104 protein-coding genes and 1 tRNA gene (1 of these 105 cut by a window edge) are annotated in these 113,614 nt (G+C 68.2%); 57 read left to right on the top strand and 48 right to left on the bottom strand.

The annotated features are described in order from the left end of the window. The 4 genes from EX20_RS15665 to EX20_RS15650 form a co-directional block, all read right to left on the bottom strand. A protein-coding gene (locus EX20_RS15665) for a phosphatidylserine decarboxylase (RefSeq protein ID WP_034194065.1) crosses the window boundary here: on the bottom strand, positions 1-471 show its 5' portion. Its footprint begins 174 nt before the window's first position; 471 of the gene's 645 nt are visible here — the first part of the coding sequence; it begins with the start codon at positions 469-471; its stop codon lies beyond the left edge, outside the window. Positions 472-598: 127 nt separating this feature from the next. Beyond that, positions 599-1,615, bottom strand: a complete 1,017-nt coding sequence (gene ilvC / locus EX20_RS15660) for a ketol-acid reductoisomerase (RefSeq protein WP_006478252.1) — start codon at positions 1,613-1,615, stop codon at positions 599-601. A gap of 105 nt (positions 1,616-1,720) precedes the next feature. Beyond that, the gene (ilvN, locus tag EX20_RS15655; protein ID WP_006750445.1) at positions 1,721-2,212 is read right to left on the bottom strand and encodes an acetolactate synthase small subunit; all 492 of its coding nucleotides are present in this window, start codon (positions 2,210-2,212) and stop codon (positions 1,721-1,723) included. 111 nt (positions 2,213-2,323) lie between these two features. Beyond that, positions 2,324-4,087, bottom strand: a complete 1,764-nt coding sequence (locus EX20_RS15650) for an acetolactate synthase 3 catalytic subunit (RefSeq protein ID WP_014723366.1) — start codon at positions 4,085-4,087, stop codon at positions 2,324-2,326. Between the two features lie 352 nt (positions 4,088-4,439). Between EX20_RS15650 and EX20_RS15645 the strand changes: the two genes are divergently transcribed. The 11 genes from EX20_RS15645 (at position 4,440) to EX20_RS15595 (ending at position 14,065) form a co-directional block, all read left to right on the top strand. Beyond that, entirely contained in the window at positions 4,440-5,003 is a 564-nt protein-coding gene (locus tag EX20_RS15645) for an RNA polymerase sigma factor (RefSeq protein WP_034194064.1), read from the top strand. Continuing rightward, a complete protein-coding gene (locus EX20_RS15640) occupies positions 5,000-5,425 on the top strand; it encodes a DUF3619 family protein (RefSeq protein ID WP_011885549.1) in 426 nt (141 codons plus the stop codon). The genes EX20_RS15645 and EX20_RS15640 overlap by 4 nt, the downstream gene beginning before the upstream one ends. Positions 5,426-5,452: 27 nt before the next feature. Further along, on the top strand, positions 5,453-6,199 hold the full coding sequence (locus EX20_RS15635) for a DUF3106 domain-containing protein (protein ID WP_011885550.1): 747 nt from the start codon (positions 5,453-5,455) through the stop codon (positions 6,197-6,199). 78 nt (positions 6,200-6,277) lie between these two features. Next, the gene (locus EX20_RS15630) at positions 6,278-6,718 is read left to right on the top strand and encodes an RDD family protein (protein WP_230939067.1); all 441 of its coding nucleotides are present in this window, start codon (positions 6,278-6,280) and stop codon (positions 6,716-6,718) included. A gap of 294 nt (positions 6,719-7,012) precedes the next feature. Then, positions 7,013-7,951 carry a UDP-2,3-diacylglucosamine diphosphatase gene (locus tag EX20_RS15625; protein ID WP_011885552.1) on the top strand — a complete coding sequence of 313 codons (939 nt, stop codon included), beginning with the start codon at positions 7,013-7,015 and terminating at the stop codon, positions 7,949-7,951. Positions 7,952-7,980: 29 nt separating this feature from the next. Then, positions 7,981-9,015 carry a glycosyltransferase family 4 protein gene (locus EX20_RS15620; RefSeq protein ID WP_011885553.1) on the top strand — a complete coding sequence of 345 codons (1,035 nt, stop codon included), beginning with the start codon at positions 7,981-7,983 and terminating at the stop codon, positions 9,013-9,015. After that, entirely contained in the window at positions 9,012-9,548 is a 537-nt protein-coding gene (locus EX20_RS15615; RefSeq protein ID WP_011885554.1) for a diacylglycerol kinase, read from the top strand. Before EX20_RS15620 ends, EX20_RS15615 begins: the two co-directional genes overlap by 4 nt. A 190-nt stretch (positions 9,549-9,738) precedes the next feature. Next, the gene (locus EX20_RS15610) at positions 9,739-10,500 is read left to right on the top strand and encodes a TetR/AcrR family transcriptional regulator (protein ID WP_034194063.1); all 762 of its coding nucleotides are present in this window, start codon (positions 9,739-9,741) and stop codon (positions 10,498-10,500) included. Continuing rightward, a complete protein-coding gene (locus tag EX20_RS15605; RefSeq protein WP_034194062.1) occupies positions 10,497-11,078 on the top strand; it encodes an LOG family protein in 582 nt (193 codons plus the stop codon). Before EX20_RS15610 ends, EX20_RS15605 begins: the two co-directional genes overlap by 4 nt. 57 nt (positions 11,079-11,135) lie before the next feature. Beyond that, positions 11,136-11,897 (top strand): SDR family oxidoreductase, encoded by a 762-nt coding sequence (locus EX20_RS15600; protein ID WP_034194084.1) that lies wholly within the window; start codon positions 11,136-11,138, stop codon positions 11,895-11,897. A gap of 227 nt (positions 11,898-12,124) precedes the next feature. Beyond that, on the top strand, positions 12,125-14,065 hold the full coding sequence (locus EX20_RS15595; RefSeq protein ID WP_034194061.1) for an ArnT family glycosyltransferase: 1,941 nt from the start codon (positions 12,125-12,127) through the stop codon (positions 14,063-14,065). A 67-nt stretch (positions 14,066-14,132) separates the two neighbouring features. On the opposite strand, the gene EX20_RS15590 is transcribed toward EX20_RS15595, so the two are convergent. From EX20_RS15590 to EX20_RS15510, 16 genes are all read right to left on the bottom strand, one after another. Beyond that, positions 14,133-14,768: a DUF924 family protein gene (locus EX20_RS15590; RefSeq protein ID WP_034194060.1), complete on the bottom strand. Its 636-nt coding sequence runs from the start codon at positions 14,766-14,768 to the stop codon at positions 14,133-14,135. Next, positions 14,765-15,496 carry an alanyl-tRNA editing protein gene (locus EX20_RS15585; protein ID WP_034194059.1) on the bottom strand — a complete coding sequence of 244 codons (732 nt, stop codon included), beginning with the start codon at positions 15,494-15,496 and terminating at the stop codon, positions 14,765-14,767. The genes EX20_RS15590 and EX20_RS15585 overlap by 4 nt, the downstream gene beginning before the upstream one ends. 102 nt (positions 15,497-15,598) lie before the next feature. Then, positions 15,599-16,009 (bottom strand): group II truncated hemoglobin, encoded by a 411-nt coding sequence (locus EX20_RS15580; RefSeq protein ID WP_011885561.1) that lies wholly within the window; start codon positions 16,007-16,009, stop codon positions 15,599-15,601. A gap of 42 nt (positions 16,010-16,051) precedes the next feature. Then, positions 16,052-18,556, bottom strand: a complete 2,505-nt coding sequence (locus EX20_RS15575; RefSeq protein WP_034194083.1) for an ABC transporter permease — start codon at positions 18,554-18,556, stop codon at positions 16,052-16,054. A gap of 107 nt (positions 18,557-18,663) precedes the next feature. After that, entirely contained in the window at positions 18,664-19,281 is a 618-nt protein-coding gene (locus EX20_RS15570) for a DUF4126 domain-containing protein (RefSeq protein ID WP_011885563.1), read from the bottom strand. A 225-nt stretch (positions 19,282-19,506) separates the two neighbouring features. Then, entirely contained in the window at positions 19,507-19,827 is a 321-nt protein-coding gene (sugE, locus tag EX20_RS15565) for a quaternary ammonium compound efflux SMR transporter SugE (protein ID WP_034194058.1), read from the bottom strand. A 198-nt stretch (positions 19,828-20,025) separates the two neighbouring features. Next, entirely contained in the window at positions 20,026-20,304 is a 279-nt protein-coding gene (locus EX20_RS15560; RefSeq protein WP_011885565.1) for a putative hemolysin, read from the bottom strand. Between the two features lie 99 nt (positions 20,305-20,403). After that, entirely contained in the window at positions 20,404-21,102 is a 699-nt protein-coding gene (gene kdpE / locus EX20_RS15555; protein WP_034194057.1) for a two-component system response regulator KdpE, read from the bottom strand. Beyond that, positions 21,095-24,106, bottom strand: coding sequence for a DUF4118 domain-containing protein (locus EX20_RS15550; RefSeq protein WP_034194056.1), 3,012 nt, complete (start codon positions 24,104-24,106; stop codon positions 21,095-21,097). Before EX20_RS15550 ends, kdpE begins: the two co-directional genes overlap by 8 nt. A 223-nt stretch (positions 24,107-24,329) precedes the next feature. Beyond that, positions 24,330-24,911 (bottom strand): potassium-transporting ATPase subunit KdpC, encoded by a 582-nt coding sequence (gene kdpC / locus EX20_RS15545; protein WP_014723380.1) that lies wholly within the window; start codon positions 24,909-24,911, stop codon positions 24,330-24,332. A 25-nt stretch (positions 24,912-24,936) separates the two neighbouring features. After that, entirely contained in the window at positions 24,937-27,021 is a 2,085-nt protein-coding gene (gene kdpB / locus EX20_RS15540; protein ID WP_034194055.1) for a potassium-transporting ATPase subunit KdpB, read from the bottom strand. 52 nt (positions 27,022-27,073) lie between these two features. Further along, positions 27,074-28,879: a potassium-transporting ATPase subunit KdpA gene (gene kdpA / locus EX20_RS15535; RefSeq protein ID WP_034194054.1), complete on the bottom strand. Its 1,806-nt coding sequence runs from the start codon at positions 28,877-28,879 to the stop codon at positions 27,074-27,076. Then, complete coding sequence (gene kdpF / locus EX20_RS15530) at positions 28,876-28,968, bottom strand: K(+)-transporting ATPase subunit F (protein ID WP_006752209.1); 93 nt, start codon at positions 28,966-28,968, stop codon at positions 28,876-28,878. The genes kdpA and kdpF overlap by 4 nt, the downstream gene beginning before the upstream one ends. A 356-nt stretch (positions 28,969-29,324) precedes the next feature. Further along, positions 29,325-30,299 carry a quinone oxidoreductase family protein gene (locus EX20_RS15520; protein ID WP_034194052.1) on the bottom strand — a complete coding sequence of 325 codons (975 nt, stop codon included), beginning with the start codon at positions 30,297-30,299 and terminating at the stop codon, positions 29,325-29,327. A gap of 222 nt (positions 30,300-30,521) precedes the next feature. Beyond that, a complete protein-coding gene (locus EX20_RS15515) occupies positions 30,522-30,914 on the bottom strand; it encodes a methylglyoxal synthase (RefSeq protein WP_014723386.1) in 393 nt (130 codons plus the stop codon). Between the two features lie 53 nt (positions 30,915-30,967). Next, on the bottom strand, positions 30,968-31,747 hold the full coding sequence (locus EX20_RS15510; RefSeq protein ID WP_034194082.1) for an SDR family oxidoreductase: 780 nt from the start codon (positions 31,745-31,747) through the stop codon (positions 30,968-30,970). Between the two features lie 228 nt (positions 31,748-31,975). On the opposite strand from EX20_RS15510, the gene upp reads away from it, so the two are divergent. From upp to rng, 9 genes are all read left to right on the top strand, one after another. Continuing rightward, positions 31,976-32,626, top strand: a complete 651-nt coding sequence (upp, locus tag EX20_RS15505) for a uracil phosphoribosyltransferase (protein ID WP_011885574.1) — start codon at positions 31,976-31,978, stop codon at positions 32,624-32,626. A 203-nt stretch (positions 32,627-32,829) separates the two neighbouring features. Then, a complete protein-coding gene (locus EX20_RS15500; RefSeq protein ID WP_011885575.1) occupies positions 32,830-33,558 on the top strand; it encodes a YebC/PmpR family DNA-binding transcriptional regulator in 729 nt (242 codons plus the stop codon). Positions 33,559-33,663: 105 nt separating this feature from the next. Then, positions 33,664-34,941, top strand: coding sequence for a phosphoribosylamine--glycine ligase (gene purD, locus EX20_RS15495; protein ID WP_011885576.1), 1,278 nt, complete (start codon positions 33,664-33,666; stop codon positions 34,939-34,941). 118 nt (positions 34,942-35,059) lie between these two features. Then, a complete protein-coding gene (gene hemF / locus EX20_RS15490) occupies positions 35,060-35,980 on the top strand; it encodes an oxygen-dependent coproporphyrinogen oxidase (protein WP_014723389.1) in 921 nt (306 codons plus the stop codon). 30 nt (positions 35,981-36,010) lie between these two features. Then, positions 36,011-36,730 (top strand): nicotinate-nucleotide adenylyltransferase, encoded by a 720-nt coding sequence (locus EX20_RS15485; RefSeq protein WP_072465508.1) that lies wholly within the window; start codon positions 36,011-36,013, stop codon positions 36,728-36,730. 4 nt (positions 36,731-36,734) lie between these two features. Continuing rightward, positions 36,735-37,181 carry a ribosome silencing factor gene (gene rsfS / locus EX20_RS15480; RefSeq protein WP_011885579.1) on the top strand — a complete coding sequence of 149 codons (447 nt, stop codon included), beginning with the start codon at positions 36,735-36,737 and terminating at the stop codon, positions 37,179-37,181. 19 nt (positions 37,182-37,200) lie between these two features. Then, positions 37,201-37,671, top strand: coding sequence for a 23S rRNA (pseudouridine(1915)-N(3))-methyltransferase RlmH (gene rlmH, locus EX20_RS15475; protein WP_011885580.1), 471 nt, complete (start codon positions 37,201-37,203; stop codon positions 37,669-37,671). Positions 37,672-37,722: 51 nt separating this feature from the next. Next, positions 37,723-38,355 (top strand): Maf family protein, encoded by a 633-nt coding sequence (locus EX20_RS15470; RefSeq protein ID WP_034194051.1) that lies wholly within the window; start codon positions 37,723-37,725, stop codon positions 38,353-38,355. Between the two features lie 8 nt (positions 38,356-38,363). Next, positions 38,364-39,833, top strand: coding sequence for a ribonuclease G (rng, locus tag EX20_RS15465; RefSeq protein ID WP_011885582.1), 1,470 nt, complete (start codon positions 38,364-38,366; stop codon positions 39,831-39,833). A 45-nt stretch (positions 39,834-39,878) separates the two neighbouring features. On the opposite strand, the gene EX20_RS15460 is transcribed toward rng, so the two are convergent. Next, complete coding sequence (locus EX20_RS15460) at positions 39,879-40,493, bottom strand: pentapeptide repeat-containing protein (protein ID WP_034194050.1); 615 nt, start codon at positions 40,491-40,493, stop codon at positions 39,879-39,881. A gap of 202 nt (positions 40,494-40,695) precedes the next feature. Between EX20_RS15460 and EX20_RS29900 the strand changes: the two genes are divergently transcribed. From EX20_RS29900 to EX20_RS15430, 7 genes are all read left to right on the top strand, one after another. Next, a complete protein-coding gene (locus EX20_RS29900; RefSeq protein WP_051974443.1) occupies positions 40,696-41,220 on the top strand; it encodes a PAAR domain-containing protein in 525 nt (174 codons plus the stop codon). Position 41,221: 1 nt separating this feature from the next. Next, entirely contained in the window at positions 41,222-41,893 is a 672-nt protein-coding gene (locus EX20_RS15450; RefSeq protein ID WP_034194049.1) for a M35 family metalloendopeptidase, read from the top strand. Further along, positions 41,886-42,296 (top strand): hypothetical protein, encoded by a 411-nt coding sequence (locus EX20_RS30780; protein ID WP_011885586.1) that lies wholly within the window; start codon positions 41,886-41,888, stop codon positions 42,294-42,296. The genes EX20_RS15450 and EX20_RS30780 overlap by 8 nt, the downstream gene beginning before the upstream one ends. A gap of 266 nt (positions 42,297-42,562) precedes the next feature. After that, positions 42,563-42,898, top strand: a complete 336-nt coding sequence (locus tag EX20_RS15445; protein ID WP_011885587.1) for a YggL 50S ribosome-binding family protein — start codon at positions 42,563-42,565, stop codon at positions 42,896-42,898. A gap of 267 nt (positions 42,899-43,165) precedes the next feature. Further along, positions 43,166-44,128, top strand: a complete 963-nt coding sequence (locus EX20_RS15440; protein WP_034194048.1) for a PRC-barrel domain-containing protein — start codon at positions 43,166-43,168, stop codon at positions 44,126-44,128. Further along, a complete protein-coding gene (locus EX20_RS15435; RefSeq protein ID WP_034194047.1) occupies positions 44,125-45,393 on the top strand; it encodes an MFS transporter in 1,269 nt (422 codons plus the stop codon). Before EX20_RS15440 ends, EX20_RS15435 begins: the two co-directional genes overlap by 4 nt. A 37-nt stretch (positions 45,394-45,430) precedes the next feature. Beyond that, complete coding sequence (locus tag EX20_RS15430; protein ID WP_011885590.1) at positions 45,431-45,994, top strand: FUSC family protein; 564 nt, start codon at positions 45,431-45,433, stop codon at positions 45,992-45,994. Between the two features lie 74 nt (positions 45,995-46,068). Here the strand turns inward: EX20_RS15430 and EX20_RS15425 are convergent, their stop codons facing one another. Together EX20_RS15425 and msbA are read right to left on the bottom strand one after the other, a co-directional pair. Then, a complete protein-coding gene (locus EX20_RS15425; RefSeq protein ID WP_034194046.1) occupies positions 46,069-46,461 on the bottom strand; it encodes an RcnB family protein in 393 nt (130 codons plus the stop codon). A 101-nt stretch (positions 46,462-46,562) separates the two neighbouring features. Continuing rightward, positions 46,563-48,314, bottom strand: coding sequence for a lipid A export permease/ATP-binding protein MsbA (gene msbA / locus EX20_RS15420; protein WP_034194045.1), 1,752 nt, complete (start codon positions 48,312-48,314; stop codon positions 46,563-46,565). Between the two features lie 207 nt (positions 48,315-48,521). Here msbA and EX20_RS15415 point away from each other — a divergent pair, with 207 nt between their 5' ends. From EX20_RS15415 to EX20_RS15405, 3 genes are all read left to right on the top strand, one after another. After that, the gene (locus EX20_RS15415; RefSeq protein ID WP_034194044.1) at positions 48,522-49,274 is read left to right on the top strand and encodes a glycosyltransferase family 2 protein; all 753 of its coding nucleotides are present in this window, start codon (positions 48,522-48,524) and stop codon (positions 49,272-49,274) included. Positions 49,275-49,410: 136 nt separating this feature from the next. Continuing rightward, on the top strand, positions 49,411-50,253 hold the full coding sequence (locus EX20_RS15410; protein ID WP_034194043.1) for a glycosyltransferase family 2 protein: 843 nt from the start codon (positions 49,411-49,413) through the stop codon (positions 50,251-50,253). 131 nt (positions 50,254-50,384) lie between these two features. Next, on the top strand, positions 50,385-51,668 hold the full coding sequence (locus tag EX20_RS15405; RefSeq protein WP_011885595.1) for an O-antigen ligase family protein: 1,284 nt from the start codon (positions 50,385-50,387) through the stop codon (positions 51,666-51,668). Positions 51,669-51,811: 143 nt separating this feature from the next. Here EX20_RS15405 and EX20_RS15400 read toward each other — a convergent pair whose 3' ends face one another. From EX20_RS15400 to dnaE, 3 genes are all read right to left on the bottom strand, one after another. Then, complete coding sequence (locus tag EX20_RS15400; RefSeq protein WP_034194042.1) at positions 51,812-52,990, bottom strand: glycosyltransferase family 9 protein; 1,179 nt, start codon at positions 52,988-52,990, stop codon at positions 51,812-51,814. 275 nt (positions 52,991-53,265) lie between these two features. Continuing rightward, positions 53,266-54,354: a glycosyltransferase family 9 protein gene (locus EX20_RS15395; protein WP_034194041.1), complete on the bottom strand. Its 1,089-nt coding sequence runs from the start codon at positions 54,352-54,354 to the stop codon at positions 53,266-53,268. A 229-nt stretch (positions 54,355-54,583) separates the two neighbouring features. Further along, on the bottom strand, positions 54,584-58,117 hold the full coding sequence (gene dnaE, locus EX20_RS15390; protein ID WP_034194040.1) for a DNA polymerase III subunit alpha: 3,534 nt from the start codon (positions 58,115-58,117) through the stop codon (positions 54,584-54,586). 224 nt (positions 58,118-58,341) lie between these two features. Between dnaE and EX20_RS15385 the strand changes: the two genes are divergently transcribed. Next, entirely contained in the window at positions 58,342-59,196 is an 855-nt protein-coding gene (locus tag EX20_RS15385; RefSeq protein ID WP_034194039.1) for a sulfurtransferase, read from the top strand. A gap of 22 nt (positions 59,197-59,218) precedes the next feature. Continuing rightward, complete coding sequence (gene gluQRS, locus EX20_RS15380) at positions 59,219-60,112, top strand: tRNA glutamyl-Q(34) synthetase GluQRS (RefSeq protein ID WP_011885600.1); 894 nt, start codon at positions 59,219-59,221, stop codon at positions 60,110-60,112. 316 nt (positions 60,113-60,428) lie between these two features. On the opposite strand, the gene EX20_RS15375 is transcribed toward gluQRS, so the two are convergent. The 4 genes from EX20_RS15375 to purT form a co-directional block, all read right to left on the bottom strand. After that, positions 60,429-61,976, bottom strand: a complete 1,548-nt coding sequence (locus EX20_RS15375) for a DEAD/DEAH box helicase (RefSeq protein WP_034194038.1) — start codon at positions 61,974-61,976, stop codon at positions 60,429-60,431. A 573-nt stretch (positions 61,977-62,549) separates the two neighbouring features. Beyond that, the gene (locus tag EX20_RS15370) at positions 62,550-62,942 is read right to left on the bottom strand and encodes an MliC family protein (RefSeq protein WP_014723404.1); all 393 of its coding nucleotides are present in this window, start codon (positions 62,940-62,942) and stop codon (positions 62,550-62,552) included. Between the two features lie 86 nt (positions 62,943-63,028). Next, complete coding sequence (locus tag EX20_RS15365; protein ID WP_011885603.1) at positions 63,029-63,223, bottom strand: DUF6726 family protein; 195 nt, start codon at positions 63,221-63,223, stop codon at positions 63,029-63,031. Between the two features lie 17 nt (positions 63,224-63,240). Beyond that, positions 63,241-64,455, bottom strand: coding sequence for a formate-dependent phosphoribosylglycinamide formyltransferase (gene purT, locus EX20_RS15360; RefSeq protein WP_011885604.1), 1,215 nt, complete (start codon positions 64,453-64,455; stop codon positions 63,241-63,243). A gap of 201 nt (positions 64,456-64,656) precedes the next feature. On the opposite strand from purT, the gene EX20_RS15355 reads away from it, so the two are divergent. Next, complete coding sequence (locus EX20_RS15355; RefSeq protein WP_034194037.1) at positions 64,657-65,199, top strand: META domain-containing protein; 543 nt, start codon at positions 64,657-64,659, stop codon at positions 65,197-65,199. A gap of 664 nt (positions 65,200-65,863) precedes the next feature. Continuing rightward, positions 65,864-70,177 carry a DNA translocase FtsK gene (locus EX20_RS32900; RefSeq protein ID WP_414629612.1) on the top strand — a complete coding sequence of 1,438 codons (4,314 nt, stop codon included), beginning with the start codon at positions 65,864-65,866 and terminating at the stop codon, positions 70,175-70,177. Positions 70,178-70,308: 131 nt separating this feature from the next. Here the strand turns inward: EX20_RS32900 and EX20_RS15345 are convergent, their stop codons facing one another. Continuing rightward, positions 70,309-71,556 (bottom strand): lactonase family protein, encoded by a 1,248-nt coding sequence (locus EX20_RS15345; protein WP_081054286.1) that lies wholly within the window; start codon positions 71,554-71,556, stop codon positions 70,309-70,311. 165 nt (positions 71,557-71,721) lie between these two features. Here EX20_RS15345 and EX20_RS15340 point away from each other — a divergent pair, with 165 nt between their 5' ends. Together EX20_RS15340 and EX20_RS15335 are read left to right on the top strand one after the other, a co-directional pair. Next, positions 71,722-73,551 carry a glycoside hydrolase family 15 protein gene (locus EX20_RS15340; RefSeq protein WP_011885608.1) on the top strand — a complete coding sequence of 610 codons (1,830 nt, stop codon included), beginning with the start codon at positions 71,722-71,724 and terminating at the stop codon, positions 73,549-73,551. Positions 73,552-73,783: 232 nt separating this feature from the next. After that, positions 73,784-75,313: a polyhydroxyalkanoate depolymerase gene (locus EX20_RS15335; RefSeq protein WP_034194034.1), complete on the top strand. Its 1,530-nt coding sequence runs from the start codon at positions 73,784-73,786 to the stop codon at positions 75,311-75,313. A 102-nt stretch (positions 75,314-75,415) separates the two neighbouring features. On the opposite strand, the gene EX20_RS15330 is transcribed toward EX20_RS15335, so the two are convergent. Next, entirely contained in the window at positions 75,416-76,048 is a 633-nt protein-coding gene (locus EX20_RS15330) for a TetR/AcrR family transcriptional regulator (RefSeq protein ID WP_011885610.1), read from the bottom strand. A gap of 157 nt (positions 76,049-76,205) precedes the next feature. On the opposite strand from EX20_RS15330, the gene rsxB reads away from it, so the two are divergent. Then, on the top strand, positions 76,206-77,174 hold the full coding sequence (rsxB, locus tag EX20_RS15325) for an electron transport complex subunit RsxB (protein WP_034194033.1): 969 nt from the start codon (positions 76,206-76,208) through the stop codon (positions 77,172-77,174). Next, the gene (gene nth / locus EX20_RS15320) at positions 77,171-77,815 is read left to right on the top strand and encodes an endonuclease III (protein ID WP_014723413.1); all 645 of its coding nucleotides are present in this window, start codon (positions 77,171-77,173) and stop codon (positions 77,813-77,815) included. Before rsxB ends, nth begins: the two co-directional genes overlap by 4 nt. A gap of 218 nt (positions 77,816-78,033) precedes the next feature. Here the strand turns inward: nth and EX20_RS15315 are convergent, their stop codons facing one another. Beyond that, a complete protein-coding gene (locus EX20_RS15315; protein WP_034194032.1) occupies positions 78,034-78,963 on the bottom strand; it encodes a DMT family transporter in 930 nt (309 codons plus the stop codon). Between the two features lie 135 nt (positions 78,964-79,098). Between EX20_RS15315 and EX20_RS15310 the strand changes: the two genes are divergently transcribed. Further along, positions 79,099-79,647 carry a DUF1841 family protein gene (locus EX20_RS15310; protein WP_374702171.1) on the top strand — a complete coding sequence of 183 codons (549 nt, stop codon included), beginning with the start codon at positions 79,099-79,101 and terminating at the stop codon, positions 79,645-79,647. Between the two features lie 97 nt (positions 79,648-79,744). Here EX20_RS15310 and EX20_RS15305 read toward each other — a convergent pair whose 3' ends face one another. Together EX20_RS15305 and EX20_RS15300 are read right to left on the bottom strand one after the other, a co-directional pair. Beyond that, positions 79,745-80,104, bottom strand: a complete 360-nt coding sequence (locus tag EX20_RS15305; RefSeq protein ID WP_011885615.1) for a c-type cytochrome — start codon at positions 80,102-80,104, stop codon at positions 79,745-79,747. Between the two features lie 40 nt (positions 80,105-80,144). Continuing rightward, positions 80,145-80,504: a c-type cytochrome gene (locus tag EX20_RS15300; RefSeq protein ID WP_011885616.1), complete on the bottom strand. Its 360-nt coding sequence runs from the start codon at positions 80,502-80,504 to the stop codon at positions 80,145-80,147. Positions 80,505-80,749: 245 nt separating this feature from the next. Between EX20_RS15300 and EX20_RS15295 the strand changes: the two genes are divergently transcribed. From EX20_RS15295 to EX20_RS15275, 5 genes are all read left to right on the top strand, one after another. Further along, positions 80,750-81,592, top strand: a complete 843-nt coding sequence (locus EX20_RS15295; RefSeq protein WP_034194030.1) for an AAA family ATPase — start codon at positions 80,750-80,752, stop codon at positions 81,590-81,592. A 21-nt stretch (positions 81,593-81,613) separates the two neighbouring features. After that, entirely contained in the window at positions 81,614-82,789 is a 1,176-nt protein-coding gene (locus EX20_RS15290; protein WP_011885618.1) for a vWA domain-containing protein, read from the top strand. A 56-nt stretch (positions 82,790-82,845) separates the two neighbouring features. Then, positions 82,846-84,057, top strand: a complete 1,212-nt coding sequence (locus EX20_RS15285; RefSeq protein WP_034194029.1) for a benzoate/H(+) symporter BenE family transporter — start codon at positions 82,846-82,848, stop codon at positions 84,055-84,057. 172 nt (positions 84,058-84,229) lie between these two features. Next, on the top strand, positions 84,230-85,183 hold the full coding sequence (gene tal / locus EX20_RS15280) for a transaldolase (protein ID WP_011885620.1): 954 nt from the start codon (positions 84,230-84,232) through the stop codon (positions 85,181-85,183). Between the two features lie 244 nt (positions 85,184-85,427). Next, positions 85,428-85,883, top strand: a complete 456-nt coding sequence (locus EX20_RS15275) for a VOC family protein (protein WP_011885621.1) — start codon at positions 85,428-85,430, stop codon at positions 85,881-85,883. A gap of 61 nt (positions 85,884-85,944) precedes the next feature. On the opposite strand, the gene mctP is transcribed toward EX20_RS15275, so the two are convergent. From mctP to EX20_RS15260, 3 genes are all read right to left on the bottom strand, one after another. Further along, complete coding sequence (gene mctP / locus EX20_RS15270; RefSeq protein ID WP_034194028.1) at positions 85,945-87,495, bottom strand: monocarboxylate uptake permease MctP; 1,551 nt, start codon at positions 87,493-87,495, stop codon at positions 85,945-85,947. Next, on the bottom strand, positions 87,492-87,734 hold the full coding sequence (locus EX20_RS15265) for a DUF3311 domain-containing protein (RefSeq protein ID WP_011885623.1): 243 nt from the start codon (positions 87,732-87,734) through the stop codon (positions 87,492-87,494). The genes mctP and EX20_RS15265 overlap by 4 nt, the downstream gene beginning before the upstream one ends. 198 nt (positions 87,735-87,932) lie before the next feature. Next, positions 87,933-88,850, bottom strand: a complete 918-nt coding sequence (locus tag EX20_RS15260; protein WP_034194027.1) for a class I SAM-dependent methyltransferase — start codon at positions 88,848-88,850, stop codon at positions 87,933-87,935. A gap of 169 nt (positions 88,851-89,019) precedes the next feature. Here EX20_RS15260 and EX20_RS15255 point away from each other — a divergent pair, with 169 nt between their 5' ends. Together EX20_RS15255 and EX20_RS15250 are read left to right on the top strand one after the other, a co-directional pair. Further along, complete coding sequence (locus EX20_RS15255) at positions 89,020-89,298, top strand: YlcI/YnfO family protein (RefSeq protein WP_034194026.1); 279 nt, start codon at positions 89,020-89,022, stop codon at positions 89,296-89,298. Beyond that, a complete protein-coding gene (locus EX20_RS15250; RefSeq protein WP_034194025.1) occupies positions 89,295-89,603 on the top strand; it encodes a type II toxin-antitoxin system RelE/ParE family toxin in 309 nt (102 codons plus the stop codon). Before EX20_RS15255 ends, EX20_RS15250 begins: the two co-directional genes overlap by 4 nt. Before the next feature lie 24 nt (positions 89,604-89,627). Here EX20_RS15250 and EX20_RS15245 read toward each other — a convergent pair whose 3' ends face one another. The 4 genes from EX20_RS15245 to EX20_RS15230 all read right to left on the bottom strand — a co-directional run bounded on the left by EX20_RS15245 (position 89,628) and on the right by EX20_RS15230 (position 94,223). Continuing rightward, positions 89,628-90,104: a DNA-deoxyinosine glycosylase gene (locus tag EX20_RS15245; protein ID WP_034194024.1), complete on the bottom strand. Its 477-nt coding sequence runs from the start codon at positions 90,102-90,104 to the stop codon at positions 89,628-89,630. After that, positions 90,104-90,700, bottom strand: a complete 597-nt coding sequence (locus tag EX20_RS15240; protein ID WP_034194080.1) for a chorismate--pyruvate lyase family protein — start codon at positions 90,698-90,700, stop codon at positions 90,104-90,106. Before EX20_RS15240 ends, EX20_RS15245 begins: the two co-directional genes overlap by 1 nt. Positions 90,701-90,708: 8 nt before the next feature. After that, positions 90,709-92,607, bottom strand: coding sequence for a molecular chaperone HtpG (gene htpG / locus EX20_RS15235; protein WP_034194023.1), 1,899 nt, complete (start codon positions 92,605-92,607; stop codon positions 90,709-90,711). A 155-nt stretch (positions 92,608-92,762) separates the two neighbouring features. After that, a complete protein-coding gene (locus EX20_RS15230) occupies positions 92,763-94,223 on the bottom strand; it encodes an aminotransferase-like domain-containing protein (protein WP_034194022.1) in 1,461 nt (486 codons plus the stop codon). A gap of 193 nt (positions 94,224-94,416) precedes the next feature. Between EX20_RS15230 and EX20_RS15225 the strand changes: the two genes are divergently transcribed. From EX20_RS15225 to EX20_RS15195, 7 genes are all read left to right on the top strand, one after another. Further along, positions 94,417-95,112 (top strand): VOC family protein, encoded by a 696-nt coding sequence (locus EX20_RS15225; RefSeq protein WP_034194021.1) that lies wholly within the window; start codon positions 94,417-94,419, stop codon positions 95,110-95,112. A 75-nt stretch (positions 95,113-95,187) separates the two neighbouring features. Further along, positions 95,188-96,096 carry a DMT family transporter gene (locus tag EX20_RS15220; protein ID WP_011885632.1) on the top strand — a complete coding sequence of 303 codons (909 nt, stop codon included), beginning with the start codon at positions 95,188-95,190 and terminating at the stop codon, positions 96,094-96,096. A gap of 152 nt (positions 96,097-96,248) precedes the next feature. Next, complete coding sequence (locus EX20_RS15215) at positions 96,249-97,430, top strand: aminotransferase-like domain-containing protein (protein WP_011885633.1); 1,182 nt, start codon at positions 96,249-96,251, stop codon at positions 97,428-97,430. Positions 97,431-97,471: 41 nt separating this feature from the next. Continuing rightward, positions 97,472-97,930, top strand: coding sequence for a RidA family protein (locus EX20_RS15210; RefSeq protein ID WP_011885634.1), 459 nt, complete (start codon positions 97,472-97,474; stop codon positions 97,928-97,930). A 13-nt stretch (positions 97,931-97,943) separates the two neighbouring features. Next, entirely contained in the window at positions 97,944-98,825 is an 882-nt protein-coding gene (locus EX20_RS15205; RefSeq protein WP_014723426.1) for a PhzF family phenazine biosynthesis protein, read from the top strand. 220 nt (positions 98,826-99,045) lie between these two features. Then, positions 99,046-101,385, top strand: a complete 2,340-nt coding sequence (locus EX20_RS15200) for a bifunctional diguanylate cyclase/phosphodiesterase (RefSeq protein WP_034194020.1) — start codon at positions 99,046-99,048, stop codon at positions 101,383-101,385. A 194-nt stretch (positions 101,386-101,579) separates the two neighbouring features. Then, positions 101,580-102,788 (top strand): chromate transporter, encoded by a 1,209-nt coding sequence (locus EX20_RS15195; protein ID WP_034194019.1) that lies wholly within the window; start codon positions 101,580-101,582, stop codon positions 102,786-102,788. 47 nt (positions 102,789-102,835) lie between these two features. Here the strand turns inward: EX20_RS15195 and EX20_RS15190 are convergent, their stop codons facing one another. Beyond that, the gene (locus EX20_RS15190) at positions 102,836-103,282 is read right to left on the bottom strand and encodes a multidrug/biocide efflux PACE transporter (RefSeq protein WP_011885638.1); all 447 of its coding nucleotides are present in this window, start codon (positions 103,280-103,282) and stop codon (positions 102,836-102,838) included. Between the two features lie 113 nt (positions 103,283-103,395). Between EX20_RS15190 and EX20_RS15185 the strand changes: the two genes are divergently transcribed. After that, the gene (locus EX20_RS15185) at positions 103,396-104,280 is read left to right on the top strand and encodes a LysR family transcriptional regulator (RefSeq protein ID WP_011885639.1); all 885 of its coding nucleotides are present in this window, start codon (positions 103,396-103,398) and stop codon (positions 104,278-104,280) included. Between the two features lie 75 nt (positions 104,281-104,355). Here EX20_RS15185 and EX20_RS15180 read toward each other — a convergent pair whose 3' ends face one another. The 5 genes from EX20_RS15180 to EX20_RS15160 all read right to left on the bottom strand — a co-directional run bounded on the left by EX20_RS15180 (position 104,356) and on the right by EX20_RS15160 (position 112,284). Beyond that, positions 104,356-104,814, bottom strand: coding sequence for a CopD family protein (locus EX20_RS15180; RefSeq protein ID WP_011885640.1), 459 nt, complete (start codon positions 104,812-104,814; stop codon positions 104,356-104,358). Between the two features lie 259 nt (positions 104,815-105,073). Beyond that, the gene (parC, locus tag EX20_RS15175; protein WP_011885641.1) at positions 105,074-107,395 is read right to left on the bottom strand and encodes a DNA topoisomerase IV subunit A; all 2,322 of its coding nucleotides are present in this window, start codon (positions 107,393-107,395) and stop codon (positions 105,074-105,076) included. A 68-nt stretch (positions 107,396-107,463) separates the two neighbouring features. Beyond that, positions 107,464-109,446 (bottom strand): DNA topoisomerase IV subunit B, encoded by a 1,983-nt coding sequence (locus tag EX20_RS15170; RefSeq protein ID WP_011885642.1) that lies wholly within the window; start codon positions 109,444-109,446, stop codon positions 107,464-107,466. A 238-nt stretch (positions 109,447-109,684) separates the two neighbouring features. Continuing rightward, positions 109,685-111,670: an ATP-binding cassette domain-containing protein gene (locus tag EX20_RS15165; protein WP_011885643.1), complete on the bottom strand. Its 1,986-nt coding sequence runs from the start codon at positions 111,668-111,670 to the stop codon at positions 109,685-109,687. Between the two features lie 209 nt (positions 111,671-111,879). Then, positions 111,880-112,284 carry a DUF4399 domain-containing protein gene (locus EX20_RS15160; protein ID WP_011885644.1) on the bottom strand — a complete coding sequence of 135 codons (405 nt, stop codon included), beginning with the start codon at positions 112,282-112,284 and terminating at the stop codon, positions 111,880-111,882. Between the two features lie 195 nt (positions 112,285-112,479). Here EX20_RS15160 and EX20_RS15155 point away from each other — a divergent pair, with 195 nt between their 5' ends. The 3 genes from EX20_RS15155 to EX20_RS15145 all read left to right on the top strand — a co-directional run. Further along, positions 112,480-112,662, top strand: coding sequence for a rubredoxin (locus EX20_RS15155; RefSeq protein ID WP_011885645.1), 183 nt, complete (start codon positions 112,480-112,482; stop codon positions 112,660-112,662). Between the two features lie 149 nt (positions 112,663-112,811). Next, positions 112,812-112,886: transfer RNA gene (locus EX20_RS15150), tRNA-Arg, on the top strand. 452 nt (positions 112,887-113,338) lie between these two features. Continuing rightward, positions 113,339-113,614, top strand: a 276-nt coding sequence (locus EX20_RS15145) for a transposase (protein ID WP_034194079.1), incomplete at its 3' end; no start/stop codon positions are given.

The raw sequence follows: 113,614 nt of genomic DNA, 5'->3' as shown, positions 1-113,614 counted from the left end.
GCGCGCGATCAGGCCGGCGATCTGCACGGCGGTGACGGTCTTGCCGCTCGCCGTCTGGATCACGACCGCGTTGCGCTCGTTCTCGGTCGACGCCTTGTCGATCGCCGCGTTCAGGAACGCGCCCGGGAAGTACTCGACCTTCGAGATCGCGCCATCGACCGGCGAGCGCTGCGAATGGACGTTGAAGACATTCATGAACACGCTGATCTTCAGCGCTTCGCGGTTCGCATACGGATCGTGCGAGGTCTCGACCGCGACGATACGGCCGTCCGCCGGGCACAGCACCGCGTTCGGCTGCGCCGGAATCGGGCGCTGCGGATCACGGAAGAACTGGACCACGAAGACGAGCAGCAGCCAGAACGGCCATGCGAAGCCGAAGCCCCCGATGGCGTGGATCAACAACGCGATGACGGCTGCAATCGCGATGAACGGCCAGCCTTCGCGCGCGATGATCGGATGAGGATAGTTCATGGGTTCGTTCGGTGTTCGGTGAATTGCAAAGCCCGTAGGATAGCAAAAGCCGCCCGGGGCACCGTTGCCTTCGGGCGGCTTTTTGCTACCGACCCTCCACTCGGAGGGCCGGAACAGCACGCGGAGCTTAGTTCTTCGTCTGGTCGACGAGCTTGTTCTTCGCGATCCACGGCATCATCGCGCGCAGCTTCGCACCAACCTGCTCGATCTGGTGCTCGGCCGTCAGGCGGCGGCGCGATTGCAGCGTCGGTGCGCCGGCCTTGTTTTCGAGGATGAAGCTCTTCGCGTACTCGCCCGTCTGGATGTCGGTCAGGCACTGCTTCATCGCCTTCTTCGTCTCTTCGGTGACGACGCGCGGGCCCGTCACGTACTCGCCGTACTCGGCGTTGTTCGAGATCGAGTAGTTCATGTTCGCGATGCCGCCTTCGTAGATCAGGTCGACGATCAGCTTCAGCTCGTGCAGGCATTCGAAGTACGCCATTTCCGGCGCGTAGCCGGCTTCCACCAGCGTCTCGAAACCAGCCTTGATCAGCTCGACGGTACCGCCGCACAGCACGGCCTGCTCGCCGAACAGGTCGGTTTCGGTTTCTTCGCGGAAGTTCGTTTCGATGATGCCGGCACGGCCGCCGCCGTTCGCCGCCGCATACGACAGCGCGATGTCGCGTGCTGCGCCCGACTTGTTCTGCGCGACCGCGATCAGGTGCGGCACGCCGCCGCCTTGCGAGTACGTGCCGCGCACGGTGTGGCCCGGTGCCTTCGGCGCGATCATGATCACGTCGAGGTCGGCGCGCGGGATCACCTGGCCGTAGTGGACGTTGAAGCCGTGTGCGAATGCCAGCGCCGCGCCTTGCTTGATGTTCGCGTGGACTTCCTTCGCGTACACGTCGGCGATCTGCTCGTCGGGCAGCAGCATCATCACGACGTCAGCGCCCTTCACCGCTTCGGCGACTTCCTTGACCGACAGGCCGGCGTTCTCGGCCTTGCTCCACGACGCGCCGCCCTTGCGCAGGCCGACCGTCACGTTTACGCCGCTGTCCTTCAGGTTCAGCGCGTGCGCATGGCCTTGCGAGCCGTAGCCGATGATCGTGACTTGCTTGCCCTTGATGAGGGAGAGGTCGGCGTCTTTGTCGTAGAAAACGTTCATGATGGTTCCTTCGCTAATTCAAAAATTCAACAATTCGTTCGGATTGGATACTGCGAGCCGGGACATGACGGCGCACCCGGCGTGCTGGTTGCCACCTGGTCGGCATCACACCTTCAGGATGCGCTCGCCGCGTCCGATGCCGGAGCTGCCGGTGCGCACGGTCTCGAGGATCGCGCTCGCGTCCAGCCCCTGGATGAATGCGTCGAGCTTGTCGCTCGCGCCCGTCAATTCGATCGTGTAGGTCTTTTCGGTCACGTCGATGATGCGGCCGCGGAAAATATCCGACATCCGCTTCATTTCTTCGCGCTCCTTGCCCACTGCACGTACCTTGATCAGCATCAGCTCGCGTTCGATGTGGGCACCGTCGGTCAGGTCCACCACTTTCACCACCTCGATCAGGCGGTTCAGATGCTTCGTGATCTGTTCGATCACGTCGTCCGAGCCAATGGAAACGATGGTCAGCCGCGACAGCGATTGGTCTTCGGTCGGCGCCACCGTCAAGGTTTCGATGTTGTAGCCGCGTGCGGAAAACAGACCGACCACGCGCGACAGTGCGCCCGGTTCGTTTTCCAGCAGGACGGAAATGATGTGTCTCATGTTCGCTTCTTCCAGAATGTGTCCGTGTCGATTCACTCGCGCCGCGCGCCGCCCGGTGCCGCGCCGCCCTTCGTGAAGGCGGCCGCTCCGGACCAAGCGCGCGTCGCGCCGTTACAGGTCTTCCGAGCCGAGCAGCATCTCGGTGATGCCCTTGCCGGCCTGTACCATCGGCCAGACGTTTTCGGTCGGATCGGTCTGGAAGTCGAGAAACACGGTGCGGTCCTTCAGGCGCAGCGCCTCCTTCAGCGCCGGCTCCACATCCGAAGTCTTTTCGATCCGCATGCCGACATGGCCGTACGCCTCGGCGAGCTTCACGAAGTCGGGCAGCGCATCCATGTACGAATGCGAATAGCGCTTGCTGTATTCGATCTGCTGCCACTGGCGGACCATGCCGAGATAGCGGTTGTTCAGCGAAATGATCTTCACGGGCGTGTCGTACTGCAGGCAGGTCGACAGTTCCTGGATGCACATCTGGATCGAGCCTTCGCCCGTGATGCACAGCACGTCGTCGTCCGGGTGCGCCATCTTGACGCCCATCGCTGCCGGCAGGCCGAAGCCCATCGTGCCGAGGCCGCCGGAGTTGATCCAGCGACGCGGCTTGTTGAAACGGTAGAACTGCGCGGCCCACATCTGGTGCTGGCCGACGTCCGAGCACACGAACGCGTTGCCGTCCGTCAGCTCCCACGCCTTCTCGACCACGTACTGCGGCTTGATGATCTCGCTTTCGCGGTCGAACTTCAGGCAGTTCTTGCCGCGCCAGCCTTCGATGTCCTTCCACCACTGCGCGAGCGCTTCGGTGTCGGGGCCATGCTCGGCCGTCTGCAGCTGCTCGATCAGTTCCTTCAGCACTTCCTTCACGTCGCCGACGATCGGAATGTCGACCTTCACGCGCTTGGAAATGGACGACGGATCGATGTCGATGTGGATGATCTTGCGCGGACGCGACGCGAAGTGCGCCGGGTCGCCGATCACGCGGTCGTCGAAGCGCGCACCGATCGCGATCAGCACGTCGCAGTGCTGCATCGCCATGTTCGCTTCGTACGTGCCGTGCATGCCGAGCATGCCGAGGAATTTCTTGTCCGACGCGCGATAGCCGCCGAGGCCCATCAGCGTGTTCGTGACCGGGTAGCCGAGCAGATCGGCGAACTGGTTCAGCTCGCGCGACGCATCGGCGAGGATGATGCCGCCGCCCGTGTAGATATACGGACGCTTCGCGGACAGCAGCAGCGACACGGCCTTGCGGATCTGGCCCGAATGCCCCTTCGTGACCGGGTTGTACGAGCGCAGCGACACGCTCTTGACCGGCTCGTACGGGCACGGCGTCTTGGAGATGTCTTTCGGGATGTCGATCAGCACGGGGCCCGGACGGCCTGTGCGGGCGATGTAGAACGCCTTCTTGACCGTCTCGGCGAGGTCGCGCACGTCCTTCACGAGGAAGTTGTGCTTCACGCACGGACGCGTGATGCCGACCGTATCGCACTCCTGGAACGCGTCCTGACCGATCGCGGCAGTCGGCACCTGGCCGCTGATCACGACCATCGGGATCGAATCCATGTAGGCCGTCGCGATGCCGGTCACCGCATTGGTGACGCCGGGGCCGGACGTGACGAGACAGACGCCGACGTTGCCGGTGGAACGCGCATACGCATCGGCTGCGTGCACGGCCGCCTGTTCGTGGCGCACCAGCACGTGCTGAATCTTGTCCTGCTTGTAGAGCTCGTCGTAGATGTAGAGTACCGAGCCGCCGGGATAACCCCAGATGAATTCGACCTTTTCGTCGGCCAGTGCCTTCATGAGCACGGTGGCGCCGATGGAGTCGCTATCGGGAGGGGAAAGGGGTTCCGACGTGGAGAATTCCGCGCTGGGCATGTTCATTTTGACCTTTCGAATTTTCGGCAAAAAATTGATCGGGTGCTCTCTGCCGGGCTTGTGGCTCGGGTTCAAGCGGCGCGTCTAGTTTGAAGGGCGGGCTTCATGGGCCAGCCTCAAATGAGACCATCACTTCATGTTGCGAATCGCTGACGATATCCGGTCGCGAAAGGGTCGTCAAGCAAAATATCCCGCGCCGCATCAATCGCCGCGGCCGCCGGCCCGTGCCCGGTGCTCGCGCGCAACGTGCCGCGCCGCAACCGGTGCCAAGCCGCGCGAAAATTTGTTAGCATCCGCGGGTTTTACGAAATTTTTCGACCTTTCACACGCCGCAGTCCGCAGCGCATACCTTTACGGAATGGCATCAGACAAGGAACTCGCCGACTTTCTGGCGGGCGTCGAAAGGCGCGCGTTCAAGCAGGCTGCGTACGCCGTGCGCGACGACGATGCGTCGCTCGACATCGTGCAGGACGCGATGATCAAGCTGGCGGAGAAATACGGCGACCGGCCGGCGGCCGAGCTGCCGCTGCTGTTCCAGCGGATCCTGCAGAACGCGATCCACGACTGGTTCCGCCGTCAGAAAGTCCGCAATACGTGGGTCACGCTGTTCTCGTCGCTCAACAGCGGCGACGACGAAGACTTCGATCCGCTGGAAACGCTCGAATCCGCGGATGACAATGCACGAGTCGAAAGCACCGAGCACCGCCTCGAGCGCGAGCAGGTCCTGGCCCTCATCGACGAGGAAATCCAGAAACTCCCGACGCGTCAACGGGAAGCGTTCCTGATGCGTTATTGGGAAGATATGGATGTCGCCGAGACTGCCGCCGCAATGGGGTGCTCCGAAGGCAGCGTCAAGACGCACTGCTCGCGAGCCACCCACACGCTGGCGCACGCGCTCAAGGCCAAAGGAATCACGCTATGAGCTCCGCCCCCGTAAATCGAGAACACGAATTCGCGCTGAAGGTTCGCCGCGCGCTGGACGAACGTGCCGCGGCGCTGCCTGCCGCGACCACCGATCGCCTGGCCGCCGCGCGCCGCGCCGCGCTCGCGCGCAAGAAGCCGGAAGCGGCCAGCGCGCCGGTGTTCGTGCCGGCCTTCGCCGGTGCGGCCGGTGCCTACGGCACGCCGCCCGCGAGCCGCCCGCGCGCGTCGTTCGCGCGCCGGCTGCTGCGCGCGTGGCCGCTCGCGCTGTTGCTCGCGGGACTCGTCGGCATTGCTTACTGGGAAGACATGCAGCGCACCGCCGAACTCGCCGACATCGACGCGGCGATGCTCAGCGACGACCTGCCGCTCAACGCGTATCTCGATCACGGGTTCAACGCGTATCTTTCGCGCGCACGCTAACAGACAATAAACGAGGGGATCGCACGGGTGAGTCAGAAACGCGGCCTGGCCGTATTTTTCGGATGCGTGATCGCGATCGCCGTTTCGTACGTCGCCACCTACTCCCGATTCAACCCGCCGCCCGCGGCGGTCTCGCCCGCGGCCACCAGTGCGCCCGCGCCGACCTCCTCCGCCGTCGGGCTGACCGCCGATCTCGCGCCACTTCCGCTTCCGCTGCCGGCCGCCAACGGCCCGCTGTCGTGGGCGCGCCTGAGCGCGGCCCAGCGCGCGGCGCTCGCGCCGTTTGCCGATCAGTGGGACGGCTTCAGCGACGCTCGCAAGCGAAAATGGCTGAGGATCGCGTCACGTTTCGCGAAGTTGACACCCGAAGCGCAGAAACAACTGCAGGAGCGAATGGCCGAATGGGCGCACATGACGCCCGAGCAGCGACGCGTCGCGCGCGAGAACTATCAGAGCGCGAAGGAACTGTCCGCGCAGGCGCGCGAACGCGCGTGGAAGGCCTATCAGCAATTGCCCGAGGAACAGAAGGAGCGGCTCGCCGCGACCGAACGCCGGCGCCGGCCGAGCGTCGTCAGCGCGCCGCCGACCGGCGCGGACCGCGACGTGCGCCGCCTCGTGCATGCGCGCGAGCATCCGGCCAGCAACCCGGCCGCCGCGGTACCCGCTTCGGCCGGCGCGGGCGTGCCGCCCGCCGCCTCGGCCACCTCCGGCGCACCGCCGGCCGCCACGCCGGTGTCGCCCGTCGACGCCCCGTCACTGTTCAAGGGTTCCTGAACTGCCGTGGCGAGCGCTCCCGCAGCCACCCAAGACTCGAGCGACGCCGTGCCGTCCGTGCGCCGGCGCCTCGCCGCGATGCTGTATGAAGCCGTCCTGCTGTTCGGCGTGGTGTTCTTCGCCACGCTCGCCTTCAGCGTCGTGCTGCAACAGCGCAACGGCCTCGTCCATCACGACCTGCTCGCCGCATGGATCGCGCTCGTGGTCGGCGCGTACTTCCTGTGGTTCTGGACCCACGGCGGTCAGACGTTGCCGATGAAAACCTGGCGGCTTCGGCTCGAATCGTCGAACGGCCGGCCGCTGACCGCCGGTCACGCGCTCGTGCGCTATGCGCTCGCCTGGCTGTGGTTCCTGCCGCCGCTCGCGCTGCATCCTTTGCTCGGGCTGTCGGTGCCCGTCACGCTCGCGCTCGCGGCCGCGTGGATCGCGGCCTGGGCCGGCGCCGCCCGTCTGCACGCGGGGCGGCAATTTCCGCACGATCGACTCGCGCGCACGCGCGTCGTCGCGGTTTCGCGTTGATGCGCTGAGCTGCTCGGGCCGCTTCCTCGGCCTGCTTTGCTTCCCCGCTGCTCCGTCGCCGCTAGCGGCCGGCTTCACATTCCCCTGACGAAACCGCACGCGGTCTCCGCAAACGCCCGGCCGTCCCGCCACCCGCGAGCCAGCACCCCAAACCCGGGCGCCCAATCACGCAACACCACCCCACCCCCGACTAAACAAGCAATCACGACAGTAATAAGAACGTCTCGTGACTGTCATGGCATGGTCACGCCCGCGTGGCGCAATGCCGGTAATGTCAACCGGCGCGAGTCATGCATGGGCCAGAAAACGTCCGCGACCTCACTGTTCCGTCAACCGATCGGCGCCCGCGCCGCCACCGCCTTCCTGTCCGGCGCCGCCGCGGCCGGCGCGCTGTCGCCGCATGAGCCGCCCGCTGCGCACGCGACGCAGCACGACGATTCCGAATCGTCGATGCATCGCTACCGCACGATCTGGCTGTCGGACATCCACCTCGGCTCGAGCGGCTGCCAGGCGCCGTACCTGCTCGACTTCCTGCGCCACAACGATTCGGAATACCTGTACCTGGTCGGCGACATCATCGACGGCTGGCAGCTGAAGAAGGGCTGGTACTGGCCGCAGGCGCACAACGACGTCGTGCAGAAGATCCTGCGCAAGGCGCGCAAGGGCACGCAGGTCGTCTACATCCCCGGCAATCACGACGAAGGCGCGCGGCAGTTCTGCGATCTCGCGTTCGGCGACATCCAGGTGCGCGGCGAAGCGTTCCACACGACGCTCGCAGGCAAACGTTTGTGGATCGTGCACGGCGACCTGTTCGACGGCGTGATCCAGCACGCGAAGTGGCTCGCGTACCTCGGCGACACGCTGTACACGCTGATCCTCGTGCTGAACCGGTGGTTCAACCGGATCCGCAGCCGGCTCGGCTTCCAATACTGGTCGCTGTCGCAGTACCTGAAGCACCAGGTGAAGAACGCCGTCAATTTCATCTCGAAGTTCGAGAACGTGATGACCGACGAAGCACGCCGCCGCGGCTGCGACGGCGTCGTGTGCGGACACATCCACAAAGCCGAAATCCGCGACATCGACGGCGTCCTGTACTGCAACGACGGCGACTGGGTCGAAAGCCTGTCCGCGCTCGTCGAGACGACGGAAGGTGAACTGAAGGTCGTCTACTGGACGGCGATGCGCGCCGCACCGTCCGCAGCCCCGTCGCGCAAGGCCAAGGCGGCCGCCTGACACAACCCAACTTACAGGACACAGCCGCGATGAAGATCATGCTCGTCACCGACGCGTGGGAACCGCAGGTCAACGGCGTCGTACGCACGCTCAAGAGCACGTCGCGCGAGCTCGCCGCGCTCGGCCATCGGGTCGAGATGCTGACGCCGCTCGAATTCCGTACGGTGCCCTGCCCGACCTACCCGGAGATCCGTCTGTCGATCCTGCCGTACCGCAAGCTGCGCGCGCGGATCGACGCGTTCGCGCCCGATGCGCTGCACATCGCGACCGAAGGCCCGCTCGGTCTCGCCGCGCGTCGCTACGCGCGCGCGCGCAAGCTGCCGTTCACGACCGCGTATCACACGCGCTTTCCCGAATACGTGCAGGCACGCTTCGGCATCCCGCTGGCGGCGACCTACCGCTTCCTGCATTGGTTCCACGCGCCGTCGCGCGCGGTGATGGCGCCGACACCGGTCGTGAAGCAGGATCTCGAGAAGTTCGGCTTCACGAACGTCGTGCTGTGGACCCGCGGCGTCGACCTCGACATCTTCCGGCCGATGGACTCGAAGGTGCTCAACACGGCGCGGCCGATCTTCCTGTACGTCGGGCGCGTCGCGATCGAGAAGAACGTCGAGGCGTTCCTGCGTCTCGATCTGCCGGGCTCGAAGTGGGTCGCGGGCGAAGGCCCGGCGCTCGCGGAGCTGAAATCGCGCTACCCGGAAGCGAACTATCTCGGCGTCCTGTCGCAAGCCGAGCTCGCGAAGGTGTATGCTGCGGCCGACGTGTTCGTGTTCCCGAGTCGCACCGACACGTTCGGCCTCGTGCTGCTCGAGGCGCTCGCGTGCGGCACGCCGGTTGCCGCGTACCCCGTCACCGGCCCGATCGACGTGCTCGGCGGCGGCAATGCGGGCGCGATGCACGAGGACCTGCAGGAAGCCTGCCTCGAGGCGCTGAAGATCGAACGCGACACCGCGCGCGCGTGGGCCGAGCGCTTCTCGTGGCGCGCGGCGTCCGAGCAGTTCGCGTCGCATCTGCAGCCGCTGCCGAAGACTGCGTACTCGCCCGCCGAAGGTGCTGCCATTTGAAACGAGACCTGAACGACCACACCTCACCGACTGCCGCAACGGCACCCACGCATCGCCCGTTCGACGAAGAAGAGCCGCACGCCGACACCGACGCGCACGCGTCCGAGCCGCTCGGCCCCGACGACGGCCTCGCGCCGCTGCCGCCGAACCCGTACAAGCGCCATCGCGGCATCACGCGCGCGTGGTACGCGCTGCGTCATTCGCTGAACGGCCTGCGCGTCGCGATCCGCGAGGAGAGCGCGTTCCGGCAGGAGCTCACGCTCGCCGCGGTGATGCTGCCGGCCGGCGCGTTCGCACCGGTTCCGGCCGCATCGCGCGCGCTATTGATTGCGTCGGTGCTGCTGGTGCTGATCGTCGAACTGCTGAATTCGAGCGTCGAGGCCGCGATCGACCGCATCTCGCTCGAGCGCCACGAGCTGTCCAAACGCGCCAAGGACTTCGGCAGTGCGGCCGTGACGATCGCGCTGTTCGCCTGCGTGACGACCTGGGGCTTCGTGCTGGGGCCGGTGGTGGCGGGCTGGCTGGGCTTCTAGCCGAACACGCCGGCGCGCCGGTGCGGCGGCGCACCATGCGTCGCGCGCATTGCGATGACGAAATGCGCGCGACGCGGGGAAACAGCGGTTTATAATCGTCCGCCAGACTTAGAACAGCAACCCGCGCCGGACGAATCTCGCAGCATCGATTGCAGCGCCCGCCTGTCCGGCATACAAAGGGCCGGACGACATGGAAGCGAAACCTCCCCGCCGCACCCGCGAACGGATTCTCGAGTTGTCGTTGAAACTCTTCAACGAGATCGGCGAGCCGAACGTCACGACCACGACGATCGCCGAGGAAATGGAAATCAGTCCAGGCAACCTGTACTACCATTTCCGCAACAAGGACGACATCATCAACAGCATCTTCGCGCAGTTCGAGCAGCAGATCGAACGGCGGCTGCGCTTTCCCGAAGATCACCGTCCCACCATCGACGAGACCTGGTCGTACCTGCAGTACATGGCCGATTTCATGTGGACCTACCGGTTCCTGTATCGCGACCTCAACGACCTGCTCGCGCGCAATCGCACGCTCGAAACCCACTTCAAGCAGATCATCAGCCACAAGGTGCGCTTCGCGCACGACATGTGCGAGCTGCTCGTGTCCGACGCCGAGATGGTCGCGACGCCTGCCGAAATCGAAGTCATCGCCACCAACATGGCCGTGATCTCGACGTACTGGCTGTCGTATCAGTACGTGATGCATCCGCGCAAGTACAACGACCAGGATGCGATCCGCGAGGAGCTGCACCAGGTCAGCATGCACGTGATCTCGATCATGGCCCCGTACCTGCGCGGCCGCTCGCGTCAGCTGTTCGACGATCTGGTGTCCGGCAAGCTGCCCAAGCGCGAGTTCACCGACTACCTGCCGCCGCGCGACGGGTCGCCGCGCGCCGCCGGCAGCACCGCCAACGCCGCCACGAAGCCGGCCGCGAAGGACGTGAAGCAATGAAGGCAGTCTGCGTGTATTGCGGCTCGTCGTCCGGCGTGCGGCCCGTCTATGCGGACGCCGCGCGCGCGTTCGGCCGTGCGCTCGTCGCGGCGGACCTCACGCTCGTCTACGGCGGCGGGCGCGTCGGCCTGATGGGCACGATCGCCGACGAAGTGATGGCGGCCGGCGGCCGTGCGGTCGGCGTGATTCCCGAACTGCTGGTCGACAAGGAAGTCGGCCATACGGGGCTGTCCGAGCTGCACGTCGTCCCGGACATGCACCACCGGAAGAAGATGATGGCCGACCTCGCCGACGCATTCGTCGCGATGCCCGGCGGCGCCGGCACGCTCGAGGAGCTGTTCGAGGTCTACACCTGGGCGCAACTCGGCTATCACCGCAAGCCGGTCGCGCTGTACAACATCGATTCGTTCTACGACCCGCTGATCGCGATGCTGCGCCATACGGTCGACGAAGGCTTCATGCGGCCGACCTATTTCGACACGCTGTGCATCGGCGCCGAACCGGTCGCGCTGATCGAGCAGCTACGCCGCTACCAGCCGCCCGCGCGCGACAAGTGGGCGCCCGACGCCGCCAAATAACGCGCCGACAACGCTCCAACGCTCGGCCGCCCGAGCACTCACCCGAGTCCGCAGATGATGCCCTCGCCGTCCGACCGCAAGACCGTTCTCATCACCGGCGCGAGCCGCGGCATCGGCCGCGCGAGCGCCGTGCTCGCGGCGGCGCGCGGCTGGGACGTCGGCATCAACTACACGCGCGACGCGGCGGCCGCCGAACTGACCGCACGAGCCGTGCGCGACGCCGGCGGCCGCGCGTGCGTGGTCGCGGGCGACGTGTCGAACGAAGCGGACGTCATCGCGATGTTCGACGCCGTCGCGACCGCGTTCGGCCGCCTCGACGCGCTGGTCAACAACGCAGGCATCGTCGCGCCGTCGATGCCGCTCGCCGACATGTCGGTCGACCGCTTGCGGCGCATGTTCGATACCAACGTGCTCGGCGCGTATCTGTGCGCGCGCGAAGCCGCGCGCCGACTGTCCACCGACCGCGGCGGGCGCGGCGGCGCGATCGTCAACGTGTCGTCGATCGCGTCGCGGCTCGGCTCGCCGAACGAGTACGTCGACTATGCCGGCTCGAAAGGGGCGGTCGATGCGCTGACGATCGGCCTCGCGAAGGAACTGGGCCCGCATGGTGTGCGGGTCAACGCGGTGCGCCCCGGCCTGATCGAGACCGAGATCCATGCGAGCGGCGGCCAGCCCGACCGCGCGGCCCGGCTCGGCGCGCAGACGCCGCTCGGCCGCGCGGGCGAAGCGCACGAGATCGCCGAAGCGATCGTGTGGCTCATCAGCGACGCGGCGTCGTACACGACCGGCGCGCTACTGGACGTCGGCGGCGGCCGCTGATCCGGCCCCAGGGCGGCCGCCCCGGCCGCCGCCCGACTCGCCCGGTGGTCACAACACCACAAATCTCCACAATATCGTGGCGCTCCCAGTAAACATTCGTAACAGTTCCGTGGTCTACTAGCGCCCAGCGACGCAACCGGCCATCCGGCTGCCAGGTCGCGTCGATGCAAACCAAAACGGCCCGGCCAATGTCGCCGGCCCGGCTTCACCAGACCGAGATCTTTTCCATGCCAGGAACCGCAGCGCCCGGCCGGCGACGCACGCCCGTGCCCGCCTCGGCACACTACACCCGATCGGCCGCCGATCCCGACCTCGATACGACGCTTCATACCGCCGGCTCGCCCTCCGGGGCGGCAGCCGCGGCCGCGGCTGCGGCCGTGACGGTGGCCGTGACGGTGGCCGTGAGCGTCGCCGACGCGCCCCGCGACCGCGCGCTGCGGCTGGCCTGGCGCGCGTGGCTGCTGGTCGCGGCACTGGCGGCTGCGTACCTGCTGCCCGGCATAGTGGGCCACGATCCGTGGAAGCAGGACGAAACCTATACGTTCGGCATCATCCAGCACATGCTGGAGACCGGCGACTTCGTCGTGCCGACCAACGCCGGCCAGCCCTTCATGGAGAAGCCGCCGCTCTACGCGGCGGTCGCGACCAGCCTCGCATGGTTGCTGCAGCGCGTGATGCCGCTGCACGATGCGGCGCGCCTCGCGAGCGCGCTGTTCGCCGCGCTGGCGTTCGGCTTCATCGCGCGCGCGGCGCGCAGCGCGAGCCGCGCCGAGCGCTGGCTCGACCTGCGCGTGCTCGGCCCCGTGGTGCTCAGCGCGGGCACGCTCGTCGTCGTCAAGCACGTGCACGACATGATGACCGACGTCGCGCTGTTCGCCGGCACCGCGATGGGCTTTTGCGGACTGCTCGAACTGGTGATGCAGCACGTCGCGCGCGGGCGCCAATTGCAGCACGGGCTGCCGGTGCGGCCGTCCGGCCCCTGGGCTGCGCCGCTGTTCGGCGCCGGCGTCGGTATCGCACTGATGTCGAAGGGACTGTTCGTGCCGCTGGTGTTCGCGGCGACGCTCGTGGCCGCGATGGCGCTCTACCCCGCGTGCCGCACGCGCGCGTTCGCGCGCTCGCTCGGGCTCGCGGCGCTCGTGTTCGCCCCATTCGCGCTGATCTGGCCGATCGCGCTGTTCCTGCGCTCCGAGACGCTCTTCATGACGTGGTTCTGGGACAACAACGTCGGCCGCTTCTTCGGCTTCTCCGTGCCCGAACTCGGCGCGGAGAACGACAAGCCGTTCTTCATCCTGCGTGCGTTCGTGCTGCTCGGCTTCCCGGTCGCGCCGCTCGCGATCGCCGCCCTCGCCCGCGGCGCGTGGCGCGAATGGCGCACGCCGCGCATTGCGCTGCCCGTGCTGTTCGCCGGCATCGGGCTGGCCGTGCTGCAGGTGTCCGCCACATCCCGCCAGCTCTACATCCTGCCGTTCTTCGCGCCGCTCGCGCTGGTCGCCGCGCAGGCGATCGAGCGTCTGCCGCGCGCGCTGCATCTCGCCTGGGATTACCTGAGCCGCGCGCTGTTCGGCACGGTCGTCATGCTCGCGTGGGCGATCTGGGCGGTGATGGCCGATCCGAACGCGTCGCGCGCCGGCGTCGCGGTGCTCGGCCGCTGGCTGCCGCTCGACTGGACGATGCCGCTCGTGCCCGGATTCGTGATCGGCGCGCTCGCGCTGACGGTGGGCTGGCTGTGGCTGCTGCCGAAGCTGCGCACGACCGGCCCGTGGCGCGGCGCGCTGTCGTGGGGCGCGGGCGCGCTGGTCGCATGGGGGCTCGTGTACACGCTGCTGCTGCCGTGGCTGGACGTCGCGAAAAGCTACCGGTCGGTGTTCGAAGACCTGAACGCGCATCTCGCGCTCGAATGGAACGACGGCGACTGCATGGCGAGCCTGCACGGGCTCGGCGAATCGGAAGCGCCGATGCTGTACTACTTCTCCGGGATCCGCCACACGCCGATCGACGACGCGACGACGACGCGCTGCACGTGGATGATCGTCCAGGGCGTGCGGGCCGTCGATCCGGCGCCGGGCAGCGAATGGAAGCTGTTCTGGACCGGGGCGCGCCCGGGCGACAACGAAGAACTGCTGCGCGTCTACGTGCGCACGCCCGACCAGCACGCGCTGCAGTGAGCGCCGCACGCGGCGCGGCCGCCTGACGCGGCCGGCTCCGCGAACGGCGTGAATCCGGCTTCGCGCGTCAAAACGACGCACCGGGCTCGCGCAGGAACGCGATTTCTTCGTCGCTCGAGACACGGCCGAGGATCGCGTTGCGGTGCGGGAAGCGGCCGAAGCGCCGGATCACCGCCGCATGGCGCAACGCGTGAACGTGATAGCCGCGGCAGCCAGCCTCGTCGCGAATGCCCGCGCAGAGCCGCACGGCCTCGCGCTGGCTTTGCTCCGATTCGTCGTGCTCGAACGGCAGATAAACGAACGCGCGATGATGGCCGCTCGGCAGTTGCGCGTCCCAGCCGGCCGCGACGACGCGCCGCGCGAGCGCCAGCGCCTGAGGATCGGCGGCGAATGCGCGCGGCGTGCCGCGAAGGATGTTGCGCGAGAACTGGTCGAGCACGACGATCAGCGCCAGCGCGCCGAGCGGCGTACCGGCCCAGTGATCGCAGGCGCCGTCGCACGCGGCATCGTGCAGCGCGCCGTAGCGCGTGCGCAGCAGATCGTCGAATGCCGCGCCGCCGTTGAACCAGATCTTGCGCGCGCGGCCGAACGTCGCAGAACCCGGCGCGCCGAACCAGAAATCCAGTATCTCGCGCGCTTGCGGATCGAGCCTCGCGGCGGGATCGGCGCGATCCGTGCGATCGGTGGGGCCGTCGAAGGTCATGCGAACGCCAGCACCACGCGCCGTGTCCGCGCACTCTTCTTCTCGAGCTTCGCGACCCGCAGCGCGCCAACTTCCGCCGTGTTGCGCACGTGCGTGCCGCCGCACGGCTGCAGATCGACGCCTTCGATGCGCAGCAAGCGCACGCGGCCGAGCCCCATCGGCGGCTTCACGCTCATTGTGCGGACGAGATCGGGGCGCTCGGCCATTTCGGCGTCGGTGATCCATTCAGTCGTGACCGCATGCGCGCCGTGCACCAGCGCCGCGAGCCGCTGTTCGACGTCGGCGCGCTCGATCGCGTCCGACGTCGCGAAATCGAGCCGCACGTAGTCGGCCGTCACGCTGCAGCCGTCGACCGGATACGGCAGCACTGCGCACATCAGGTGCGCGGCCGTGTGCAGCCGCATGTGCCGGTAGCGGCGCGCCCAGTCGATGTCGGCGACCACGCGCGCGCCGGGCCGCAGCGCCGCGATGCGCGCTTGCTGGCCGGGCGCCGGCACGTGCACGGCGTCGTCGGGCGTGGCGCCGTCGAAGCGCGCCTTGTGCGTGTCGGCGATCGCGATCGTGCCGCCGTCGGGCAGCGTGAGCGTCCCGGCGTCGCCGGCCTGGCCGCCGCCGAGCGGATAGAACACGGTGCGGTCGAGCCGGATGCCGTCGTCGCCGACGGCCGCGACGACGGCCTCGCATCGTGTCAGGTAGGCGTCTTCACGGAACAGCGCGTGGGTCGTCATCGAGCAGCCTCGCAGCAATGGGGAGACGGTCAGTGTCGCGCCGCATCCGGCGCGCGCCCAGATCCACCTCGTGCGCGTGCGCCGCTGCGGCGTACCGGTCGATCAACCGGGCCGGTTGCGCATCCAGTCGGCCGTTTCGTAGAACGAGTGCATCAGGCGCACGCGCAGCGGCTCGGGCAAGCCGATGTCCTCCATCGCCCACGCCATGCAGCGCAGCCACTGGTCGCGGCCGTCCGATGCGATCGGGTACGGCAGATGGCGCGCGCGCAGGCGCGGGTGGCCGAACCGGCTGATGTAGTGGTCGGGACCGCCGAGCCAGCCGCACAGGAACCAGAACAGCTTGTCGCGCGAACCGTCGAGCGAGGTCGGATGCAGCGCGCGAAGCTCGGCGAATTCCGGCTCGAGGTCCATCAGATCGTAGAAGCGGTCCACCATTTCGCGCACGCGGGCTTCGCCGCCCACGAGTTCGAACGCCGTCGGCTGCGACGGCGCTTCGTCATTCACATCGGTCATACGAATAGTCGGAAACGGGATGATCGGGGCCGCCGGCGACGCTCACGCGTCGCGCAGCGACTGCAGCGCAGGGCGCCGCAACACATTATGCAGGCTCAGCCAGCCCGCTGCAGCGGCGCACGCGATGCCGGCGGCGATGCCGGCCGGCACGAGCCACGGATCGACCGCGAGCCGAAAGTCGAACACGCGCGCGGCGAGCACCCAGCCGACCGCGATCGCGCCCGCCGACGCGAGCGCGCCCGCCAGTGCGCCCACGACCACGAATTCCGCGCGCTGCACCGCGCGAACCTGCGCGCGCGACGCACCGAGCGCGCGCAGCAGCGCGGCCTCGTGCACGCGCTCGTCGCGCGAGCCGGCGAGCGCCGTGTACAACACCAGCACGCCGGCCGCGAGCGTGAACGCAAACAGGAACTGCACCGCGCCGACCACCTGCAGCATCATCCGCTCCAGCTGCGCGAGGATCGGCGCGACGTCGATCGCCGTCAGGTTCGGATAGCGCGCGATCAGCGGATCGAGCAACGACGCCTGCGCGGCCGGCAGATGGAAGCTCGTCAGATAGACGGCCGGGAAATCCTTCAGCACCGGCGGCGGCATCAGCACGAAGAAGTTGACGCGGAACGAACCCCAGTCGAGTTTGCGCACGCTGGTGATCGGCGCATCGACCGTCAGCCCGGTCACGTCGAAGCGCAGCGTGTCGCCCGGCTTCACGTTCAGCGTCTTCGCGAGGCCGGCCTCGATCGAGATCTGCGGCGCGGCCGACGTGCCGAACCAGTCGCCGGCGACGATCCGGTTGTCGGCCGGCAGCTCGGTCGTATACGACAGGTTGAATTCGCGATCGACCAGCCGGCGCGCGTCGTCGGACTGGTAGGCGTCGGGGTTCACCGGCTTGCCGTTGATCGCGACGAGCCGGCCGCGCACCATCGGCGCCGGCACCGCGTCGCGCACGCCGTGCGCGGCGAGCCACGCGGCGACGTCGGCGCGCTGGTCCGGCTGGATGTCGATCAGGAACTGGTTCGGCGCATCGGGCGGCGTCGATTGCCGCCAGCCGGCCACGAGGTCGTTGCGCGTGATCGCGATCAGCAGCAGGCACATCAGGCCCAGCGCGAGCGCGGTGATCTGCAGCGCGCTGGCCGTGCCGCGCCGATGCAGCGACGCGAGCGCATAACGCCAGCCGACGCCCGCCGCCACGCGCGCGTTGCGCACCGCGCGCGCGGCCGCGTACAGCACGAGCCGCGCGATCAGCGCGAAGCCGACCAGCGCGCCGACGAAGCCGCCCGCGACGATCAGCCCGAGCTTCAGGTTGCCGGCCGCGACGATCAGCAGCCCCGCGAACAATACGACGCCGACCGCATACGCGGCCCACGCGATGCGCGACGCGTCGCCCCAGTCGCGCCGCAGCACCCGCACCGGCGGCACGCGCGTGAGCGGCGCGAGCGGCGGCAGCGCGAAGCCGAGCAGCAGCACGAGCGCCGCGCCGATGCCGGTCAGCGCGGGCTGCAGCGTCGGCGGCGGGAGCGCCACCTCGATCAGGCCGCCGAGCGCGCCGAGCAGCGCCCAGTGGCCGCCGTAGCCGAGCACCGCGCCCGCCACGCCCGACACGATGCCGAGCCCCGCGAATTCGAGCGCGAACAGCGCGCCGAGCGTACGCCTGCTCACGCCGAGGCAGCGCATCGTCGCGCAGCCGTCGAGATGACGCCGCATGTAGCGCTGCGCGGCCATCGCGATCGCGACCGCGGCCAGCAGCGCGGTGAGCAGCGCGACCAGCGTCAGGAAATGGCGGGCGCGATCGAGCGTCTGCCGCACCTGCGGCTGCCCTTCCTGCAGCGATTCGAGCCCGACGCCGCGCAGCTTGCCGCCGTCGACGCGTCCGTGCGCATCCGCTTCGAACCGCGCGACGGCACGCGCGTCACCGGCGACCAGCAACCGATACATCACACGGCTGCCGTAGCCCGTGAGGCCCGTCGCCGCGAGTTCGTCCGCGCGCATCATCAGCCGCGGCGAGAAATTGACGAACGAGAAGCCACGATCGAGCTCGCGCGAAATCGACGCGGCGACCGTGAACGTGCGCAGCCCGACGCGCACGGTGTCGCCGGCCTTCAGATGCAGCGCGTCGAGCAGCGCAGGATCGGCCCACACGGTGCCGGGCGCGGGGATGTCGGTCGTCTGGCGCGCGGCGGACGCGCCGGCCGGCACGATCTCGACCGCGCCGCGCAGCGGGTAGCCTGCCGACACCGCCTTCACGGCCGCGAGGCGCGCGGGCGCCGCGTCGCCCGGCCGGGGCGCGGCGGCCGCCGCGATCATGCTCGGGAAGATGGCCGTCGTCGCGGTGCGCAGCCCGAGCGCGTGCGCGTCGCGCGCGAACGACGGATCGACCGGATGATCGGCGCGCACCACGAAATCGGCGCCGAGCATCTGTCGCGCGTCGCGCTCGAGCCCCTGGCGCAGCCGGTCGGCGAGAAAACCGACGCTCGTCAGCGCGGCGACCGCGAGCACCAGCGCCAGCACGAGCAACGTGAGTTCGCCCGCGCGCCAGTCGCGCGCGGTCATCCGCGCGGCCTGGCGCACCAGGTCACGCCAGCCGAAGCGGCCGGCATGCGCGGGCCGCCCGGCCGGCGACGGGTCAGCGTGCTGACGTTCGAGCGAGGCGCGCGGCTTCAATCGCGCTTGCCTCCAATCGAATTGAGCCGCGACACCATGTGGTAGGCCATGCCGCGGAACCCGCCCGACACGCCGCGCCACAGACGCGGCAGCGCCCACGCGGACGCCGCGATGAACGCCGCCAGCAGCACCAGGAACGCGAGCGGCACGAAGAATGCGAGCGCGAGGCCGCCGAACACGAGCCCGTCCTCGGTGGACGACGCGACCCAGTTCGATATCGGCTCCGGAGACAGGTTGATCAGCGCGCGCGTGCCGGCCTTGGCGACGTGCGCGGCGCCGGCGAGCGAGCCGCCGGCCAGCCCGGCGATCGCGAGCACGGTCGGATCGGCATGGCCGAGCGCGCCGGCGGCGAGCACCGCGCCGGCCGGAATGCGGATGAAGGTATGGACGGCGTCCCACAGCGAATCGAACGCGGGGATCTTGTCGGCAAGGAATTCGGTGACCGCGAGCACGCCGGCCGCGCCGATCACCCACGGCGACGTCAGCACCGCGAGCGTGTCGGGCAGATGGAGCCAGCCGGCCCGCGCGAGCACACCGGCAATCAGGACCGTCAGATAAAGGCGCAGCCCGCTCGCCCACGCGAGCCCCGCGCCGAGCGAAATGGCTTCGATCATGGGCCTCTCCTTGCACGTTGCGTGCGCTTTGCCGATTGATCGGATCGAGTCGGTGTGACGGCCGCGCGGCGCGTGGCGACCGGCGCCGCCGGCCGCGAACGGCGCACCGGCATTCAGGCCCGAATGCGTTCCATTATAGACAGGCTATCGGCAGCGCCGCGCGATTCCACAGGGTGGCGCAGGCGCATGGGGACGTGCCTGCCGGCGTCACGGGCATCAGGGGCGTCAAGCGCCCGACGACAGCTTAAGGCCCACCAGCCCGAGCACGATCAGCACCGCGCTCGCCACGCGCGCCACCGTCAGCGCCTCGCCCAGCATCACGATGCCGAACGCGAACGCCCCGACCGCGCCGATGCCCGTCCACACCGCATACGCGGTGCCGAGCGGCAGCTGGCGCATCGCGATCGCGAGCAGCGCGAAGCTCGCCAGCGCCGTCACGATCGTAAACACCGACGGTCCGAGCTTCGTGAAGCCCTCGGACGATTTCATGCCGGCCGCCCACGCCACTTCGAGCAAACCGGCAATCAACAGCAATGCCCACGCCATCTCGACGTACTCCGGATCGGATGGGGTCGTCCCCGTTGCAGCGAATGGCCCGAGGCCGTCCCCGGGCGGCGCCGAGTATAGCAACGGCGGCGCGGACTGCCCGAGCGGCGGGAACCGGTCGGGACCGAGCTGGGCCAGGTGTAGCCGATGAACGCCGGCGGCCACACCACAGCCCAGTTCGCCGCAGCGGCCGAGCGCTCAGTTCGAGACGCGCGCCGCGCCGGCGTCGCCGACGCAGCGGTCGTCGCGGTACAGCGCCCATTCGTCGCACACGCGCCCGTCCTTGAACACGCACATCCCGACCTGCCCGCGCGGTAGCGTGCGCACCACGTGCCGGCCGCCGAGCTTCTCGCAATTGACGGTCGCGGGGTTCGCGAGCACCGGCTGCGCCGCCGCCTGCCCGGGCGGCAGCGGCTGTGCGAACGCGCCGGGCCCGACGAGCGCCAGCGCACAGATGACGACCAGACGGACGGACATGGCACCCTCCTCGGTTTCGTTCATGCAGCGCTCAGCATAACGGGGAATCGGGCCGTGTGTGCGGCACCGCTCGCTGCGTCACCCATCACGCACCGCGCATCACGTGACGCCGACGAGCCGGTAGCCGACCCCCGTCTCGGTCACGATGTGCTCGGGCTGGGCGGGATCGCGTTCGAGCTTCTGGCGCAGGTGCGCCATGTAGATGCGCAGATAGTGATGGCTTTCGACGTGCGACGGCCCCCACACGTCGCGCAGCAGCTGGCGGTGCGTGAGCACGCGCCCCGCATGCCGCACCAGCGTCGCGAGCAGCCGGTATTCGAGCGGCGTCAGATGCACGATCTCGCCGTCGCGCCACACCTGGCGCAGCGCGAGATCGACGCTCACGCCGCCGAAGGCGACCTTCGGCGATTCGCTCGCGCCGCCCTGGTTGCGCCGGCGCAGTTGCGCACGGATGCGCGCGCGCAGCTCCGATACGCCGAACGGCTTGGTCAGGTAGTCGTCGGCGCCGGCGTCGAGCGCGGCGACCTTTTCGTCTTCCTGCGTGCGCGCGGACAGGACGATCACCGGCACCTCCGACCAGCCGCGCAGCTCGCGGATCACGTCGAGGCCGTCGGTGTCGGGCAGCCCGAGGTCGACGATCACGAGATCGGGCTTGCGCGTCGCCGCGTCGATCAGCCCCTGCTTGCCCGTCTCCGCGTCGAATACGGCGATGCCGTCCTCTTCGAGCGCGGCGCGCACGAAGCGGCGGATCTGTTTCTCGTCCTCGATCAGGACGACGGTCAGGCTCGGTTCAGTCATGGTCAGGCAAGGGCTCGGAGGGGAACGATGCGCCGGGCGCGTCGATGTCGTCGTCGATGTCGTCATCGGGTGGGGCCGGCACCGCCGGCGGCGTGTCGACCGGCAGCGTGAACCAGAAGCGCGCGCCCGTCACGCGTCCGTCGGGCGCGGTGCGGTTGAGCGCGCCGATTTTACCGCCGTGCGCTTCGACGATCGCGCGGCAGATCGCGAGGCCGAGCCCGATGCCCGGCGTCGCCGATTCCTTCTCGCCGCGCGTGAACTTGTCGAAGATGCGCGTCTCCATCCCGTGCGGCAGACCGGGGCCGTGATCGTCGACGTACACGCGCACGAACGGCTGGCCGTCGTCGCTCACGCGCTCGGCGCCGATCTCGATCGGCGCGTCGGCCGGCGTGTATTTCGCGGCGTTCTCGAACAGGTTCGTGAACAGCCGCTCCATCAGCACCGCATCCATCTGCAGCAGCGGCAGGTCGGCCGGCAGCGACACGCGCGCGGGATGCCGCGCGAGCACGCGCTTGCACGCGGCGAGCGCCGCGCCGACGGTTTCCTCGAGCAGCGACCACTGACGCTTGATCTGCAGGCTGCCAGCCTGCAGCCGCGCCATGTCGAGCAGGTTCGTGACGATGCCCGTCATCCGCAGCGCCTCGTCGTGGATCGCGTCGACGAGCTCGCGTTCGCGCTGCGCCAAGCGCTGGGCAGCGGCGGCGTCGAGGGGTGAGGGTGGCGCTGGTGTCGTCGGTGTCGTCGGTGTCGTCGGTGTCGTCGGTGTCGTCGGTGTCGTCGGTGCCGCTGGTGCCGCTGGTGCCGCTGATGACACCGGCGAAGCGGATGACTCCGGCGAAGCAGGCGATGCAAGCGACGCAGATGCCCCCTCCGCCGCCGCGCGCCCGTTCGCGAGCATCGACGAGAAACCGACGATGGTGGTGAGCGGCGTGCGCAGGTCGTGCGAAATCGCCGACAACAGCGAGTTCCTCAGCCGCTCGGACTCCATGTTGACGAGCGCATCGCGCGCGATCTCGACGTAATGCACGCGTTCGAGCGCGAGCGCGATCTGCGCGGCGAACGCATCGAGCATCCGCTGCTGCTCGGGCACCTCCAGCTCGTGCGGCTCGCGCGACACGACCGCCAGCACGCCGCGCGTGCGCATCGGCGCCTTCAGCGGCAAATACAGCGCGGCCGTCGCGGGCAGCGTGTCGGTGCCGCGGCCGGCCGGCTTCTGCTGGTCGTACACCCATTGCCCGACGTCGCTGTCGAGCTCGGCGCCCGTCAGCGTGACGGCGGCGTCCGGGTCCTCGATCTTCTGGCGCACCTGGTCGGCGCTGTCGGGCAGCAGGAACGCGACGCGCGCGCGAAACACCTCGCTCACGTGGCGGCTGCCGATCTCGACGATCTGCTCGGTCGTCAGCGCGGCGCCCAGCTCGCGCGCCATCGCATAGATCGCGCCGGTGCGACGCTCGCGGCGCTGCGCGATGCTCGCCTGACGCGTGAGCGTCGACGTCAGATGGCTGATCACGAGCGACGTGAGCAGCATGCCGAAGAAAGTCAGCAGGTATTGCGTGTCGCTCACCGAGAACGACATGCGCGGCGGCACGAAGAAGAAGTCGAACGCCGCGACCGACAGGAACGACTGCAGCACGCCCGGCCCGCGCCCGAGCCGCACGGCCGAGAACACGACGCCGAGCAGGTACAGCATCACGAGGTTGGTCAGGTCGAGCCGCCCCGACACGACGCTCGCCAGGCCGGTGATCGCCGCGCAGATCGCGGCCGCGTACAGGTAGTGGCGCGGCGGCGAGCGCCGCGTGCCGAACTGCGCGAACGCGTCGCGCCAGTCGCGCGCGCGCGCGTCGAGCGGCGCCGCGCGCACCTCGTCGCTCGCCGACGCGCGTATCAGCATCAGATCGACGTCGCCCGCGCGCTCGGCGAGCTGCTCGCCGAACGGCCGCGCGAAGCGCCGCACGACGCCGACCTTCGGCGAACCGCCCGCGACGATCTTCGACACGTTGCGCACCTTCGCATAGCCGATCAGCGCGGCGACCGCGTCGTCGCCCGCGAGCGTGGCCGTCTCCGCGCCGAGCTCGGCCGCGAGCTTCAGCGCATCGAGCGTGCGCTGCCGGCGCGCGTCGGGCAGCCGCTGCAGCCGCGGCGTCTCGACGTACACGGCGATCCAGTCGGCCTTCAGGCTCGCGGCGAGCCGCGCGGCGGCGCGCACCAGCGTCGGCGCCTCCGGCCCCGGCCCGATGCACACGAGCAGCCGCTCGCGCGCCTGCCAGATGCGCTGGATCGAGCGATCGGCACGGTACTCGCGCATCTGCGCGTCGACGCGGTCGGCCGTGCGCCGCAGCGCGAGCTCGCGCAGCGCGATCAGGTTGCCCTTGCGGAAGAAGTTGCGCACCGCACGCTCGGCCTGCTGCGCGAGATACACCTTGCCGTCGCGCATCCGCTCGAGCAGTTCCTCTGCGGGCAGGTCCACCAGCGTGACCTCGTCGGCCGCGTCGAACACACGGTCGGGCACCGTCTCCCACACGCGAATGCCGGTGATCGCGCCCACCACGTCGTTCAAGCTCTCGAGATGCTGGACGTTGACGGTCGTGTAGACGTCGATGCCCGCATCGAGCAGCTCGTGGACATCCTGCCAGCGTTTCAGATGGCGTGCGCCCTGCACGTTCGAATGCGCGAGCTCGTCGACGAGAATCAGCTGCGGCGCACGCGCGAGCGCCCCGTCGAGATCGAATTCGGCGAGCGTGCGGCCGCGATACTCGATATGGGCGAGCGGCAGCACGTCGAGCCCATCGAGCAGCGCGGCGGTTTCGCTGCGGCCGTGCGTCTCGACGATGCCGACGACGACGTCGACGCCGTCCTGCTTGCGCTGACGCGCGGCCTGCAGCATCGCGTAGGTCTTGCCGACGCCGGCAGACGCGCCGAAGAAGACCTTGAGCTGGCCGCGCCGCTGCTTTGCCGCATCTCGCTGCAGCTTGTCGAGGAGTTGGTCGGGATCGGGACGGTTCATCCGGGAGGAAGGCGAAGCGCCGGACTGCGCGCGAGTACCGGCATTGTTGTTCCAAATCGCCGCAAAAGGCAAAGACGGCGCACGCGCCGTCGTTCAGGGCGAGACCGGCTTGCGGCTTGGCGGCTCACGGCGCGCGCGGCTTGCGGCCTGTGGCGGGCGGCTTGCGATTGACGTAGCTTCCGACTCACCTCGCCGCAAGCCACGCCCAGCGCGCCCGCCCGGCTCAATGCCCGCCCTGCGCCGCGTCGAGCGCGAGGTTCAGCTTCAGCACGTTCACGCGCGGCTCGCCGAGCACGCCGAACTGGCGGCCCGTCGTGTTCGCGGCGACGAGCTGCGCGACCGCGTCGGCCGTCAGCTTGCGCGCCTTGGCGACGCGCTCGATCTGGTACGCGGCCGCGGCCGGCGTGATGTCCGGGTCCAGACCGCTCGCGGACGCCGTCACGAGGTCGACCGGGACCGGCTTCGACAAATCGGTGCCCGCGTCGCGCAGCGCGGCGATGCGCGCCTTCACCTGCTCGGCGAGCGACGGATTGAGCGGCCCGAGGTTCGAGCCGCCGGAGCCGGCCGCGTTGTACGGCATCGGCGCGGTGGCCGACAAGCGGCCCCAGAAGTAGCGCGGCGCATCGAACGGCTGGCCGATCAGCGCGGAGCCGACGGCCCGGCCGTCGCGCTCGATCAGGCTGCCGTCGGCCTGCGCCGGAAACACGGCCTGACCGAACGCGGTCATCACGGCCGGATAGGCCATGCCCGTCACGACGGTCAGCACGGCAAAGATCACGACCAGCGGGCGAATCAACGTTTTCATGAGGGTTCCTTCGAATCCGGTGCGCTCAGGCCCAGCCGAGCGCGGCGAGCGTCATGTCGATCAGCTTGATGAACGGGAACGGCAGCAGCACGCCGCCCAGCCCGTACACCAGCAGGTTGCGGCGCAGCAGCGTCGCGGCGCCGAGCGGCCGGTAGGCGACGCCCTTCAGCGCGAGCGGGATCAGCGCGACGATGATCAGCGCATTGAAGATCACCGCCGACAGGATCGCCGACGCCGGCGACGTCAAATGCATGATGTCGAGCACGCGCAGCTGCGGGTAGGTGGTGACGAACGCGGCCGGGATGATCGCGAAGTACTTCGCGATGTCGTTCGCGATCGAGAAGGTCGTCAGCGAGCCGCGCGTCATCAGCATCTGCTTGCCGATCTCGACGATCTCGATCAGCTTGGTCGGGTTCGAGTCGAGGTCGACCATGTTGCCGGCCTCCTTCGCCGCCTGCGTGCCGGTGTTCATCGCGACCGCCACGTCGGCCTGCGCGAGCGCCGGCGCGTCGTTGGTGCCGTCGCCGGTCATCGCGACGAGGCGCCCGGCCGCCTGGTGTTCGCGGATCGTCGCGAGCTTGGTTTCCGGCGTGGCTTCCGCGAGGAAATCGTCGACGCCCGCCTCCGCCGCGATCGCCGCGGCCGTCAGCCGGTTGTCGCCGGTCACCATCACCGTCTTGATGCCCATCTTGCGCAGCTCCGCGAAGCGCTCCTTGATGCCGCCCTTCACGATGTCCTTCAGCTCGATCACGCCGAGCACGCGCGCGGCGCCGTCGTGCAGCTCCGCGACCACGAGCGGCGTGCTGCCGCGGCGCGCGACCTCGTCGACCGCGCGGCGCACGTCGTCCGGAAAGCGGCTGCCGTGCAGCTCGACGTAGCGGCGAATCGCATCGGCGGCGCCCTTGCGGATTTCGCGGCCGGGCAGATCGACGCCGCTCATCCGCGTCTGCGCGGAGAAGCCGAGGAACGTCGCCTGCAGCTGCGCGAGATCGCGCTGGCGGATGTTGAAGCGCTCCTTCGCGAGCACCACGATGCTGCGGCCTTCCGGCGTTTCGTCGGCGAGCGACGACAGCTGCGCGGCGTCGGCCAGCGCTTCCTCGGTCACGCCCGGCGCCGGCACGAACGCCGACGCCTGACGGTTGCCGAGCGTGATCGTGCCGGTCTTGTCGAGCAGCAGCACGTCGACGTCGCCGGCCGCTTCCACCGCGCGGCCCGACGTCGCGATCACGTTCGCCTGCATCATCCGGCTCATGCCCGCGACGCCGATCGCGGACAGCAGCCCGCCGATCGTGGTCGGAATCAGGCACACCAGCAGCGCGACGAGCACCGTGATCGTCACCACGTGGCCGGACTTCATCGCCTCGACCGAGAACATCGAGAACGGCAGCAGCGTCGCGGTCGCGAGCAGCATCACGATCGTCAATGCGACCAGCAGGATCGTCAGCGCGACCTCGTTCGGCGTCTTCTTGCGCTTCGCGCCCTCGACCATCGCGATCATCCGGTCGAGGAACGCCTCGCCGGGGTTCGCGGTGACCTTCACGACGATCCAGTCGGACAGCACGCGCGTGCCGCCCGTCACCGACGAGAAATCTCCGCCGGACTCGCGGATCACCGGCGCGGACTCGCCGGTGATCGCCGATTCGTCGACCGACGCGACGCCGTCCACCACGTCGCCGTCGGCCGGAATCACGTCGCCGGTCTCGACCAGCACGACGTCGCCCTTGCGCAGGTCCGACGCCGTCGTGATGCGGATCGGCGACTTCGGATGCGGCTCGTTGAGCTTCTTGGCCATCACGTCCTTCTTCGCGCTGCGCAGCGACGCGGCCTGCGCCTTCGAGCGCCCCTCCGCGAGCGCTTCGGCGAAGTTCGCGAACAGCACCGTGAACCACAGCCACAGCGCGATCGCGAGGATGAAGCCCGCGGGCGCCTCGGCCTGGCCGGCGAGCGCCGCGATCCACAGGATGGTCGTCAGGATGCTGCCGACGTACACGCAGAACATCACCGGATTGCGCAGCTGCGTGCGCGGCGTGAGCTTCTTGAACGAATCCACGATCGCCGGGCGCAGCAGCGCCGGATCGAACATGGACCGTGTTGCGGAATGTTGAGTCATGGCGATCTCTTCAATCTCTTCAGTCTTGTCAACGTGTCGCAATGCGCGCGCGTCACGCGCCCAGCCACATCATCAGGTGCTCGACGCCCGGCCCGAGCGCGAGCGCCGGCACGTAGGTCAGCGCGCCCACCAGCAGCACGGTGCCGAGCAGCAGCACGACGAACAGCGGCCCGTGCGTGGGCAGCGTGCCGCTCGTCGCGGCGATGCGCTTCTTCGCGGCGAGCGAGCCGGCGATCGCCAGCACCGGCACGATCGTGCCGAAGCGGCCGAACCACATCGCGATCGCGGTCGTCCAGTTGTAGAACGGCGTGCCGACCGTCAGGCCCGCGAACGCGCTGCCGTTGTTGTTCGCCGCCGAGCTGAACGCGTACAGGATCTCCGAGAAGCCGTGCGGGCCGGGGTTCGCGATGCCGGCCCGGCCGGCGTCGGCGAGCACCGCAATCGACGTGCCGACCAGCACGAGCAGCGGCGTGAGCAGCACGACGATCGACACCATCTTCATCTCGTACGACTCGATCTTCTTGCCGACGTATTCGGGCGTGCGGCCGATCATCAGGCCCGCGACGAACACCGCGAGCAGCGCGAACACGAGCATCCCGTAAAGGCCGGAGCCGACGCCGCCGTAGATCACCTCGCCGAGCTGCATCAGCAGCATCGGCACGAGGCCGCCGAGCGGCGTCAGCGAATCGTGCATCGTGTCGACCGCCCCGCACGACGCGGCGGTGGTCGCGACCGTGAAGATGCCCGTCTGCGCGATGCCGAAGCGCGTCTCCTTGCCTTCCATGTTGCCGCCCGGCTGCAGCGCGCTCGCCTGCTGGTCGACGTGCAGCGCCGCGAGCGTCGGATTGCCGGCCTGCTCGGCGCTCACCTCGACGCCGAGCGCGATCGCGAACGCGACCGTCATCGCCGCGAGCACCGCGACACCCTGCCGGCGATCGCCGATCATGTGGCCGAACACCAGCGCCAGCGCGGCCGGGATGATCAGGATCGAGAAGATCTGCACGAAGTTCGCGAACGGCGTCGGGTTCTCGTACGGATGCGCGGAGTTCGCGTTGAAGAAGCCGCCGCCGTTGGTGCCGAGCATCTTGATCGCTTCCTGCGACGCGACCGGTCCCATCGCGAGCGTCTGCTTGACCAGCGGAGTCGGCACCGTGACCGGATTGCCGTGGTCGTCCTTCACCGCGTTGCCCTGCGCGTCGAGCTTCGGCGCCGCATAGGTGCTCGCCTGCAGCACCGGCACGTCCTGGTACGCCTTCATGTTCTGGATCACGCCCTGGCTCATCAGCAGCGCGGCGACCAGCGCGGCCATCGGCACGAGCACGTACAGCGTCACGCGCGTGAGGTCGACCCAGAAGTTGCCGATCGTCTGCGCCGTATGGCGCGCGAAGCCGCGGATCAGCGCGATCACGACGACGATCCCGGTCGCGGCCGACAGGAAGTTCTGCACGGTCATGCCGAGCATCTGCGTCAGATAGCTGACGGTCTGCTCGGGCGTGTAGTCCTGCCAGTTGGTGTTGGTGACGAAGCTGACCGCGGTGTTGAACGCGCCGTCGGCCGTCATCGCGCCGAACTGCTGCGGATTGCCGGGCAACACGCCCTGCAGCCGCAGCAGCCCGTACAGGAACAGCGCGCCGAGCGCGTTGAACGCGATCGTCGCGAGCGCGTACTGCTTCCAGTTCATCTCGGTGCCCGCATCGACGCCGGCGATGCGGTACAGCGCGCGCTCGAGCGGCCCGAACACGCGCACCACGCGCGAGCTGCCGTCCATCACGCCCGTCAGGTAACGCGCGACCGGCACCGCGGCCGCGAGCAGCACGACGATGAACAGCGCGATCTGAAACACGTCGTTCGCGTTCATTCGATGTCCTCCGCGCGCAGCAGCGCGAACACGAGATACGCGAACAGCAGGGCCGTCGAGGCGCCCGCGAGCCAAAGCATCCAGGTCATGCGCGTCCCCCGCGGCCGGATTGCGCGAGCTTCTCGCAACCGGCAAGCAAGCCGAGGATCAGCGCGGTGAACAGCACCAGTGCGCCGATGAAAACCCCATCCATTTTTGTGTTCTCCGTCGTCGTAATCGGACGACTAGAACCTTATGGGAACGTGCGTAAAGGACGGGTCAAAGGTGATCGGGGCGGTATAAAAAACGCGTAAACGCGGCGCGCGGCGAGCGGCCGGCGCAGCAGCGGCGAGATGGCCGGCGCGCGGGAGCGAGGGAATCGAAGAGGCGCCGGCGGCCGCACGTTCGGCCGCCGCCGGCGTCGCCACGCTGCGTGCCGGCGCAGCGCCGGCACGCAGGCGCGGCGTCACGGCACGAGGACGGTCGAGCCGGTGGTCTTGCGCGACTCGAGGTCGGCGTGCGCGCGGCCGACTTCCGCGAGCGGATAGCGCTGGTTGATGCTGGTCTTCACCTTGCCCGACAGGATCACGTCGAACAGCTCGGCGGCCGCGGCTTCGAGATCGGCGCGCTTCGCGATGTACGAGAACAGCGTCGGGCGCGTGAAGAACAGCGAGCCGCGCGACGAGAATTCCTTCGAGTCGATCGGCGGCAGCGGCCCCGACGCATTGCCGAAGCTGACGAAGTAGCCGAGCGGCGCGAGGCAGTCGAGCGAGCCGATGTAGGTGTCCTTGCCGATCGAGTCGTAGACCACCGGCACGCCCGCGCCATTGGTGATCTCCTTCACGCGCTGCGTGAAGTTCTCGCGCGTGTAGACGATCGGATGATCGCAGCCGTGCGCGCTCGCGAGCGCGGCCTTCTCGTCGGAGCCGACCGTGCCGATCACGGTCGCGCCGAGCGCCTTCGCCCACTGGCACACGAGCAGCCCCACCCCGCCGGCCGCCGCATGGATCAGGATGGTGTCGCCGGCCTTCACCGGATAGGTGCGGCGCAGCAGGTAGTGGGCGGTGAGCCCCTGGAGCATCACCGACGCCGCGTCGTCGTAGCCGATCGCGTCGGGCAGCTTCACGAGCCGCTCGGCCGGCATCACGCGCTCCTGCGCATACGCGCCGGGCGGCTGGCCGACGTAGGCGACCCGGTCGCCGGCCTTGAGCGCGCTCACGCCGTCGCCGACGGCCGTCACTTCGCCGGCCGCCTCCATGCCGAGGCCGCCGGGCAGCGGTTGCGGATAGAGGCCCGTGCGGAAATACACGTCGATGTAGTTGAGGCCGACCGCGTGCTGCCGGATGCGGACCTCGCCCGCCTTCGGCTCGCCGACCTCGACGTCGACCCACTTCATCACCTCCGGGCCGCCCGGCTGGTCGTATCGGATTGCTTTCGGCATCGTTTCGCTCCTCGTGGGTGAATGCTTGAAGGGAAGGTTCGCGCGCCGCCGCGCGGGCCGGCGACGGCCGGTGCTGGCACGCGCCGGCGGCCGTCGCGCAGTCCGACGGTCGACGGTCGACGGCCGACGGCCGACGCCCGACGCCCGACGCCCGATTCTCGCGCGTCGCCGCGCGCAGCGCACGGCCCTGCCGCGAGCAGGGGCAATCCTGCAGGTTGCCGCCTAGCAGACGTCCTGCATGTTGCGCGCCAGATCGTCGAGCAGCATCCGCGCGGTGGCGACGTTGGTCGCGACCGGCACGTCGTGCACGTCGCACGCGCGCACCAGCGCGGTGATATCGGGATCGTGCGGCTGCGCGGTCATCGGGTCGCGCAGGAACACGACGACGTCGACGCGGCCGTCGGCCAGCTCCGCGCCGATCTGGAGATCGCCGCCGAGCGGCCCCGACAGCTTGCGCTCGACCTCGAGCCCGTGCGCGGCGGCGATGCGCCCACCGGTCGTGCCCGTCGCGACCAGCCGGCATTGCGCGAGCGTGTCGCGGTACTGGCCCGCGAGCGCGACGATCTCGTCCTTCTTCGCGTCGTGCGCGATCAATGCGATGCGGGGTTTGCTCATCTGCGATTCCTTCTTGGTTCGGTTGTCGTCGTGGGGAGAAGCGGCGCGGCGCCTCAGAACGTGCCCGGATAGGCGCCGCCGTCGAGCAGCCAGTTCTGGCCCGTGATGTAGCCGGCATGCACGCTGCACAGGAACGCGCATGCCGCGCCGAATTCGGCGCGCGTGCCGAGCCGCCCGGCCGGGATGTCCCGCGTGCGGCGCGCGCGCAGCTCGTCGACCGTCACGCCCTGCGCGTTCGCCGCCGCGGCAAGCGTGGTCGCGATCCGGTCGGTGTCGAACAGCCCCGGCAGCAGGTTGTTGATCGTCACGCCCTGCCCGGCCACCTTGCGCGCGAGGCCCGCGACGAAGCCGGTCAGCCCCGAGCGCGCGCCGTTGGACAGCGCGAGCACGTCGATCGGCGCCTTCACGGCCGAGCTGGTGATGTTGACGATGCGGCCGAAGCCGCGCGCGATCATCCCGTCGACGGTCGCGCGGATCAGTTCGATCGGCGTCAGCATGTTCGACTCGAGCGCGCGGATCCAGTCGTCGCGCGAGAAGTCGCGGAAGTCGCCGGGCGGCGGGCCGCCGGCATTGTTCACGAGAATGTCCGGCTGCGGGCACGCGGCGAGCGCGGCCGCGCGGCCGTCGGGCGTCGTGATGTCGCACGCGACCGTGGCGACCGACACGTTCGACGCCGCGCGGATCTCGTCCGCGGTTCGCTCGAGCGTGTCGCGCGTGCGCGCGACGATCACGAGGTTCACGCCTTCGGCGGCCAGCGCTTCCGCGCAGCCGCGCCCGAGGCCCTTGCTCGCCGCGCAGACGAGCGCGGTCTTTCCTGCGATGCCGAGATCCATCGTCGATTCCTTCATGGCGACGCGCGCCGCGGTAGGCCGGCCCGCGGCGCCGGACCGGCGAACGGTCGCGAACGGGCGGCCGCCGGCCGGTGCGGCGCGCGGATTGTCGTGAGACGTCGATAATATCCGGATTGGCTGGCCCGCCTTGGTAAAATTGCGGCCATCGGCGACGGCCGGCCCGGCGCCGGCTTCGCCCCCCATTCCCTTTTGCCGTCAAGGCACCCCGTCATGAAACAGGACAGCCGTTTCCCGAATCTCTTCATCCTCGATCACCCGCTGATCCAGCACAAGCTGACCCACATGCGCGACAAGGACACGTCCACGCGCACGTTCCGCGAGCTGCTGCGCGAGATCACGCTGCTGATGGGCTATGAGATCACCCGCAACCTGCCGATCACGACCAGGCGCGTCGCCACGCCGCTCGTCGAGGTCGACGCGCCGGTGATCGCGGGCAAGAAGCTCGCGATCGTGCCGGTGCTGCGGGCCGGCATCGGGATGTCGGACGGCCTGCTCGACCTCGTGCCGTCGGCACGCGTCGGCCACATCGGCGTGTACCGCGCCGACGACCACCGCCCGGTCGAATACCTGGTGCGCCTGCCCGACCTGGAAGACCGCGTGTTCATCCTGTGCGACCCGATGGTCGCGACCGGCTATTCGGCCGTGCATGCCGTGGACGTGCTCAAGCGCCGCAACGTGCCGGCCGCGAACATCGTGTTCGTCGCGCTGGTCGCCGCGCCCGAGGGCGTGCAGGTGTTCCAGGACGCCCATCCGGACGTGAAGCTGTACGTCGCGTCGCTCGATTCGCACCTGAACGAGCACGCGTACATCGTGCCGGGCCTCGGCGACGCGGGCGACCGCCTGTTCGGCACCAAGAACTGACCCGCATGCCGCACGGGGCCGCGTGGCCCTGCGCCGGCCGTTCGGCCAAGCACGGCGGCCCCGAAGCGACGGTCTGCGCGTGATAAAATCCCGTTCCACTCGACACGCGCGGCCCCGCGGCATCACGCCCGCCGATATGGCCGCCGATTCAACGACACATTGGCACAATCGCCCGCGCCACGCGCCCGGGCACGGAGAAAGGTATGGCTGGTCATTCGAAATGGGCCAACATCAAGCATAAGAAGGCAGCGGCCGACGCGAAGCGCGGCAAGATCTGGACCCGCCTGATCAAGGAAATCCAGGTCGCGGCTCGCCTCGGCGGCGGCGACGCGAGCTCGAACCCGCGGCTGCGTCTCGCGGTCGACAAGGCGGCCGACGCGAACATGCCGAAGGACAACGTCAAGCGCGCGATCGACCGCGGCGTCGGCGGCGCGGACGGCGCGAACTACGAAGAAATCCGTTACGAAGGCTACGGCATCAACGGCGCGGCGATCATCGTCGACACGCTGACCGACAACCGCACGCGCACGGTCGCCGAAGTCCGCCACGCGTTCTCGAAGTTCGGCGGCAACATGGGCACCGACGGCTCGGTCGCGTTCATGTTCGATCACGTGGGCCAGTTCCTGTTCGCGCCCGGCACGTCGGAAGATGCGCTGATGGAAGCGGCGCTCGAGGCCGGCGCGGACGACGTCAGCACCAACGACGACGGCTCGATCGAAGTGCTGTGCGACTGGCAGGCGTTCTCGGCGGTGAAGGATGCGCTCGAAGCCGCCGGCTTCAAGGCCGAACTCGCCGAAGTGACGATGAAGCCGCAGAACGAAGTCGAATTCACCGGCGACGATGCGGCGAAGATGCAGAAGCTCCTGGACGCGCTCGAGAACCTCGACGACGTGCAGGAGGTGTATACGAACGCCGTCATCGTCGAGGAATGAGATGCCGGCCGCCGTGCGCCTCGTGGCGACGGCGGCCCGACCGATTTCGCGGCCGGCGCGCCTGAGCGTGCCGGCCGCCCTGTTTTCTAGTCTGCGGGGAATCCCATGAAACTACTCGTCGTCGGTTCCGGCGGCCGCGAACATGCGCTGGCGTGGAAGCTCGCGCAATCGCCGCGCGTCCAGATGGTCTACGTCGCGCCCGGCAATGGCGGCACGGCGCAGGACGAGCGTCTGAAGAACGTCGACATCACGTCGCTCGACGCGCTGGCCGATTTCGCGGAAAGCGAAGGCGTCGCGTTCACGCTGGTGGGGCCGGAAGCGCCGCTCGCGGCCGGCATCGTCAACCTGTTCCGCGCGCGCGGCCTGAAGGTGTTCGGCCCGACCCGCGAAGCCGCGCAGCTCGAAAGCTCGAAGGATTTCGCGAAGGCGTTCATGAAGCGCCACGGCATTCCGACCGCCGACTACGAAACCTTCTCCGATGCAGCCGCCGCGCACGCGTACCTCGACGCCAAGGGCGCGCCGATCGTCGTGAAGGCCGACGGCCTCGCGGCCGGCAAGGGCGTGGTCGTCGCGATGACGCTGGAAGAGGCGCACGCGGCAGTCGACATGATGCTGTCGGGCAACAAGCTCGGCGATGCGGGCGCGCGCGTCGTGATCGAGGAATTCCTCGACGGCGAGGAAGCGAGCTTCATCGTGATGGTCGACGGCAAGCATGCGCTCGCGCTCGCGTCCAGCCAGGACCACAAGCGCCTGCTCGACGAGGACCGCGGCCCGAACACGGGCGGCATGGGCGCGTATTCGCCCGCGCCGATCGTCACGCCGCAAATGCATGCGCGCGTGATGCGCGAGATCATCATGCCGACGGTGCGCGGCATGGAGAAGGACGGCATCCGCTTCACGGGCTTCCTGTATGCGGGCCTGATGATCGACAAGGACGGCAATCCGCGCACGCTCGAATTCAACTGCCGGATGGGCGACCCCGAGACGCAGCCGATCATGGCGCGCCTGAAGAGCGATTTCTCGAAGGTCGTCGAACAGGCGATCGCGGGCACGCTCGACACGGTCGAGCTCGACTGGGATCGCCGCACCGCGCTCGGCGTGGTGCTGGCCGCGCACGGCTATCCGGACGCGCCGCGCAAGGGCGACCGCATCAACGGCATCCCGGCCGAAACCGAGCAGGCGGTGACGTTCCATGCGGGCACGACGCTCGACGGCGACAAGCTCGTCACGTCCGGCGGCCGCGTGCTGTGCGTGGTCGGCCTCGCCGATTCGGTGCGCGAAGCGCAGCAGCATGCGTACGACGCGATCAACCAGATCAATTTCGAAGGCATGCAGTACCGCCGCGACATCGGCTTTCGCGCGCTGAACCGCAAGAGCACGTGATGCCGCCACCGCCGCGCTGCGCGAGCAGCCGGCGGCCCCTGCTGCCGGGTTCGCTAGAATGGCCGGCAGACGTCCTTTTTTGCGACTCCCGCCTGCGGCGGGAGCGCCCAGTCCAGACATGACCGATTCGACCTACGACGTAGCGCGCGTGCGCACGTATCTCCAGGGCCTGCAGACACGCATCGCCGACGCGCTCGGCGCGCTCGACGGCACGCCGCTCGCGACCGACGCGTGGCAGCGCGGCCCTGAAGAGCGGCTGCGCGGCGGCGGCTGCACGCGGATTCTCGAAGGCGGCCGCGTGTTCGAGCGCGCGGGCATCGGTTTTTCCGACGTCGCGGGCGATGCGCTGCCGCCGTCGGCGAGCGCCGCGCGCCCGCAGCTGGCCGGCCGCGGCTTCGAGGCGCTCGGCGTGTCGCTGGTGCTGCACCCGCGCAACCCGTACTGCCCGACCGTCCACATGAACGTGCGCATGCTGATCGCGACGAAGCCCGGCGAAGCGCCGGTCTTCTGGTTCGGCGGCGGCATGGATCTGACACCGGTTTATCCGTTCGAGGACGACGCACGGCATTTCCACCAGACCTGCAAGGCCGCGCTCGACCCGTTCGGCGCCGAGCTTTACCCGCGCTTCAAGACCTGGTGCGACGAGTACTTCTTCCTGAAGCACCGCAACGAGACGCGCGGCATCGGCGGGATCTTCTTCGACGATTTCTCGGAACCCGGTTTCGAACGCTCGTTTGAGATGATGCAAAGCGTCGGCGACGCGTTCCTGAACGCGTATCTGCCGATCGTCGAGCGCCGCGCGGCGCTGCCGTACGGCGAGCACGAGCGCGAGTTCCAGGCGTACCGGCGCGGCCGCTACGTCGAATTCAACCTGGTGTTCGACCGCGGCACGCTGTTCGGGCTGCAAAGCGGCGGCCGGACCGAGTCGATCCTGATGTCGATGCCGCCGGTGGCCACCTGGCGCTACGACTGGCAACCGGCGCCCGGCTCGGCGGAAGCGCGTCTCGCGGAATTCCTCGTGCCGCGCGACTGGGTCTGACCGGCCGCCTCAACGACAGGACACGTTTTTCTGGACACCTCCGCCCGCCCCGCCCCGCAGCCGCCGTCGCAGCCGCCGTCACAACGTATCGGCCTGCTCGGCGGCACGTTCGATCCGATCCACGATGGCCATCTCGCACTCGCGCGCCGGTTCGCCGACGTGCTGCAGCTGACCGAGCTCGTGCTGCTGCCAGCCGGCCAACCGTATCAGAAGCGCGACGTGTCGGCCGCCGAGCATCGGCTCGCGATGACCCGCGCCGCGGCCGGCTCGCTGGCGCTGCCGGGCGTCGCGGTCACCGTCGCGACCGACGAGATCGAGCACGCCGGGCCGACCTACACGGTCGAGACGCTCGCGCGCTGGCGCGAGCGCATCGGCCCCGATGCATCGCTGTCGCTGCTGATCGGCGCCGACCAACTCGTGCGCCTCGACACCTGGCGCGACTGGCGCAAGCTGTTCGACTACGCGCACGTGTGCGCGTCGACGCGCCCCGGCTTCGACCTCGGCGCGGCGTCGGCCGACGTCGCACGCGAAATCGCGCGGCGTCGGGCCGATGCCGAGCAGCTGAAGGCGACGCCATCCGGGCGTCTGCTGATCGATACGACGCTCGCGTTCGATATCGCCGCAACCGACATCCGTGCGCACCTGCGCGAATGCATCGCGCGTCATGCGCAAATGCCCGACGCGTCGGCCGAGCATGTGCCGGCCGCCGTCTGGGCCTATATTCTTCAACATCGTCTCTACCATTCCTGATTCCATGGATATCCGCAAACTGCAGCGCGTGATCGTCGACGCTCTCGAAGACATCAAGGCGCAAGACATCAAGGTGTTCAACACCAGCCATCTGACCGAACTGTTCGACCGCGTGATCGTCGCGTCGGGCACGTCGAACCGCCAGACCAAGGCGCTCGCCTCGAGCGTGCGCGACAAGGTCAAGGAAGCCGGCGGCGAGATCGTCAGCTCCGAGGGCGAGGACACCGGCGAATGGGTGCTGGTCGATTGCGGCGACGCGGTCGTCCACATCCTGCAGCCCGCGCTGCGCCAGTACTACAACCTCGAGGAAATCTGGGGCGACAAGCCGGTGCGGATGAAGCTCGGCGGCGACAAGGGCCAGAGCGGCTTCGCGACCGCGAGCGAAGGCGACGACGAGGAAGAGGAAGCGCCCGCCCGTCCGGCGCGCAAGACGGCGGCCCGCCGCCGCTGAGTCGCAGTCGGTCGTTTCGATGAAGCTTTACATCCTCGCTGTCGGCCACAAGATGCCCGGCTGGATCGCGTCCGGCTTCGACGAGTACACGAAGCGGATGCCGCCGGAGTTGCGCATCGAGCTGCGCGAGATCAAGCCCGAACTGCGTTCGGGCGGCCGCAGCGCGGAAAGCGTGATGGCGGCCGAGCGACAGAAGATCGAGGCCGCGCTGCCGAAGGGCGCGCGCATCGTCGCGCTCGACGAGCGCGGCCGCGACTGGACCACGATGCAGCTCGCGCAGGCGCTGCCCGGCTGGCAGCAGGACGGCCGCGACGTCGCGTTCGTGATCGGCGGCGCCGACGGGCTCGATCCGGAACTGAAGGCGCGCGCCGATCTGCTGCTGCGCATCTCCAGCATGACGCTGCCGCACGGGATGGTGCGCGTGCTGCTTGCCGAACAGCTTTACCGCGCGTGGAGCATCACGCAGAATCACCCCTACCACCGCGCATGACGCGTCGTCCTCGGGACGCGCGCCGCGCGCGTTCACCGAGATAACGACACCATGCCGTCCAGCGCGTCCCCCGCAGTTTTCCCGATCCTTTACCTCGCATCCCAAAGCCCGCGCCGCCAGGAGCTGCTGCTGCAGATCGGCGTGCGCTTCGAATTGCTGCTGCCGCGCCCCGACGAAGACGCCGAGGCGCTCGAAGCCGAACTCGCCGGTGAAGCGGCCGACGCGTACGTGCAGCGCGTGACGGTCGCGAAGGCCGAGGCCGCGCGTGCGCGGCTCGTCGCGAGCGGCAAGCCGGCCGCGCCCGTGCTCGTCGCCGACACCACGGTGACGATCGACGGCGCGATCCTCGGCAAGCCGGCCGATGCCGACGACGCGCTCGCGATGCTGACGCGTCTCGCCGGCCGCGAACACGAAGTGCTGACGGCCGTCGCGGTGATCGGCGCCGACGGCGCGCTGCTGCCGCCGGCGCTGTCGCGCTCGTCGGTGCGCTTCGCGGCCGCGCCGCGCGACGCGTTCGAGCGCTACGTCGAAACCGGCGAACCGTTCGGCAAGGCGGGCGCATATGCGATCCAGGGCCGTGCGGCCGAATTCGTCGAGCGAATCGCCGGTTCCCATTCGGGTATCATGGGTCTGCCCCTTTTTGAGACAGCCGCGTTGCTCCGTGCCGCGCGCGTCGCCTTCTGAATCCCACCATGAACGAAGAAATCCTGATCAACCTCACGCCGCAGGAAACGCGGGTCGCACTCGTGCAGCAAGGCGCGGTGCAGGAGCTTCACGTCGAGCGCACGCTGTCGCGCGGGCGGGTCGGCAACATCTATCTCGGCAAGGTCGTGCGCGTGCTGCCCGGCATGCAGTCGGCGTTCATCGACATTGGTCTGGAGCGCGCGGCGTTCCTGCACGTCGCGGACATCTGGCATCCGCGGCTCGCGGGCGAGCCGCAGTCGGGCGCGCCGCACCAGCCGATCGAGAAGATCGTGTTCGAAGGTCAGACGCTGATGGTCCAGGTGATCAAGGACCCGATCGGCACGAAGGGCGCGCGCCTGTCGACGCAGGTGAGCATCGCGGGCCGCACGCTCGTCTACCTGCCGCAGGAGCCGCACATCGGCATCTCGCAGAAGATCGAGAGCGAGGCCGAGCGCGAGGCCGTGCGTGCGCGGCTGACCGCCGTGGTTCCGCCGGACGAGAAAGGCGGCTACATCGTGCGCACGATCGCCGAGGATGCGAGCTCCGAGGAGCTCGCCGGCGACGTCGCGTATCTGCGCAAGACCTGGGCGACGATCGTCGCGCAGGCGCAGCGGCTGCCGGCGACGAGCCTGCTGTACCAGGATCTCGATCTCGCGCAGCGCGTGCTGCGCGATTTCGCGAACGACCAGACGACGCGCATCCAGGTCGATTCGCGCGAGACGTACCAGCGCCTCGCGGAATTCGCGGCCGAGTTCACGCCGGCGGTGAGCCCGAAGCTGCATCACTACACCGGCGAGCGGCCGCTGTTCGACCTGTACAACATCGAGACGGAGATCCAGCGCGCGCTGTCGCGCCGCGTCGACCTGAAGTCGGGCGGTTATCTGATGATCGACCAGACCGAGGCGATGACGACGATCGACGTGAACACCGGCGGCTACGTCGGCGCGCGCAACTTCGACGACACGATCTTCAAGACCAACCTCGAGGCGGCGCACACGATCGCGCGCCAGCTGCGGCTGCGCAACCTCGGCGGGATCATCATCATCGACTTCATCGACATGGAGAACGCCGAGCATCGCGACGCGGTGCTCTCCGAGCTGAAGAAGGCGCTGTCGCGCGACCGCACGCGCGTGACGGTGAACGGCTTCTCGCAGCTGGGGCTCGTCGAGATGACGCGCAAGCGCACGCGCGAATCGCTCGCGCACGTGCTGTGCGAGCCTTGCCCGACCTGTCAGGGCAAGGGGCAGGTCAAGACCGCGCGCACCGTGTGCTACGACGTGCTGCGCGAAATCCTGCGCGAGTCGCGCCAGTTCAACCCGCGCGAATTCCGCGTGATCGCCGCGCAGCAGGTGATCGACCTGTTCCTCGACGAGGAGTCGCAGCATCTCGCGATGCTGATCGACTTCATCGGCAAGCCGGTGTCGCTGCAGGTCGAGTCGAATCTGAGTCAGGAGCAGTACGACATCGTGCTGATGTAGCGCTGGTGGCGCGCCCGTCTCGTCCGGGACGGGCGCGCGTCGACCTCAACGTCGATCGTCGGCGTTGTAACTCCAGATCACGCGCCCCCAGCTGGTCGACTCGATGTCCGGAAACTTCTCTCCGGCGCTGAAATAGCGCCGCCCCTGCTCGCTCCCGAGCGCCGGGCTGATCCACCAGCCGCTCCGCGGCACGACTTCGCCCGGCCTGCCTTTCAGCCTCGTGCGTGAAACGAGCGAAGCCGGTTCTGCGTCGGCGCGCGGGGCAACCGGGCACCATTCGATGCAGTCCTTTCTTGCGATCGTGCTCCGTTCGATCGTACGGCGCGCCTCCGGCGTGTCGACGAACTTCGTTCGGTCCAGCACCGATCCGTCGGGTGCGCTCCAGAACGTGCCGCCGTGAAAATCCACGCCTTCCAGGTTCGCCCCTCGGAAATCGACGCCGCTCAGATCGCAGTTCTCGAACGACGTTCGGACCAGACGCGCGTCGTCGAGCCGTATCGCAGAAAAATCGCATTCGACGAATCGGGCGCCGGAGAAATTGGAGCCGCGGGCGTCGTTCGATCCGAATTTTCCGTTCCGCTCGCCACTTAACACTTGGCAATACTCTGCGTAATTCTCCCTTTTGATCTGTTTTTCGAGAATTAACGGGCAAACGACCATTTAAGCCATGAACCAAGACCGAATTGAACTCAGTTTGTCGACGAAGCACACGCGCAAGTGCAAATTTCTCGACAACGAGACTTGTTTGAATCCGCCCTCCGAGCGTGAATATCGCCTCGCTGCGCATGAAAATTTGTCGTGTCACCGCGAGCATCAGCGAGTTGTTTCGCGGAAAGCCCCTCAACTCCCATCGATCACGATCATGTTCGAACAACTGGTAGTCAAAGGCAGCCTCACGACGACCGGCGGCTATGTCGCTAGCGGTTCGTCAACGCACTACGACGAGCGCGGCAACACCATGGCGCGCGATGGCGACCAGGCAACCTGCGGCAACTGCAAAGGGCTGTTTCCCATACGAGGCAGCGCCAGCACATGGCTGGATGATGGAAAGGCCATGGTCAAGGATCTGGATTGGGTCCTATGTCCGTGCCGACAGAACCGCGTCCGCGCGTCGCCCTCCACGACGTTCTACTACTCGACTGACGGCGGCGGACAGGCCGCGACGAGGACGGCTGAGCAGTCGATCGTTGAAATCGCGCGAGCTGCGGTGCATGACGAGCAATACACGCTGCGCGATCAGTGGGGCCGCGCGCTGCAGAACGTCCGCTATCGAGTCGTGACCGATACCGGGCAGGAATTCACGGGCATCACCGACGCGCATGGGCAAACCAACCGCATCCGGACCGGCTCTGCGGCATCCTTGAAGATCTATACGAAGGAAAACTGACATGCCGAACAAGTTCGACGTGAATGATGGTGGCGAGTGGTTCCTCGTTCATTCCGGCGCGGTCACCAACACGAATCCGGGCTCCACGGTCGACGTCACGATCAACACCGAACAAATATGCCCGAACATGACCAACAAGGAATTTCGGGAAATGGTGCTGAACAAGCGCAACCAGGCTGTGGCGCTTGTCGAGGCAAGGATGAAGGATCTCCAGCGCTGGTCCACTGCCGATAAAGCCCGCGTCCAACAATGGTTTGGCAGAAGCGACGACGCAACGCGGGCGACGCTGATTAGCGGCTTGAGCGCAATCGTCAGAGTCTTAAACAAGCTTACCGGATCAAACTTCATGCGCTGGGACGGTGCCCGATACCAATATATCGGGTGCGTTCCGAATCCCAATACGTCCGGTGTCGTCGCTGAGGTTTGCTCGCCGGACACAGCAACCCATACAATCGCGATACATGCCGATTTCTGCACAATGCGTGATTTCTCGTGGGAAAAGGATTCCGTCGTTTCTACGTTGATTCATGAAGCGAGTCACTTTAGCGACACCATGGGAACCAAAGATCACCGCTACTTCATGGACAAGTGTTTGACTCTTGGAACCGAAAATCCGGAACAGGCAATCAACAATGCCGACAGCATCGCAGGATATGTAATCTACAATGCATAAATATCTTACCCCGCTACTTCTCGCCCTATCCAATTCCTCATTTGCATGCACCGCAAGCGAGAATTTCGATATTTATTTTCCCGCGAACAGCTCGACGGTTCCGAATGCAGAGATCGTTCGCCTGACGAATTGGATAATCGATCAGCAGATCACTTACGCCAATCACACCACTGACGAAGCAACACTCGTCAGCGGCCACGCTGAAGAAGCCGAGCACCAGGCATCGAAACTTGCTCGGTCTCGCCTGGAAGCAGGGCGAACGTTGCTCGAGCAACTGGGCTTCCTGCGTGGCACCGTCAAAACGAGTGCGCGAGTCTATTCGCACGGCGATGTGGACAACGGGCGGCGCGTAGAAATCTCGTTTGAACCCGATTGCCCGAACAAATGCTGCACCGGCAAGTAGCATCGCCCGATCGGAGCGCTGGAGCACGACAGGAGCGCCCGATCAGTCCCGATGGGGCCCGCCCGATGACGATCCGCAATCGACGAACAGCGGCCGCCCCGAAATATTGAGGTTTGTTTAGGTAAACCGACGATGCTCCTTTGGCGGCGCGGACGGCAGCGCTAACCTTCCCGTATCATCTCGCATCACGGCAGCACGCCTCAAATCGTTCCGCACCCGCCGGTGCGCTGCGCTTTTCCACCCCGCATTCACTCAGCACCTACACCATGAGCAAAAGCCACAACCGCCGCCAACGCAAGAAGCTCCACATCGGCGAATTCCAGGAGCTCGCGTTCAACGCGACCGCGCAATACCGCACCGAGCTGTCCGACCTCGAGCGCGGCCAGCTGATCGATGCCTTCATCGACTTCGTCGAAGCGAACGGCCTGCTGACCGTCGCATCCGCCGACGAAGGCATCGGCGCATACGTGATCTCCGGCGCGCCGCGCGGCACGACCACCGACGCCGACCGCGAGACCGTGCGCGCATGGCTCGCCGCCCGCGCCGAGCTGACCGACGTGCAGGTCAGCGAATTCAGCGACGCGTGGTACCCGGACGCCTGACGTTCCAGGGGCCGCCCGGCCCGTCCACCACCGACGCCGCCTGTCCGCCGCCACGCGGTCAGGCGCGCTTCCGCCCCCTTCCCCGCCCCTTCCCGTTGCGGCCGTTCGGCGCAATCCCCGCGCCCCGCTCCCATTCCTCGGCAGAAATCGGGGGCTGAAAGGAAGACACGTTAAACTCTCACCTCGCGTGGTGCGCCGCCCGCACCCGCCATCCATCGCCAGACGCGAGCCTGACGGCCCGCCCCCCGACCCATGGAGTGAGTGTCAATGAGCGGCGGACTTCCGTTTCCCGCATCCCGCATGTCGTTCCCGTCGTCGACGGTCATGGTCGCTCTCGCGGCCGCCGCACTGCTGTCCGGCTGCGGGCTGCTGCCCGTGCAGAATCCGCCCGCGCCGATCAGCGAGGCGCTCGTCGAGCCCATCGGCGAAACCGCCGGCGAACCCCTGACGATGCCGCCCGTCCCGCCGCTCGTACAGCCCGAAGGACAGGAAGCGCCGAAAAAGCCGCACCGCGAGGTGACGCGCCCGAAGCCCGTGCAGCGCCCCGAATCGCCGACGCCGCCGCCCCCACCGCCGCCTCCGCTCGTTGCAACGCGTCCGATCGAGCGCTCGCAGATCCACGCGCTGCTCGACAGCGAAGTCGCCCGCCGCAACGGCAAGGTGGTCGGCCGCGCGGTCGACATGGTCGTCGACGCGAGCGGCAAGCCGCGCGAGATGATCGTCAATCTGCAGGGTTTCATGGGCATCGGCGACCGCAAGGTCAGCTTCCCGTGGAGCGTGTTCCGCTTCACGCCGGGCGGCAAGCAGGAGCCGATCGTGCTCGACGTGCCGGCGGGCGAACTGCCGGCCGCCGCACGGCCCAAGGCCGTGCCGCTGTCGGGCTCGGCTGCGGCGTCGCCGGCGACGCGACTGCCGATGCTCGACAGCGACGTCGAACGCCCGAACGGCACGAAGATCGGCCGCGTCATCGACGTGCTGATCGACCGCGGCGCGCAGCCGCAGGCCGTCGTGCTCGACCTCGGCGGCCTCGTCAATACCGAGCGACGCTCGATTGTGGCCAGCTGGGGCGCGCTGCGCTTCGTCACGCGCGACAAGGCGCTGCATCCGCAGCTCGACCTGAACGACGCGCAGATCAAGGCGGCGCCGCCCTATGCGGCCGACAAGCCGATCGTCGTGGTATCGCCACCGCCCGCCGCCGCGCCGGCTTCGCCTGCGAGTGCTGCCCGATGACGATCAAGCATGCCGTCAGCGTGCGCAGCCTCCGGGCGCTCGACTGGCTCAACTTCTTCGTTGCAAACGTTCAAACCGGATTCGGGCCGTTCATCGCGTCCTACCTCGCGTCGCACAAGTGGACGCAGGGCGAGATCGGCATGGTGCTGTCGATCGGCACGATCAGCGCGATGGTCAGCCAGGTGCCGGGCGGCGCCGCGGTCGACGCGCTGAAGAACAAGAAAGGCGCGGCCGCATGGGCGATCGCGGCCATCATCCTGTCCGCGGTGCTGCTCGCGTCGAGCCCGACGATCGTGCCGGTGATCGCGGCCGAGGTGTTCCACGGCTTCGCGAGCTGCATGCTGGTGCCGGCGATGGCCGCAATTTCGTTTTCGCTGGTGGGCCGCGCCGACCTCGGCGACCGCCTCGGCCGCAACGCGCGCTGGGCCTCGATCGGCAGCGCGGTGGCCGCCGGCCTGATGGGCCTCACCGGCGAGTATTTCTCCGCGCGCGCGGTGTTCTGGCTGACCGCGGTGCTCGCGTTGCCCGCGCTGTTCGCGCTTGCGATGATCCAGCCGACGCACGAAGTGATCCCGCATGCGTCGAAGCCCGACGAGCGCGACGATGCCGACGAAGGCGAGGATCGCGAGACGCTGCTCGAGCTGCTGCGCGATCGCCGGATGCTGATCTTCGCGGCGTGCGTCGTGCTGTTCCACCTGTCGAACGCGGCGATGCTGAACCTGGCGGCCGGCGAAGTCACGGCCGGGATGGGCGAGAACGTGCAGCTCGTGATCGCCGCGTGCATCATCGTGCCGCAGGCGATCGTCGCGATGCTGTCGCCGTGGGTCGGCCGCTCCGCGCAACGCTGGGGCCGCCGGCCGATCCTGCTGCTCGGCTTCTCCGCGCTGCCGGTGCGCGCGCTGCTGTTTGCCGGCGTGGGCAGCCCGTACCTGCTGGTGCCGGTGCAGATGCTCGACGGCATCAGCGCGGCCGTGTTCGGCGTGATGCTGCCGCTGATCGCGGCCGACGTCGCCGCCGGCAAGGGCCGCTACAACCTGTGCATCGGGTTGTTCGGCCTCGCGGCCGGCATCGGCGCGACGCTCAGCACGGCAGTGGCCGGCTACGTCGCCGATCACTTCGGCAACGCCGTCAGCTTCTTCGGGCTGGCCGCGGCCGGCGCGCTGGCCGTGCTGCTCGTGTGGCTCGCGATGCCGGAAACGCGCGTCGAAAACGGCGACGCGAACCTCGGCGAGCCGGCGCCCGCGTCGCCCGAACAGGCGCACTGACGCCGCGCTGCTGTCCGCTGTTTCCCCGACCGACCAGATGAATACGATCAGGACATTCAACGAAGCCCGCCGGCAGATCCAGCAGTCGATCTTCGATCTGCTCAAGGGGCTGACCTTCGGCGAACGGCTCGCGCAAGGCGCGCTGATGGCGCTGCAGGCCGTCTGCAGCGCGTGCCTCGCCTTCGCGATCGGCCGCGCGCTGCACACCGAGCAGGCCGTGTGGGCCGCCATTACGGCGATCGCCGTCACGCAGCACAACTATTCGGACACGATGTCGCTGTCGCGCGACCAGTTCGTCGGCGCGATGATCGGCGGCCTGACGGGCTTCGCGGGCGCGGCGCTCGGCGGCGACCGGCTGCTCGCGTACGCGATCACGGTCGCCGTCGCGATCGTCGTGTGCTGGTGTCTGAACGTGGGCAGCGCCGCGCGGCTCGGCGGCGTGACCGCGACGATCGTGCTGCTGTTTCCGGGCAACGGCCCGCTGTGGGACATTCCGCTGATGCGGCTCGGCGAAGTGGCGCTGGGCACCGTGTGCGCGCTGGGCGTGTGCTGGGCGATGTCGCTGATCGAGCGACGCTGGTTTCGCCGCGCCGCGGGCTAGGTCCGGCCGCACGCGAGGCGATCGCCGGGGCGCCGGCCCCGGCAGCCTGGTGCGGCAGCGATCGCGCGAAACGGTTAGGGGCCGACCCGCAACACGATGCCCGAGCCGATCTGCACGAGCAGATAATCGCCGCCGACGCCGACCCACTGATAGCCGCGCGGGGGCGCGCTCAGATGGTAGCCGCGCCAATCGTCGACGACGTACTGGCGATCGCGGAATTCGGGCGGCAGCCGGTCGCCCCGGTGCCAGTCGCGGCGAGGCTGATCGGCCCAGCGCGGCGGTACGTCGTCGTCGCGATGCATCGCCTGACCGGGCGGCATGTGCTTCGGGCCGTGGCCGCGGTGCATGCCGGGGCCGCCGTGATCGCCGTAGTTGCCCTGGTTGCCGTGACCTTGCGCCATCGCGGCCGGCGCCGCGAAACCTGCCGCGACCAGCGCGGCCAGCATTATCCCGTGCATCTTCGTCATCGTTCTTCCCTCCGTGTCGTCATGCCGAACAGGAAACAACCGGACCTGCACGATCAAGGCTAGCACATGGCACGCGGGGCGCACGGGGCATGTGTCGAACGTCAGGCCGCCTGCTGCTGATACTGGATTCGATGCAGATGCGCGTAGAGCCCGCCGTGACGCAGCAATTCGTCGTGGCTGCCGGACTCGACGATCTTGCCGGCCTCGAGCACGAGGATGCGGTCCGCGCGCTCGATGGTCGACAGCCGGTGTGCAATCACGAGCGTCGTGCGCCCTTCCATCAGCCGTTCGAGCGCGGCCTGCACGTGACGTTCGGATTCGGAGTCGAGCGCGGAGGTCGCCTCGTCGAGGATCAGGATCGGCGCGTCCTTGTAGATCGCGCGCGCGATCGCGAGCCGCTGCCGCTGGCCGCCCGACAGGCGCATGCCGTTGCCGCCGACCAGCGTGTCGAGCCCGTCCGGCATCGCGGCGACCGCGTCGGCGAGGTTCGCGGCTTCGAGCGCGGCCTGGACGCGCGCGCGGTCCGGCGTCTGCCCGTACGCGACGTTCGCGGCGATCGTGTCGTTGAACAGCACCACGTCCTGGCTGACCATCGCCATCTGCCCGCGCAGCGCGTGGATGTCGAAGTCGCGGACCGGCACGCCGTCGACCAGGATCGTGCCGCCGGTCGGATCGAAGAAGCGCGGCAGCAGGTTCACGAGCGTCGTCTTGCCGCTGCCGGACGGCCCCGCGAGCGCGATCATCTCGCCCGGCGCGACCTTGAACGATATGCGGTCGAGCGTCGGCCGCTCGGCCGCGCCGTAGTCGAACGACACGTCGCGGAACTCGATCTCGCCGCGCGCATGCGGCAGCTCGCGGCCGCCGCCCTGCGGCTCGGCCGGCTCGTCGATCAGCCCGAAGATCAGCTCGGCGGCGGTCATGCCGCGCTGCAGCGGCTGGTTCACGTCGATCAGATGCTTGAGCGGCGAAATCACCAGCAGCATCGACGTGACGAACGCGACGAAGCCGCCGACCGTCGTCTGGTCGTTCGTCGACTGCACGACCGCGATCGTGATCACCACCGCGAGCGCGATCGACGCGAGGAATTGCGTGAGCGGCTGCGCGAGGCCGCCGGAGATCGTCATGCGCATCGCATAGCCGCGCAGGCGCTTGCTCATCGAGGTGAAGCGGTCGAGTTCGTACGCTTCGCCGTTGTGCACCTTGACGACCTTGTACCCGCCGACCGTCTCCTCGACGATGTACGACAGCTCGTTGGTCAGCGTCTGGTGCTCGCGGTTCAGGCGGCGCAGGCGGCGATTGATCTTGCTGACCAGCCAGCCGATGCCCGGCAGGATCACCGCGACGATCAGCGTGAGCCGCCAGTTCAGGATGAACAGGTAGCCGAGCAGGAACACGACGGTCAGCGAATCGCGCACGAGCGTGACCATCACGCCGGTCAGCACCGACAGGATCTGGTTGACCTCGAACACGATCGCGTTGATCACGGTGCTCGCGGTCTCGCGCTGGAAGAACGACGCGCCCGTGTGGATCATCCGCTGGAACATCTCGAGCCGCAGCTGCAGCAGGATGCGGTTCGATACGTAGTTGAGCAGGTAATTGGACGCGTACTGCGACACGCCGCGCACGAGCGCGAGCCCGATCACCGCGATCGGCACGTACCATTTCGCGCGATCGCTGCCGTGCGAACCGAACCCGTGGTCGAGCAGCGGCTTGAGCAGCGCCGGAATGCCGGCCTCGGTGGCGGCGACGACGCCCATCGTCATCACGGCGAGCACCACGATGCCGATCAACGGCCGGATGTACGGCCACAGGCGCTTGAGGACCGTGACCGGCGACGTGCTGGTGCCGTCCATCGGTTTGCGAAGAGTGTTCTGGGTTTCCAAGGCAATCCTTCTTGAGCCGCGACGCGGCGCCCGGCGCGTCGGCGCCAGGGATTCGCCTCGTCCGGCGGGTGCCGAAAAAGGCCCAACATTATAGCTGCACCGCCCCTGCGGGCACGGCCGCTGCCGACGCGCGGGTATACTCCCGCTCACCGTTTTCTCCGCCCTTTCGACGATTTCATGGCAGAACCCACCCTCGGCGTCGCTCTCATCGCCCTCAACGCGGCCGCGCGGCTCGCGCAATGCCTCGACGCGTTGACCTTCGCCGACGACATCGTCGTGATCGACGGCGGCAGCACCGACGATACCGTCGCGATCGCCCGCGCGCACGGCGCGCGCGTGATCGTCGAGCGCGACTGGCCGGGCTTCGGTCCGCAGAAGAACCGCGCGCTCGATGCGCTCGACACCGACTGGATCCTGTCGCTCGACACCGACGAGGTGGTGAGCCCCGAACTCGCCGAATCGATCCGCGCGGCGATCCGCGCGCCAGCCGCCCAGGTCTACGCGCTCGACCGGCTGTCGAGCTTCTGCGGCCAGTGGATCCGCCACAGCGGCTGGTATCCGGACTGGGTGCCGCGGCTGTTCCGGCGCGGCACGGCGCGCTTTTCCGACGATCTGGTGCACGAACGGCTCGTGTTCGACACGCCCGCGCAGCGACTGGCCGGCAAGCTGATGCACTATTCGTACGAGGATTTCGAAACGGTCGTGCGCAAGCTCGATGCCTATTCGACCGCGGGTGCGCGTCAGCGCCGCGCGGCCGGCCAGCGCGGCGGCTTCGGCAAGGCGCTTGCGCGCGGCGCATGGGCGTTCGTGCGCACCTACGTGCTGCGGCGCGGCTTCCTCGACGGCCGGGCGGGCTTCATGATCGCCGTCTTCAACGCGGAAACGGTGTACTACCGGTTCCTGAAGCTCGGCCACGAAGCGGCGCGCTGAGCGCCGCCGCATGCCGGACATCCGCGGGAGCCGGCGTGCGGGAATCGGGCCGGCCCGGCGTTACAATGCCGGGCTGCCCGCGCGGCGCGAGCCCTGCCCCGCGCCGCCGACACGACGACCACCGACTCGACCTGCCATGTTCTCCATCATCATTCCGACCTGGAACAACCTGCCGTACCTCAAGCTCGTCGTCGACAGCCTGCGCCGCCATTCCGCGTTCGACCACCAGATCATCGTGCACGTGAACGACGGCTCGGACGGCACGCTCGACTGGGTGCGCAGCGAAGGCATCGAGCACACCGCGTCGCCGGCCAACATCGGCATCTGCCACGCGGTGAACCTCGCCGCCGCGCGCGCGACGCGCGACTACGTCGTCTACATGAACGACGACATGTACTGCTGCCCCGGCTGGGACGCCGCGCTCGTGCGCCGCATCGAGCAGATGCCGACCGATCTGTTCATGCTGTCCGGCACGATGGTCGAGCCGGTCGACACGCGCAATCCGTGCGTCGTCGTCAGCAATTTCGGCCGGGATGCCGAACATTTCGACGCGGCGGGGCTGATCGCGGCCGCGCCGCGACTCGCCCGCGCCGACTGGCTCGGCTCGACGTGGCCGCCGACGCTCGTGCACCGCGACTGGTGGCACCGCATCGGCGGCTACAGCAGCGAGCTGTCGCCCGGGATGAGCAGCGACAACGACTTCTCGATGAAATTCTGGGATGCCGGCTGCCGGATCTTCCTGGGCGTCGGCGACAGCCTCGTCTATCACTTCCAGCAGAAGAGCACCGGCAAGATCGTCAAGAACGACGGGCGCCGTCAGTTCCTGAACAAATGGGGCATGACGCAGGCAACCTTCGACCGCTATTACCTGCATCGCGGCGAAGCCGCCGGCTCGCGCGTCGCCCTCGACACGCCGGCCGTCGAAGGGCGGCTCAAGCGTGCGCTGCTGCGCTCGCGGATCAAGCGCGCGTTCAGCTGAGTCGGCCCCGGCAACGATGCTGAGGCCCGGGCGGCTTCGCGTATACTGCGCGCTTCGCCCCCGGGCGCCGGCGTAGCGCGCGGCAACAGCGCGACGCCTGCACGCCGCATTCGTTCATTCGACAGGTTCCGATGCTTTCGTTTTCCGCCTCCGCCACGCGGCGCCTCACCGCCGCCCGCGCCTTCGCCGTCATCGCGCTCTGCATGGTGCCCGTGTCGACCGCGCTGACCAACGTGTTCTGCGGACTGTTCGCTGCCGCGCTCGTCATCTCTCCTGAATTCTGGCGCGAGCTGCGCTCGTTCGTCACCGAGCCGGCGTCGCTCGCGGCGCTGCTGATTCTTGCGGCGCTCGCCGCGAGCATCACGTACACGGTCGCGCCGCACCCAAAGGCATGGAACTGGGTCGCGAAGTACGACAAGCTGCTGTTGCTGCCGTTTGCCGCGCTCGCGTTCCGCCACTCGAACTGGGCGCCGATCGTGCGCCGTGCGTGGTTCGGCACGCTGTGCGTGATCCTGGTGCTGTCGACGACCAACTATCTCGGGCTGACTTCGATCGGGCCCGCGCATTCGACCGAGCTGCCGCTGTCGCGCGCGTGGGTGTTCAAGAACCACATCGCGGCCGGGATGTTCGGCGCGCTGCTGTTCTACCAGGCCGCCGACCTCGCGCTGTCGGCGCGCAGCGCGCTCGCGCGCGCCGCGTACGCCGGCGTGGCCGCGTGGTCGCTGATCAACGTCTTCGTGATGCTTCAGGGCCGCACCGGGCAGGTGATCGCGCTGCTGCTGATCCTCGTCGTGGCCGTGCGGTTCGTGCTGGTGTTGCGCCGCCAGTCGCCGCTGCGCGCCAGCCTCGCCGCGGGCGCGCTGGTGCTGGCGGGCGCCGCGCTCGTCGCCGCTGCTTGTACCGTGCACAACGGCCGGCTCACGAAGGTCGTCTCCGAAGTGCAGCAGTACCGGCAGACCGACGCCGTGACGTCGACGGGGCTGCGTCTCGAGTGGTACAAGAAGGGCCTCGAGCTGTATCGGATGCGTCCGGTGATCGGTTACGGCGCCGGCGGCCTCGAGTTCGAATTCCAGAAGCTCGCGGCCGGCAAAACGGCCGCCGAAGGCCAGCTCACGTCGAATCCGCACAACGAGTACCTGTTGATGGCCGTGCAGCTCGGCACGATCGGCGTGCTGCTGTTCGTGAACCTGATCGTGCAGATCGCGCGCGGCAGCCGTGGGCTGGATCCGCGCTCGAAGCATCTGCTGCTCGCGTGGCTCGCGATTTTCACGATCGGCAGTCTCGCGAACTCGCTGCTGCTCGATTTCGCCGAAGGGCATCTGCTCGTGCTGCTCGCCGGCATCCTGCTCGGCTGCGGCGCGGCGCGCAGCGACACGCTGCCGCGCGAGACGGCGGCGCTGCGGCGCAGCGCCTGAGGCTGGCGGTTGGCGACTGGCGACTGGCGACTGGCGACTGGCGACTGGCGGTCACAGAGTCGCCTGCCGCACCGTCTCGTGTACGGCGGCACGCGTGCGTCGCCGCCCGTATTCAGCTCTGTAAACCGTGCGGCTGGTACGCGTCAGTCCCGACGCGCCCGATCGAGCCGCGACGTATCGATGATCACACCCGCCGGGTCCGGCGGATTCAGCCCGAGCATCTCGGCCGCCGCGGCCTTCACGCGCTGCGCGCCGAGATTCGCGAGACAGTCGCTGCGGCTGTCGACGTGACGCTCGCAGCCCTCGTGCCGGCACGGCACGCAATCACCTTCGCCCTGCAGCAGCCACACGTTGCCGTGCCGGCCTGAGCCGCGCAACGCCCACGGATTTTCGGTCGGCGGCCAGTGCTGCGGCCACGGCCCCCAGCGCACCGGATCGGACGGGCCGAACAGCGCGATCGTGTCGGTTCCCGTCGCGGCCGCGACGTGCGTCGCGCCGGTATCGGGCCCGATGAACAGACGCGCGCGCCGCACCAGCTCCGCGCTCTCGCCGAACGTGAGGCGGCCGACCAGATTCAGCACGTCACCGCCCGCCTCGGCCGCGACCTGCTCCGCATATTCGCGCTCGCGATCGGCCGGGCCGCCCGACAGCGCGACCGCAAATCCCTGCCCGCGCAGCCAGTCGATCATCTCGACCCAGCCGTCGAGCCGCCATTGTTTGTAGCGGAACATCGGATACGGATGCAGCACGACGAGCGGCTTGCCGTCGCGAATCGCCGGCGATTCCGCGAGCCATGCATCGAAGCGCGCGCGCCGCGCCGGGTCGTCGCCGATTCCGGGCGCAACGACCTCCGACACCGGCTCGATGCCGATCACCGGCGCGAGCGCGAGCGTGCTGACGACCGTGTGCGCGGATTCGTGGTGATTGATCGCGATTCCGTCGAGCATCATCCGCGTGAGCCACGTGACGCGATTCGGGTCGACGAGGCCAACGCGCTTGCGGCCGGCAAACCAGCTGTAGAAGCGCGGGCGGTCCGAACTCAGTGCCGCGCAGGCGAGATCGTAGCGGCGCCAGATCGACAGCGCGTCGCGCAGCCGCTCGCTGAACCGCGCGCGCTGGGCGACGACGATCACACGCCGCACGTCCGGGTTGTGCTCCAGCACGCCTTCGGTGCCGCGAAACACCAGCATGTCGATTTGCGCCTCGGGCCAGCGCGCCTTCAGCGAACGCACGAGCGGCGTCGTCAGCAGCACGTCGCCGATCCGGCGCGGTGCGGCAACGAGAATGGTTCTGGGCGGGCGGGCGGAGGAAAACAGGGCCACGGCGATGGATCCGGCTAGCTGGCTGAACAAGGCTCGCAATGTACAGGATTTTGCGGCGGCAGGCGTGGCGTACTGGCGATGGACGGCGATCACATCTGGGCACGGTGCGGGCTTGGGGCTTGGGGCTTGGGGCTCGCGACCCGGCGCATCCACGCCATGCCTCATCGAAGCTTCACAAGCCGCCCAAGGTGTTCCGAGTGCGGCAAGCAGCGCGATGCGCCGCACCGGCCAGCAAACGCGGCACCCGCAGCGACGCAACGCTGGCGCACCGCGAATTACGAAGCCGAGGCGCGGGCAAACTCAGCCGCGGCGCCACCCGGCGGCAGCGCACGCTCCGGCGCTGCATCAATCTGCACGGGCTGCGTCAACAGATGGCGCACCGCACGCTCCAGCGCGTCGACGCCGATCGCTTCCACCGTCGCACCGGCCCGCAGAATCATGTGCGGCACGCCGACCGGATGCCAGCGCAGATACTTCTCCGGACGGTCCTCGAACAGCGCGGCGACCGGCACACCGAGCGCCGACGCCAGATGCACCGGTGCGCTGTCGGCCGACACGATCACGTCGAGCAGGCTCGCCGCCGCCATCATCTCCGCGACCGACGGCGGCGCGACGTGCCGCGCGTCCACGTCTCGCCACGCGTGCGCATCGGCATCGTGGGCGGCCGACACGACCGGATCGCGGAACACGATCACATCGGCAATCGCGCCGAGCCGCCGCGCCAGCTCGCACCAGCGGTCGGCCGGCCAGCGGCGCTCCGCCGCCTTGTTCGACACGAACAGCCCGACGCGCGGCTTGCCGCGCGGCCCGAGCAGTCGATGCCAGGTGTCTTGCAGCGCACGATCCGGATAAACGGACAGCGCGAGACCGTCGAGGTTGGTATGGCCGAGTTCCGGCACGAGCCGGAAGCCCGACAGTGCCTCATGGGCGATCGGCCGTGTCGCGACATGATCGGGCTTGCGATCGTCGAATTCGGAGTCCGCATCGTGCCAGCGGCAGTCCTTGGCGCCGAGCTGGCGCGCGAACTGGATGCTGCTGCGGTGCATGCCGCCATTGGGCACGACGACGAGGTCGAACCGCAAGCGGCGCAGCCGGCGCACGAGCCGCAGCCGGTCGACGAACGCGCGCATGCGCCCAGGACGATCGTTGCGCTCGCATTGCCGGCTATACACGTAGGTATGGACGGTATGCACATGCGGGTTGCCGGCGAGGACTGCCGCGTTGTAGCGGTTCGCGACCACGTGCAGTTCCGCTTCGGGCCAGCGCTGCTTCAAGGCACTCAGAAATGCGGTCGTGCAAAGCATGTCGCCCAGAAAATCAATCCGGATCACGAGGATCCGGCCCCTCGGCTTACCGTTGGCCATCGATGTAATGTAGCTGTCGTTTTTTTATCGTTACGGCCGGAGGAAGCCCCCGCCCTACCTGCTGCCCCTGGCGCGGCGCAAAGGCTCGCGGCGCCGCCGCTGGGTGGCGAGCGACCGATTGTATAGCGTCCGGATGACGGCCCCAATCCCTGCCCCGAACAAAACGGCCCGCTGCACCGCGCGATCGCGATGCAGCGGGCCGCAGGCGATCAAGCCGGCAACAAGGCGTTCAGTACGTGATTTCGACGACGCTGCCGCCGAACGTCGCGCGCAGCTCCGCGAGCAACGCGTCGCTCGGCTTCACGCGCCACGCATCGCCCAGACGCATTTCGCCCTGCGCGCGCGCGTTGCTGTAGTGAATCTGCACCGCGAGCCCGTTCGGCAGCGGCGCCTGCGGGCGACGGCCGCCGTCGCGCCCGCCGCCGCGCGGCGCGGGGGCGTCGACCACGTTGGCGGCGCCCGGTTCATCCTTCGACACGTGCGGCTCGAGCACGCGGCGCAGCACCGCCGCATCGGCGTTGCCGTTCATCGTCAGCCGCACCGCCTGCGCATAGCGGCTGCGCGCGCGTTCGAGATCCATCACCGTGTCGGCCGTGAAGCGGATGCCGCCGGTGAACGCGTCGTTACGTGCCTGCCCCTGCACGATCAGCAGCTCGTCTTCCTTGAACAGCGCCTTGTTCGCCTCGAACTGCTCGTTGAAGATCGTGATTTCGCACTGCCCCGACCCATCGTCGAGCAACGCGATCAGCATCTTGCCGCGCTGCGTCATCTGCGTGCGCAGCGAAGCGATGATGCCCGCGACGAGCTTGTCGCGGCCTTCCTTCAAATCACCCACCTTCTGCCGCACGAACCGGCGCACTTCGTCGCGATACGCGTCGAACAGGTGGCCGGACAGGTAGAAGCCGAGCGCGCCCTTCTCTTCCTGCAGCCGGCGCTTGTCGTCCCACGCCGGTTCGTCGACGAGCGCATGCGCGTGCGGCGACTCGGCGCCCATGTCGAACAGGCCGGCCTGCATCGCGTTCGCAGCGGCCTGTTCGGCCGCCTCCATTGCAAGCGGAACCGACGCGAGCATCTGCGCGCGGTTCGGGTTCAGCGAATCGAACGCGCCCGCGCGGATCAGCGCCTCGACCGTGCGACGGTTGACGATGCGCCGGTCGACCCGCTCGCAGAAGTCGAACAGATCGGCAAACGGCTTCTCCTCGCGCGCGCGCAGGATTTCCTCGATCGCGTTCTGGCCGCTGCCCTTCACCGCGCCGAGGCCGTAGCGGATCGTGCGCGAACGCGTGCCGTCGGCCTGCGCAACCGGCTCGAAGCGGTAATGCGACTGGTTGATGTCGGGCGGCAGCACCACGAGGTTGTTCGTGACGCAATCGTCGAACAGGATCTTCACCTTGTCGGTGTCGTCCATCGCGAGCGTCATGTTGGCCGCCATGAATTCGGCCGGATGGTGCGCCTTCAGCCACGCGGTGTAATAAGCGAGCAGCGCGTACGCGGCCGCGTGCGACTTGTTGAAGCCGTAGCCCGCGAACTTCTCCATCAAGTCGAAGATCTCGTCGGACTTCTCGCGCGTGAGGCCGTTCTTCGCCGCACCTTCGGCGAAGATCTCGCGGTGCTTGGCCATCTCCTCGGGCTTCTTCTTGCCCATCGCGCGACGCAGCAAGTCCGCGCCGCCGAGCGAGTAGCCGCCGATGATCTGCGCCATCTGCATCACCTGCTCCTGATAGACCATGATCCCGTAGGTCTCTTTCAGGACGGGTTCGACGCGCGGATCCGGATAGTCGACCTTCTCGCGCCCGTGCTTGCGGGCGCAGAAGCTCGGGATCAGGTCCATCGGCCCCGGACGGTACAACGACACGAGCGCGATGATGTCTTCGAAGCGGTCGGGCTGCGCGTCCTTCAGCATGCCCTGCATGCCGCGGCTTTCCAGCTGGAACACCGCGACCGTGTTGGCCTTCTTGAGGAGCTGGAACGACGCCGGATCGTCGAGCGGCACCTGCGCGAGCGACCAGTCGGCCTTGGTCGGGTCGAGGCGACGGATGTAGCGCTCGGCCCAGTCGAGGATCGTCAGCGTCGTGAGGCCCAGAAAGTCGAACTTCACGAGGCCGACGGCTTCGACGTCGTCCTTGTCGTACTGGCTGACGACGCCGGCGTCGTCGCCCTGCGTGTACAACGGACAGAAATCGGTCAGCTTGCCCGGCGCGATCAGCACGCCGCCCGCGTGCATGCCGACGTTACGCGTGAGGCCCTCGACGCGCTGCGCGAGATCGAGCAGCTGATGCACCTCGTCCTCGTTGTCGTAGCGCTCCTGCAGCTGCGGCTCTTCCTTCATCGCGTCGGCGATCGTCACGTGCTTGCCCGGCTTGAACGGGATCAGCTTCGCAACGCCGTCGGTGAACATGTAGCCGAGATCGAGCACGCGGCCGATGTCGCGCACGGCCGCCTTCGCGGCCATCGTGCCGAACGTGGCGATCTGCGACACGGCGTCCGCACCGTATTTCTCCTTCACGTACTGGATCACGCGATCGCGGCCGTGCTGACAGAAGTCGATGTCGAAGTCGGGCATCGACACGCGTTCCGGATTCAGGAATCGCTCGAACAGCAGGTTGTAGCGCAGCGGATCCAGATCGGTGATGCCGAGCGCGTACGCGACCAGCGAGCCGGCGCCCGAGCCGCGGCCCGGGCCGACCGGCACGCCGTTGTTCTTCGCCCAGTTGATGAAGTCGGCCACGATCAGGAAGTAGCCGGGGAAGCCCATCTTCGTGATGGTCCCGCACTCGAATTCGAGCCGCTTGTAGTAGGTGTCGCGCTGCGCATCGCGCTCGGCGGCATCCGGGTACAGCTGCTCGAGGCGCTTCTCGAGCCCCTCCTTCGACAGCTGGACCAGGTAATCGTCGAGCGACATGCCGTCCGGCGTCGGGAACAGCGGCAGCTTCGGCTTGCCGAGCTCGAGCTTCAGGTTGCAGCGCTTCGCGATTTCCACCGTGTTCGCGACCGCCGACGGAATATCCGCGAACAGCGCGACCATGTCGTCCTGCGTGCGGAAGTACTGAGCGGTCGTGAAGCGCTTCTGGCGCCGCGGATTCGCGAGCATGTCGCCTTCGGAGATACACACGCGCGCCTCGTGCGCGGTGAAATCGTCCTCGGTCATGAACTGCATCGGATGCGTCGCGACGACCGGCAGCTTCAGCGACGCGGCGAGCGTCGCCGCCTGCTGGATGTACGCCTCGGCGCCCGGCTGGCCGTAACGCTGCAACTCGATGTAGAAGCCGCCGGGAAACACCTCGGCCCAGCGCTGCGCGTGACGGCGCGCAGCTTCCTCGTTACCGGCCGCCAGCGCGAGCCCGATATCGCCTTGCTGCGCGCCCGACAGCGCGAGCAACCCTTGCGACAACTCGCCGTCGAGCCAGCTCGCGTCGAGTTCCGCCCGGCCGCGGTACTGGTTCGTGAGCCACGCCTTCGACAGCAGCTCGCACAGATTCAGATAACCGGCCTTGTCCTTCACCAGCAGCAGCAGGCGCGACGGTTTGTCGCGATCGTCCGGATTCGTGATCCAGACGTCGCAGCCGGCAATCGGCTTGATGCCCTTGCCACGGGCTTCCTGGTAGAAACGGACGAGGCCGAACGCGTTGCCGAGATCGGTGAGGGCGAGCGCACCCTGACCGTCGGCGGCAGCGGCCTTGACGATGTCGTCGAGACGCACGATGCCGTCGGCAATCGAGAATTCGGAGTGAACGCGGAGATGGACGAAGCGGGGATCTGACATGGGCGATATTGTAGCCGCGTCGTCGCGACGGCTGCCCAAAAAATCCCCGTGCCTGGCCGTTCGGCCGATGCACGCGGCGCCATATCCGAACGGCCAGGTGTCGGAGCGCGACCGGTTTGCGGGATAATATGGGTTTTCGAATCACCGTCCCGGCTTCGCACCCTTTTTTGCGGGGCCGCCGTGCGTGCGCCGCACGGCCGCGGCCGTTTTCCCGTCGGACCATCATGACCATCGTCAACCTCGCCGCCTACCACTTCGTGTCGCTCGACGCGATCGAGCAATGGCGCCCGCTCGTCACCGCCCGCTGCAACGAACTCGGCCTGCGCGGCACGATCCTGCTCGCGCCGGAAGGCATCAACCTGTTCATCGCCGGCCCGCGCGAAGCGACCGACGCGTTCGTCGACTACCTCCGCCACGATCCGCTGTTCGAAGGCAAATTCGCGACGCTGCAGTTCAAGGAAAGCCTGTCCGACTCGCAGCCGTTCCGCCGCATGCTCGTGCGCCTGAAGCGCGAGATCATCACGATGAAGAAGCCCGCGATCAAGCCCGAACTCGGCCGCGCGCCGTCGGTCGACGCGCGCACGCTGAAGGCGTGGCTCGACCGCGGCCACGACGACGACGGCCGCCCGGTCGTGATGCTCGACACCCGCAATGCGTTCGAGGTCGACGTCGGCACGTTCGACGACGCGCTCGACTACCGGATCGACAAGTTCAGCCAGTTCCCCGAAGTGATCGACGCGAACCGCGCCGATCTCGAAGGCAAGACGGTCGTGTCGTTCTGCACCGGCGGCATCCGCTGCGAGAAGGCCGCGATCCACATGAAGGAAATCGGCATCGACCACGTGTACCAGCTCGAAGGCGGGATCCTCAAGTACTTCGAGGAAGTCGGCGGCGCGCACTACCACGGCGACTGCTTCGTGTTCGATTACCGCACCGCGCTGAACCCGCAGCTGCAGCCGACCGGGAACGTCACGTGCTTTGCATGCCGCGCGGTCGTCACGCCGCAAGCGCAGCAATCGCCGGACTACGTGCCCGGCAAGTCGTGCCCGGCGTGCGCGCAGGCCGCAGCGGCCGCGTAAGCACGGGCCGCTGCGGCTCCCGATGAACGGCTACCGCGGCCGCTTCGCGCCGTCGCCGACCGGCCCCCTGCATTTCGGCTCGCTGGTCGGCGCGCTCGCGAGCTGGCTCGACGCGCGCGCACACGGCGGCGCATGGCTCGTGCGGATCGAGGACATCGACGGCCCGCGCACCGTGCCGGGCGCCGACGACGACATCCTCGCGACGCTCGCGCATTTCGGCATGACGCCAGACGAGCCGCCCGTATGGCAAAGCACGCGCGACGCGCGCTATGCGGCCGAGCTCGAGCGCCTGCGCGCCGCGGGCCTCGTCTACCCGTGCGGCTGCACGCGCAAGGAAATCGCCGATTCGCTGCGCGCCGCGCACGAGCGCCATACGACGCTCGCGTACCCGGGCACCTGCCGCACCGGGCTGCACGGCAAACCGGCGCGTGCGTGGCGCCTGCGCGTGCCCGACGGCGCGGACGCAATCATCCGGTTCGACGATCGCTGGCAGCACGAGCAACAGCAGAACCTCGCCACCGAAGTCGGCGATTTCGTGCTCAAGCGCGCCGACGGCCAATGGGCGTATCAGCTCGCAGTCGTGGTCGACGATGCCGACGCCCGCATCACCCACGTGGTGCGCGGCGCCGACCTGCTCGATTCGACCGCGCGCCAGATCTACCTGCAACGCTGTCTCGGCGTGCCGACGCCCGCATATCTGCACGTGCCGGTCGTCGTCGCTGCGAACGGCGAAAAGCTCAGCAAACAGACGGGCGCGCTCGCGCTGGAACGCGACGATCCGTTGCCGGCGCTGCGTGCCGCCGCCGCACACCTCGGCCTCGCCGGCGACGGCGAGTTGGCGGGCGACACGCTCGAGTCGTTCTACGCGGCCGCAACCGCTGCGTGGGCACGGCGTTTCGGGCCGCGAAGCGCGTGATGCAAAGCGTGTCGGCGGCTCGCTGCGCGTAGGTCGCAGTCAGCGGCGGCTTGGTCCCTTCGAGAACGGCCTGCGGCGGACGTCGCAAGCCGCTTGTGGCATCGCGCGCCGACCCGAACGCCTCGCACACGGTTGGCAACCGCGCCGCCGTACGCCGCACTGCGGAGGACCGTCGGGAATTGTTGGGAACCGTTGCGCATCGCTGCGCCGCGCCGCCGCAAACCCTTGGCCCAATGAAAAACGGGTGCATGCGCGTCGCATGCACCCGTTGCTGCCACGGCGCTCGCGCGCCGCGGCGACTGCCTGAACCGACCGCTTATGCGGAAGGCTTGCGCGGCATGCCGAACCCGCCGAGCAGCGCGGCGACCTGCCGCTTCGGCCCTTTCTTCTCGGGCTGCTGGACGGACGTCGTCTCCTCGGGTTGCTGCGCCGGCGTCGACGGTTCGTACGGCTTCAGGAAAAAATCGTCGACCGGCGCGTCGTGGCGGCGATGATGACCACCGCGCTCGGCGCTGCCTGAACGACGCGCCGACGCACCGCGATGCTCGTCGCGGTCGCGACGGCCGCCGCGCTCGCTACGTTCGCCGCGCTCATTGCGCTCACCGCGCTCGTCGTGACGATGGCGGGCCGGCTTGTCGAGTGCGAGCGTCTGCACTTCGAGCGGACGCTTGATCAGCTTCTCGATATCGGCGAGCTGCTTGCGCTCGTTCGGGCTGCACAGCGACAGCGCGTCGCCCGTCGCCCCGGCGCGGCCCGTGCGGCCGATCCGGTGCACGTAGTCTTCCGCGTTGAACGGCAGGTCGAAGTTGATCACGGCCGGCAGTTCGGCGATGTCGAGCCCGCGCGCGGCCACGTCGGTCGCGACCAGCGCCTCGATCTCGCCGCGCTTGAACGCGTCGAGCGCCTGCATCCGCTCGATCTGCGACTTGTCGCCGTGGATCGCCGAGGCCACCACGCCGTCGCGCTCGAGATTGCGCGCGAGCCGGCTCGCGCCGATCTTGCTGTTGCAGAACACGATCACCTGCTTGAGCCCGCGCCCGCGCAGCAACTGCACGACGGCCGCCTGCTTGTCGCCTTCGGCGACGTCGTAGACGATCTGCGTGACGTTCGCGTTGGTCGAGTTGCTGCGCGCGACTTCGATCGTCTGCGGGTTGCGCAGGTAGGTCGACGCGAGCTTCTTGATTTCCGGCGAGAACGTCGCGGAGAACAGCAGCGTCTGACGCTCCTTCGGCAGCAGGTTCAGGATGCGCTGCAGGTCGGGCAGGAAGCCCATGTCGAGCATCCGGTCGGCTTCGTCGAGCACGAGCATCTGGACCTGGCCGAGGTTCGCCGTCTTTTGCTGAACGTGATCGAGCAGGCGGCCCGGCGTCGCGATCAGGATCTCGACGCCGCGGCGCAGCTCGGCCATCTGCGGATTCATGTCGACGCCGCCGAACACGACCGCGCTGCGCAGCGCCGTGTGCTTCGCGTACGCATGCACGTTCGCGGCGACCTGGTCGGCGAGCTCGCGCGTCGGCGTGAGGATCAGCGCGCGCACCGGATGGCGCGCCGGCGACGCGCTCGTGCTGGCGTGCGGCAGCAGCCGCTGGATGATCGGCAGCGAGAAACTCGCGGTCTTGCCGGTGCCCGTTTGCGCGGCGCCCATGACGTCGCGGCCGGCGAGCACGACCGGAATGGCCTGCGCCTGGATCGGCGTCGGCGTCGTATAGCCCTGCTCGACGATGGCTTTCAGGATATCGGGCGCGAGGCCGAATTGATCGAAGGTTGCGTCGGCAGGCTTGGCGACAGAATCGGACATGGTGGCGTTTCGCTCAAAAGGCGCGGCGGGGACATCGTGCGTCAGGCCGGCCGGGCCTGCGCTCATCACATTTCGGAAGTAGACGGAGCCGCGGCGCGCCGCGCGACGCCGCTCTGGCGCCCGGGGCCGGTTCACATCGAACATCGGGCGCCACAGGTCGTGCGGACTCCGTTCGGCGCGAATGCCGGCGGAAAGGGACATATTGTAGCACTGAGCCGGAATCTGTCCGTGACAACGCTGCGAATGGGCTCCCGCGCCGGTTTGTCATGTACGCCGACAAGGCGTCGCGCGGGCAAAACATTCCGATCGGGCGATGGATGAGATTCGGGGCCGTATGGGGCTCGGGGGCTCGGGGGCTCGGGGGCTCGGGGGCTCGGGGGCTCGGGGGCTCGGGGGCTCGGGGCCTCGGTCGCCTCGGTCGCCTCGGTCGCTTCGGTCGCTTCGGTCGCTGCAGTCGGTCAGGGCGCTTCGGTCGCTCAGGGCGGCGGGGCGCTTGGGATCGCCGGGATCGCCCCAAGCCGCGCCGCCGCAACCAGTCCCCGTCGCCCGAAGCGCAGGCCCGCCGCAGTCACCTACCTTCGCGCACCGCGGCGCGCCAGGCCGATCAACCGCCCCCGCCGACCAGCAACCCCGCACCGTTCAACCCTTCTTCTTTTTCTTCTTGTCGACCTGCACGCAGTCGCCGAGCATCGGCGCGGCATTCGGATCGGCGATCTCGTCGCGCAACGTCGCCTCCCTGCCCTTCGTCCACCAGGTATAGCGGCCGGCCTGATAGCGCACGCCCGACCCCGAGACGGTGTCGACGAACAGCATCTGCTGCCCGTTGACCGGCACGAGCGCGAAGCTCTGGCCGTTGCCGGCGCGCCAATACGACACGCGCAGCGGCTGCTTCTCGTTCGCGCACTGGTACACGGTCGGCTGGCGCGCATCGGCGTCGATCTCCTCGACGGTCAGTTGCGCCGCATGCGCAGCCGAAGCAGCGGAAACGGCGGCGCCGGCCAGCGCCAGCGCGACGAAGGTTTGGCGAATCATGCTGGTCCTTGGATGAGACGGTGAGAACGCACGCACGCGGCGTGCGCTGGTCGGAGACGACGCGTCGACGCCCGACGCCCGGGCCATCATGGATCGATGACGTCGGCGCATGCGTCGGTCGGCGCGGCAGCCACATGACCGACCAGCGGGACGATCTTCAGCCCGGCCGATGCGATCCGGCACGGCGCGGCCGCGACGCCGCAGCCGGCCAGGCTCGCCAGCAGCGCGAGCGCGGCGCCGAGCGTCGCGATCCGACCGAGCCGTGACAATCTGGATGCCATCGCGCGCTCCCGGACGGTCAGCGCGACGACACGGGCCGCACGGCCGCCGCCGCGCGCTTCGCGCGCTCGCGGGCTTCGTCGACGTTCGCCCCGGTCGCGAGCGCGACGCCCATGCGCCGCTTCACGAAGCTCTCGGGCTTGCCGAACAGGCGCAGGTCGGCGCCCGGCACGGCGAGCGCGTCGCGCACGCCTTCGAACGCGATGCCGCGCTCGTCGAGGCCGCCGTAGATCACCGCCGACGCAGCCGGCGAGCCGAGCGTCGGATCGACCGGCAGCCCGAGGATCGCGCGGGCGTGCAGCTCGAATTCCGACTGGCGTTGCGACGCGAGCGTGACGAGGCCCGTGTCGTGCGGCCGCGGGCTCACCTCGGAGAACCAGACGTCGTCGCCGCGCACGAACAGCTCGACGCCGAACAGCCCGCGCCCGCCGAGCGCCTCGGTCACCTTGTGCGCGATGTCGCGCGACTTCTGCAGCGCGGCCGCGCTCATCGGCTGCGGCTGCCACGATTCGACGTAGTCGCCCGCCACCTGCACGTGGCCGACCGGCTCGCAGAAGTAGGTGCGCGTCGCCAGCGTGGCCGGGTCGATCGCACGGACGGTCAGCTGCGTGATCTCGTAGTCGAAATCGATGAAGCCCTCGACGATCACGCGCCCGTGGTTCACGCGGCCGCCGGCCATCGCGTAGTCCCACGCGGCCTTCACGTCGGCCTCGCTGCGTACCACCGACTGCCCCTTGCCCGACGACGACATCACCGGCTTCACGACGCACGGCATCCCGATCTTCGCGACCGCTGCGCTGAAGGCGTCGAACGAATCGGCGAACGCGTACGGCGAGGTCGCGAGCCCGAGCTCCTCGGCGGCGAGCCGGCGGATGCCCTCGCGGTTCATCGTGAGCTGCGTCGCGCGCGCGGTGGGGATCACCTCGGCCAGGCCGGCCGCCTCGATGGCCGCGAGCGCGTCGGTCGCGATCGCCTCGATCTCGGGGACGATCAGATGCGGGCGCTCGGCCTCGACCAGCGCGCGCAGCGCAGCCGCGTCGGTCATGTCGATCACGTGGGCGCGATGCGCGACCTGATGGCCCGGCGCGTCCGGATAGCGGTCGACGGCGATGACTTCGACGCCGAGGCGCTGCAACGCGATGATGACTTCCTTGCCGAGTTCGCCCGCGCCGAGCAGCATGACGCGCGTGGCCGAAGGTGAAAGCGGCGTACCGAGCCGCTGACCGATCTGCATGTGATTTCCCGCTGGTTCTGTTGGAGGACGAAACGGCGTCGATGTTAACACGCGCACCGTCGGCGCTTCGGCCCGTTTCGTCGCCGCGTGGCCGGCCCGGGCGGGCGCGAACGTTTTCGCGCACGAAGTGTCGGCTCGCCTCGCGCGGGGCCGGTGCGTTACTCTTACGCCTTGATCAGAATCCGTAGAGGAACGAGGCTCATGTCCCACCTGTCCGCCGCCCGCGCACGCACCGGCCTGCTTCGCCCGTTGCGCGCGCCGCTCTGCGCGTTGACGCTTGCCACGCTTCTCGCCGCCTGTGCGATGCCGACCCACCCCGATTCCGCCGCCCCCGCGCCCGACCCGTACAATCCGGCCGCCGTCCAGCTGCTCGACGACACGAGTTGGGAACTCACGAGCTGGGCCGCCGCCGACGGCACGCCGCGCACGATTCCGCACGGCGACAACGGCGAGCCGATCAGGCTCGCGCTGTCGACCGAGTCGGGCGTGCGGCGCGCGAGCGGCTTTTCGGGCTGCAACCGCTATATGGGCACCTACGCGATCAAGAACGGGCTGCTCAGCTTCGGGCCGCTCGCCGGCACGCGCATGGCGTGTCCGAACGCGCTGGGCGGCCAGCTCGAGCATGCGTACCTCGATGCGCTCGCCCACGTGCAGAAGACCGGCGTGCGGATGCGCGAGCCGCAGCAATTGCAGATCGTGACCGAAGCCGGCGAGACGCTCACCTTCACGCGTCGGGGCGGCTGATGCGGCGCCCGAGCGCGGGCGGGCCATGCGCCGCCGCGTCGCGCGGCCTCGAATCCATGCGTCGCGCAGCCTGAACCGGCCTCGCCGTCTTCATGTTGCGCCGGCGCGCTGTCAGTCTCGTCAATCTCGTTCGTCGGCCGGTTAAACTCGGCGGATCGCGCACCGCGCCCCGCCCTTCTTCCTGTTTCATCAAAGCATGCACACGGTAGTCTTCGGCTGGTTCGGCATCTCCGCCGTCTGGTTCCTCCTTCTCTTCTGGCGTCTCGTTCAGGCGATGCTGCCCGGCGGCGGCCTCGCCGGCCGCGGCTCGATTCGCCTCTGGATCGGCTTCGCGGCGGTGTTCGTCGCGAGCTGCGCGCTGACGAGCCCGTTGTCCGGCCCGGACACCAACGCGCTCGGCCATGCGCTCTCCGCCGGCTTCGCCCACGTGCTCGGCCCGATCGGCACGCCGATCGCGATGGTCGTGCTGTTGCTCGCCGGCTTGCCGTGGCTGACCGGCATTCGCTGGCGCCAGTTCGCCGCGTGGGTCGACGCGTCGTTCGGCGTGAAGCTCGCGCGCGACGTCGCGGACGACGACGTGCGCAGCGTCGCCGACCTGCCGCGCGGCGCGCTGCATCGCGACGACGACATCGTGCAGCCGACGACCGCCCATACGGTCAATTCGATGGCGCCGCGCCAGAACGGGCGGTATTCGCGCCCGACGTTGTGGAAGCCCGATCCGCAGGCCCGGCCGAAACCGCGCAACAAGGCCGCGGCGCGCCCGCTAGCGGAGCCGGTCGCGCCGTCGGGATGGCTGAAGCCGACGCCGGCCAAGCGCATGCCGGCGCCGCCCGTCCCGGCTACGCCGAGCGCGATGCCGCCGCCGACGACCGGCAGCACCGCCAGCCTCGCGCGCGCCGCCGCGAACGCGCAGGGGCCGCGCCCGAATCCGGCGCCGCTGCCGGCCGGGTTCCAGCCGGTTCGACCGCAACCGACCGCCGCGCGGCCAGCTGCCGCTGCAGCCGCGACGGCAGCCGTGGCGGCGTCGAAGCAGCCGAGCGCGCCGCGCCCGGTTGGTGCGACGCCGCCGCGCACGGCAGCGCGTCCGGCGACGGGAGCCGCCGCCGGCCCGGCTGCTGACCCGGCACGGCGCCGCCCCGCGCCGCCGACGCCCGCCCGCGCACCGCTTTACGCGTGGGTGCAGCAGCCCGCAGAACCGATCACGCCGGCGCCGAGCGTTCACGACACGCTGCGCTCGATCGAAGCCAGCACCGCGCAGTGGGCGGCGCTGGATGGGGTGCGGCCGGGGAATGCGGCGGGTACGGCAGCAGCGGCTGGCAGTTCGGGGAGCGAGGCGACAGTCGCGGCGGTTGGTGCGGTTGGTGTGGCAGGCGGCGTGGTTGCGTCCGAGTCGGCCTCCGTTGCCGCGTCGGGCGCCCTCGCTTCGGATGAGCATCCGGTCGCCCCGCACGACGTCGGACGGGCGGATGCGCTCGCAACCGCATCTGCGTCCACATCGGCTCCCGCTGCTCCCGCTGCTTCCGCCGACAGCGAACCGATCGTGCTGGATGCGTTCATGCCATTAGGCTCAGGCGCGCACGCTCCCATCGTGGACATCAGCTCCTGGCTCGTCGATCAGCCAGCGCAGGACGCGCCGAAAGCGCCCGGCGTCGAAACGCACGCGCACGCAGGCCGTCCGGGCAGCGAACGCGAACATGCCGTCAACGGCGCTGCCGCGCCGGAATCCCATGCACCGATCGACGTTGCGCCCTGGGAAGACGTCGTCGACACGCCCAGTTCCGCATTGGATACGTCGCAGTCGCAACCGATTTCGGCACGCCAGGTGCAGGAAGGGATGGCGACTCGCGATGTCGACGGAGCGGGTTCGATCGCCGGTACGCCGTCGGCGAATGCGTCGGGTCGTGACGTCGACCGCGCGGGCGCTGGCAGCAGCGACGGGGCCCTCGCGCAACCAGCGGTTAGCGCCGATATCGCCCGATTCGTCGACGCGAACGACGGTATGGCAGGGACGCCCGAACCCGCGAAACAAATTGCGCACGGAGCGCTGAACGCATCTATGCCGGCTTCGCCGACTGCGGACGCGTCGGCGTCGCCTGCAGCGGCAGCGTCGTTGCAAGCGCCCGTCGCGCCGAGTCTGCCCGCATCGTTTGCAACGCCCGCGGCACCTGCGGCGTCGGCGTCGCCTGCAGCGGCAGCGTCGTCGCAAGCGCCCATCGCGCCGAGCCCGTCAGCGTCGCTGGAATCGGCCGCGGCGATGGCCGCATCGGCATCGCCTGCATCGGCAGTGTCCTCGGAAGCGCCCGTCGCGCCGAGTCTGCCCGCATCGTTTGCAACGCCCGCGTCGCCGATACCGTCCGCAGCATCCCCGGCACGCGCCAGCATGCCCGGAAGCCCGTACGAACCCGGCAGCCACACGCCCAACACCGCATCGACCGTCTCGACTGCCCCGCCCGCCACGGCAACGACTAGCGACACCGCCGCTTCCGCGGCGCGCGCGTTCGCATCGCCGATCGCACCGGCGACGCCTGCCCGCGCACCTTCGACCGATGCGTCGGCACAGTCCGCGATGCGCGCCGCCGAGCCGATGTCGGCCGTTGCGACCGCATCGCTCCCCGCCGCCCTCGGCTCGACGGTCTTGCATCCGACGGCAAACGTTCCCGTGACGCAGACGGCCGCATCGTTCTCGATGTCGACGGAGCGCGCAGCCACCGGCGCGTCGCCTGCATCGGCCACGGAGTCGGCATCCCACGCGAGCCGCACGCCAGACGCGCCGGCGGTCGATACACCGGCCGAGTCCGCCACGCAGACACATGCAACGCAAGCGCCAACCGCCAGCATCGCGCCGGCTCCGTCTGCGGGCGCACTTGCTGCCGTCGGTACGGCCACGCCCACGTTCGGGTCGACCGCTGCATTTGGCGGCACGTCGACGGCGAGCGGTACGCCCGCGTCAATGACATCTATGACGCCGACCGCAGCGATTGCGCCATTCGCGGCACCGCCGTCCTCGACTCAGGCAGCAGCGCCCACGTCATCCTTCACCGTTTCCCACGCGCCGCTCGACGCCGCGGCTCCGGATCGCGTGATCGCACCCACAACGACGCCGCAGGCTCATTCGTACACCGGCACGCCGGCGCCCGCTACTTCGTCGCCGACCAACCCGATGCCCGCAGCAACGATCGCGACATCGACGGCCGCGCCCGTCGGCGCCACACTGCCGACGCTCACCGCTGCATCGCTCCCCGGCGCCATGCTGGCCGGCACCGCGCCCGCGGCCGCCGCCGCCCAGCCTGCCGCTGCTACGGCAATGGCAGCAGTGCCCACACCGGCCACCGTCACCTTCGCCCAAGCCATAGCACCGACCGACGCACCCGCATCGTCCGCCGCAAACGCCGCCCCCGCGGAACCGGCCACGCCGCCCGACGCCGAAGCGGAAGCCGCGACCACCCCAACCCGCCCGCCGCGCCCTAACGCGTTCGAATTCCACGCGCCCGCGTCCTTCAACGTCGAGCTGCCGACGCTCGACCTGCTCGAGCCGGCATCGGACGACATCGAGCCCATCAGCGAAGAACACCTCGCGCAGACCGGCCAGGTAATCGAGCAGCGCCTGCAGGAGTTCAAGGTGCCGGTGACGGTCGTCGGCGCGTCGGCGGGCCCGGTGATCACGCGCTTCGAGATCGAACCCGCGCTCGGCGTGCGCGGCAGCCAGATCGTCGGCCTGATGAAGGACCTGTCGCGCGGGCTCGGCCTCACGTCGATCCGCGTCGTCGAGACGATTCCCGGCAAGACCTGCATGGGCCTCGAGCTGCCGAACGCGAAACGCCAGATGATCCGCCTGTCGGAGATTCTCGAATCGCGGCAGTACCAGCATTCGACGTCGCAGCTGACGATCGCGATGGGCAAGGACATCACCGGCCATCCGGTCGTCACCGATCTCGCTAAGGCGCCGCACATGCTGGTCGCCGGCACGACCGGCTCGGGCAAGTCGGTCGCGATCAACGCGATGATCCTGTCGCTGCTGTACAAGGCGACGCCGGAGGAAGTGCGGCTCATCATGATCGATCCGAAGATGCTCGAGCTGTCGGTCTATGAGGGCATCCCGCACCTGCTCGCGCCCGTCGTCACCGACATGAAGCTCGCGGCGAACGCGCTGAACTGGTGCGTCGGCGAAATGGAGAAGCGCTACCGGCTGATGTCGGCCGTCGGCGTGCGCAACCTCGCGGGCTTCAACCAGAAGATCCGCGACGCCGAGGCAAAGGAAAAGAAGATCGGCAACCCGTTCTCGCTGACGCCCGACGATCCGGAACCGCTGTCGACGCTGCCGCTGATCGTCGTCGTGATCGACGAGCTGGCCGACCTGATGATGGTCGCCGGCAAGAAGATCGAGGAGCTGATCGCCCGGCTCGCGCAGAAGGCGCGCGCGGCCGGCATCCATCTGATCCTCGCGACCCAGCGCCCGTCCGTCGACGTGATCACCGGCCTCATCAAGGCGAACATTCCGACGCGCGTCGCGTTTCAGGTGTCGTCGAAGATCGACTCGCGCACGATCCTCGACCAGATGGGCGCCGAATCGCTGCTCGGCCAGGGCGACATGCTGTTCCTGCCGCCGGGCACCGGCTACCCGCAGCGCGTGCACGGCGCGTTCGTCGCCGACGAGGAAGTGCACCGCATCGTCGAATACCTGAAGCAGTTCGGCGAGCCGCAGTACGAGGAAGGTATCCTCGACGGTCCCGCGGCCGACGGCGCGACGCAGGACCTGTTCGGCGATGCGCCCGACGCGGAAGCCGATCCGCTCTACGACGAAGCCGTCGCGTTCGTCGTGCGCACGCGGCGCGCGTCGATCTCGTCGGTGCAGCGCCAGCTGCGCATCGGCTACAACCGCGCCGCGCGTCTCGTCGAACAGATGGAAGCGGCCGGCCTCGTGTCGCCGATGGGGATCAACGGCAGCCGCGAGGTGCTCGTGCCGGCCGCCGCCGACTGAGCGAAACGGGGCGAAGAACGGGGCGAAGCCGAGCGCACCGGCGGGCCGCGGCCCGCACCGCGACGCCAGTCCACAAACGCAAAGGGCGCTGCCGACCTGATCGGCAGCGCCCTTTTTACATCGCCTGCGCGTTATTGCTCGACCGGCACCAGCTTGAAGTCGACCGGGCTACCGACCGCGACCTTCTGCGGATTCGGCCCGAGCTGCCCGCTCTCGACATCGCGGCTGAACACGTAGAACGTGTCGCTGTCCTGGTTGCCGACGATCAGCCACTTGCCGCTCGGATCGATCAGGAATTCGCGCGGCGTCTTGCCGAGGCTCGACTGGCGGCCGACCGTCTTGAGCCGGCCGTCGGCCTGGTTCACCGCGTAGATCACGACGTCGTTGGCGTCGCCGCGATTGCTCGCGTAGACGAAGCGGCCGTCCGGCGACACGTGGATCGCGCCGCCGCCCACCTTGCCCTTGAAGCCCGGCGCGCTCATCGGCAGCGTCTGGACCGGCGTGAGCTTGCCGTCGTGATAGCCGAACACCTCGACCGACGCGTTCAGCTCGCTCGTCACGTACGCGAACCGGCCGTCCGCGCCGAACACCATGTGGCGCGGCCCCGAGCCCGGCTTCACCGGCGTGTAGCGCGTGTCGGTCGGACTGATCAGCCCGCGGCTGCCGTCGACCGTGTAGCGGTAGCCGTAGATCTTGTCGGCGCCGAGGTCCTGCACGAACAGATAACGCCCATCGGGCGAGAACACCGTCGAATGCACGTGCGCGCCGTCCTGCCGCCCCTTCACGGGGCCGGTGCCTTCGTGGTGCACGGTCAACACGGCCGTGCCGACCGCGCCGCCGTCGCGCACCGGGAATACGGCGAAGCTGCCGCCCGGATCGGCCGCGACCGAGTAGTTGGCAGTCACGACGTACTTGCCGTCCGGCGACAGCGCCAGATAGCACGGGTCGTTCCCTTCCGACGACACGCGATCGATGAAGGTGAGCGTGCCGGTCTTCGGATCGAAGCCGAACGCGCTGATGCCGCCGCGCTGCGTGGCCGGCCCGTTGTCGCCGGGCAGCTCGTTGACCGCATACACGGTGCGGCCGTCGCGGCTCGGCAACAGATACGACGGATTCACCGTCTTGGCCGACGACACGGGCGCGACGCTGCCCGTCTTCGTATCGAAGCGGTACACGTAGATGCCTTCGCTGCCGTGACCCGTATAGGTGCCGACGAGCAGGTTGTAGACGCCGTCGGCGGCGGCCGGCGCCTGCTGCGCGAACGCGTGGGTCGCGGACAGCGACAGCACGAGTGCGAAACCTTTCATCCAGTGAGCGAGCCTAAGCGGGGACCCTCGTGTCGCAGCGCGTGCGTCATGCTCGCGTAAACGGTTGGGCATTCAATCCTCCTTGCATCGAGTCGCTTCAAGTGTTGAGATAGGACGAAACGCCTGCCGTTCACGCGCTCCGCCGCCCGGCCGAGTATACGGGGCGCGGCGCCCGAACGCGAAGCGCGAGCGCCGCTGCCTGCATTGTGAACTCGAATATCCAAGGACCGCTTGCCCATGCCCGCCCTGATCGAAGACTACGCCCTCGTCGGCGACGGCCACACCGCTGCCCTGATTTCACGAGACGGCTCCGTCGACTGGCTGTGCTGGCCCCGCTTCGATTCGGGCGCCTGCTTCGCGGCGCTGGTCGGCACGCCCGAGCATGGCCGCTGGCTGCTCGCGCCGGCCGCCGACGCCGCGATCACGCACACGACACGCCGCTATCGCGGCGACACGCTGATCCTCGAAACCGACTACGAAAGCGCGGACGGCGCCGTCACCGTGGTCGACTTCATGCCGCCCGGCAACGGCTGGTCGGAGCTGGTACGGATCGTCATCGGCCGGCACGGCACGATGAAGATGCGCATGGAGCTCGTGTTGCGCTTCGACTACGGTTTCTCGATTCCGTGGGTCACGCAGCTGTCCCGCGAGAACGGCATGAAAGCAATCGCCGGTCCCGATACGGTCGTGCTGCGCACGCCCGTGCCGCTCACCGGCCGCAACCTGCATACGCTCGCGGAATTCACGGTCAGCGCCGACGAGCGCATCCCGTTCTCGCTCGGCTATGCGGCGTCGCATCTGCGGCTGCCGCCCGCACGCGACCCGCTGTCGATGCTCGCCCGCACCGAGAATTACTGGCTCGAATGGTCGGGCCGCTGCCAGGTGCAGGGCCGCTATGCGGCCGCCGTGCGCCGCTCGCTGCTCACGCTGAAGGCGCTCGCCTACGAGCCGACCGGCGGCATCGTCGCCGCGCCGACCACGTCGCTGCCCGAGAAGATCGGCGGCAACCGCAACTGGGACTACCGCTATTGCTGGCTGCGCGACGCGACGATCACGCTGCTCGCGCTGATGCGCGGCGGCTACTACGACGAGGCGCGTGCGTGGCGCTCCTGGCTCGGCCGCGTGATGGCCGGCTCGCCCGAACAGATCCAGATCATGTACGGGATCGCCGGCGAGCGCCGGCTCCCCGAAATGGAGCTCGACTGGCTGCCCGGCTATCAGAATTCGAAGCCGGTGCGGGTCGGCAACGGTGCCGCGAACCAGCTGCAGCTCGACGTGTTCGGCGAGGTGATGGCCGCGCTGCATTTGGCGCGCGTGGGCGGCCTGCAGGCCGACGACACCGTCTGGTCCGTGCAGTGCGCGCTGCTCGACCACCTCGAGAAAATCTGGCAGGAGCCCGACGAAGGCATCTGGGAAACGCGCGGCGGCCGCCGCCATTTCACATTCTCGAAGGTGATGGCGTGGGTCGCGTTCGATCGCGCGATCAAGTCGGCCGAAATGTTCCGTCTGCCCGGCTCGCTCGACCGCTGGCGCGCACTGCGCGACCGCATCCACGCCGACGTCTGCGACAACGCGTGGCATGAAGGCAAACAGGCGTTTGCGCAGAGCTACGGCAGCGACGAGCTCGACGCGAGCGTGCTGCTGATGCCGCTCATGGGCTTCCTGCCGCCGGAAGATCCGCGCATCGTCGGCACGGTCGAGGCGATCGAACGGGAATTGCTGCACGACGGACTCGTGATGCGCTACCGCACGACCGAATACGACGACGGGCTGCCGCCCGGCGAAGGCACGTTTCTGGCATGCAGTTTCTGGCTGGTCGACAACTACGCGCTGCTCGGCCGGATCGACGATGCGCACCGGCTGTTCAGCCGGCTGCTGGCGCTGTCGAACGACCTCGGCCTGCTCGCCGAGGAATACGACCCCGTCGACGGCCGGCTCGTCGGCAACTTCCCGCAGGCGTTCTCGCACGTGGCGCTGGTGCACACCGCGATGAACCTGATGCACCACGAAGATGCGATGGCGCGCGCGGCCGGCCAGCCCGCGCCGGCCGTGGCGACCGGGCGCTGAAGGGGATGCTGGCGGGCGCCGACGGGCCGGGCGGCGGCTTGTTCAGAGATCGTCAATTCACAAAAATTTGATGAAAAATCAGGGAAATGTTGCATTGCGGCACGAAGGGTTGTCCGATATGATCGATTCGATTGTCCGGCCGCAGCGCAACATGGCCGGGCGCTGATCCACACGGCACGCCGCGACGCTCACGCCGCCCCTGCGCACCGTCCCCCACGCGGGAGTAGTCTGCATGCTTTATCAACTGCACGAATTCCAGCGGGCCATGCTGAGCCCGCTCACGGCCTGGGCCCAGGCCGCATCGAAATCCTTTGCGAACCCGTCGAGCCCGTTCTCGCTGATGCCCGGCGCGCCGCGGATGGCGGCCGCGTACGAGTTGCTGTACCGGCTCGGCAAGGATTACGAGAAGCCCGAATTCAACATTCACCAGATCGTCAAGGACGGCCACAACATCCCGATCGTCGAGCAGACGATCATCGAGAAGCCGTTCTGCAGGCTGCTGCGCTTCAAGCGCTATGCGGACGACGCCGACGCCGTCACGCAGCTGAAGGACGAACCGGTCGTGCTGGTCTGCGCGCCGCTGTCGGGCCACCACTCCACACTGCTGCGCGACACCGTGCGCACGCTGCTGCAGGATCACAAGGTGTACATCACCGACTGGATCGACGCGCGGATGGTGCCGGTCGAGGTCGGCCCGTTCCATCTGCACGATTACATCGCGTACATCCAGGAGTTCATCCGCCACATCGGCGCGCGCAACGTGCACGTGATCTCCGTGTGCCAGCCGACGGTGCCGGTGCTCGCGGCGATCTCGCTGATGGCGAGTCGCGGCGAGGACACGCCGCTCACGATGACGATGATGGGCGGCCCGATCGACGCGCGCCGCAGCCCGACGTCGGTGAACTCGCTGGCGACGCAGCATTCGACCGCATGGTTCGAGAACAACGTGATCCACACGGTGCCCGCGAACTATCCGGGCGAAGGCCGCCACGTGTATCCGGGCTTCCTGCAGCATACGGGCTTCGTCGCGATGAACCCGGAACGTCACGCGCAATCGCACTGGGACTTCTATCAGAGCCTGCTGCGCGGCGACGAGGACGACGCCGAAGCGCACCGCCAGTTCTACGACGAGTACAACGCGGTGCTCGACATGGCTGCCGAGTATTACCTCGAGACGATCCGCGTCGTGTTCCAGGAATTCCGGCTCGCCGAAGGCACGTGGGACGTCGAAGGCGAGCGCGTGCGCCCGCAGGACATCAAGCACACGGCGCTGATGACGATCGAGGGCGAACTCGACGACATCTCGGGCAGCGGCCAGACCCACGTCGCGCACGAGCTGTGCATGGGCATTCCGCAGGACGACCGCCGCAGCCTGACCGCCGAGAAATGCGGCCATTACGGGATCTTCTCGGGCCGCCGCTGGCGCACGATCATCTATCCGCAGTTGCGCGACTTCATTCGCGAGCACGCTCCCGAGCCGAAACACGGCGCGACGAAGACGCCCGGCAACGCGCCGGTAGAATCGACCGCAGCAACCGGAACGACCGGAACGACCGCAGCGCCGCTCGCCGCCGTGCCCGCCGACAAGCCCCAGCCCGAAACGGCGACGCGCACGACGGCCGCCGCCGCGAAACGCTCGCGCCCGAAGACACCGGCTGCGACCGTCGCCCCGGCCAAGACGGCAGCCGCGAAGGCCGCACCGGGCGCGAAGCGGGCGGCCGGCACGCGCGCCAAGTCGGTTCGCGCGCGCAAGGCCGCCTGACGCGCGACGCGCGCCGACGCAAAAACGCCGCCGATGCTTCATGCACGGCGGCGTTTTTCTTTACACGGGTCGAGCGCAGCGACGCGGCCCGCGAGCACCGCATCAGCGGCGCAGCAAATAGGCGAGCAGCACTTCGGTGTTCATCCTGACCATCTCGGCGCGCTCGTCGGTGTCGCTGAAATCGCGGCCGAGCGTCGCCGCGAGCGTGAAGCGGTTCGACACGATGTAGTAGCCGAGCCCCGACAGCGTCACGTAAAAGCGCAGCGGATCGACGTCGTTGCGGAACAGCCCGGCCTTCTGGCCGCGCGTCAGCACGTTGCCGAGCGTCGCGACGATCGGCGACATCATCTCGCGGATGCGCGTCGACTTGTGCAGGTAGCGCGCTTCGTGCAGGTTTTCGTTGTTGATGAGGCGCAGCAGTTCCGGATGGTCGCGGTAGTAATCCCACACGAAATGCGCGAGCCGCGTGACGGCTTCCACCGGTGCGACGCCATCGAGATCGAGCACGCGCTCGGCGTCCGTGAGCGCGGAGAACGCGTGTTCGAGCACAGCGGTGAACAGCTGCTCCTTGCTGCCGAAGTAGTAATAGAGCATGCGCTCGTTGGTCTCGGCGCGACGCGCGATCTGGTCGACGCGCGCGCCGAACAGCCCTCCAGTCGCGAACTCTTCGGCCGCCGCCATCAGGATGCGACGGCGTGTACCTTCAGGATCTCTTTTGATTTTTGGCTGATTCATGGTGGCGTTTTGCTATGTGAGCCGCGTGATCCGGACCGGCACCCCCACCGCCTCGGTGCCGGCGCAACCTGGAACGGTCGCACCGCGGGCGGCCGCCCTCCTGCTGAGCCCCTGCAAAAAAGCGGTTCGATTATGCGCACAGAGCGCGTCCAGCGCAATGCGGGAAATCGGCGATAATCAAGGTTTGGCAAACCTTTCCGGCCGCGCCGCACGCGGCCGAAAGCCATTCGGCGCTGCCGCGCCCGTTGTCACCGTGACCGATTCCAAGACCCTCGCGGATCGCCTCGAAGATCTGCTCCCCCAGACGCAATGCACGAAGTGCGGCTATGACGGCTGCCGCCCATACGCGGAAGCGATCGCCGCCGGCAACGCGAACTACAACCAGTGTCCGCCGGGCGGCGCCGAAGGCATCGCGCGCCTGGCGAGCCTGCTCGGCAAGCCGGTGATTCCATTGAATCCGGTGAACGGCGCCGAGCATCCGCGCGCCATCGCATTCATCGACGAAAGCCTGTGCATCGGCTGCACGCTGTGCCTGCAGGCGTGCCCGGTCGACGCGATCATCGGCGCGCCGAAGCAGATGCACACGATCATCGAGCCGCTCTGCACCGGCTGCGACCTGTGCGTGGCGCCCTGCCCGGTCGACTGCATCGCGATGGTACCCGTGACCGGCGATCGCACGGGCTGGGACGCATGGTCGCAGGAGCAGGCTGATGCCGCGCGCGCGCGGCACGATCGCCGGCTCGCCCGCCAGCGCCGCGAACGCGAAGCCGCCGAAGCGCGTGCGGCGGCCCGGCGCGCGGCGAGCGCCGGCGCAGCGAAGGCGGCGGCCGCCGAAGCAGCGCCGGGCACAGCAGCCGAGGACGCCGACGCGAAGAAACGCGCGATCATCGCCGCCGCCCTCGAACGCGCACGCCAGAAGAAGGAAGCGCTGGCCGAGCAAGGCGCGGCGCCGAAGAACACCGAACACGTCAGCGCGGCCGTGCAGGCGCAGATCGATGCGGCGGAAGCCCGCCGCAAGCGGCTCGCCGAGCAGCACGCGCAGCGCGACGGCGAAGCGGCGGCGCCCGACGCACAACACGACGACCGGAACGGCGCGTCCGCGCCGCCTGACAAGAACCGTCCATGAACGCCACGAAACGACGCGCGATCTACGAAACGCTGCAAAGCCTGAATCCGCATCCGACCACCGAGCTTGAATACACGACGCCGTTCGAGCTGCTGATCGCCGTGATGCTGTCCGCGCAGGCGACCGACGTGTCGGTCAACAAGGCGATGCGCAAGATGTTCCCGGTTGCGAACACCCCGCGACAAATCGTCGCGCTTGGCGAGGAAGGCGTGGCCGACTACATCAAGACGATCGGCCTGTACCGCACCAAGGCGAAGAACGTGGTCGCCACCTGCCATATCCTGCTCGAGCGCTACGGCGGCGAAGTGCCGGCCGATCGCGAGGCGCTCGAGAGCCTGCCGGGCGTCGGCCGCAAAACCGCCAACGTCGTGCTGAACACCGCGTTCGGCCAGCCGACGATCGCGGTCGACACGCACATCTTCCGCGTCGCGAATCGCACGGGCCTGGCGCCCGGCAAGGACGTGCGGGCCGTCGAAGCCGCGCTCGAGAAATTCACGCCGAAGGAATTCCTGCACGACGCGCATCACTGGCTGATCCTGCACGGACGCTATGTGTGCAAGGCGCGCCGGCCCGAATGCTGGCACTGCGCGATCGAGCCGCTGTGCGAGTTCCGGCCGAAGACGCCGCCGCCTAGCGAGTGAACGTCGGCGGCCGGCCGGTCGTACCGGCCGGCTGTGCATCACGGCATTGAACGCGGTGCGGCACGCGTGTCGCGAGGTGCGGTGTCGGGCGCTGTCGGGCGCTGTCGTGCCGAGTCGTTCTGGGCCGTGCCGTGTTGCACCGTGCCGTATCGCGACATCTCGCGCCATGCCATACCACGCCGCCCCCACCCGCACCACCGCCGCCCTTCCGCCCCCCGCTACGCGTTGGACGTCGCCGTCGTATCGTCGACCGCCGCGCCGCCCGCACGCACGAGCGCCAGCACGGCCGCGAGAATCGCGAGGCCGCCGACCCACTGCAGCGGCGACAACGCCTCGCCGAACAGCAGCGCCGCGAGCGCGACCGTCACGACCGGCTCGAGCGTCGACAGCATCGACGTGCGCGCGGCGCCGAGCCGCTCGAGGCCGGCGAAGAACGCCAGCATCGCGGCGACCGTCGAGACCAGCGCGATCGCCAGCATCGACGCCCAGCCGCCGGCCGTCGCTGGCCAGCGCGGCGGCGCGCCGAACGCCGCTGTCCGCACGACAGCGATTGCGACGAGCGTCGCGGTGGCCGACAGGCAGATGATCGCGGTGGTCGCGAGCGGATCGACGCCGCGCGTCGCCTTCGTGCCGCCGACGATGTACAGCGAATAGATCACCGCGGCCGCCAGCGCGAGCGCGATGCCGAGCGGTTCGCCGTGCCCGCCGCCGACCATCAGCGCCGAGCCGGCCACGCACAGCACGAGCGCGACGGCCTTCGCACGCGTCAGGCGCTCGCCGAGCCACCATGCTGCGAGCAGCGTGACGAAGGCCGGGTACAGATAGAGCAGCAACGCGACGAGGCTCGCCTGCGCATGCTGAAGCGCGCTGAAATAGCAGAACGACTGCCCGACGTAGCCGAGCGCGCCCATCGCGACGAGCGGCGCGAGCCTGCGCCCGCGCGGCCACGCGACGCGCCGCCGCCGCGCGATCGCCGCGAGGATCGCGCCGCCGATGGCGAAGCGCACGATCAGCAGACCGAGCACGTCGACGCCGGCCGCATACGCATAGCGGCCGAAGATCGCCATCGCGCCGAACGCGGCGGCGGACAGCGCGACATAGAACGCGCCTCGCAGCGCGGCGGACGATGAACGGGCGGTGGCGGACATGATGGAGCGCAACGAGCGCGACGACGGCGATCGACGGAGTCTAGCGGTCCGGCGTCCGCAAGCCTAGCCCCCGCTCATCCGTTGCGAGGCGCGCGGCCAACGCGGCCTGCGCACCCAATCGCGGCCGCCCGCCGCATCCCGCAACGCGCGTTCCGCTCGCGCCCAACCGCCCGCCAGCACCGCTCGCCGACCCGGCGTACAATGCGCGACGCGGCATCAGGCCGTCCGAATCACGACGTCTCCCCGATCATGTTCAATCCGAGTCGCGACGAAGTCCGTCGCTTTTTCACCGAAACCTGGCGCAAGCAGCGCGCAGGCGAGATCCTGACGCCGCTGGAAGCGATGGCCGCCGACTGGATCGTCGAACACCCCGAATACCACGACGAGCTCGCGGACGCCGACGGCGCCGCCGCGCGCAACTACACGCCCGAGGAAGGTCGCACGAACCCGTTCCTGCACCTGTCGATGCACCTCGCGATCAGCGAGCAGCTATCGATCGACCAGCCGCCCGGCATCCGCGCCGCGCACGACAAGCTGGCCGCGAAGCTCGACTCGACGCACGAAGCGCAGCACACGATCATGGAATGTCTCGGTGAGACGATCTGGGAAGCGCAGCGCACCGGCACGCCGCCGGACACCGACGCCTATCTGCAACGCATCCTGCGCCGCGCGTCGCGCGACTGACCGCGGGCCGCAGCGCGATCGCCGGCCGCCGCGCGGACAAAAAAATACCCCGCCGCCGCGGGGTATTTCGCTGCACGGGCCGCTCGGCCCGGCACACTTACTTCTTGAAGACGAGATCGGTTTCTTTCAGCGACTCGATGTAGGCGGCGATGTCCTTCATGTCGCTCACCGACAGGTTCTGCACCTGCGCCTGCATGATCGCGTTGTTGCGGCCGAGCAGCGGGTTCGTCAGCCCCATCTGGTACTGGCGCATCGCCCACACGAGGTAGTCGGCGTGCTGGCCCGCGAGGCGCGGATATTCGGCGTTGATCGGCTTGTTCAGTTGCGCGCCGTGGCAGGCCGCGCAGTTGTGCGACTCGACCAGTTCCTTGCCCTTCGTCGTGTCCGCCGCATGCGCGGTACCGATCGCGAGGCCGGCCGCCAGTGCCACCGCCGCCGTCTTGAATGCGTTGTTCATGAATGCTCCTGTCCCGCCGGTCTGATCGGCGGCGCGCGCTTTACTTGTAGGGATTGTCCTTCGTGTCGGCCTTCTGGGCGGCATAGTAGGCCGCCAGATCCGCGATGTCCTGATCCGTCAGCGAACCGGCGATCGCATTCATCGACGGGAAGTGACGATCCTTCTTGCGGTAGGCCTTCAGCGCGTTCTCGAGATATTGCTGGTTCTGGCCGCCGAGGACGGGCACCCGGTAGACCTCCGGGTACGCCGCGCGGTAATCCTGGATGCCGTGGCAACCGATGCACATGGCGGCCTTGCTCGCCCCGTCCTTCGGGTTGCCGACCACACCGGCCGCCTGCGCGCTGCCCGCGAGCGCCACGAGCGCCGCGACAACGACGTGTTTGCCGACGAATTTGTTCATAGCTCTTGTAACCTAGCTTGAGGGGAAACTGGCGCCGAAGCGGCAACGGCCCGCGCCGTTTTGCTTATCGGTCGCCACGCAGGCCAAAAAAAACGGCCAGATTGTACCGCGTCGGCGGGGAATGCGTCCACACGGCGCCCGCGCCCGGCCCGCCGCAGCCCCGGCAACGATACGCGGGAGCGCGCCAACCGGACAGCCCTTCTGACTTATACTGGGTTTTTTTGAGACCAGAAAAGAGCGCCGCCATGCGTTTCGAAGGATCCTCGCACTACGTCGCCACCGACGACCTGAAGCTCGCGGTCAACGCCGCACTGACGCTGCAGCGCCCGCTGCTGATCAAGGGCGAACCCGGCACCGGCAAGACGATGCTCGCCGAGGAAGTGGCCGCCGCGCTCGACATGCCGCTGCTGCAGTGGCACATCAAGTCGACCACCAAAGCGCAGCAGGGCCTGTACGAATACGACGCCGTCTCGCGCCTGCGCGACTCGCAGCTCGGCGACGAACGCGTGAAGGACATCGCGAACTACATCGTGAAAGGCGTGCTGTGGCAGGCGTTCGACGCCGAGCGCCCGAGCGTGCTGCTGATCGACGAGATCGACAAGGCCGACATCGAATTCCCGAACGACCTGCTGCGCGAGCTCGACCGCATGGAGTTCCACGTGTACGAGACGCGCGAGACGGTGCGCGCGAAGCACCGCCCGCTCGTGATCATCACGTCGAACAACGAGAAGGAATTGCCCGACGCGTTCCTGCGCCGCTGCTTCTTCCACTACATCCAGTTTCCCGATGCGTCGACGATGCAGAAGATCGTCGCGGTCCACTTCCCGAACATCCGCGAGGAGCTGCTGCAGGCCGCGCTGCAGAGTTTCTTCGAATTGCGCAGCGTGTCGGGCCTCAAGAAGAAGCCGTCGACGTCCGAGCTGCTCGACTGGCTGAAGCTGCTGCTCGCCGAGAACATCCCCGCCGACGCGCTGCGCGGCGCCGACGCGAAGCAGATCGTCCCGCCGCTCGCCGGCGCGCTGCTGAAGAACGAGCAGGATCTGAGCCTGCTCGAGCGGCTCGTCTACATGAACCGGCACAACCGGTAACCCACGCGCGAAGGCCCGGCCATGCTGCTCAATTTCTTCTACGCGCTGCGCGCAGCCAAGCTGCCCGTCTCGGTGAAGGAATACCTGACGCTGCTCGAAGCGCTGAAGGCCGGCCTGATCTCGCCGTCGATCGACGCGTTCTACTTCCTCGCGCGGATGACGCTCGTGAAGGACGAGCAGTACTTCGACAAGTTCGACCAGGCGTTCGGCGCGTATTTCCACGGCGTGTCCGCGCTGCCGTCCGACGCGTTCGACATCCCGCTCGACTGGCTCGAGAAGCGCCTCGAGCGCGAGCTGTCGCCGGACGAGAAGGCGCAGATCGAAGCGATGGGCGGGCTCGACAAGCTGATGGCGCGCCTGAAGGCGCTGCTCGACGAGCAGAAGGAGCGCCACGAAGGCGGCAACAAGTGGATCGGCACCGGCGGCACCTCGCCGTTCGGCCACGGCGGCTACAACCCCGAAGGGATCCGCATCGGCGGCCCGTCGAACGGCAACCGCACCGCGGTCAAGGTGTGGGAGGCGCGCGCGTATCGCGACTACGACGACTCGGTGGAGATCGGCACGCGCAACATCAAGGTCGCGCTGCGCCGCCTGCGCCGCTTCGCGCGCGAAGGCGCGGCCGAGGAGCTCGACCTGCCCGGCACGATCCGCAGCACGGCCGCGAACGCCGGCTGGCTCGATCTGCGGATGGTGCCCGAGCGCCACAACAACGTGAAGGTGCTGATGCTGCTCGACGTCGGCGGCTCGATGGACGACCACATCAAGCGCACCGAAGAACTGTTCTCGGCTGCGAAGGCCGAGTTCAAGCACCTCGAGTTCTACTATTTCCACAACTGCGTGTACGACCACCTGTGGAAGAACAATCGCCGGCGCCAGTCGGAGCGCACCGCGACGTGGGACGTGCTGCACAAGTTCACGCCCGACTACAAGCTGATCTTCGTCGGCGACGCGACGATGAGCCCGTACGAAGTGCTGCAGCCCGGCGGCTCGGTCGAATACAACAACCCGGAGGCCGGCGCCGTGTGGCTGCGCCGCTTCGCCGACCAGTTCCCCCACCATGCATGGCTGAACCCGGAGCCCGAGCGGCTATGGGAATACCGGCAGTCGATCGCGATCATTCGCGACGTGCTCGGCCAGCGCATGTATCCGCTCACGCTCGCGGGCCTCGAAACCGCGATGCGCACGCTCAGCAAATAACGAACCCACCCAGCAGACCCGCAGGCCGCACGCGCGGCCTCCCCCTCGGAGATAGCATGAATCCCTCGCCCACCGCGAGCGCAGGCCGCGCCGGCGGCCGCCGCTTTTTCGCCGATACGTCGGTGTCGGCGCTCGTCGCCGGCTTCGTCGCGATGATGACCGGCTACACGAGCTCGCTCGTGCTGATGTTCCAGGCCGGCCGCGCCGCGCACCTCACCGATGCGCAAATCTCGTCGTGGATCTGGGCGCTGTCGATCGGCATGGCGCTCACGACCATCGGGCTGTCGCTGCGGTTTCGCGCGCCGGTCGTCGTCGCGTGGTCGACGCCGGGCGCCGCGCTGCTGATCGCGTCGCTGCCCGGCGTGCCGTATCCCGAAGCGATCGGCGCGTTCGTCGTCTGCGCGCTGCTGCTGACGGCCGTCGGCGTGAGCGGGCTGTTCGATACGCTGATGAAGCGCATTCCGGCCGGCATCGCGGCCGCGTTGCTCGCCGGCATCCTGTTCGAGATCGGCATCGAGATCTTCCGCGCGGCCCAGTTCCAGACCGCGCTCGTGCTCGCGATGTTCTTCACCTACCTGATCGTCAAGCGCGCCGCGCCGCGCTACGCGATCGTCACGACGCTGATCGTCGGCACCGCGGTGGCCGGCGGCCTCGGCCTGCTCGACTTCAGCCGCTTCCACATCGCGCTCGCGCAGCCGGTGTTCACGATGCCGGCGTTCTCGATCGCGTCGATCGTCAGCATCGGCATTCCCCTGTTCGTCGTTGCGATGGCGTCGCAGAACGTGCCGGGCATCGCGGTGCTGCGCGCGGACGGCTATGCGACGCCGTCGTCGCCGCTGATCGCGACGACCGGGCTCGCCTCGCTGCTGCTCGCGCCGTTCGGCTCGCACGGCGTGAACCTCGCGGCGATCACGGCCGCGATCTGCACCGGCCCCGAAGCGCACGAGGATCACGCGAAGCGTTACACGGCCGCCGTCTGGTGCGGCACCTTCTATCTGATCGCCGGCGTGTTCGGCGCGACGATCGCCGCGCTGTTCGCGGCGCTGCCGAAGGCGCTGGTCGTGTCGGTCGCAGCGCTCGCGCTGTTCGGCTCGATCATGAGCGGGCTCGCGAACGCGATGCAGGACGTGAAGCAGCGCGAAGCAGCGCTCGTCACGTTCATGGTGACCGCGTCGGGCCTCACGCTGCTGTCGATCGGATCGGCGTTCTGGGGGCTCGTGGCCGGGATCGTCACGCAAGTGATCCTGAACGCGCGACGCTCCGCATAACCGCGCGCACGGCGCCGCCTCGTGCCGGCCGAGCGGCGCGCCATCACGTGCGCGACGCGAATCGGGCCTAGAATAGTGGATCGCAGGCGGCGCCCCGCGCCGTCTCGCTTCGCTGCCGCGCTCGCGCGGCCCGTGAGAACCCAGGCGCCTTGCGCCCTCCTCCCGAATCGCCATGACTACCGCACTCGACCAGCTGAAGCAGTACACGACCGTCGTCGCCGACACGGGCGATTTCCAGCAGCTCGCGCAATACAAGCCGCAGGACGCGACCACGAACCCGTCGCTGATCCTGAAGGCCGTCCAGAAGGACGCGTACAAGCCGATTCTCGAGAAAACCGTCCGCGATCACCGCAACGAAAGCACCGATTTCATCATCGATCGCCTGCTGATCGCATTCGGCACCGAGATCCTGAAGCTGATCCCGGGCCGCGTGTCGACCGAAGTCGACGCGCGCCTGTCGTTCGACACGCAGCGCTCGATCGACAAGGGCCGCGAGCTCATCAAGCTGTACGAAGCAGCCGGCATCGGCCGCGAACGCATCCTGATCAAGCTCGCCTCGACCTGGGAAGGCATCCGCGCGGCGCAGGTGCTGCAGCAGGAAGGGATCAAGTGCAACATGACCCTGCTTTTCTCGCTGGTGCAGGCCGCCGCGTGCGCCGAAGCGGGCGCGCAGCTGATCTCGCCGTTCGTCGGCCGCATCTACGACTGGTACAAGAAGCAGGCCGGCGCCGACTGGGACGAAGCGAAGGACGGCGGCGCGAACGATCCGGGCGTGCAGTCCGTGCGCCGCATCTACACCTACTACAAGACGTTCGGATACCACACCGAGGTGATGGGCGCGAGCTTCCGCACGACGAGCCAGATCATCGAGCTGGCCGGCTGCGATCTGCTGACCATCAGCCCCGACCTGCTGCAGAAGCTGCAGGACAGCAACGATCCGGTCGAGCGCAAGCTGTCGCCCGACGCGCTGCACGACAAGCCCACCGAACGCGTCGCGATCGACGAAGCGTCGTTCCGCTTCCAGCTGAACGACGACGCGATGGCGACGGAAAAACTTGCCGAAGGCATCCGCGTATTCGCCGCCGATGCGGTCAAGCTCGAGAAACTGATCGCTGCGCTGCGCTGAGCCTGGCGGCGCGCGAGCGCGGCGGGCAAGCATGCCGCCGCACTGGCAGCAGCCGTCACCATGCGTGCCCGACGGCCGCGAACTGCATGTTCGCGGCCGTTTTTATTTTTCGTTCGATCTCCGGGCCCGCGCACTACAATCCACGTCACGAGTGCGCCGGCCGCATCCCGGCGCGCCGTTTCGGTCAATCGTCGCAGCACCCGGCGCGGCGCCGACATGCCGCTCCGGTCAACAGGAGACAACGATGCAGGTCCAACCGTATCTGACGTTCTATGGCCGTGCGGAAGAAGCCCTTCAGTTCTACGAACGGGCGCTTGGCGCGAAGACGATGTTCAAGATGCACTTCAAGGATGCGCCCCCGAACCCCGATTTCCCGATGTCGCCGGAGATGGCCGACAAGGTGATGCATGCCAGTTTCACGATCGGCGACTCGATGATCATGTGCTCGGACGGCGACTGCAGCCAGCCGGGCGGCGGCGCGCACGCCGGCTATTCGCTGTCGCTGAACCCGGCGACGGTCGAAGACGGCCAGAAGCTGTTCGACGCGCTCGCCGACGGCGGCGAAGTGACGATGCCGTTCGGCAAGACGTTCTGGGCGCTCGGCTTCGGGATGGCGAAGGATCGTTTCGGCGTGCACTGGATGGTCAACGTCGAGGACCTGTCGCAGCGCGACGACCTCGCGAAGCACGCGCAAGCCTGACGCAAATGACAACGCCCGCCGCTGCGCAGCGGCGGGCGTCCTTCCTGCGGGGCAGCCGGCTTCAGCTCTCGATCACGTCGAGATAGTCTTCGGGCCGCGTGCGATCCTCCGCATGCGCGACGCCCAGCGCGCGCACCAGCACGCTCACCACCACCGACACGACCAGGTTCACGACCAGCGACCACACCGCCGCATAGCCGGGAATCGCGAGACCGAACAGATGGATGGTGAAGATCGAGCTCGCCAGCTTCAGCGAGATCGCCATCCACGTCCCGCACACGATGCCTGCCGCCCAGCCGGCCAGCAGCCCGCGATGGTCGAGCACGCGCGTGTACAGGCCGAGCACGATCGCCGGCAGCGTCTGGATGATCCAGATCCCGCCGAGCAGCTGCAGCTGGATCGCATACGTGAGCGGCAGCCCGAGGATGAACGCGACCGCGCCGACCTTCACGATCAGCGACACGAGCTTCGCGACGTTCGTCTCCTGGTGGTGCGTCATGTTGCGGTTCACGAACTCGCGGTGGATGTTGCGCGTGTAGAGGTTCGCGGCCGCGATCGACATGATCGCCGCCGGCACCAGCGCGCCGATGCCGATCGCCGCGAACGCGACGCCGACGAACCACGACGGGAAGTAGTTGAGGAACAGCGCGGGCACCGCGAAGTTCGGGCCGAACGCCTTGAAGTACGGCGCGTACTGCGGCATGTCCTTCACGCCGGAGGCGAGCGCCATGTAGCCGAGCAGCGCGAGCAGGCCGAGCACGAACGAATACGCGGGCAGCATCGCCATGTTGCGGCGAATCGTGTTGCCCGACGACGACGACAGGATCGCCGTGACCGAATGCGGATACAGGAACAACGCGAGCGCGGAGCCGATCGCGAGCGTCGCGTAGGCGCTGTAGCCGTTCAGGCTCGTCGCGTCCGGCGCCTTGAGCAGCAGCTTGGCCGGCGGCACCGTCGCGAAGATGTGCCCGAAGCCGCCGAGCTTGGCCGGGATCACGATGATCGCCGCGGCGATCGTGATGTAGATCAGGATGTCCTTCACGATCGCGATCATCGCCGGCGCGCGCAGCCCCGACGTGTAGGTGTACGCGGCGAGGATCGCGAACGCGATGATCAGCGGCAGGTCGCCGACGAAGCCGGTGGTGTCGAAGCCGAGCGCGCCGATCACCACTTCGATGCCGACCAGCTGCAGCGCGATGTACGGCATGGTCGCGACGATGCCCGTCACCGCGATCGCGAGCGCGAGCATCCGGCTGCCGTAGCGGGCGTGGACGAAATCGGCCGCGGTCACGTAGCCGTGGCGCTTCGCGATGCTCCACAGCTTCGGGAACACGACGAACGCGAACGGATAGATCAGGATCGTGTACGGCAACGCGAAGAAGCCCATCGCGCCGGCGCCGAACACGAGCGCGGGCACCGCGACGAACGTGTAGGCCGTATAGAGGTCGCCGCCGAGCAGGAACCACGTGACGATCGTGCCAAAGCGGCGGCCGCCGAGGCCCCATTCGTCGAGATGGGCGAGATCGCCGCGCCGCCAGTTCGCGGCGAGAAAGCCGAGGATGGTGACGCCGATGAACAGCAGGACGAAGACGAAGGTGGCGCCGAGGTTCATTGCGCACCTCCCTGCGAGCCGCCGGCCTTCCATGCGTGCTTGGTCTTCCGGTACACGAACGCGGTGATCACCGCGCTAATGAACACCCACAGCAGCTGGTACCAGTAGAAGAACGGAAACCCGAACCATTGCGGTTCGATCTTGCTGTACGACGGCACCCAGACCATCGCGATCAGCGGCAGCACCAGCAGCCAGAGCCAGCGCTTCGCGGCCCGATTGGCGTCGGCATCGTGAGCCATGACGTCTCCTCATCATTCCCGGTTATCGATCTTGTTGAGCGGGTACGGCGGCGAGAGGAGCGGCAAAACGGGTAAGCTGCGGCTCCCCTGGCTTCGCGCAAGTATAGGAGCCGCGGCTGCGTGGTCAAGCGGGGGCGAACCCGAGGTGATCCGCCCCCGCACGCGCGGTTGCACCGGCATGCGGCCGGTGCCTCAGCGTCAGATCGCGAACGAGGCGTCGCGTGCGCCGGTCGTTTCTTTCAAGGCTTTCACCCAGCTGCGGGCGGGCAGCTTGAGCGTGTCTTCGATCAGCTTCGCGCGTGCTTCGAGCTGCGCGAACGACACGTCGAGCGCGGGGCCGGAGAACGCGATCGCGATCCGGTTGCCGTCGTGCACTTCCGGCAGCGCGATCACGCGATGATCGAACGCCGCGTTCAGGTGCTTCATGTTGCGCACGAAGCTCGGATGATCGCCGAACAGGTTGATCGTCGCGATGCCCGCGTCGGCGAGGCAACCGCGCACCGCGCGGTAGAACGCGACGCTGTCGAGCACCGGGCCGCGGGCGGTCGCGTCGTACAGGTCGATCTGCAGCGCGCCCGTCGTGCCGCGGTTGGCCGGATCGTTGACGAAGTCCCACGCGTCGGCCTCGTGCACGACCAGGCGCGCGTCGTCCGGCGGCAGCGCGAACATCGTGCGCGCCGCGACGATCACGGCCGGGTTCAGCTCGACGGCCTCGACCTTCGCGTGCGGCAGGAAGCGATGCGCGAACTTGGTCAGCGCGCCGGTGCCCAGGCCGAGCTGAACGATGCGCGCGGGCGTTTCGAGGAACAGCAGCCATGCCATCATCTGCTGCGCGTATTCGAGTTCGATCGCGAACGGCTTCGACAGGCGCATCGCGCCCTGCACCCATTCGGTCCCGAAATGCAGGAAGCGCACGCCGCGCTCCTCCGAAAACGTGACGGGCGCGAAGCGCGGCTTGCGCGGCGCTTCGAGGACGGGCACGTCGTCGTGCTCGCCGATTTCCGGGCGGCGCTTCAGGCGCGGCGGCTGCAGTTTTTCGGAGCCGTTGTACGCGGACGCTGTGCGCTGCTTGAATGCGCGCGCCTCGGCGGACGCGCGCTTGATGAGTCGGGTCATGTTGAATCTCGTTGGATGACGCTGGATTAAGCGGACGAGAGGATAGCATTGCTCGGTCGCGGGTCGGCGCGGCGTGCCCGGGGCGGACGGGGCAGCCACGGGGCGACTCTTGCCGGCGACAAGGCCGTGCGCGACAATGCATCGCAACTGCGATACAGAAGAGGTCACGATGAAAACTGCGACTTTTCCGTCGATTCGGGTCGAACCGGAATTGCGAGAAGCGGCCGAGAACGTCCTTCAGGAAGGCGAAACGCTATCGGCGTTCGTCGAGCAATCGATCCGCGAAGGCATCGAACGCCGTCGCCTCCAGAGCGAATTCATCGCGCGCGGTCTCGCGTCGCGCGACGAGGCTCGTCGTACCGGGGAATATGTGTCGTCGTCCGAGGTACTGGAACGACTGGGCCGGCAGCTCGACACGCTGCGTGCCAGGACACGACAGGCGCGATGACGTATATGGTTCGCTTCACACCGGCGGCATCCCGTGATCTGAGCGAGCTCTATACGTTCATCGTCGAGCGCGACGATGCGGATGTCGAACTGGCCGAGCGTGCGCTGGCAGCTATCGCTTCGGGTATCGCAACATTGGAATCGTCGCCGTTCACGTGCCGCAAGGCTCATCCGTCGATGCCGTTTCTGCGGGAATTGCTCATCCCGTTCGGCGCATCGGGCTATGTCGCCCTGTTCGAAATCGACGACAGCCGGACGGTGACGGTCCTTGCCGTGCGTCACCAGCGAGAAAACGACTACCACTGACGTTCGCCAGCCGCCCAAGCCCGTTCAGCCGACGATGCGCCGCCACTGCACCAGCTTCTGCTCGAACGACAGCATCGCATACGCCGGGCTCGACGACGGCAGCACAAGCGTCTCGTAGCCGGCCTCGCCGATCACGTCGGCAAACCGCCCGGCCGTCTTCCCGTTGAAGCAGACCTTCCTCAGCAACGGCGCATGCGCGCTCAGCGACGCGAAGTCGTTCGGCTTCGCATTGCGGATTGCCGAATCGAGACTGCCTTGCCGATGGCACGCATCGAGGACGTCCCAGATGCCGACGCCGTGCGACAGCACGCGCTCGAGCCGCGCGTCGTAGGCGAGTTCGTGGAGTCCCGGCTCGCCGAGCACCGCGCCGAGCAGGCGCCAGAACTGATTGCGCGGATGCGCGTAGTACTGCGCGGCGTCGAGTGACGCCTCGCCGGGAAAGCTGCCGAGGATCATCGTGTGCGTGTCGCGCGCGACGACCGGCGGAAAGCCTTGCAGCATCACGCGTCTGCCCGCGGCCCGAGCGAGCGCGGGCCCTCGCCGTGCGCGGCGAGATGGCGCCACAACGCCGGCAGCATGCATTCCGTGACCATCAGCGGCTCGCCGTGCCGCTGGAATACCGAGCGCCGCGCGGCGAATGCATGCGGTGCGCGCTCGCGCTGCAGCGCATGGCTCGCGAGCGCATACAGCGGATGGCCGGCGATCACGCGCCGGCTCACGAGCGCCGAGCGCGCGACCTGCGGGTCGCTGTACAGCAATTCGGCGAGCGGGCGCGTGCGCAGCAGCCGCATCGCCTGCCATACGCCCTTGCTGGCCGCGAGCGGCGCGATGCTGTGCGCGGCGACGTACGGCACGCCGTCCACCGACAGGATCACCTCGCGCACCCACATCGGCGCGCGCGGCGCGCGTCCGACCGCGGCAGGCTCGTCGAACCACGGGCAATCGACGGCCTCGCGCGTCACGCGCACGCTCACGCTGCCGAGCCGCGCGAGATGCGCGGTCAGCGAACCGCCGCGCGTGAGCCAGTCGCGCTGCTCGAGCGTGCAGCCGGGCCGGGGCGTTGCGCGCCAGCCCGAGCGTGCGCCGTCGAATCGCATGCGCGAGTTCACGCGGCGCGCGACAGCAGCAGCGTGTTGGTGCGCTTAACGAAGCTCGCCGGATCGTCGAGCATCCCGCCTTCGGCCAGCAGCGCCTGGTCGAACAGCAGATGGCACCAGTCGCCGAAATCGGCGCTGTCGACGTTGAGCTGCTTGATGAGCGCGTGGTCCGGATTGATCTCGAGGATCGGCTGCATCGCCGGCGCGTTCTGGCCGGCCGCCTTCAGCATGCGCTGCAGGTAGCCGCTCATGTCGTTGTCGTCGGCGACGAGGCACGACGGCGAATCGGTCAGGCGGAACGTGGCGCGCACTTCCTTCACCTTGTCGCCGAGCGCTTCCTTCATCTTCTCGACGACCGGCTTGATCGCTTCGCCCGCCTGCTCCTGCGCCTTCTTCTCCTCGTCGTTCAGCTCGCCGAGGTCCAGATCGCCGCGCGCCACGCTCGCGAGCGGCTTGCCGTCGAACTCGTGCAGGAACGACAGCATCCATTCGTCGACGCGATCGGTCAGCAGCAGCACCTCGACACCCTTCTTGCGGAACACTTCCAGATGCGGGCTGTTCTTCGCGGCCTGCCACGTATCGGCGGTCACGTAGTAGATCTTGCTCTGCTCGGGCTTCATGCGCGACACGTAATCGGCGAGCGACACGTCCTGCGCGTCGGTGTCGCCGTGCGTCGACGCGAAGCGCAGCAGCTTCGCGATGCGCTCGCGGTTCGCGTGGTCCTCGCCGAGGCCTTCCTTCAGCACCTGGCCGAACGCGCTCCAGAACGTCTTGTACTTCTCCTTGCCGGCGTCGTCTTCGGCATTGGCCAGCTCCTCGAGCATCGACAGCGCGCGCTTGGTCACGCCCTCGCGAATCGCCTTCACGTCGCGGCTTTCCTGCAGGATTTCGCGCGACACGTTCAGCGGCAGGTCGGCCGAATCGACGACGCCCTTCACGAAGCGCAGGTATTGCGGCAGCAGCTGCTCGGCGTCGTCCATGATGAACACGCGCTTCACGTACAGCTTCAGGCCGCCGCGGTAGTCGCGGTTCCACAGGTCGAACGGCGCGTGCGCCGGCACGAACAGCAGCTGCGTGTATTCGCTGCGGCCTTCGACGCGGTTGTGCGTCCACGTGAGCGGATCCTGGTGGTCGTGCGCGATGTGCTGGTAGAACTGCGTGTACTGCTCGTCGCTGATGTCGCTCTTCGAGCGCGTCCACAGGGCGCTGGCCTGGTTGACCGTCTCGTCCTCGTCCTTCAGGACCATCTCGCCCTTTTCCTGATCCCACTCTTCCTTGCGCATCAGGATCGGCAGCGCGATGTGATCGGAATACTTCTGGATGATCGACTTCAGGCGGTGCGACGACAACAGATCGTCCTCGCCTTCGCGCAGATGCAGCGTGATCGTCGTGCCGCGCTGCGCGCGCTCGATCGCGTCGATCGTGAAGTCGCCCTCGCCGGCGCTTTCCCAGCGCACCGCTTCGTTCGCGGGCAGGCCGGCGCGGCGCGTCTCGACGGAGATCTTGTCGGCGACGATGAAGCCCGAGTAGAAGCCGACGCCGAACTGGCCGATCAGCGCCGCATCCTTCTGCTGGTCGCCGGAGAGCTTCGTGAAGAATTCCTTGGTGCCCGAACGCGCGATCGTGCCGAGGTTCGCGATCGCCTCGTCACGGCTCATGCCGATACCGTTGTCCTCGATCGTGATCGTGCGCGCCGCCTTGTCGAAGCCGATGCGGATGCGCAGGTTCGGATCGTTCTCGTACAGCGCGTTGTCGGCGAGCGCTTCGAAACGCAGCTTGTCGGCCGCGTCGGACGCGTTCGACACCAGTTCGCGCAGGAAGATTTCCTTGTTGCTGTAGAGCGAATGGATCATCAGGTGGAGGAGTTGCTTGACCTCTGCCTGAAAGCTCATCGTTTCGTGTGCCATGGATGCTTTTCCTCTTACTTGAACTCGAATGGTGTGGCGCGGGCGCCCGGTACGTGACGCGGGCTGGCCCGTCAAGGACGACCGCCTGGCGCAAGCGGTGTGCGCGCAAATCTGGGGACGGCCGCCCGGTTTTCAAGGGGGCGGCCGCCGCAGCGTCACGATGCGCGTCGCGCGGCCGACTCGATATAGCGCGCGAGAAACCCCGGCAGCGCCGGATCCCCGCAATTCGCGACGTTGAAGCGCGTCCACGTCGACGTCGACTGCTGCGGCGAGAACAGGCTGCCGGGCGTCAGCAAGAAACCTGCCTCGTGCGCGGCAGCCGCGAGCGCGTCCGAATCGACGCCCGTGTCGGCCCACAGGAACATCCCGGCCGCCGGCATCGTGAAGAGCCGCAGCCCGGTGCGCTCCAGCATCCGCGCGGTCTTGTCGCGCACGCCGTCGAGCCGCGCGCGCAGCCGCTCGACGTGGCGCCGGTAGTGCCCTTCGGTCAGGATCTTGTAAAGCACGCGCTCGTTGAGCTCGGGCGTCGTCATCCCGACCAGCATCTTCTGGTCGGTCACCGCCTTCGCGATCTCCGGCGCGCACGCGACGTAGCCGACCCGCAGGTTCGCCGCGAGCGTCTTCGAAAAGCTGCCCAGGTAGATGACGCGCTTGAGCTGGTCGAGGCTCGCGAGCCGCGTGGCCGAATAGCTCGGCGGGCACAGGTCGCCGTACACGTCGTCCTCGACGACGAGGAAATCGTACGCCTCGGCCAGCTTCAGGATGCGGAACGCCTGCGCGGCCGACAGCGACGTGCCGGTCGGGTTCTGCAGCACCGAATTGATCACCAGCATCTTCGGTCGCCACATCTGCACGAGCGTCTCGAGCGCGTCGAGATCGGGGCCGTCGGGCGTGTACGGCATCCCGACGAGCTGCGCGCCCTGCGCCGCAAAGCGGCCGAACATCTGGAACCACGCCGGATCGCCGACGATCACCGCGTCGCCGGGCCGGACGTAGATGCGCGAGATCAGGTCGATCGCCTGCGTGATGCCCGACACCAGCACCAGCTGCTCGGGCTTCGCGCCGATCTCGACTTCGGCGAGGCGCGTCTGCAATTGCTGGCGCAGCGGCAGGAAGCCCTGCGCGGTGCCGAAGCCGAGCATCTGCGCGCCCGACTGGCGCCCGAGCGCGCGCAGCGCGCCGGTAATCAGCTCGCCGTCGAGCCAGCGGGCCGGCAGATAGCCGAGGCCCGGCCCCTTCTCCGGGCTGACGGTGTGCAGCATGTTGCGCAGCAGCCAGACGACGTCGATCGTGTTGTGCACCGGCACGGCCTCGGCCGCGCGGCCGACGTGGTCGGCCGGTTGCGGGCCCGCGGCCGTGCGTTCCCTCACGTAGAAGCCGGAGCCGCGCCGCGAGTCCAGGTAGCCCTGCGCCACCAGCCGCTCGTACGCCTCGACGACGGTGAAGCGCGACACGCTCTTGTCGAGCGCGAGCTTGCGGATCGACGGCATCCGCATGCCGGGCCGGAACACACGTTCGTCGATGCGGCGGCGCGCCCACTGGACGAGCTGGTCGACGAGCGTGAGCGTCGCCGTGTCGTGCGGCGCGGGAATCTGGGCGAGTGGGACGGTGGACATGGGCGGCAGCTCCAACTGTACCGAAGGCTATCGCGCCGATTGTACCGTTACTGTGCCGGTCCGGACGATTACAGTTGTCCGCAATGGCGATCGTGCGGCCATCGCGGGCGTGCCGCATCGGCGGCGCCTCCGGCCTCGGCCGGCCGTGCGACCGACCGCCCACCGTGACACCCTCCTTTCCCGACCGACGTTCATGCCCTCCCGTTCCCTGTCCATCGACCATCTCGTCATTGCTGCGCGCACGCTCGACGAAGGCGTGCGCCATGTCGCCCGCGCGCTCGGCATCGAACCGTCCGGCGGCGGCCGCCATCCGCTGATGCGCACCCACAACGCGCTGTTCGGCGCATGGGGCGGGCTGTACGTCGAAGTGATCGCGATCGACCCCGACGCGCCTGACACCGCTGCCCCCGACTCGACGCCGCCGCGCCCGCGGCTGTTCGCGCTCGACGATCCGGCGATGCACGCACGGCTCGCCGACGGTCCGTTCCTCGCGCACTGGGTCGCGCGCGTCGACCGGCCGCGCTCGCTCGCGCTGTGGCAGAGCCAGTACCCCGAGCGGATCGCGCCGGTCGTGGCGATGCGCCGCGGCGACCTCAGCTGGGGCCTGACGGTGCCGGACGACGGCGCGTTCCCCGCCTGGCAAGGCGCCGGCGACGGCCTCGTGCCGTCGCTGATCCAGTGGGACAGCGCGCAGCACCCGGCCGCCTCGTTGCCGGACACCGGCGTCGCGCTGAAGTCGCTCGAGGGCGTCCATCCGCGTGCCGAGGCGATCCGCGAGCAGCTCGACTGGCTCGGCGCCGCTCACCTGCTCGGCGTCGAAGCCGGCAACGGGCCGCCCGCCCTCGTCGCGCACTTCGATACGCCGCACGGCACCCGCACGCTGCGCTGAACGCCGCCGCGCGCCCGCTCACGAAACCCGCCGCTACAGCGATACACCGATACGCCGATAAGGAGCACCTACCTGATGAATTCCCGCGAAACCCGCGGCATGCTGCTCGGCCTCGTCGGCGTGATGATCTTCAGCCTCACGCTGCCGATGACACGCATCGTCGTCTCGGAGCTCAATCCGCTTCTGAACGGGCTCGGCCGCGCGCTCGCCGCGTCGGTGCCGGCCGGCCTGCTGCTGTGGTGGCGCCGCGAGCGGCTGCCGACGCGCGCGCAGCTGAAAAGCCTCGCCGTCGTGTCGGCCGGCGTGATCGTCGCGTATCCGGTGTTCTCCGCGTGGGCGATGAAGACGGTGCCGGCGTCGCACGGCGCCGTCGTCAACGGGCTGCAGCCGCTGTTCGTCGCGCTGTACGCGGCGTGGCTGTCGCACGAACGGCCGTCGAAGGCGTTCTGGGCCAGCGCGCTGGCAGGCAGCGCGCTCGTGATCGCGTTCGCGCTGCGCGACGGCGGCGGCACCGTGCAGGCGGGCGATGCGCTGATGCTCGTCGCGGTCGGCATCGGCGCGCTCGGCTATGCGGAAGGCGCGCGCCTCGCGCGCCAGATCGGCGGCTGGCAGGTGATCTGCTGGGCGCTGGTCGTGTCCGCGCCGGTGCTGGTGCTGCCGGTCGGCTGGCTCGCGTGGGCGCAGCACGTCGCGCACCCGGCGCCGCTCGCGCTACGCACGTGGCTCGCGTTCGGCTACGTGACGCTGTTTTCGCAGTTCATCGGCTTTTTCGCGTGGTACGCCGGGCTCGCGATGGGCGGCACCGCCCGCGTCGGCCAGGTGCAGCTGCTGCAGATCTTCTTCACGATCGCGTTTTCCGCGCTGCTGTTCGGCGAAACGGTGACGCCCGCCACGTGGCTGTTCGCGGCCGCCGTGATCGCGACCGTGATGCTCGGCCGCCGCTCGGCGGTGGCCATGGCCGCGCGTCCCGCTCGCGCCGGCTGATGAGGTGCGCCATAATGTTCGCTTTGCCTGAACGGTTCTGCCCACCCGGCCGCGAAGGCCAGAGCGCGCTCCCGCACGCCCACCCGGCGGCGGCGACGCCATCAGCCCGACCGACCTTTCTTGACTGACCCCGATATCCGAACGAGGAGACTATGAATCCGAGCGACCTGCACCCGCCGCACTGGCAGCTTTCCGAACGCGCCCGCAAGCTGACCAGCTCGGCGATCCGCGAGATCCTGAAGGTAACGGAACGCCCCGAGGTCATCTCGTTCGCCGGCGGCCTGCCCGCCCCCGTCACGTTCCCGGCCGAACGGATGCGCGCCGCCGCCGACCTCGTGCTGCGCGACGCGCCGGCCGCCGCGCTCCAGTACAGCGCGACCGAAGGCTACCTGCCGCTGCGCGAATGGATCGCCGAGCGCTACGGCGTGCGCGTGTCGCAGGTGCTGATCACGACCGGCTCGCAGCAGGCGCTCGACCTGCTCGGCAAGGCGCTGATCGATCCGGACAGCCCGGTCCTCGTCGAAACCCCGACCTACCTCGGCGCGCTGCAGTCGTTCTCGCTGTACGAGCCGCGCTACGTGCAGGTGCCGACCGACGAGCAGGGCCTGCTGCCGGAAGGCCTGACGCCGGCCCTGACCCAGGGCGCGCGCCTGCTGTACGCACAACCGAACTTCCAGAACCCGACCGGCCGCCGCCTGCCCGTCGAGCGCCGCCGCGCGCTCGCCGCGTTCGCGCAGTCGAGCCCGTTCCCGGTGCTGGAGGACGATCCTTACGGCGCGCTGAACTACCAGGGCGAGCCGCTGCCCACGATGCTGTCGATGGCGCCGGATCACGTCGTCCACCTCGGCACGTTCTCGAAGGTGCTCGCGCCGGGCCTGCGGCTCGGCTACATCATTGCGCCCGAGGAGCTGCACTTCAAGCTCGTGCAGGCCAAGCAGGCCACCGATCTGCACACGCCGACGCTCACGCAGCGCATCGCGCACGAAGTGATCAAGGACGGCTTCCTCGACGAGCACATCCCGACGATCCGCAAGCTGTACAGCGCGCAGTGCGACGCGATGCTCGCGTCGCTCGCGCGTCACATGCCGGAAGGCGTCACGTGGAACCGCCCGGAAGGCGGCATGTTCATCTGGGTGAACCTGCCCGCGCAGATCGACAGCATGAAGCTGCTCGAGGCGGCGGTCGCCGACCACGTCGCCTTCGTGCCGGGCGCGCCGTTCTTCGCGAACGACGCGCAGCGCAACACGCTGCGCCTGTCGTTCGTGACGGTGCCGCCGGAAAAGATCGAGGAAGGCGTCGCGCGCCTGGGCAAGCTGCTGCGCGAGCGCCTTTGACCCCTTTCACCTGTCACGACTCTCTACGAGGAATCGAATTCATGGCTAACGTCTACGACAAGCTCAAGTCGCTCGGCATCGAGCTCCCGACCGCCGGCGCACCGGCCGCCGCCTACGTGATGAGCGCGCAAAGCGGCAACACCGTGTACCTGTCGGGCCACATCGCGAAGAAGGACGGCAAGGTCTGGGCCGGCAAGCTCGGCGCCGATCTGACCACCGAAGACGGCAAGGCGGCCGCGCGCTCGATCGCGATCGACCTGCTCGCGACGCTGCACGCTCACACCGGCGACCTGAACAAGGTCACGCGCATCGTGAAGCTGATGAGCCTCGTCAACTCGACGCTCGACTTCACCGAGCAGCACGTCGTCACGAACGGCGCGTCGGAGCTGATCGCCGAAGTGTTCGGCGACGCCGGCAAGCATGCGCGCTCGGCGTTCGGCGTCGCGCAGATCCCGCTCGGCGCGTGCGTCGAGATCGAGCTGATCGCCGAAGTCGCGTAACGCGCGCATCGCGATGACCGGCCGCCGCGTCCGTTTCAAACAGGTCGACGTCTTCACGTCGGTACCGTTCAAGGGCAACCCGCTCGCCGTGGTGTTCGACGCCGACTCGCTCGGCGACGACGACATGCTGACGATCGCCCGCTGGACCAACCTGTCGGAAACCACGTTCGTCTGCACGCCGAGCGATCCGCAGGCCGATTATCGCGTCCGGATCTTCACGCCGGGCGGCGAACTGCCGTTCGCCGGTCATCCGACGCTCGGCACCGCGCACGCGTTCCTCGAAAGCGGCGCGCGGCCGCGCACGCCCGGCCGGCTGATCCAGCAGTGCGGCGTCGGCCGCGTCGAGCTGCGCGAGCAGCCCGACGGCTGGGCCTTCGCCGCGCCGCCGGCGCGCTTCACGCCGCTCGACCGTTCGGACTACCCGGCGTTGGCAGCCGCGCTGCGCAGCGACGCGATCGATCCGGACGCCGAACCGTGCGCGGTCGACAACGGCGCACCGTGGCTCGTCGTGCGGCTGACGTCGGCCGACGCGTGCGTCGGCCTCGCGCCCGATCCGGCCGCGCTGGCCGCGCTCACCCACCGCTACGGCACGCACGGGCTCGCCGCTTACGCGCCGCATCCCGACGGCGGCCCGGCAACGTTCGAAATTCGCTGCCTGATGAGCGGCGGCGGCTTCGCGACCGGCGAAGACCCGGTCACCGGCAGCGCCAACGCCGCGATCGCCGGCCTGCTGAGCCGCCAGCAACGGCGGCCCGGCGCGTCGTATACGGCGCGCCAGGGCACCGCGATCGGCCGCGACGGCCGCATCGCCGTACGCTACGACGACGACGGCACGATCTGGATCGGCGGCAACGTCGTCACGATCGTGGACGGCACCTTCTCCCTGCCCGCCTGACGTTTCGCAATGTGCGACGGCGCCGGCGATGCCGGTGCCCCCTACGATTCCCCGGCTATCGCAAAAGCGTTCCAGCCAGTAATATCGGGCCTAATCCGTCGCTTCGGCGGGTCTGTCCTTGATTGCGCATCCCGCGAACGAACAGACGCCGGTGCGCCCCAACCCTAGCCGACCATCCCGACACGGGATGACGCACGCGAGCAGAACGCCGCCCTCTTCGATGAGCTCCGCCCGGTCAAATCACACGCCGCCGACGCGGCCGCTGCGCGCGCCGCGTAGGTCGCGCCGGCGTGCGCTGTTCGCCATCCCGCTGCTCGGGATGCTGGCGCTTGCACTGCTGTGGGCGGTGATCGTCGCGCGGCTGTCGGTGGAGAAGGACAGCGCGTACAAGGAAGCGGCGGCGTCCGCGGCGATCCTGTCGTCCGCGCTCGAACAGCACACGGTGAAGGCGATTCACCAGGTCGACCAGATCACCCGCTTCGTCAAGTTCGAGTTCGAGAAGTCGCCCGCGCGCTTCAATCTCGCGAGCGCGGTCGAGAAAGGCGTGGTGCCCAGCGACACGCTGATCCAGGTATCGCTCGTCAACGCCAAGGGCGTGCTGTTCGCGAACACCACCGAGCCGCATCCGAAGCCGATCAACCTCGCCGATCGCGAGCACTTCAAGGTCCATCTCGCGCACAACGACGACCGTCTGTACATCAGCAAGCCCGTGCTCGGCCGCGTGTCGAGCCACTGGACGCTGCAGATGACGCGTCGCCTGAACAACCCGGACGGCAGCTTCGCGGGCATCGTCGTGGTATCCGAAGATCCGAGCTACTTCACCAACGACTTCTACAACAACGCGGCGATCGGCAAGGAAGGCGTGATCGCCGTCGTGTCGGACACGGGCGCCGTGCTCGCGCGGCGCACCGGCTCGTTCAGCAACGCGCCGGGCGCGTTCTCCGCGTCGGGCGTCTATCCGATCGCCGAACGCGTGACCGGCACGATCGTCGATCCGATCGACGGCGTCACGCGCATCGTGTCGTACCGCCACCTCGACGGCTATCCGCTCGCGGTGATGGTCGGGCTGTCGCAGAAGGAAGAGTTCGCGGACTACTATCACACGCGCAACGTCTATCTGCTGATGACGAGCTTCATCACGCTCGCGATGCTCGCGTTCTTCGGCGTCGCGACCGGGCTGATCGGCAAGCTGCTCGGCCGCGAGCGCGAAATGACGCAACTCGCCGAATACGATCTGCTGACCGGGCTCGCGAACCGCTACGCGACGCTGCGCGGGCTGCGCAACGACGTGTCGATGCCGGCCAGCCTGTCGCGGCTCGGCCTGCTGTTCATCGACCTCGACAACTTCAAGACCGTCAACGACACGCTCGGCCACAACGCCGGCGACATCGTGCTGCAGATGACCGCGTCGCGCCTGTCGGACGCCGTCGGCGACGAGGGCTCGCTCGCCCGGATCGGCGGCGACGAGTTCGTCGTCGTGATGAAGGGCGACGACATCGAACGCCGCGCGGTGCGGCTCGCCGAATCGGTGATCCGGATGTTCGCCGAGCCGTTCGACGTGCGCGGCAGCTCGTTCGTGCTGCACGCCAGCATCGGCATCGCGCTGCACACGGTCGCGAACGAAAGCGAGATCGACCTGCTGAAGAAGGCCGACCTCGCGATGTACAGCGCGAAGGACGCCGGCAAGAACTGCTATCAGTTCTACGCGCCGCATCTGTCGCACCGCGCCGATCACCTGATGCGCTGGGAACAGCAGCTGCGCGTCGCGCTCGCCGAAGCGCAGCTGTTCCTCGCGTACCAGCCGAAGATCGATCTCACCCACCGCACGATCACCGGCTTCGAGGCGCTGGCGCGCTGGGACCATCCCGAACACGGCATCATCTCCGCGAACGAATTCATTTCGACGGCCGAATCGACCGGGCTGATCGTGCCGATCGGCGACTTCGTGATCCGCACCGCGTGCGAGCAGCTCGCGCGCTGGCGCGACGACGGCCACGACACGCTGACGCTCGCGGTCAACATCTCGCCGGTGCAATTCTGGCGCGGCGACCTGATCGAGACGATTTCGCAGGCGCTGCAGGACACCGGCATCGACGCGAGCCGGCTCGAACTCGAGATCACCGAGACCGCGATGATGGAATATCCGGAGCTGGTGTCCGAGAAGATCGTCGCGCTGAAGAAGCTCGGCATCCGCATCGCGCTCGACGATTTCGGCACCGGCTACTCGTCGCTGTCGTACCTGCACCGCTTCTCCGTCGATACGCTGAAGGTCGACCGCTCGTTCGTGCAGGCGATCCCGAATGATCGCAGCGTGTGCGTGATGGTGTCGTCGATCGTGCATCTCGCGCGCTCGCTCGGCCTGACGGTGGTCGTCGAAGGCACCGAGACCGAGGAGCAGATCGCGTGGCTGTCGGCGCTCGGCGAGATCGAAGCGCAAGGCTTCCTGTTCTCGCGGCCGGTGCCGGCCGACGCGATCCCCGCCCTGATCGCCCGCTACGGCGTGTACGGCGGCGGGTCGAGCGGCGGCGCGCTGCGCGCCGCCGGCAGCACGGGCACCTGACGTTCCGCCATACGCGGCGCGTTGCGCTGCATGCCGATTGTTTCGGTTTCCGATCCGGTTGTTTAGTTCATTAATTAGCGTTTTCGCGCATGGCAGTGTCATGATGCGCGGCGGACAATCGGGAGGGCCATCGTGCCGGCGCTCCGCCGGCACGCCCTCACGCGCGACCGGATCCGGCGCCAACTGCACTCGTCATGACTACCATCGAAGTCGAAGCGGCCGAACGTATCGATCAGGCTCAGGCGTCGCTGTGGACCCTGTTCAAGGTCGTCGCCGGCATTTCCGCCGTGTCCTGGGGTGGCCTGTCGATGATGGCGCAACTCGAACGCCACTATGTCGACCGCCTGCAGCGCATCGACCCGCAGGTATTCGCCGATCTCGTCGCGCTCGCATGGCTCGTGCCGGGCCCGGTCGGCTGCAATGTCGCGATCCAGGTCGGGCAGACGCTGCACGGCCGCGTGGGCGCATGGATCGCCGGCATCGCGAGCGTATTGCCGTTCTTCCTCTTGATGACGCTGTTCGCGGCGTTCTATCGCACGCCGATCGTGCGCTCGCTGACCACGCCGATGCTGATCAATCACTTCGGGATGGTGCTGGCCGCGCTGATCGGCGTCACGTGGCTCAAGCAGTTGCGCACGCTCGCTCGCACGCCGCTGGAGCAGCTGATCGCCGCGCTGTCGACGATCCTGCTCGCTTTCGCGCACAGCCCGGCCGCGTTCGTCGGCATCCTGTTCGCGGCGTTCGCCGCGGGCTGGCTCAGTGGGCCGCCGCAACACGCGGCGGTCGACTTCACGCTGTCCGCGCGCGATCGCAACCTGCTCGTGCTGCTCGCCGTGCTCGTCGCGGTGTTCGCCGTGCCGCTGCCGGGCGACTACCAGGCGACGCTGTTGTGGCCGCGGCTCGCCGGCGCCGGCATGACGCTGTTCGGCGGCGGCTTCTCCGCGCTGCCGGTGCTCAAGACGCTGTTCGTGTCGCCCGCGACCGGCATCTCCGATCACGACTTCACGCTCGCGTTCGCGCTGTCGCCGGTCTCGCCCGGCCCGTTGCTGAACGTCGTGCCGTTTCTCGGCTATCTGACCGACGGCTGGCTCGGCGCGCTGCTCGCGACGACCGCGCTGTTCGTGCCGTCCGGGTGTCTGGTCGTGTTCGCGCAGAACCACCTGTCGCGGCTCAAGCGCCATTCGCGCTTCGAGCACGGAATGCGGCTGCTGCGTGCGGCGACCACCGGCTTTCTCGTCGTCGCCGTCGTCAAGATCCTGCATCGCGAGCCGGTCGATCCCGTTTATTGGCTCACCGGCGCGTTCGCGACGCTGTGCTTCGCGCGCTTCAAGGCGCCCGTGTATGCGGTGTACGGGGCGGTCGCGATCGCGTGCGGCGCGTGGCTGTGGGCCGCCGCGCACTGACGTACTGACGCCGCGCCGTGCGCCGCCCGCGCGCCGCCCGCGCGCGGTCAGCCCGCCTGCGCGGCGACGCGGCGCGCGACGATGCGGGCGCGCAGCGCGTCGTACGCGAGGTTGAAGCCGAACGTGTACGGCAGAAAGAACAGCACGATGCCGAGATCCAGCAGCAGCGCGTCGACGATGCCGACGTTCAGCCACCATGCGGCGAGCGGCACCACCATCGCGACGAGGCCGAGCTCGAACGCCACCGCATGCACGACGCGCATGCGCAGCGTACGCGCGACGCGCGCCCGGCGCTCGAAGCGGTCGAACAGCGCGTTGAACGCGATGTTCCACGCCATCGCGATCAACGACACCATCACCGTCAACGCGCCCACGTGCGACACCGGCATGTCGAGCAGCCACGCGCCGAGCGGCGCGCACAGCGCGATCGCCACGAGTTCGAACGTCAGCGCGTGAACGAAGCGCTCCATCAGCGTCTTGCTGGTCTGTTGCATGATTCCCTCCGATGCATTGGTTTCAACCGATGCGGCCATTCTGATCGGTCCGACGACGCTCATCCAGTTTGCTACCATCGGTTTTGCCGATATAACGAGATGAGACCCGCCGCATGCGCCACGCTCCCGAAGCCCTGCTCGCCTTTGCCGAAGCCGCCCAGCTCGGCTCGTTCTCGGCCGCCGCGCGCAAGCTCGGCAAGCGCCAGTCGACGGTATCCGAAGCGATCGCGAACCTCGAGATCGACCTCGGCGTGCGGCTGTTCGACCGAGCGACGCGCACGCCGACGCTGACCGATGCCGGCCGCGCGCTGCTGCCGCAGGTGCAGCGCGCGCTGGAGGCCGGCGCGGCGATCGACCGCATCGCCGCGCGGCTCGCGCACGGCGAGGAAGCACGCCTGACGCTGGTCGTGTCGGACACCTACCAGTCGAAGCGTTACGAGGAGACCTTGATGGCGCTCGAGCGGCGTTTTCCCGCGCTCGAGCTCGAATGCCAGATCGCCGAGCACGACGACGTGCTCGACCTGATCCAGCAAGGCCGCGCGCAGCTCGGGCTGATGGCGGCGCGGGCCGTCTACCCGGCCGATATCGGCGCGGCGACGGTCGCGGAGGAATCGGAGATCGGCCTGTTCGTCGGGCGCATGCATGCATTGGCCGCCTACGGCGACGCCGAGGTGCCGCATGCGGCGCTGCGCGACGCGCGCGAGTTGCGCCTGAACACGTACGTGAAACCGGAGGACCAGCGCGCGGAGGACCGGATCGTCGTCGGCACGCAGCGCTGGCTCGCGCCGAGCTACCTGATGCTGCTGGAAATGGCGGTGCTGGGGTTCGGCTGGGCCGAACTGCCGCGCTGGATGGTCGAGCACTTCGCGCGCGACCGGCTGTGTGAATTGCGTGCGCGCGGCTGGCCGCGCCGGGTCCGCGTCGATGCGGTGTGGTCGCGCAACCGGCCGCTCGGCCCGGCCGGCGCGTGGCTGCTCGATGCGATGCTGGCCGCGTAGCGGCGCGCCGCTCTGCCGGCGTCGGCGCCAGCGCCGGGCCGCGCCGAGCGGCACGAACCCGTCAGCCGGCCCCGCTCAGAAGCCGCGCGCCAACACGGCCACGCCGATCGTCACGACGCCGAGCACCAGGTTGACGACCACCAGCAGCCGCACCGCATTCACCGCGCGCGCGCCGTCCGGCCAGTTCTGCGCCTGCACCGCGCGACGGATACGGGGGAACAGCGCGAAGCGGATGTGGCCGAAGATCAGCATCATCACGACGCCGAGCCCGGCCATCGCATGCAGCGGCCAGGTCGCGTGCGCGCCGCCGAACGCGGTGAGCAGGAAGCCGCCCGACAGCAGGATCACGAGCACCGCGCCCGACACCCAGTTGAAAAACCGGCCGAACACGCCCTCGATCAACGGCAGCCGCAGCTGCGGCGTCAGATCGGACAGCGCCGGGCGCAGGCAGAAGTGCGCGAACACCATCCCGCCCACCCACACGGCGACGGCCAGCAGATGAAGAAACAGCGCGACGGCAACGGCGTGGGACATGGTGACGATCCTGGGGTAGCGGGTTCAGTGCAACGAACGACCGCATCGCACGCGGTCTCGAGCGACGTTCGACCGGCCAGCCAGCGCTCGGTTCAGGCGCATGGCCGCATTTGACAATATTTTGCAACTTCCGCGCGACGACGCCAGCGCCGCGCCGTCGCCCATTCTTCGCACATTCGTCGCCGCAAAAGCACAGGCCGCACCGGCGCCGAAGCGCGGGTGCGGCCCGTCGTGCCGGCGCGCGCCGGCGGATGCGTCGTCAGCCGAGCAGCGGGCGCAGCTCGTTGACGACCTTCAGCTTCGTGTCGGGCGCGCGGCCCTTGCGTGCGCGCTTGCCGATGTGCGGCGCGAGCCCCGCGTACGACAGCGTTTCGTCCTGCACCTTGCCGCCGCGGCCGGTGCCGATCAGTACGACGCCGGCCGGGTCGATCGCGAGCGCCTGCACGAGCGTTTCCTTGTCGTCGAGCGCCATCAGCGTCACGCCGCGGCCGCCGCCGGACAGCGTCTTCATCTCGTCCATCGCGAACACCAGCAGCCGGCCGCCGCTCGACAGACACGCGACCTGCGTCGCGTTCGGCAGCACGGGCATCGGCGCGAGCGGCACCGCGCCCGCGTCGATCGTCATGAACGACTTGCCGGCCTTCACGCGGCTCACCATGTCGCCGACCTTCGCGAGGAAGCCGAAGCCGTTGCTCGACGCCAGCAGCAATTGCTGATCGACCGGCGCGGCGTAGTAGTGCATCAGATGCGAGCCCGATTCGAGCTCGATCAGCGAGGTGACCGGCACGCCGTCGCCGCGCCCGCCCGGCAGCACCGACACGTCGACCGAATAGACGCGTCCGCTGCTGCCCCAGGCGATCAGCCGATCGGGCGTGCGGCACTGGAACGCCGCGTACAGGCCGTCGCCGGCCTTGAACGAGAAGCCGGCCGGGTCGAGCCCGTGGCCCTTCAGCGCACGTACCCAGCCCTTTTGCGAGACGACCACCGTCACCGGCTCGTCGACGACCTTCGCCTCGAACGTCGCGCGCTTTTCCTGCTGGATCAGCGTGCGGCGATCGTCGCCGTACTGCTTCGCGTCGGCTTCGATCTCCTTGATCATCAGCCGCTTCATCGCGCTTTCGTTCGCGAGCAGCTCCTCGAGCTTGGCCTTCTCGTCGCGCAGCGCGTCGAGTTCCTTCTCGATCTTGATCTTCTCGAGCCGCGCGAGCTGACGCAGGCGGATCTCGAGGATGTCTTCCGCCTGGCGCTCGGTCAGGCCGAACGCGCTCATCAGCGCGCTCTTCGGCTCGTCCGACTCGCGGATGATGCGGATCACCTCGTCGATGTTCAGGAAGACGATCATCCGCCCTTCGAGGATGTGAATGCGGTCGTCGACCTTCGCGAGACGATGGCGGCAGCGCCGCGTCATCGTCGACTGGCGGTACTTCACCCATTCGTCGAGGATCGTCAGCAGGCCCTTCTGGCCCGGCCGGCCGTCGGCGCCGATCATCACGAGGTTCAGCGTCGCGTTCGATTCGAGGCTCGTGTAGGCGAGCAGCGTGTTGACGAATTCCGTCTGGTCGATCGTGCGCGACTTCGGCTCGAACACGAGCCGCACCGCCGCTTCCTTGCCCGACTCGTCGCGCACCGCGTCGAGCAGGTCGAGCATCGCTTTCTTCGTGTTGAGCTGCTCGGGCGTGAGCGTCTTCTTGCCGAGCTTGAGCTTCGGGTTGGTCAGCTCCTCGATTTCCTCGAGCACCTTCTGGCCCGACGTGTTCGGCGGCAGCTCGGTGACGACCAGCTGCCACTGGCCGCGCGCCAGATCCTCGATCTTCCACTTCGCGCGCACCTTCAGGCTGCCGCGGCCGGTTTCGTACGCCGCCGAGATTTCAGCGTCGCTCGAGATGATCTGACCGCCGCCGGGGAAGTCCGGGCCGGGGATCAGGTTCATCAGCTCCGCGTGCGTGAGCTTCGGATTGCGGATCAACGCGACCGCGGCGGCCGCGACCTCGCGCAGGTTGTGCGACGGGATTTCCGTCGCGAGGCCCACCGCGATGCCCGACGCGCCGTTCAGCAGCACGAACGGCATGCGGCTCGGCAGCGTCTTCGGCTCCTCGAACGAGCCGTCGTAGTTCGGCATGAAGTCGACCGTGCCCTGGTCGATCTCGTCGAGCAGCAGCTTCGAGATCGGCGTGAGGCGCGCTTCGGTGTACCGCATCGCCGCCGCGCCGTCGCCGTCGCGCGAGCCGAAGTTGCCCTGCCCGTCGATCAGCGGATAGCGCAGCGAGAAATCCTGCGCGAGGCGCACGAGCGCGTCGTACGCCGACTGGTCGCCGTGCGGGTGGTATTTACCGAGCACGTCGCCCACCACGCGCGCCGACTTCACCGGCTTCGCGTCGGGACCGAGACCCATTTCGTTCATCGCGAACAGGATGCGGCGCTGCACCGGCTTCTGGCCGTCGCAGACGTCCGGCAGCGCGCGGCTCTTCACGACGCTGACCGCGTAGCTGAGGTACGCCTGCTCGGCGTAGTTGCCGAGCGTCAGCGCATCGGTGTCCGGTGCGTCGGGGCCGGCAAAGAGATCGGCAGTGTTGTCGTCCATCTGAATTCCGTATTCTTAACTGACATGAGGCGGGCCGGGCGCGCGGCCCGGCCGTGCGGATGCCCGGCTTAGATATCCGCTTCGACGTCGTTGCCCTTTTCCTCGAGCCAGCCGCGCCGCGCGGCTGCCTCGCCCTTGCCCATCAGCATCGTCATCCGCGCGACGGTCGCCTCGTAGTCGAGCTCGCCGAGCTTGACCGGCATCAGGCGGCGCGTGTCGGGGTTCATCGTCGTGTCCCACAGCTGCTCGGCGCTCATTTCGCCGAGGCCCTTGAAGCGGCTGATGCTCCACTGCGTGTCGCGCACGCCGTCCTTGCGCAGCTTGTCGAGCGTCGCTTCGAGCTCGCCTTCGTCGAGCGCGTAGAGCTTCTGCGCGGGCTTCTTGCCGCGCGCCGGCGCGTCGACGCGGAACAGCGGCGGGCGCGCGACGTACACGTGGCCGCGCTCGATCAGCTGCGGGAAGTGCTTGAAGAACAGCGTGAGCAGCAGCACCTGGATGTGCGAGCCGTCGACGTCCGCGTCCGACAGGATGCAGATCTTGCCGTAGCGCAGGTTCGACAGGTCGACGGTATCGTCCGGGCTGTGCGGATCGACGCCGATCGCGACCGAGATGTCGTGCACCTCGTTGTTCGCGAACAGGCGGTCGCGCTCGGTTTCCCACGTGTTCAGCACCTTGCCGCGCAGCGGCAGGATCGCCTGGTATTCCTTGTCGCGGCCCATCTTCGCGGAGCCGCCCGCCGAGTCGCCCTCGACGAGGAACAGCTCGTTGCGCGCGATGTCTTCCGTCTCGCAGTCGGTCAGCTTGCCCGGCAGCACCGCGACGCCCGAGCTCTTGCGCTTCTCGACCTTCTGGCCGGCGCGCGTGCGCGCCTGCGCCTGCTTGATCACGAGCTCGGCGAGCTTCTTGCCGTGCTCGACGTGCTGGTTCAGCCACAGTTCGAGCGCCGGACGCGAGAACGACGACACCAGCTTGACCGCGTCGCGGCTGTTCAGCCGCTCCTTGATCTGCCCCTGGAACTGCGGATCGAGCACCTTCGCGGACAGCACGAACGACACGCGCGCGAACACGTCTTCCGCCAGCAGCTTCACGCCCTTCGGCTGCAGGTTGTGCAGTTCGACGAAGCTCTTCACCGCCTGGTAGAGCCCGTCGCGCAGGCCCGACTCGTGCGTGCCGCCGGCCGGCGTCGGAATCAGGTTCACGTACGATTCGCGCACGAGCGAGCCTTCCTCGCTCCATGCGACGACCCACGACGCGCCCTCGCCTTCGGCGAAGGTGTCGTCGGTCGAACGCGCATCGGCGAAACGCTCGCCCTCGAACAACGGAATCAGCAGCTCGCTGCCGTTCATCTCGTCGAGCAGGTAGCCGCGCAGGCCGTCTTCGTATTTCCACGCCTGGCGCTCGCCCGTCTTCTCGTTGACGAGCACGACCTCGACGCCCGGCAGCAGCACGGCCTTCGAGCGCAGCAGGCGCTGCAGCTCGCCGAGCGGCAGGTTCGGCGAATCGAAGTACTTCGGATTCGGCCACACCTGCACGCGCGTGCCGGACTTCTTCTCGCCGCGGCCGGCCGCCTGCGTCGCGAGCGGCTTCACCACGTCGCCGTCGGCGAAGCCGAGGCTGGCGATCTTGCCTTCGCGCCAGACCGTCACGTCCAGACGCGTCGCGAGCGCGTTGGTCACCGACACGCCGACGCCGTGCAGACCGCCCGAGAACGTGTATGCGCCGCCGGCGGCCTTGTCGAACTTGCCGCCCGCGTGCAGGCGCGTGAACACGATCTCGACGACCGGCACGCGTTCTTCCGGGTGCATCCCGAACGGAATGCCGCGGCCGTCGTCCTCGACCGACACCGACTGATCGGCGTGCAGCGTGACCGTGATCTGCTTGCCGTAGCCGCCGAGCGCTTCGTCGGACGCGTTGTCGATCACTTCCTGGATGATGTGCAGCGGATTTTCGGTACGGGTGTACATGCCGGGCCGCTGCTTGACCGGCTCGAGACCCTTGAGCACCTTGATCGATGCTTCGCTATAGGCCGCGCTGGGCTTCTTCGTTGACATAGATGCTGAATTTCGTCATTCATCGGGACGTTGTCCACATCTCGTGTGGATAACGTCGTGGACAAAACGTTGAGTTCCGTAAAAAAGCGAATCGAAACAACGGTGTGCTCGGACTGCTCCGAAAGCGGGCGCGACATGCGCGGCCCGGGACGCGCGGTATTTTACTGGTTCCGCGCGACGGCCCGGTTGCGATGACGGCGGCCGGCCGCTGCCGGCCGCGGCGCGCCGCGGCGGCCCGTCACACCGGCTTGCGCTTCGCCTCGAGCGTTTCCCACCGCTCGAGCGCGGCGAGGAGTTCATCGTCGATCGCCGCGAACCGCTCGGTCAGGCGCGTGCCTTCCTGCGGATCCTTCGCGAAGATCGAGCCGTCCTCGAGCTGCGCATTGATCGTTTTCTGTTCCGCTTCGAGCGCCGCGATTTTTTCCGGCAGCGCATCGAGCTCGCGCTGCTCGTTGAACGACAGCTTCACCGTGCGTTGCGCATTACGGCCGGCCGCGCTCTTTGCCGCGTCGTCCTTGAGCGGCGCGGCCTCCTTCACCGTGCGCTTCGCCGCTTCCTGTTGCGCCAGTTGCTGCGAGCGCTCGCTCTGGATCTGCCAGTCGGTGAAGCCGCCGACGTATTCGCGCCACTTTCCGTCGCCCTCGGCCGCGATCACCGACGTCACGACGTTGTCGAGGAACGCGCGATCGTGGCTGACCAGCAGCACCGTGCCGTCGTAATCGGCCAGCAGTTCTTCGAGCAGTTCGAGCGTCGGGATGTCGAGGTCGTTGGTCGGTTCGTCGAGCACCAGCACGTTCGCCGGACGCGCGAACAGGCGCGCGAGCAGCAGCCGGTTGCGTTCGCCGCCCGACAGCGACTTCACCGGCGAGCGGGCGCGCTCCGGCGCGAACAGGAAGTCGCCGAGATAGCTCATCACGTGCTTGCGCACGCCGCCGATCTCGATCCATTCGCTGCCCGGGCTGATCGTGTCGGCCAGGCTCTTTTCCTGGTCGAGCTGCGCGCGCATCTGGTCGAAGTACGCGACCTGCAGGTTCGTGCCGATGCGCACCGTGCCGCCGTCGGGCTTCAGCTCGCCGAGGATCAGCTTGAGCAGCGTCGTCTTGCCGGCGCCGTTCGGACCGACGAAACCGATCTTGTCGCCGCGCATGACCGTCGTCGAGAACCTGTCGACGACCGTGCGTTCGCCGTAGCGCTTCGTCACGTCGGTCAGCTCCGCGACGATCTTGCCGGACTTCTCGCCCTGCGCGACGTCGAGCTTCACGTTGCCCTGCGCGTTGCGGCGCTCGGCGCGTTCGTTGCGCATCTGCACGAGCCGCGCGACGCGGCCCACGCTGCGCGTGCGGCGCGCCTCGACGCCCTTGCGGATCCACACTTCTTCCTGCGCGAGCAACTTGTCGAACTTCTCGTTTTCCACGCGCTCGACTTCGAGCTGCTGCGCCTTGCGCGTCTGGTAGGCCGAGAAATTGCCCGGATAGGACAGCAGCCGGCCGCGATCGAGCTCGACGATGCGCGTGGCGACACGGTCGAGGAACGCGCGATCGTGCGTGATGAACAGCAGGCCGGCGCGCTGCGCGACGAGCAGCTCTTCCAGCCAGCGGATGCCGTCGAAGTCGAGATGGTTGGTCGGCTCGTCGAGCAGCAGCACGTCGGGCTGCAGCACCAGCGCGCGCGCCAGCGCGACGCGTTTTTGCATGCCGCCCGACAGCGCGTCGACGGGCGCGTCGCCGTCGGTCAGGCCGATCTGCGCGAGCGTCATCGATACGCGCGTGCGCCAGTTCCACGCGTCGTGCGTATCGAGCGACGACTGCAGCGCGTTCATTCGCGCGAGCAGCGCGTCGTGCTCGGCGCCTTCGGGCGTTTCGGCGAGGCGGTGCGCGATCGAATCGTATTCTTCGAGCACTTCGCGCGTGTGCGTGAGCCCCGACGCGACGGCATCGAACACGGTCGCGCCCGGCTCGAATTCGGGCTCCTGCGGCACGTAGACGGTCACGAGCTCCTGCTGGCGCGTGATCAGCCCGTCGTCCGGCTTCGCGAGCCCCGCGACGATCTTCAGCAGCGACGACTTGCCCGCACCGTTGCGACCGATCAGACCGACGCGCTCGCCGGCCTCCAGCGAGAAGTCCGCGTGATCGAGCAACGCGACGTGACCGAACGCGAGTTGCGCACCGGTAATGGAATAAAGCGACATGGGCAGACGGCGAAGAGAGAAATCGGAAGCGCCCATTGTACCGGTGGCGCACGCGTGCGCCGGGATGGCCGGATGGACGATGGCGGTGAGCGGCTTTTTGGGTATCGGCCGGCGCTGACGGCGACAGCGTGTCGGCACGCCGCGGCGCCGGCACCGTGCGAACGATGCGGCGGGCGGCCGGCCGCCGCTTGACGGCCGCTTCCTGGTAGCCGCTTAGCAGCCGGGCGCCCGCTTGTGGGACGCGTTTACTTCACGTTGATCGTGATCGTCGAGCTCATCTCCGGCCCGTACGAGCGGTGCGCACCGTCGCCGAGTTGCAGCGTCAGCGTGTGCTGGCCGGACGGCAGCTTGACGTCGGTTTCGGTCTGGCCCTTGCCGAAGTGCAGCGAATGGTCGGTGGCGGGAATCACGTCGCCTTTCGGCACCGGCTTGCCGTCGATCAGCAGGTGATGGTGGCCGGTGTCGGGCGTCATGTCGCCGGCCGGCTTCAGGTCCATGCCTTCGAGACCGAACTTGACGTGCACCGGGCTCGATACCGTCGCGCCGTCCTGCGGCTCGACGAAGAACACGCGCGCCTCGGCCCGCGCGAGCGTCGACACGGCCAGCGCCGCGACACAAACCGCACCCGCGATCCACTTCTTGTTGAGCATGTTTTCTCCTTCGGATTGAAAGGTTCACGAAGCATACACTGCGCGTCCCGGCCGCGCGACGGCGAACGTTGTTCGCGATGCGCACGCTTGAACGACGTTGCGCGGGCGTTCGGCGGAATTCCGGTACCATTGCGCCTCTCGTCCGCTGGCCGCGCCGCGGACGACATCAGCGACTTTCATCCTCCCGAGCACCACATGAGCGAAGTAACCGAATACCAGAGCTGGGTCTGCCTGATTTGCGGGTGGGTCTACAACGAAGCGGAAGGCCTGCCGGACGACGGCATCCCCGCCGGCACGCGTTTCGCCGATATCCCCGCCGACTGGCGATGCCCGCTGTGCGATGTGGGCAAGGAAGATTTCGTGGTTGTCGATTTCTGAGGCGGGTTTCTGAGGCGCAGCTTCTGAGGCGATTGCGCGGAGCGAATCGTATTCGCTCCGCCGGCGCGCCGCGCGTTTGCTATACTCTGCGCGCTGTCCACCTTGCCGTCCCGGTCGCGTCTTGAGCACGCGATATCGCGGACATGGCCCTCCCCGTAGTTCAATGGATAGAACAAGCGCCTCCTAAGCGCTAGATACAGGTTCGATTCCTGTCGGGGGGACCAGTCAGGCGCCGATAACAGCCCAGATCGCCTAAAAAGCCCCGCAAAGCCTTTGCTCTGCGGGGCTTTTTGCTGCCATCATTGCTCAATGTTGCCCCGTATCACGATATAGCGCCGGTCGGATTACCTCGCGGAGCTAAAAGCAGGTACCGACAATAATACGTTTTACCGGAGCGGCAGCTTGATCGATAGACGAAGCGTCGGGGCGCATTATTCTTTCTTTTCCTCGGGCTACAGCCCGAATCGGATTGTGTATTAGGAACGTTCGCCTATCCGTAATCCAATGTATGAGTGGCATTCAAGGACATCTGCAACAACCGGTGACTGACGTTCACCGGATCGCGGAAGGTCGCCTCAAATCGACCGTGCATTGAAGTTGCAACCGTCATTGGACTTTGCGGAGAGTGAACCGCACCGAATTTTGTGGAGGCTCGGATTCTTGAGAGAATCGAGCCATGAACAAGAAGGCAACCAAGTTTTCCCCGGAAGTCCGGGAGCGCGCAGTGCGTCTGGTACGTGAGCAGCGTAGCGAACATCCGTCGATGTGGGCGGCGGTCGAATCGATTGCGCCGATGATCGGCTGTACGCCGCAGACGCTGCTGGATTGGGTCAAGCGCGAGGAGATCGATCGTGGGGAACGTGATGGCGTGAGCACGGCCGAGCGTGAACGCATCAAGGCCCTGGAGCGTGAGGTCAAGGAACTGCGCCGTACCAACGAGATTCTCAAGCTG

The sequence above is a fragment of the Burkholderia sp. WP42 genome, assembly GCF_000745665.1.
Taxonomy (GTDB): domain Bacteria; phylum Pseudomonadota; class Gammaproteobacteria; order Burkholderiales; family Burkholderiaceae; genus Burkholderia; species Burkholderia vietnamiensis.
Note: the sequence above shows the minus strand (reverse complement) of the source record. Positions and strands in the feature narration are given on the sequence as shown.

Excerpts from the sequence above, each read along its gene's own strand:
- ilvC (WP_006478252.1), bottom strand. The coding sequence starts at position 1,615 with ATGAACGTTTTCTACGACAAAGACGCCGACCTCTCCCTCATCAAGGGC.
- ilvN (WP_006750445.1), bottom strand. The coding sequence starts at position 2,212 with ATGAGACACATCATTTCCGTCCTGCTGGAAAACGAACCGGGCGCACTG.
- EX20_RS15650 (WP_014723366.1), bottom strand. The coding sequence starts at position 4,087 with ATGAACATGCCCAGCGCGGAATTCTCCACGTCGGAACCCCTTTCCCCT.
- EX20_RS15645 (WP_034194064.1), top strand. The coding sequence starts at position 4,440 with ATGGCATCAGACAAGGAACTCGCCGACTTTCTGGCGGGCGTCGAAAGG.
- EX20_RS15640 (WP_011885549.1), top strand. The coding sequence starts at position 5,000 with ATGAGCTCCGCCCCCGTAAATCGAGAACACGAATTCGCGCTGAAGGTT.
- EX20_RS15630 (WP_230939067.1), top strand. The coding sequence starts at position 6,278 with ATGCTGTATGAAGCCGTCCTGCTGTTCGGCGTGGTGTTCTTCGCCACG.
- EX20_RS15625 (WP_011885552.1), top strand. The coding sequence starts at position 7,013 with ATGGGCCAGAAAACGTCCGCGACCTCACTGTTCCGTCAACCGATCGGC.
- EX20_RS15620 (WP_011885553.1), top strand. The coding sequence starts at position 7,981 with ATGAAGATCATGCTCGTCACCGACGCGTGGGAACCGCAGGTCAACGGC.
- EX20_RS15610 (WP_034194063.1), top strand. The coding sequence starts at position 9,739 with ATGGAAGCGAAACCTCCCCGCCGCACCCGCGAACGGATTCTCGAGTTG.
- EX20_RS15605 (WP_034194062.1), top strand. The coding sequence starts at position 10,497 with ATGAAGGCAGTCTGCGTGTATTGCGGCTCGTCGTCCGGCGTGCGGCCC.
- EX20_RS15600 (WP_034194084.1), top strand. The coding sequence starts at position 11,136 with ATGCCCTCGCCGTCCGACCGCAAGACCGTTCTCATCACCGGCGCGAGC.
- EX20_RS15595 (WP_034194061.1), top strand. The coding sequence starts at position 12,125 with ATGCCAGGAACCGCAGCGCCCGGCCGGCGACGCACGCCCGTGCCCGCC.
- EX20_RS15590 (WP_034194060.1), bottom strand. The coding sequence starts at position 14,768 with ATGACCTTCGACGGCCCCACCGATCGCACGGATCGCGCCGATCCCGCC.
- EX20_RS15585 (WP_034194059.1), bottom strand. The coding sequence starts at position 15,496 with ATGACGACCCACGCGCTGTTCCGTGAAGACGCCTACCTGACACGATGC.
- EX20_RS15580 (WP_011885561.1), bottom strand. The coding sequence starts at position 16,009 with ATGACCGATGTGAATGACGAAGCGCCGTCGCAGCCGACGGCGTTCGAA.
- EX20_RS15575 (WP_034194083.1), bottom strand. The coding sequence starts at position 18,556 with ATGACCGCGCGCGACTGGCGCGCGGGCGAACTCACGTTGCTCGTGCTG.
- EX20_RS15570 (WP_011885563.1), bottom strand. The coding sequence starts at position 19,281 with ATGATCGAAGCCATTTCGCTCGGCGCGGGGCTCGCGTGGGCGAGCGGG.
- sugE (WP_034194058.1), bottom strand. The coding sequence starts at position 19,827 with ATGGCGTGGGCATTGCTGTTGATTGCCGGTTTGCTCGAAGTGGCGTGG.
- EX20_RS15560 (WP_011885565.1), bottom strand. The coding sequence starts at position 20,304 with ATGTCCGTCCGTCTGGTCGTCATCTGTGCGCTGGCGCTCGTCGGGCCC.
- kdpE (WP_034194057.1), bottom strand. The coding sequence starts at position 21,102 with ATGACTGAACCGAGCCTGACCGTCGTCCTGATCGAGGACGAGAAACAG.
- EX20_RS15550 (WP_034194056.1), bottom strand. The coding sequence starts at position 24,106 with ATGAACCGTCCCGATCCCGACCAACTCCTCGACAAGCTGCAGCGAGAT.
- kdpC (WP_014723380.1), bottom strand. The coding sequence starts at position 24,911 with ATGAAAACGTTGATTCGCCCGCTGGTCGTGATCTTTGCCGTGCTGACC.
- kdpB (WP_034194055.1), bottom strand. The coding sequence starts at position 27,021 with ATGACTCAACATTCCGCAACACGGTCCATGTTCGATCCGGCGCTGCTG.
- kdpA (WP_034194054.1), bottom strand. The coding sequence starts at position 28,879 with ATGAACGCGAACGACGTGTTTCAGATCGCGCTGTTCATCGTCGTGCTG.
- kdpF (WP_006752209.1), bottom strand. The coding sequence starts at position 28,968 with ATGACCTGGATGCTTTGGCTCGCGGGCGCCTCGACGGCCCTGCTGTTC.
- EX20_RS15520 (WP_034194052.1), bottom strand. The coding sequence starts at position 30,299 with ATGCCGAAAGCAATCCGATACGACCAGCCGGGCGGCCCGGAGGTGATG.
- EX20_RS15515 (WP_014723386.1), bottom strand. The coding sequence starts at position 30,914 with ATGAGCAAACCCCGCATCGCATTGATCGCGCACGACGCGAAGAAGGAC.
- EX20_RS15510 (WP_034194082.1), bottom strand. The coding sequence starts at position 31,747 with ATGGATCTCGGCATCGCAGGAAAGACCGCGCTCGTCTGCGCGGCGAGC.
- upp (WP_011885574.1), top strand. The coding sequence starts at position 31,976 with ATGAAACAGGACAGCCGTTTCCCGAATCTCTTCATCCTCGATCACCCG.
- EX20_RS15500 (WP_011885575.1), top strand. The coding sequence starts at position 32,830 with ATGGCTGGTCATTCGAAATGGGCCAACATCAAGCATAAGAAGGCAGCG.
- purD (WP_011885576.1), top strand. The coding sequence starts at position 33,664 with ATGAAACTACTCGTCGTCGGTTCCGGCGGCCGCGAACATGCGCTGGCG.
- hemF (WP_014723389.1), top strand. The coding sequence starts at position 35,060 with ATGACCGATTCGACCTACGACGTAGCGCGCGTGCGCACGTATCTCCAG.
- rsfS (WP_011885579.1), top strand. The coding sequence starts at position 36,735 with ATGGATATCCGCAAACTGCAGCGCGTGATCGTCGACGCTCTCGAAGAC.
- rlmH (WP_011885580.1), top strand. The coding sequence starts at position 37,201 with ATGAAGCTTTACATCCTCGCTGTCGGCCACAAGATGCCCGGCTGGATC.
- EX20_RS15470 (WP_034194051.1), top strand. The coding sequence starts at position 37,723 with ATGCCGTCCAGCGCGTCCCCCGCAGTTTTCCCGATCCTTTACCTCGCA.
- rng (WP_011885582.1), top strand. The coding sequence starts at position 38,364 with ATGAACGAAGAAATCCTGATCAACCTCACGCCGCAGGAAACGCGGGTC.
- EX20_RS15460 (WP_034194050.1), bottom strand. The coding sequence starts at position 40,493 with ATGGTCGTTTGCCCGTTAATTCTCGAAAAACAGATCAAAAGGGAGAAT.
- EX20_RS29900 (WP_051974443.1), top strand. The coding sequence starts at position 40,696 with ATGTTCGAACAACTGGTAGTCAAAGGCAGCCTCACGACGACCGGCGGC.
- EX20_RS15450 (WP_034194049.1), top strand. The coding sequence starts at position 41,222 with ATGCCGAACAAGTTCGACGTGAATGATGGTGGCGAGTGGTTCCTCGTT.
- EX20_RS30780 (WP_011885586.1), top strand. The coding sequence starts at position 41,886 with ATGCATAAATATCTTACCCCGCTACTTCTCGCCCTATCCAATTCCTCA.
- EX20_RS15445 (WP_011885587.1), top strand. The coding sequence starts at position 42,563 with ATGAGCAAAAGCCACAACCGCCGCCAACGCAAGAAGCTCCACATCGGC.
- EX20_RS15440 (WP_034194048.1), top strand. The coding sequence starts at position 43,166 with ATGAGCGGCGGACTTCCGTTTCCCGCATCCCGCATGTCGTTCCCGTCG.
- EX20_RS15435 (WP_034194047.1), top strand. The coding sequence starts at position 44,125 with ATGACGATCAAGCATGCCGTCAGCGTGCGCAGCCTCCGGGCGCTCGAC.
- EX20_RS15430 (WP_011885590.1), top strand. The coding sequence starts at position 45,431 with ATGAATACGATCAGGACATTCAACGAAGCCCGCCGGCAGATCCAGCAG.
- EX20_RS15425 (WP_034194046.1), bottom strand. The coding sequence starts at position 46,461 with ATGACGAAGATGCACGGGATAATGCTGGCCGCGCTGGTCGCGGCAGGT.
- msbA (WP_034194045.1), bottom strand. The coding sequence starts at position 48,314 with ATGGACGGCACCAGCACGTCGCCGGTCACGGTCCTCAAGCGCCTGTGG.
- EX20_RS15415 (WP_034194044.1), top strand. The coding sequence starts at position 48,522 with ATGGCAGAACCCACCCTCGGCGTCGCTCTCATCGCCCTCAACGCGGCC.
- EX20_RS15410 (WP_034194043.1), top strand. The coding sequence starts at position 49,411 with ATGTTCTCCATCATCATTCCGACCTGGAACAACCTGCCGTACCTCAAG.
- EX20_RS15405 (WP_011885595.1), top strand. The coding sequence starts at position 50,385 with ATGCTTTCGTTTTCCGCCTCCGCCACGCGGCGCCTCACCGCCGCCCGC.
- EX20_RS15395 (WP_034194041.1), bottom strand. The coding sequence starts at position 54,354 with ATGGCCAACGGTAAGCCGAGGGGCCGGATCCTCGTGATCCGGATTGAT.
- dnaE (WP_034194040.1), bottom strand. The coding sequence starts at position 58,117 with ATGTCAGATCCCCGCTTCGTCCATCTCCGCGTTCACTCCGAATTCTCG.
- EX20_RS15385 (WP_034194039.1), top strand. The coding sequence starts at position 58,342 with ATGACCATCGTCAACCTCGCCGCCTACCACTTCGTGTCGCTCGACGCG.
- gluQRS (WP_011885600.1), top strand. The coding sequence starts at position 59,219 with ATGAACGGCTACCGCGGCCGCTTCGCGCCGTCGCCGACCGGCCCCCTG.
- EX20_RS15375 (WP_034194038.1), bottom strand. The coding sequence starts at position 61,976 with ATGAGCGCAGGCCCGGCCGGCCTGACGCACGATGTCCCCGCCGCGCCT.
- EX20_RS15370 (WP_014723404.1), bottom strand. The coding sequence starts at position 62,942 with ATGATTCGCCAAACCTTCGTCGCGCTGGCGCTGGCCGGCGCCGCCGTT.
- EX20_RS15365 (WP_011885603.1), bottom strand. The coding sequence starts at position 63,223 with ATGGCATCCAGATTGTCACGGCTCGGTCGGATCGCGACGCTCGGCGCC.
- purT (WP_011885604.1), bottom strand. The coding sequence starts at position 64,455 with ATGCAGATCGGTCAGCGGCTCGGTACGCCGCTTTCACCTTCGGCCACG.
- EX20_RS15355 (WP_034194037.1), top strand. The coding sequence starts at position 64,657 with ATGTCCCACCTGTCCGCCGCCCGCGCACGCACCGGCCTGCTTCGCCCG.
- EX20_RS32900 (WP_414629612.1), top strand. The coding sequence starts at position 65,864 with ATGGCGCCGCGCCAGAACGGGCGGTATTCGCGCCCGACGTTGTGGAAG.
- EX20_RS15345 (WP_081054286.1), bottom strand. The coding sequence starts at position 71,556 with ATGCCCAACCGTTTACGCGAGCATGACGCACGCGCTGCGACACGAGGG.
- EX20_RS15340 (WP_011885608.1), top strand. The coding sequence starts at position 71,722 with ATGCCCGCCCTGATCGAAGACTACGCCCTCGTCGGCGACGGCCACACC.
- EX20_RS15335 (WP_034194034.1), top strand. The coding sequence starts at position 73,784 with ATGCTTTATCAACTGCACGAATTCCAGCGGGCCATGCTGAGCCCGCTC.
- EX20_RS15330 (WP_011885610.1), bottom strand. The coding sequence starts at position 76,048 with ATGAATCAGCCAAAAATCAAAAGAGATCCTGAAGGTACACGCCGTCGC.
- rsxB (WP_034194033.1), top strand. The coding sequence starts at position 76,206 with ATGCGGGAAATCGGCGATAATCAAGGTTTGGCAAACCTTTCCGGCCGC.
- nth (WP_014723413.1), top strand. The coding sequence starts at position 77,171 with ATGAACGCCACGAAACGACGCGCGATCTACGAAACGCTGCAAAGCCTG.
- EX20_RS15315 (WP_034194032.1), bottom strand. The coding sequence starts at position 78,963 with ATGTCCGCCACCGCCCGTTCATCGTCCGCCGCGCTGCGAGGCGCGTTC.
- EX20_RS15305 (WP_011885615.1), bottom strand. The coding sequence starts at position 80,104 with ATGAACAACGCATTCAAGACGGCGGCGGTGGCACTGGCGGCCGGCCTC.
- EX20_RS15300 (WP_011885616.1), bottom strand. The coding sequence starts at position 80,504 with ATGAACAAATTCGTCGGCAAACACGTCGTTGTCGCGGCGCTCGTGGCG.
- EX20_RS15295 (WP_034194030.1), top strand. The coding sequence starts at position 80,750 with ATGCGTTTCGAAGGATCCTCGCACTACGTCGCCACCGACGACCTGAAG.
- EX20_RS15290 (WP_011885618.1), top strand. The coding sequence starts at position 81,614 with ATGCTGCTCAATTTCTTCTACGCGCTGCGCGCAGCCAAGCTGCCCGTC.
- EX20_RS15285 (WP_034194029.1), top strand. The coding sequence starts at position 82,846 with ATGAATCCCTCGCCCACCGCGAGCGCAGGCCGCGCCGGCGGCCGCCGC.
- tal (WP_011885620.1), top strand. The coding sequence starts at position 84,230 with ATGACTACCGCACTCGACCAGCTGAAGCAGTACACGACCGTCGTCGCC.
- EX20_RS15275 (WP_011885621.1), top strand. The coding sequence starts at position 85,428 with ATGCAGGTCCAACCGTATCTGACGTTCTATGGCCGTGCGGAAGAAGCC.
- mctP (WP_034194028.1), bottom strand. The coding sequence starts at position 87,495 with ATGAACCTCGGCGCCACCTTCGTCTTCGTCCTGCTGTTCATCGGCGTC.
- EX20_RS15265 (WP_011885623.1), bottom strand. The coding sequence starts at position 87,734 with ATGGCTCACGATGCCGACGCCAATCGGGCCGCGAAGCGCTGGCTCTGG.
- EX20_RS15260 (WP_034194027.1), bottom strand. The coding sequence starts at position 88,850 with ATGACCCGACTCATCAAGCGCGCGTCCGCCGAGGCGCGCGCATTCAAG.
- EX20_RS15255 (WP_034194026.1), top strand. The coding sequence starts at position 89,020 with ATGAAAACTGCGACTTTTCCGTCGATTCGGGTCGAACCGGAATTGCGA.
- EX20_RS15250 (WP_034194025.1), top strand. The coding sequence starts at position 89,295 with ATGACGTATATGGTTCGCTTCACACCGGCGGCATCCCGTGATCTGAGC.
- EX20_RS15245 (WP_034194024.1), bottom strand. The coding sequence starts at position 90,104 with ATGCTGCAAGGCTTTCCGCCGGTCGTCGCGCGCGACACGCACACGATG.
- EX20_RS15240 (WP_034194080.1), bottom strand. The coding sequence starts at position 90,700 with ATGCGATTCGACGGCGCACGCTCGGGCTGGCGCGCAACGCCCCGGCCC.
- htpG (WP_034194023.1), bottom strand. The coding sequence starts at position 92,607 with ATGGCACACGAAACGATGAGCTTTCAGGCAGAGGTCAAGCAACTCCTC.
- EX20_RS15230 (WP_034194022.1), bottom strand. The coding sequence starts at position 94,223 with ATGTCCACCGTCCCACTCGCCCAGATTCCCGCGCCGCACGACACGGCG.
- EX20_RS15225 (WP_034194021.1), top strand. The coding sequence starts at position 94,417 with ATGCCCTCCCGTTCCCTGTCCATCGACCATCTCGTCATTGCTGCGCGC.
- EX20_RS15220 (WP_011885632.1), top strand. The coding sequence starts at position 95,188 with ATGAATTCCCGCGAAACCCGCGGCATGCTGCTCGGCCTCGTCGGCGTG.
- EX20_RS15215 (WP_011885633.1), top strand. The coding sequence starts at position 96,249 with ATGAATCCGAGCGACCTGCACCCGCCGCACTGGCAGCTTTCCGAACGC.
- EX20_RS15210 (WP_011885634.1), top strand. The coding sequence starts at position 97,472 with ATGGCTAACGTCTACGACAAGCTCAAGTCGCTCGGCATCGAGCTCCCG.
- EX20_RS15205 (WP_014723426.1), top strand. The coding sequence starts at position 97,944 with ATGACCGGCCGCCGCGTCCGTTTCAAACAGGTCGACGTCTTCACGTCG.
- EX20_RS15200 (WP_034194020.1), top strand. The coding sequence starts at position 99,046 with ATGAGCTCCGCCCGGTCAAATCACACGCCGCCGACGCGGCCGCTGCGC.
- EX20_RS15195 (WP_034194019.1), top strand. The coding sequence starts at position 101,580 with ATGACTACCATCGAAGTCGAAGCGGCCGAACGTATCGATCAGGCTCAG.
- EX20_RS15190 (WP_011885638.1), bottom strand. The coding sequence starts at position 103,282 with ATGCAACAGACCAGCAAGACGCTGATGGAGCGCTTCGTTCACGCGCTG.
- EX20_RS15185 (WP_011885639.1), top strand. The coding sequence starts at position 103,396 with ATGCGCCACGCTCCCGAAGCCCTGCTCGCCTTTGCCGAAGCCGCCCAG.
- EX20_RS15180 (WP_011885640.1), bottom strand. The coding sequence starts at position 104,814 with ATGTCCCACGCCGTTGCCGTCGCGCTGTTTCTTCATCTGCTGGCCGTC.
- parC (WP_011885641.1), bottom strand. The coding sequence starts at position 107,395 with ATGGACGACAACACTGCCGATCTCTTTGCCGGCCCCGACGCACCGGAC.
- EX20_RS15170 (WP_011885642.1), bottom strand. The coding sequence starts at position 109,446 with ATGTCAACGAAGAAGCCCAGCGCGGCCTATAGCGAAGCATCGATCAAG.
- EX20_RS15165 (WP_011885643.1), bottom strand. The coding sequence starts at position 111,670 with ATGGGCGCTTCCGATTTCTCTCTTCGCCGTCTGCCCATGTCGCTTTAT.
- EX20_RS15160 (WP_011885644.1), bottom strand. The coding sequence starts at position 112,284 with ATGCTCAACAAGAAGTGGATCGCGGGTGCGGTTTGTGTCGCGGCGCTG.
- EX20_RS15155 (WP_011885645.1), top strand. The coding sequence starts at position 112,480 with ATGAGCGAAGTAACCGAATACCAGAGCTGGGTCTGCCTGATTTGCGGG.